This is a genomic window from Mycolicibacter algericus DSM 45454 (genome assembly GCF_002086455.1).
GTDB classification, from domain to species: domain Bacteria; phylum Actinomycetota; class Actinomycetes; order Mycobacteriales; family Mycobacteriaceae; genus Mycobacterium; species Mycobacterium algericum.
Genome location: NZ_MVHC01000005.1, coordinates 1 through 113707, shown reverse-complemented (window position 1 = coordinate 113707; position 113707 = coordinate 1). Strand labels below are relative to the sequence as shown.

The window sequence follows — 113707 nt, the reverse complement described above, 5'->3', positions numbered from 1 at the left end:
GCCGCCGGCCGCGTCGAACGCCCGCAGTGCCGCCCGCCCGTATTCTTCGGCGTCCGCGCCGAGTTCCAGGATCATCGCGGCCCCGCCAACAGCGCGCGGGAGAGCAGAATGCGCTGCATCTCGATGCTGCCCGACGAGACGGTGGCGGCCTGCGAATAGCGCCAGTGGTCGTCGACCTCGGCGCGGAACCACTGCCCCCGCGGTCCCGCCGGGGCTTCGGCGGCGATCTCCATCAGCACCTCCGCGCTCTCCTGGTCCAGCCGGGTGACCGCGATCCGGTAGGCGGCCGCGTCCCCCGGCGTGATCCGCCCGCTGGCCTGCAGCGCAACCACCCGGTAGGCCATCAGCCGGGCGCGCCGGCAGTGCGTGAGCATCCGCATCCACCGCGCCGTCAATTCGGCGGGCAACCTCTCCCAGCGGTCGCCGAGTGCGTCGGGCGCTGCGGCCAGCAGTCGTTCGCAGCGCGCGTAGCGGGCGATGCCCACGCGTTCGTAGGACATCACGTCGGCCACGATCGACCAGCCCGCGTCGACGTCGCCCAGCACGTCGGCGTCGGTCACCCGCAGGTCGTCGAAGAACACCTCGTTGAGATGGTGCGGGCCCATCATGGTGCGGATCGGCCGGACCTGGATCGCCGGGTTGTCCATCGGCACCAGGAACACCGTCAGGCCCTGCTGTTTCTTGGTGACCGATCCTTCACCGATGCGGGTGGTGCGGGCCAGCAGGAAACACCATTGCGCCATGGTCGCGTAGGAGGTCCAGATCTTCTGGCCGTTGATCACCCAGCCAGCAGAGCCATCCCGGCGGGCGTGGGTACGCAGCGACGCCAGGTCCGAGCCGGCTTCGGGCTCGGAGAACCCCTGGCACCAGATCACCTCGCCGGCGGCGATCGGCGGCAGATGCCGGCGCTGCTGTTCGGGGGTGCCGTGCCGCATGATTATCGGCCCGACCCAGTTGACCCCCATGTACTGCGCCCCGCGGGGTTCGTGGTGGGCCCACATCTCCTCGCGGACCACGGTCTGCTCCCACACCGAGGCGTCCGCTCCGCCGAACTGCTGCGGCCAGGACAGGCACAGCAGGTCGCGCTCGGCGAGCACCCGGCAGAACCGTTGCGCCGCAGCCAGATCGGCTGGATCATCGGTGAACGCGCCCGGGAAGTGCTCCGGCAGCTCTTGTTCGATCAGCTCGCGCAGCTGCCCTCGCAGCGCGCCGGCGCGTGCCCCCATGTCGAAGTCGAGACTCATGCGCCACACCTCAGCATCGCTCCGCAAGCTCCGCGCTGCATCGTCGCCGGCGGGCTCACGCCGGCCCCCCGCCGAGGCCGAGTTCGGCGAGCACCGCCGCGGTGTGGGCACCCAGTTCCGGCGCCGGACCGGCGACCCGGCCGGGGGTACGCGACAGCCAGGTGGGCACGCCGGGAAAGCGCACCGGACCGGCCGGGGTGTCGACGGTCTCGAACAGGCCGACCGCGTTGAGATGCGGGTCGTCGAAGAGGTCGCCCGGGGTGTTCAGCGGGGCGGCCGGTATCTCCAACTCGTGCAACAGCTTCAGCCATTCGGCGGTGCTGCGTTCCGTCATGGTCTCGGCCAGCAGTCCGTAGACGGTGTCGATCTGCTGGGCGCGCTGCGCCAAGGTGGCGTACTGCTCGGACGCCCAGGCCGGCTGCACCGCATTGATGAAGGCGTTCCAGTGCTTGTCGTTGTAGATCAGCGCGGCGATCTGTCCGTCGCTGGTCTGATACGGGCGCCGGTTGGGCGCCACCGTGCGCGGGTAGACCGCCGGCCCCAGCGGCGGGTCGAACATCGCGCCGTTGGCGTGTTCGACGAGCATGAACGAGGCCATGGTCTCGAACATCGCGACCTCGACCTCCTGGCCCTGCCCGGTGCGCTCCCGGTGGAACAGCGCCATCATCGTGGCGTACAGCGCGGTCAGCCCGGCGATCTTGTCGGCCATGATGGTGCCCACGTAGTCGGCCCGGCCGGTGAGTTGCTGTTGCACCGCGGGCAGTCCGCATTCGGCCTGGATGGTGTCGTCGTAGGCCGGGCGGTCGCCGTCAGGGCCGCGGCGCCCATAGCCGTAGCAGTTGGTGTAGACGATCGCGGGGTTGATCGCGGCCACCGCGCCGTAGTCCAGGCCCAGCTTGGTGATCGCCTTGGCGCGCATCGAATGGATGAACACGTCGGCGCCGGCGATCAGCGCGGTCATCGCCGCCTTGCCTTCGTCGGTGCGCAGGTCCAGCACGATGCCGCGTTTGCCGCGGTTGACGTTGACGAACACCCCGCTCATGTCCGGCGCGGGGCCCGCCGAGATGTAGCGGGTGGCATCACCCTCGGGCGGCTCGACCTTGATGACGTCGGCGCCCATGTCGGCCATGATCTGCGTGCAGTAGGGGCCCATCACCATCGTCGTCAGGTCGACCACGCGGACACCGTGCAGCGGTCCGCTCGCCGGCGCGCCCCCAGCAACGTCCACCGTGATTTGTTCGGACAAAATACTCCGTTCTGCGTATTGCAGAACACTATTCCGCAGTGCTTATTCGCGCGTCAAGGCCCGGAGGCGCATCATAGACGGCTATTGTCTGGACTAACTGCGCTTGGTAGCGTCCGGAGGTATGACGGCACCCTCCCCGCTTCTTCCGCGCGATGGGCAGACCGACCCGACGGTCGCACCCGGCTGGCGGTTGGAGCGGGTCACCGCACCGAGCCGGCTGTTCGGCGCCAACGGCCTGCGGACCGGCCCCGACGGCCGGGTCTACGTCGCCCAGGTCACCGGAAGCCAGATCAGCGCGCTGGACGTGTCCACCGGCGAACTGGCCGTCATCAGCGCGCGCGGCGGCGACGTCGTGGCCCCCGACGACGTGGCCTTCGACTCCGCCGGCACGCTGTATGCCACCGAGGTGATGGACGCCCGGGTCAGCGCGCTCGACAACGGACGCGCCCGGGTACTGCGCGACGACCTGCCGTGCGCCAACGGGATCACGGTGCATCAAGACCGGTTGTTCGTCGGGGAGTGCCGCGACGGCGGCCGCCTGATGGAGCTGGACCGTGCCACCGGAGCACAGCGCATCCTGGCCGAGAACCTGCCGTCGCCCAACGCCATGGAGGTGGGTCCCGACGGGCTGCTGTACTTCCCGGTGATGACCGCCAACGAGATCTGGCGCATCGACCCGTTGGCGACCGAAGCCCTGCCGCAGCGGGTTGCCGGCGATCTCGGTGTTCCCGACTCGGTGAAGTTCGACGCGGACGGATTCATCGTCTCAACCCAGGCGGCCAGCGGCCAGGTGTTGCGCATCGACCCGCGCACCGGTGATCACACCGTGCTGGCACAGCTGAGTCCCGGACTGGACAACTGCACATTCGTCGGCGAGCGGCTGTTGGTCTCCAACTTCAGCGGCGAGATCGCCGAGATCACCGGCGGTGCGGTGACCACGGTGCTGCCCGGCGGACTGAACTGGCCGCTGGATCTGACCATCGACGCCACCGGCACGCTCCACGTCGCCGACGGCACCTACTTCTATGCGGTCGGCGACGATCGCCGGCTGCAGACGCTGGGCATGCTGTTCAGTCCCGGCTATCCCGGCTTCATCCGCGGGGTCACCGCGGTCGGCGCCGGCGAGTTCGTCGTCACCACCTCCGGCGGACAGGTCAGCCGCTACCTGCCGGCACAATCGGCCGGCGAGGTGCTCGCCGACGGTTTCGACCAGCTCTACGGGGTCACCGCCGGACCCGCCGGGGTGGTGGTCACCGAGTTCGGCACCGGCCGGGTGCTGCGCGTCGGCGCCGGTGAGACCGAGGTGCTCGCCGCGGGACTGGCCGGCCCGGTGGGCATCGCCGCCGTGGGCGACGGTTCCCACCTGGTCGCCGAATCCGGCGCCGGGCGGGTGGTGCGGGTCGGCGCGTCCGGGACCGAGACGGTGGTCGACGGCCTGGCCCGGCCGCAGGGCATTCTGCCGGCCGACGGCCGGCTCTACATCGTGGACGCGGGCAACCGCGAGGTGCTCGCCGTCGACCTGGCCACCGGATCGCGGCACACCATCGCCGCCGGACTGCCGATCGGACCGCCGCCGGGCGTGGTGCCCAAACCGCTGCGGGGCATGCCGCCGTTCTCCGGCCCGCAGGGCCCGTTCGCCGGCATCGCACGCGGCCCGGACGGCACGCTGTTCGTCGCGGCCGACGGGGAGGGCAGCGTGCTGGCACTACACCCGGTCGGCCCGTGACCGACCACCGCTACCTCAAGGTTGCGCGGGCACTGCGCAAGGAGATCGCCGACGGGGTCTACCCGGTGGGTTCGCAGCTGCCCACCGAACACGAACTGTGCGAACGGTTCTCGGTCAGCCGTTACACCGTCCGCGAAGCGCTGCGGCGGCTGCGGGAGGACAACCTGGTGGTGTCCCGGCCACGCGCGGGCACCGTGGTGATTCCCCGCGCGGCGACGAACTGCTACGCCCAGGACGTGGTGTCGATCGACGATCTGGTCGCCTTCGCGGCCGGCGCCTCCTTCGAGATCGACTCCAATGCCATGGTCACCGTCGACGGCGAAATCGCCGCGCGCACCGGGCTGCCGGCCGGCACCGACTGGCTGGCGGTGCGCGGCTACCGGCGAGCCGACGGCCGGCGCGCGCCGATCTGCCGGACCGAGTACTACATCAACCGCGCATTCGCGCGTGTCGGCCGATTGCTGCAGCGGCACACCGGTCCCATCTTCCCGCTGATCGAAGACGTGTTCGGCGTCAGCGTCGTCGAGGTGCGCCAGCACATCCGCGCGGTGATCATCACCGCCGAACTCGCCGGCGAACTGGCCGTCGAACCCGGAACCGCCGCACTGCAGATGCAGCGCAGCTACACCACCTCCGAGGGCGAGATCGCCCAGGTGACGGTGAACACCCACGCCGGCGACGACTACCGGTACTCGATGACGCTGCACCGGGTGATGGGACAACCCGGCCCATGAGGCTGCACACGCTGGCCGACGCCTTGGCACAGGAAACCGATCGGGCTCCCGACCGAGTTCTGCTCATCGACGGCGACACCCGACTGACCTGCCGGGAGTTGCATTCGGCGGCCCACGCGCTGGCCGGCGCGATGTCGGAGAAGATGCCGGCGGGCAGCGTGGTGTCGTTCATGTTGCCGAACTGGCACGAGGCCGCCGTGGTCTACCTGGCCGCGGCACTGGCTCAGATGGTGGTCAACCCCATCCTGCCGTCGCTGCGGGATGCCGAGCTGACGTTCATCCTGTCGGATTCGGGCAGCCGAATGTTGTTCGCCCCGCAGGGCTTCCGCGGTCACGACTACGCCGCCATGCTGGCCCGGGTGACCGCTACACTCGCCGAGCCGCCGGAGGTGGTGTTGGTGCGTGCATCCGGCCCGTCCGCCGGCACCGACTACCGCGCGCTGACCGACCACCCGCGCGCGGTGTCGCCGACGCCGGTGGACCCGGACGCGGTGCTGTTGCTGCTGTACACCTCCGGAACCACCGGCCGAGCGAAAGGCGTGCTGCACAGCCATAACTCGATCAACGCGCTGATCGCTCAGCTCGGCCGGCACTGGCTGATTCAGACCGGTACCACGTTCCTGGTGCCGTCGCCGATCGCCCATATCGGCGGGTCGATCTATGCGTTCGAGGCCCCGCTGCTGCTGGGCACGACCGCCGTGCTGATGGACACCTGGGATGCCGACGCGGCGGTGGCGCTGATGCTGGCCGAACACTGCACCCACGTGGCCGGGGCGACGCCGTTTCTGGCCCAATTGCTGGCCGCCGCCCGCCGCGCCGGCACCCGGCTGCCCGACCTGAAGCTCTTCGTCTGCGGCGGGGCAGCCGTGCCGGCGTCGTTGATCCGCGAGGCGGCCGACTACTTCGGCACCGCCGCCGTCACCCGGGTGTATGGGTCCAGCGAGGTTCCGGTGACCACGGTCGGCGCGGTCGGCGCCCACGAGCGCGCCTACGCCGCGGACACCGACGGCCGGGCCGGGATCGCCGACATCAAGTTGGTCGCCCACCGCGGCGCCCCGGACGGCGAGGGCGAGATCTACGTCCGGGGGCCGCAGATGCTGGTGGGTTACCGGCGCAGCGAGGACGCGCAGGGCTGCTTCGACGCCGAAGGCTACTTCGCGACCGGCGACCTGGGCCGCTGGGTCGACGACGAGTACCTGCTGGTCACCGGCCGACTCAAGGACGTCATCATCCGCAACGGGGAGAACATCTCCGCGCGAGAGGTGGAGGACATCCTGATCAGCCATCCCGGTATCGCCGAGATCGCCGTCGTGGGTGTACCCGACGAGCGCACCGGGGAACGCGCCTGCGCCGTGATCGTCCCGGCCGGCGGCACCGGCCCCGACGTGGCCGAGTTGCGCGAGCTGCTGACCGCGCAGGGTGTGGCGGTGTTCAAGGCGCCCGAACAGGTGGAGATCTGGGACGAACTGCCGAAGAACGATGCCGGCAAGGTGGTCAAACAGCGCATCCGGGCGGTGCTGGCCCGGCCTGAGGTAGGTGACTGAGCATGCAGGTGGCGATCGTGACGGGCGCCAGCAGCGGAATCGGATTCGGCTGCGCCACAAAGCTTGCCGCGGACGGGCTGGCCGTGCTGGGGACCGGCCGCGACACCGATCGGCTGGCCGGGCTCACCGCCGAGATCGACGATCCGGACCGGGTCGCCACGCTGGCCGTCGACCTCACCGCGGCCGACGCGCCGCAGCAGATCGTCGATGCCGCGCTGGCCCGGTGGGGCCGGGTGGACTATCTGATCAACAATGCCGGCGTCGGCAGCCCGAAGCCGCTGCACGACACCGACGACGACACCCTCGACCACTTCCTGAACCTGATGCTGCGGGCGCCGTTCCGGCTGACGCGTGAGGTGCTGGGCCACCTGCGGCCCGGGTCGGCGATCATCAACGTCACCTCGACCTTCGCCGTGGTCGGCGGGTTGCGCGGCGGGGCGTACTCAGCAGCCAAGGGCGGGCTAACCGCGCTGACCACCCACATCGCCTGCCAGTACGGGGCACAGGGCATCCGGTGCAACGCGGTGGCCCCCGGCGTCACGGTGACGCCGATGGTCGAACAACGCCTCGACGACCCGCGCTTCCGCAAGATCAACACCGAGATGACGCCGTATCCGCGGCTGGGCCGGGTGGACGACATCGCCAACACCGTCGCCTTCCTGTGTTCGGAGGCGGGCGCGTTCATCAACGGCCAGACCATCGTGGTGGACGGCGGTTGGAGTTCGACCAAGTACCTCTCGGACTTCGGGCTCGACTCGCACTGGGTGCAGCCGTGAACCTCTTCACGCTGCTGGATCAGGCCGCGGCCCGATTCGGCGAGCGGGGGGCGGTGTATCACGGTGAGCGCCTGCTGCACACCTGGCGTGAATTGGCCGACCGCGCAGGGCGATTGGCGACTTCGCTGCGGGCGCATGGGCCGGGCGCACGGATCGTGATCGCCAGCGAGAACCGGCCCGAGATCATCGAGCTGATGTTCGCCACCTGGGCGGCCGACTGCGTCGTCGTCCCGCTCAACTACAAACTGCACCCGCGCGAGATGGCCCAGATCATCTCCGACGCGGGCGCCGACCTGGCCTTCGCGTCCCCGACGCTCGCCGCCGGACTGACCGGCGCGGTACCCATTCGGATCGAGATCATCGGCAGCGCAGCATATCTGGAGCGGTTCCAGACCGAACCGGCCGCGCCGCCGGATCCGGATCCGAGCCGGCTGGCGTGGCTGTTCTACACCAGCGGCACCACCGGGCGCTCGAAGGGGGCGATGCTCACCCACCGCAACCTGGTGGCGATGACCGTGGCGCACCTGGCCGATCTCGACGACCCCGACGCCGACTGCAGCCTGATCCACGGCGCCCCGATGTCGCACGGCTCCGGGCTGTACATCGCGCCCTACCTGCTGCGCGGCGCCCGCCAGGTGGTACCGGCATCGGGGTCGTTCGACGCGGACGAATTCCTCGACCTGTGCGGGCATCATCCCGGCGCCACCGCGTTTCTGGCGCCCACCATGGTGGCGCGGCTGCTGGCCACCGGCCGCGACCGGCCGCCCAACCTGCGCACCATCATCTACGGTGGCGGCCCGATGTACCTCGGGGACCTCAAGCGCGCACTGGCCGCGTTCGGGCCGGTATTCGCCCAGCTCTACGGCCAGGGCGAGGCCCCGATGACGATCACCGGCCTGAGCCGTGCCGACCACGACAGCGGCGACGACGCGATGCTGGCCTCGGTGGGCTATCCGCGCTCCGGAGTGGAAGTCTCGGTGCTGCGCGACGACGGCACCTCCGCGCCGGTCGGCGAGGTCGGTGAGATCGTCTGCCGCGGCGACGTGGTGATGGGCGGCTACTGGAACGACCCGGAAGCCACCGCCGCGACCATCAGGGACGGCTGGTTGTTCACCGGCGACAAGGGCTGCTTCGACGAACGCGGGTTTCTCACGTTGCGGGACCGTTCCAAGGACGTGGTGATCAGCGGCGGCAGCAACATCTATCCGCGCGAAGTCGAAGAGGCGCTGCTGGACCACCCGGGTGTCGTCGAGGCCGGCGTGGTGGGCGCACCGGATGCCGAATGGGGCGAGATCGTGGTCGCCTTCATCGTCGGCGAGGCCTCGGCGGCCGAACTGGACGCCCATCTGCTGGAACGCATCGCCCGGTTCAAGCGCCCCAAGCGCTACGAGTTCGTCGCCGCGTTGCCCAAGAACAGCTACGGCAAGGTGCTCAAACGCGAGCTGCGGTCGCTGGCCGGCGACATGGCAACCCTGCCGGGAAATTAGCGGCGGCGGCTTCGAGGATTCAGCATCGCCGCCGCGGCCGCGACATCGCCCTCGACTCGGGTGGTCAGCGCGTACCGGGCATAACCGATCGAAGCGGCGTGCCACAGCCGGCGGGTCTGGGCCGTCAGACCCGGGCGCACCTGGCCGCCAGCCTGCGCGTAGGCCGCCAGTGTCGCCTGCAGCATCTCTTCGCCGGCGGCACCGTACTGGGCGGCCAGGTCGCGGGCGGGGTCGTCGACGCGCGCGGTGGTCCAGTCCAGCAGCCCGACCAGGGTGCCGTCCTCGGCGAGGAGGACGTGTGCGGGGTAGATCTCGCCGTGGGTCATCACGGTCTGGTCGGGCCAACAGGTGTCATCGGCCAGCCAGCTCTGCCAGGCCTCGGCGAGCTCGGGCGCGACGGTGAACTCCGAGCGCACCTCCGCGATGTCGTCGCGCCACGACTGCCGGACCTGCTCGGGCGTGCGCACCTCGACCCCGGCGGCCGCGGCCTGCTCGCCGGTGATGGAGTGCAGCCGGGCCAGCAGTCGGCCGAGGCGGACCGCGTAGTCGGGACTGGCGGGATCCATATGCCAGTCCGGGCCGCCGTCGTCGTTCAGGGTCAGGCCCGGCGCACCGGTCAGGGCCGGGTAGGCGACCAGCTCCGGAGAACTAATCCGCCAGTCCGGGACGGCGATCCCGTCGGCGGCGAGTACCGGGCCCACCAGGCCGAGGACGCGGGCCTCGGCGGCCATCCCGGCCACGACGTCCGCACGCCGCGGCAGCCGCAGCACCCAGCGGCGCCCGCCCTCGTCGGAAGCCATCACGACCCGATAATCCAGGCCGGCGTCGTTCACCCGGGCGCCCCGGGAGACGAGGTTCAACCCGTGGGAGGCCGCCAGGGCGAGGGCATCGTCGATCGTGCTCATGGCCCCAGGTTTTCACCGGAAGTCGCACAGATCCAGCTGGGTTACCGTCTGCCGGCTGCTCGTCCCGACTACTTGACCTGCGACTTCATCTCGTCGAGGTTGACCAGCACCGGCCAGCCGCATACCGACAGCGCATTGCCGTGGCCGGTCTCGTGGATGTCAAAGGCGGACTGGACCGCCGAGTAGAAGCCCTGCACATCCAGGGTCTGGTTCACCGCCCGCTTGGCCTGCCGCAGCGCGAAGGACGGCATGGTGGCGATGTGCTCGGCGAGCCGGCGGGTCTCGGCGTCGAGCTCGTCGCGCGGCACCACCTTGTTGACCATCCCGGTCTGCTCGACTTCCTGTGCGGTCATCGCGCGACCGGTGAACAGGATCTCCTTGGCTTTGCGCGGGCCCAGTTCCCAGGTGTGCCCGTGGTACTCGACGCCGCCGATGCCCATCAGCACCACCGGGTCGGAGAACTGGGCGTCATCGGCGGCGATGATCAGGTCGCACGGCCAGCACAACATCAGCCCACCGGAGATGCACCGGCCCTGCACCGCGGCGATCGACGGCTTGGGCACGTTGCGCCACCGCAGCGTGTACTCCAGGTAGCGCTTGCACTCGTGTTTGTAGATGAACTCCAGGGTGATCTTGTCCGGCACCGGGCCGCCGCCTTTGAGGTCGTGGCCGGCCGAGAAGTGTTTGCCGTTGGCCCGCAGCACGATGACGGCGACATCGTCGTCGTCGGCGGCGCGCGTCCAGGCCGCGTCGAGCTCGTCGAGCAGCTCGGGGTTCTGGGCGTTGGCGGCCTCGGGCCGGTTCAGCGTGATCGTCGCGATCCGGTCGGCGACCTCGTAATCGATGTACATAAGTGTCCTTGGGGTTGCGGGATCGGCAATCGACGAGAAGCCGCTTCTCATTCTCGGAAAGTTACCATCTTCGCCGCCGGGACGGCACCGCCGCGATCGGCGCCCACGATATGGCGGCATTCTCCGGTAAGGTGCATTCGTGTTCTCCCAAAAAGGCAACGGTCGGAGCCGCTGGTGAGCAACCCCGAAGAGGAGCCCGTCTGGAAGCAGCGGGCGGTCGAGCGATCGATCAAGACCGCACGGCTGCGCGCCGCCCAGCGCGTCCAGCGATTTCTGGACGCCGCCCAGGCCATCATCATCGAGAAGGGCAGCACGGACTTCACCGTCCAGGAGGTCGTGGAGCGCTCACGGCAGTCGCTGCGCAGCTTCTACCTGCAATTCAACGGCAAGCATGAGTTGCTGCTGGCGCTGTTCGAGGACGCCCTGAGCCGGACCGCCGACCAGATCCGCGCCGCCACCGAGGACCAGACCAAGCCACTGCAGCGGTTGAAGGTCGCCGTCGAGTTGCTCTTCGAGCTGTCCCGGCCGGACCCGTCGGCCAAGCGCCCGCTGTTCACCGATTTCGCACCGCGGCTGCTGGTTTCGCATCCCACCGAGGTCCGGGTCGCCTTCAACCCGCTGCTGAGTCTGCTCACCGAGTTGATGGAGGCCGCCGAGCAGGCCGGCGAGTTGCGGAAGGGCGTCAACGCGCGACGCATGGCGGCGATGACCATGCAGACCGTGATGTTCGTGGCGCAGTCCAGCGGCGAATCCGACGACCCGGCCGTCCATCCCATCACCGCCGACGAGGTGTGGGACTTCTGCGCCCACGGCCTCGCCAACTGACTCGCCCCTATCGCCGCGGCCGTGCACGTCCGCTATCGCCGCGGCCGTGCGCGTCCGCTATCGCAGCGACAGTGCGCGTCCCCGGTCGACACGCCGCCGAAATTCCCGGGTTTGCGCACGCTCGCACCCGGCACGACCGCCAGCGCGACGCCCGAAGCCGGCATCGACTTCCCTCCCAGATGGTCATATGCTCTAATTGAGAATGTGATTTCCACATTGTGCCGTCACCGGGCGGGTGCCGCCCATGCGTAAAGTCCTGGCTCCCGAGGTCACCAACTGGCCCGACGAGAACCTCGCCCTGGTCGGCAGCCAATGCGACGACTGCGAGGCGACGGTGTGGCCGCGGCAGGATCACTGCCCGCGCTGCAGCGGCCCGCGCATGCAGGATCTGCTGCTGCCCCGGCAGGGCACGCTGGAAGCCTGGACCACCCAGGGCTTCGTGCCGAAGCTGCCCTACGCCGGCGGCGAGACCGCCGAGAGCTTCACGCCCTTCGGCGTCGGATTGATCCGGCTCGGCGACGTGATCCAGGTCGAGGCCCGCCTGACCGAATCCGATCCCGCCAAGCTGAAATTCGGGATGGACGTCGAACTGACCATGGTGCCGTTCTACGTCGACGACGACGGAACCGAGATTCTCACCTGGGCCTTCCAGCCCGTCTAAGGAGACCTGCGACATGACGGTAACCAACAACGATGTGGCGATCATCGGCGTCGGCCTGCACCCGTTCGGCCGGTTCGACAAATCGGCGATGCAGATGGGCGCCGAGGCGATCCACACCGCGCTGGCCGACGCCGGTGTCGAGTGGCGCGACATCCAGTTCGGGGTCGGCGGCAGCTACGAGATCTCCAACCCCGACGCGGTGACCCGACTGGTCGGGCTCACCGGCATCCCGTTCACCAACGTGTTCAACGCCTGCGCGACGGCGGCCACCGCCACCCAGGTCTGCGCCGACAACATCCGATCCGGCAAGTACGACATCGGCATCGCGATCGGCATGGACAAGCACCCCCGCGGGGCGTTCACCGATGACCCGGCCAAGCTGGCGCTGCCCGCCTGGTACGCCGAGAACGGTCAGTTCGTCACCACCAAGTTCTTCGGCATGAAGGCCAACCGCTACCTGCACAAGCACAACATCTCGCAGCAGACGCTGGCCAAGGTCGCCGCCAAGAACTTCCGCAACGGCGCGCTGAACCCGAATGCCTTCCGGCGCAAACCGATACCTGAGGACACCATCCTCAACTCGACGGTACTGAACTACCCGCTGACGCAGTACATGTTCTGTGCGCCGGACGAGGGCGCCGCCGCCATCGTGATGTGCCGTGCCGACATCGCCCACCGCTACACCGACAAGCCGGTGTATCTGAAGGCCACCGAGATCCGCACCCGCACCTTCGGCGCCTACGAGGTACACGGGACGTCGGCTCCGATCGAAGAAGACGTCGCACCGACGGTGTATGCGGCCCGCGCCGCGTTCGAAAAGGCCGGTGTGGCACCCGAAGACGTCGACGTGATCCAGCTGCAGGACACCGACGCCGGCGCCGAGGTCATCCACATGGCCGAGTGCGGTTTCTGCGCCGACGGCGACCAGGAGAAGCTGCTCGCCGACGGCGCCACCGAGATCTCCGGATCGCTTCCGGTCAACACCGACGGCGGCCTGATCGCCAACGGCGAGCCGATCGGCGCGTCCGGACTTCGCCAGCTGCACGAGCTGGTGGTGCAGCTGCGCGGCCGGGCCGGTGACCGCCAAGTGCCCGGCGAACCGAAGGTCGGGTTCGCGCAGGTCTACGGGGCGCCGGGCACCGCGTCGGCGACGATCGTCTCGGTCTGAGCACCCACAGCTGGACCTCCCGGGCGGCATGCGCATGCCATGCGCATGTGATAGGTTGGGCTATGGCCGTGGCAATACAGATCAAAGACGTCCCTGAAGAAGTCCGCGACGCACTAGTGGCCCGCGCCGAAGCGCGCGGCCAGTCCACCCAGGCTTATCTGCGATCGTTGTTGGAGCGGGAATACCAGGCGCAACGCAACCGCCAGCTCTTGGAGGCGTTGGCTCGCCATCGCAGCCTCACCATGACGGCCGAGGAAGTGGCAACGGTCATCCACGCCGATCGCGACGGATGAGGTCCCGCCAGTGATCGTGGTGGACGCAGGCGTGCTGGTGTTGGCACTCACAAGCGCCACTCCCCAAGGCGACGCGGCACGCACAGCTCTGAGCGGCGACGACGGGTTGCTCGCACCGGCTCATATGCCCGGCGAGGTACTGCGAACCCTGCACAAAGCCGTACTGCGCAACCAATTGGAGCTTGCGGACGCCGAAGCCGCTGCCGAGGCCGCAACCGCACTCGCCGTCGAATACGTGCCTCCCGACGCGCTGCTGCTGCGCACCGCCTGGGCGTGGCGGCACAACATCTCGATTTACGACGGCCTGTATGTCGCTGTCGCGGTGGAACGTTCCGCGGCCGTGATCACCATCGACAGCCGCTTGGTCGATGCTGCCGACCAGCTCGGCATCCCGGTGGAGATCGATCTGCTCCGATAGCGCAGCAGTGCCCCCGTCGAGCTTCGTCCCGGGGTCTGACCACCATCCGGCTAATCCAGCGCCGGCGGCGGCCGGTATGCCGGTTCGTAGCCGGCGACGCGAATCGGGCTGCCCACCAACCGGAAGTCCCCAGCCGTGACGATCGCGTGGTGGTATTCCTTGAGCGCTTCGGGCATCGTGCGAACGGCGGCCGCCGGGATCCCCAGCGGTCGCAGTCGCCGCTCCCAGCCCGCCGCGGTGTCGCCGGCCAGCGCGGCGGTGACCACGGCCAGCACTTCGGAGCGGCGGGACGCCCGCTCCTCCATGGTCGCGAAGCCGTCGATACCCGCTTCGGTGGCAAAGCTCTTCCAGAATCCGTCATGGGTGACGAACAGCGCCAGATAGCCCGCTGCCGTCGGAAATAGCTGGGCTGGAACGTAATAGGAGTGTGCGCCGTGCGGATGCCGCTGCGGCTCGACGCCGTCGTTGAGGCAGGCCGACGCCCGGTAGTTCAGCTGGGACAACATCACGTCCAGCAGCGACACTTCGACCTGGCCGCCGCGGCCACTGACGATCTGGGCCAGCAGACCCAGGGCGGCCGCCAGGCCGGTGGAGTTGTCCGCCGATGAATAGCCCGGCAGCGTCGGCGGGCCGTTCGGGTCGCCGGTCATCGCGGCGATCCCGGTGGCCGCCTGGATCACGTAGTCGAACGCCGGCTCGTCGCCGCCGTCCAGCCCGAATCCGGTCAGCGCCACGCAGACGATCTTCGGATTGAAGCGCGACAGTGCCGAATAAGTGAGCCCCAACCGCTTGATCACCGACGGTTTCATATTCACCAGCAGCGCATGGGATTCCGCGGCCAGCTCACCCAGCCGCGCCTGCCCGGCGTCGGTGGTCAGGTCCAGCCGGACGCTGCGCTTGTTGCGGTTGAGGCTGGCGAAGTAGCTCGGGCCGACCTGGCGGGAGATCTCCCCGCTCGGCGGTTCGATCTTGATGACCTCGGCCCCGAGATCGGCCAGCAGCATCGTCGCGTACGGACCGGCCAGCATCACTCCCACTTCGAGGATGCGGATCCCCGACAGCGGTCCGCTCACGAAATCTCCTTGGCCAGCTCGGCGATCACCTCGCGGGTGCGGTACTTCGAGGCGATCAGCTCGTCGCGGTTGTCGCCGATCGGCAGCAGCCGCACCGACAGGTCGGTCACCCCGGCGTCAGCGAACTGGCGGAACCGCTTCAGGATCGACTCCTCGTCGCCGGCCGCGCACAGGTCGCCGACATCGCGGGCCGAGCCGCGGTCGAGCAGTCGCTGGTAGTTCGGCGACGTCTCGGCCTCGGCCAGGATCCGGTTGGCGCGCTCTTTGGCGGTCTCGATCTCGGAATTGGCGCACAGCGTGACCGGGATACCGGCGACGATGCGCGGTGCGGGCTTGCCCGCATCGGCCGCGGCCTTGTTGATCTTCGGCGCGATGTGCTCGGCGATCGCCTTCTCATCGGCCATCCACAGCGACGTGCCGTCCGCGTGCTCGCCGGCGATCTGCAACATCACCGGACCGAGCGCGGCCACCAGCACCGGCATCTTGGTCTCGGCACCCAGTGCGGTCGGGTTGTGCACGGTGAAGTGGTCGTTCTCGACGTCCACCGGTCCCGGGCCGGCGAGGGCGGCGTTGAGCACCTGCAGGTAGTCGCGGGTGTAGGCGGCCGGCTTGTCATACGGCAGGCCGAGCATGTCCCGGATGATCCAGTGGTGCGACGGCCCGACGCCCAGGGCCAGCCGGCCGCCGGAGACGGCGTGCACCGAAAGCGCTTGGCGCGCCAACGCAATCGGGTGCTGAGCCTGCAACGGCACCACGGCGGTGCCGAGTTCGATCCGGCTGCTGTGGCAGGCCATCAGCGTCACCATGGTCAGCAGATCGAAATCGTCGGGCACCTGCGGCATCCACGCGGTGGACAGCCCCGCCTCATCGGCCCACTCGATATCGGAGATCAGTTTTTTGACCTTGCGCGCCATGTCGCCGCGCTCGGCGCCGATCATCACCCCAAGTCGCATGTCAGGAGGCCTCCATATGGCCGATGACCTGGCGAACCCCGGTCACCAGCTCGTCCAATGACGTTCCGGTGGGAAAGACCGCCGCCGCCCCCAGCGACAACAGCTTGTCCACGTCGGACTGCGGGATGGTTCCGCCCACCACCACCGCGATATCACCGCCGTCGGCGGCCCGCAGGGCCTCCACGATGCGGGCGGTCAGCGCAACGTGCGCGCCGGACAGAATGCTCAAGCCCACCACCGCGACGTCCTCCTGCAGCGCGGTCGCGACGATGTCCTCGACACGCTGCCGGATGCCGGTGTAGATGACCTCGAAGCCGGCGTCGCGCAGCGTCCGCGCGACGATCTTGGCACCGCGGTCGTGGCCGTCGAGGCCGGGCTTGGCGACCAGAACCCGCTGGGGCACAGCCGAAGGGAGCGGAGCAGTCATCAGTACACCACCGGTTGCTGGAACTCGCCCCAGACCGCCTTGAGCGCCGAGACCATCTCACCCACCGTGCAGTAGGCGTTGGCGCAATCGATCAGGGAATGCATCAGGTTGTCGTCGCCTTCCGCGGCGCGCGACAGCGCTGCCAGCTTGGCGGCGACGTCGCCGGCGTCCCGCTCGGCTTTGATCCGGGCCAGTCGCTTGAGTTGGACGTCGCGGCCCTCGGCGTCGAGCTCGTAGGTGGCGATCTCCGGTGGCGGCTCGTCGGAGGTGAACTTGTTGACGCCGACGACCGGCCGCTCCCCCGACTCGATCTCGTGATGGATCTTGAACGCCTCGTCGGCGATCAGGCCCTGCAGATAGCCGTCCTCGATGGCGCGCACCATGCCGCCGTGGCGCTCCAGGTCGTCCATGATCTCGATGATGCGCTCCTCGGTGGCGTCGGTGAGCGCTTCGACGAAGTAGGAGCCGCCGAGCGGGTCGGCCACCCGGGTCACGCCCGTCTCGTAGGCCAGGATCTGCTGGGTGCGCAGGGCCAGGGTGGCGGACTCCTCGCTGGGCAGCGCGAACGGCTCGTCCCAGGCCGCGGTGAACATCGACTGCACCCCGCCCAGTACCGCGGCCATCGATTCGTAGGCCACCCGCACCAGGTTGTTCTGGGCCTGCGGGGCGAACAGCGAGGCACCGCCGGCGACGCAGCCGAACCGGAACATCGACGCCTTGTCGCTGCTCGCGCCGTAGCGCTCGCGGACGATGGTGGCCCAGCGGCGCCGTCCCGCCCGGTATTTGGCGACCTCCTCGAAGAAGTCGCCGTGGGTGTAGAAGAAGAATGACACCTGCGGGGCGAACTGGTCGATGGTCATCCGCCCGCGCTCCACCACGGTGTCGCAGTAGGTGACGCCGTCGGCCAGTGTGAACGCCATCTCCTGGACGGCGTTGGCGCCGGCGTCGCGGAAGTGCGCACCGGCCACCGAGATCGCGTTGAAGCGCGGCACCTCGGCGGCGCAGAACTCGATGGTGTCGGCGATCAGTCGCAGCGACGGCTCCGGTGGCCAGATCCAGGTGCCGCGGGAGGCGTACTCCTTGAGGATGTCGTTCTGGATGGTGCCGGTGAGCTTGGCCCGCGGGACGCCCTTGCGTTCGGCGGCGGCCACGTAGAACGCGAGCAGGATCGCGGCGGTCCCGTTGATGGTGAAGCTGGTACTGATCTTGTCCAGCGGGATCGAGTCGAACAGGATCTCGGCGTCGGCGAGGGTGTCGACGGCCACGCCGACGCGGCCGACCTCCTCGCCGACCTCGGGGTCATCGGAGTCATACCCGCATTGGGTGGGTAGGTCCAACGCGACCGACAGGCCGGTGCCGCCCTGCTCCAGCAGGTAGCGGTAGCGCCGGTTGGACTCCTCGGCGGTACCGAAACCGGAGTACTGCCGAAACGTCCAGAGCCGGCCGCGGTAGCCGGACTCGAAGTTGCCCCGGGTGAACGGGTAGGTCCCCGGTGCTGCCGGTTCGACGCGACGGTCGTCCGGCCCGTACACCGGTTTCAACGGGATTCCCGAGGAGGTCTGCACTGGGTCGTTCATCGATGGATACGGTACTTGCAAAAAATGAGAATGCCAATACCATCACGGCCGCGTGACCGGCTGACGGCCGCCGCCACGGCTATCCGGCCAGGTTGAAGTTGCCGCTGGCGCCGTAGACCGACAGCGACACCAGCAGCGTCACCGAGACGACGACCACCAGCGACGTCCGCACCGCGTTGCCCACCGCGACGCCGACCCCGGCCGGGCCCCCCGCGGCGAAGTAGCCGAAATAGGTGTGGATCAACAAGATGGTGACCGCCATCAGGAAGGCCTGCAGGAACGACCACAGCAGGTCGATGGGGTTCAGGAAGGTCCGGAAGTAGTGGTCGTACAGGCCGGCCGACTGCCCGAACAGAAAGACCGTGGTGAAGCGGCTGGCGATAAACGACAGGATCACCGCGATGGAGTACAGCGGTGTGATGGCGACCAGTCCGGCGACGATGCGGGTGCTGACCAGGTAGGCGATCGGGCGGATCGCCATCGATTCCAGCGCGTCGATCTCCTCGTTGATGCGCATCGCGCCCAACTGCGCCGTCACCCCGGCGCCGAAGGTGGCCGCCAGCCCGATGCCGGCGACCACCGGGGCCGAGATCCGGACGTTGATGAACGCCGCCAGGAACCCGGTCAGCGCCTCGATGCCGATGTTGCCCAGCGAGCTGTAACCCTGCACCGCCAGGGTGCCGCCGGCCGCCAGGGTCAGGAAGCCGACGATCACCACGGTGCCGCCGATCATCGCCAGCGTCCCGGTGCCCATGCTGATCTCGGCGATCAGCCGGACGACCTCCCGGCGGTAATGGGTGAACGCGAACGGCGCCGTGGCGATCGCCCTGCCGTAGAACAGCGTGTGGTCACCGAGCCGGCCCAGCGCTGCGATGGGTCGCCGAACCTGCCGGGTTACCCCCGGATAGACCGCCTGCAGAGCCCGAAGCGCCACGGCTCAGCGCGCCGTCATCTTGATGCCGATCGCGGTGACCACCACGTTGACGACGAACAACGACATGAACGCGTACACCACCGTCTCGTTGACGGCGTTGCCGACGGCCTTGGCGCCGCCGCCGGAGATCGTCAGGCCGCGGTAGCAGGCGACCATGCCGGCGATCAGGCCGAACAGCGCCGCCTTGATGCAGGAGATGATCAGCTCGGGCACCCCGGTCAGCAAGGTGATGCCGGCCGCGAACGCGCCCGGGTTGACGTCTTGGACGAAGACCGAGAACACGTAGCCGCCGAGGATGCCGATGATGACCACCAGGCTGTTGAGCAACAGCGCCACCAGCCCGGCGGCCAGCATGCGCGGCGTCACCAGCCGCTGCACCGGGTTGATGCCCAGCACCTCCATGGCGTCGATCTCTTCGCGGATGGTGCGCGAGCCCAGGTCGGCGCACATGGCGGTGGCGCCGGCCCCGGCCACGATCAACACCGTCACCATCGGCCCGACCTGGGTGACCGCCCCGAACGCAGCGCCGGCACCGGAGAGGTCCGCCGCGCCGAGCTCACGCAGCAGGATGTTCAGGATGAAGCTGACCAGCACCGTGAAGGGAATCGCCACCAGCAAGGTGGGCGCCAGGGACACCCGGGCGACGAACCAGGACTGCTCGAGGAACTCCCGCCCCTGAAACGGGCGCTTGAACAAGAAGCGCACCGCATCCACGGTCATGGCGAAAAGCCCCCCGACCGCCTGCATCGGCTCCGACAGCCGCCCGATCGCCAGCTGCGGGGACCACGAGGTCAGGTCCTTGATCCCCATAACGGCAGGCTCCTTTAAGAACACTCGTGGGATGGCGCGAGTGGATACTATCCGATTCAAGGTTTGTGCGATAGCTGCTTCTAGTTTTTTTGCACACGCATTCTCATTTAGAGCAAACGGCTCATCTATAGTCGTCCGTCGACCCGCAAGTCGGGATGCACCCAGTCCGGAGACCGGCGCTCTTTGAACGATCGGAAGCCCTCGACGGCCTCCGGTGCGCGCAGGCTGGTGCTCATCCCGATCCGGTCGAACAACCCGATGTAGGAGTCCAGACTGGCCTTGACCACCGCGCGCGCGGCCGGCGCCGTCCGGCAGCACTGCGCCAGCACGTCACGCGCCGCGCCGAGCAGGTCGTCATGCGGGACCACCCGGGCCACCATGCCCCAGTCCAGTGCCTCCTGGGCGCCGAACGTGCGACCGGTGAACATCAGGTCGCGGGTCCGGACCGGCCCGATGACCCGCGCCAGCATCTGGCTGTAGTAGGTGTCGGCGATACCGCGGAACAGCTCGGGCACCCGGAACGTCGCCCGATCGCTGACCACCGCGACGTCGCTGCACAACGCGATCTGCAGCCCGCCGCCCTGACACAGGCCGTTGACCGCGGCGACGACCGGTTTGACCGAGGTGCGTACCGCATCGAACGGGGTGACGTCCATGCCGAGCGCAGAGCCGAAGGTGATCCAGTCATCCCCCCCGCCGCCGCCCATGTCACCACCCGGCGCGAACACGTCGCCGGTGCCGGTGATCAGCAACCCGGCCAGCTCGGGGTCCTCGTTGACCCGGCCGACCGCGTAACGAATCCCGAAGTACATCGCGGGCGTCATCGCGTTGCGGGCCTCGGGGCGGTCCAGCGTGCACACCGCGATCGGCCCCTCGCGCCGAAACGACAGGAACGGCGTTCCGAGCCAGTCACCCTCGGGGGGCCCTGACGGCCCCTGCCCTGCAGCGCCCATACCCGCCGACCTCTCCTTCTCTGCATGCACCGGGATGATCACCCGGTCAGTTCTCGCACCAACTCCAGGGAGCCCAGGTCGCGGATCGCCTGACAGGCCCGTCGCAGCATGGTGACGAACATGTCGTCGCCGCGGTCGGTGCCGGTCGCGAAGACCAGCCCGAACGCGCAGATCAGCGGGGCCTGCAACATTCCGAACCGATAGTCCTGCCAACAGGTTTCCCGGTCATAATCGGTCACCCCGTGGCCTAGCAGCGCGTCGTGGTAGGCCGCGACCAGATCAGCCTCGATCGCCGACCGCAGCTCGGGCCGCAGGCTCGTCGCGGTGAAGTACGCCAGATCCCGGGCCGCCAGCCCGACACCCAGCGTCTGCCAATCGACCACCCAGATCTGCTTTTCGTCCGGGCTGAACAGCATGTTGTCCAGCCGGTAATCCCCGTGGATCAGCGCGAACCGGCCGAGCGGTGCCGACACCCACGGCGTGATCAGACCCAGTGCGGCCGTCAACGTCTCACAGTCGGCGTCGCCGAGTTGGCCGCCGAGCCGGTCCACGGTGGTGTCGGCGCACATCCGGGCGATGTCGCCCATGCCCTTGGCGCCGGCCTCGTCCAACTGGGTCATCGCCAGACCGGGGAACGTCAGCCACTCCTCGCCGCACCAGGTGGGCGCGTGCAGTCCGGCCAGCGCGGTCACCGCCAGCCGCGCCTGTTGCTCATCGCATCCCGCGATCTGATCGCCCTGTGCCGCGGGTGCGCGATCGGCGAGCAGCAATGCGTATTCGGTTGCATCAGCATTGATTTCGCAGTGGAAGCACTCCGGAATCGGTATCCGGACGCGGTCGGCGACGTCTTGGTAGAAGGCGCACTCACTGCGGTAGCCCAGCACGACACGATCGCGGACGGCGTCGTCGCCGGCCGGGAGTTTGATCACGAAGGTGCCGGGTAGCTCGCCGGGGTTGTCGGGTTCATGCGGCGGTCCCGGCTTCCCCTCGCCTTCGCCGGCCCGGGGGCCGACTCCGGCCAGCATCGCCGAACCGCCGGCATAGCGGGCCGTCACCCGGTAGGTGGCCCCGGTCTGGCCGGTGCCGACCGGGACGACGTCGACCGAAGCCACCTCGACCGGCTCGCCCCGGGCACTCAACACCTCCGAAAGCCACTCGCTGGTCACGTCGTGCGGGTACCGCGGAACCGAAGTACCCGAAGTCACCGGCCGCACTCCGGCGCAACAGAACTCATACCCGAAGTCCGTCCCGGCAACCACTTCCAGCCATGCTGGGAGACGTTACAGTAAGAATTTCAGTATGGTCAACGAATGGAGACTTCGCAGATGACGAACGCCCAGGGCTGGCAGGAGACGCTGGAGGATCTGGACCGTCGACGTCAGCACACGCACGCCATGGGCGGCTCCGAACGGGTGGCCAAGCACCGCGGCAAGGGCAAGCTCGACGCGCGCGCCCGGATCGGGCGCCTGCTCGATCCGGGAACGTTCCGCGAACTGGGCACCATGGTGGGCGGCGAGATCGCCGCCGACGGCATCGTGGTCGGGTCCGGGGAGATCAACGGCTCCCCGGTGATGGTGGGCGCGGAGGATTTCACCACGCTGGCGGGCAGCATCGGACCCGGTGGCAACGCCAAGCGCTACCGCATCGCCGAGTTGGCGCTGCGCGACAAGATCCCATTGGTGATGCTGCTGGAGGGCGCCGGATTCCGCCCCACCGGCGAGCATTACGGGCGTACCCCGACCGACCTGCTGGCCCAGGCGCAGTGCTCGGGCAAGGTGCCGACCGTCGCCGCGGTGCTGGGCCCGTCGGCCGGGCACGGCGCCCTGGTCGGCCCGGTCTGTGACTTCCGGATCATGAGCCCACACGGCGCGATCTTCACCGCCGGCCCCCCGGTGGTCAAAGAGTCGACGGGCGAAGAAATCTCGAAGGAGGAACTGGGTGGCCCCGACGTCGCCCTGACCAGTGGTGTCATCCACAATTTCGCCGACGACGACGCGGCGGTGCTCGACGACATCCGCCGATACCTGTCCTACTTCCCGTCGAGCGCCTGGTCATACCCGGCACCGCTGCCCGACGAGGCGGCCGGGCATGCCCGGCCCACCCCGGAGCTGCTCGACATCGTCTCGCGCGACAACCGCCGCGTCTACGACATGCGCGCGGTGCTTGACGTCATCTTCGACACACCCGACTGGTTCGAGGTACAGCCGCGGTTCGGGCAGGCGATCATCTGCGCACTGGCCCACCTGGGTGGCCATCCGGTTGCGGTGGTCGCCAACCAGCCGAAGGTGCTGGCGGGGTCGATCGACGCCGACGCCGCGGACAAGGCCGCGCACTTCATCACCGTGGCCGATTCGTTCCACCTGCCGATCGTGTTCCTGGCGGACAACCCCGGCATGCTGCCCGGCAGCCGTTCAGAACGCAGCGGTGTGCTGCGCGCCGGCGCGCGGATGTTCGCCGCCCAGACCGCGGCCACCACGCTGAAGCTGCATCTGACGCTGCGCAAGGCCTACGGCTTCGGTTCCATGGTGATGTCGCTGCTCGGATTCGACTCGCAGGTCGCGACATTCGCCTATCCCGGGGCGACCATGGGGGCGATGAGTGCGGCCGCACTCAGCTCGGCCACGCACGCCGGCGAGGATCTGGCAGCCAAGCTACGCGACACCGAGCTGCAGGCGTCCTATCACTCCGCCAAACAACTCGGCTTCGACGAGCTCATCGATCCGCGGGAAACCCGCGATGCGCTGTTGAGTGCGCTGCGGCGCGGTCTTTGCAGCCGGCAGGCCGCCGCCGAGCCGGTGACCCGAACCGTCATCATGCCGTGATGGGCACCTTGCGCGATGCGATCCTGGGCGGCTGGGAGTTGTCGTCGATGGAATCCCGCGATGTGGACACCGGGGCGGTGTCGTACCCGATGGGCTCGGCGCCGCGTGGCCTGATCCTCTACACCGGCGACGGTTATATGTCCGCGCAGCTCGCTTCGGGCGCCGATGCGGCGCTGCACCAGTACATCGCCTACGGCGGCCGGTTCCGGGTCGACGAGGACACCGCGACCGTGCACCATCTGGTGAGCATGTCGACGCTGCCGGAGTTGCTCGCACAGCCGCAGTTGCGTCAGGCCGGCGTGGACGGCGACCGGCTGACCCTGTCGGCGACCACCACCAACGACGGTGTGGCCAGCCACAACACGCTGGTGTGGGTCAGACGTCGATGATGACCTTGCCGATCGCCTTGCGGTCGGCCACGTAGCGCAGCGCCGCCGCGGTCTCGGCCAACGGAAAACGGGCCCCGATGTAGGGGCTCACCCGGCCGCCGGCGAACAGCTCGGCGAGCTCGGCCAGGTCGCGCTCGTTGTCGTCCGGGTGGTCGTCGGCGAAGGTCCGGATCTCCATGCCCTGCACGGTGATGCCCTTGAGCATCACCAGGTTCAGCGGGATCGCCGGGATGGACCCGGCGGCGTAACCGAGCGTGACGAAGCGGCCGCCGCGGGCCAGGCTGCGCAACGCCGGTTCGGCATAGCGCCCGCCGACCGGGTCGAGCACCGCCTGCGCGCCGTCGCCGGTGATCTCACGGATGCGGGCCTTGAGGTCCTCCCGGTCGTAGTCGATCACGGCTTCGGCACCGCGTTCGGTGCACACCGCGAGCTTCTCCGGGCTGGACGCGGCGGCCAGCACCCGCGCGCCCAGCGCCACTCCCAGCTCGACCGCGGCCAGCCCGACACCGCCGGCCGCGCCGAGCACCACCACCCAATCCCCTTGCGACACTTGGGCGATCGAACGCAGCGCGTGATACGCGGTGCGGTACGTGACGCCGAATCCGGCCGCGGCGGCGTAGTCGATGCCGTCGGGGATCGCGGTCACCGACGCCGCCGGAAGCAACGCCTGCTCGGCGAAAGCACCCACGAACGAGGTGCCGACCACCCGGTCGCCGGGACCGAACGGCACGCCGTCGCCGGCCGCGATCACGTCGCCGGCCAGTTCGCTGCCGGGTGTGAACGGCGTCGGGATCTTCAGCTGATACTTGCCGTCGATCAGCAGCACGTCGGGGAAGTTGACCGCCGCGGCCCGCACCCGCACCACCATCGTGCCGGGTCCGGGTATGGGGTCCGGAAGCTCTTGGAGCACCAGGTCTTCCGGCGGGCCGTACTGCTGGCAAACGATCGCGCGCATCAAACTCCCAGTCCACGTAGACAGAACGCCACCAGATGGTCGACATCGGCCCGCTTGGCCTGGGCGGCGCCGCCCAGGTAGCGGCGCATGGCGGCCAGTGTGCAGGTGAAAACGATATCCGCGTCCCGGCTCGGATCGCGACCCCCAAGTGCCGCCACCGGTTCGGTGAGCAGATCGCGCAGCGGCGCCAGGATCTCATCATCGGAGACCCCGGTGGCCGACAATTGGGTGCTGGCGGCACGGCTCAGGCTCAGCAGATGCGGGTCCGACACCTGCGCCACCGTACCGCGGATCCAGGCGGCCACCTTGCCGGCCGGCGTGGCCTCCTTGGCCAATTGGTGCTCCAGATAGGAGACGACGATCGCGACGCCGCGCTCCATCACCGCCTGAAAGAGTTCGTCCTTGCCGGTGAAGTAGCGGTAGAACGCCTTGTTCGACGATCCGGCCTCGGCGACGATGTCCGACACCCGCGGCTCTTCGGGCGCCACCCGCGCCAGCACCGTCACCGCGGCCGCCAGGATGCGTTCCACCTCGGCGGTCGCCTGCTGCTCGCGCAGGTCGAGCGCGCGGTGCACCGCGGCATCGACACGTGTGGTCATGGCAGCGCGGGGACCCGGTCGACCAGGTGGCCGTACTTGGCGCGGGCGGCCTCGATGCGGTTGTCCAGGAATTCGCTGGGCCACTCCGGGTCCTCGGCCTCATAGCCTTTGAGCAGTAGCCGCGCCAGGTTGACCTTGTGCGCCTCGGTGGGCCCGTCGGCCAGCCCGAGTGCCACCCCGCCCAGCAGCACGTTCACCAGTGGGAGCTGCTCGGTCAGCCCCATCGCGCCGTGAACCTGGATGGCGCGCAACCCGATCGACTTCAGTACCTGCGACGCCAGGATCTTGCACACCCCGATCTCGGCGCGGGCGGCATGCTCGCCGGCGGTGTCGATCAGCCAGGCGGCGTGCAGCACCGTCAACCGGAAGGGCACCAGCTCGGCGTAGGAGTCGGCGATGAATTCCTGCACCAGCTGCTTGTCGGCCAGTGAACTGCCCTGGGTGAAGCGGCTCTTGGCGCGGCGGGCCATCATGTCGATGGCGCGTTGCGCCACCCCGATCGAGCGCATGGCGTGATGCAGCCGCCCGCCGGCCAGCCGGTTCTGCAGAATCAGGAACCCTTGGCCCGGCTCGCCGAGGATCGCCTCGGCCGGCACCCGCACGTCGTCGTAACGCACCAGCGAATGCCCGGCCTCATGCGGATGTGAACCCACCAGGTGGTGGGTGGCCTCGACGACCAGCCCCGGCGTGCCGGCCGGGATCAGGAACGTCGACGCGCCGCGGTGCACCGGCACGTCCGGGTCGGTGATGGCGACCACGATGAAGAACGATGCCACCGAGGCGTTGGAGGAGAAGTACTTTCGGCCGGTGATCACCCACTCGTCGCCGTCGCGCACCGCCTTGGTGGTGAACACCCGCGGGTCGGCGCCGCCCTGCGGTTCGGTCATCGAGAAGCAGGAGAAGATCTCGCCGGACAGCAACCCGGCCAGATACTCGTCCTTTTGGTCGGCGGTGCCGAACCGGGCCAGGATCTCGGCGTTGCCGGTGTCGGGGGCCTGGGTGCCGAACACGATCGGCGCCCAGCTCGACCGGCCCAGGATCTCGTTGATCAGGGTCAGTTTGACCGCGCCGAAGCCCTGCCCGCCGAGTTCGGGACCCAGGTGCGGGGCCCACAGTCCCTGCTCGCGCACCCGGTCTTTGAGTGGGTCGACGATGCGGCGCCGTTCGTCGTTCAGCGGCAGATATTCGCAGCCCGGGAACAGCACCTCAAGTGGTTCGACCTCGTCGCGCACGAACTCCCGGATCCAGTCGAGTTTCGCCTCGAACTCCGGTTCGGTGGAGAAATCCCACGCCATGTCCGCTCCTTTCGTCGCTCGATCAGGGCGGGCCGCCGTCGGCCCGCAGTATCGAGGCAGTGGTGTAGCTGGATGCATCCGACATCAAAAACAGTGCTGCGCCGACGATCTCGTTAGGCTGGCCGGCACGTTGCAGGGCGAAGTGACCGAACGGGTTAGCCTCGCCGAAGTTCCACGCCTTGGAGATGTCGGTCAGGAACGGCCCCGGCATCAAGGTGTTGACCCGCACGGCCGGCCCGTACGCCTGGGCCAGCGCTTCGGTCATGGCGTTGAGTCCGGCTTTGGATGCGGCGTAGGGGATGAACGACGGATGCGGGCGCAGCGAGCCGTGGGTGCTGACGTTGATGATCGAGCCCCGGCCGGCGGCCACCATGCGTTCACCGACCAGGGCCGAGAGCCGGAACGGCCCCTTGAGGTTGAGGTTGACCACCGCGTCGAACATCTTCTCGGTGACGTCGGTCTGCTTGTCGTACACCGGCGACATGCCGGCATTGTTGACCAGCACGTCGACCCGGCCGAACCGCTCATAGGCCGCGTCGACCAAGCCGTCGAGCTGATCCCAGCGCCCGACGTGCACCGCGTACGGCATGGCGGCGCGCCCCGTCGCAGCCTCGATCTCGGCGGCGGTGGCCTGGCACGCGTCGAGTTTGCGGCTGGCGATCACCACGTCCGCGCCGCAGTGGGCGGCGGCCAGCGCCATCTCGCGGCCCAGACCGCGGCTGCCACCGGTGACCAGCACCACCCGGTCGGTCAGGTCGAACACTCCGTCGGCATATCCCATGTCAGGCTCCCGTGGACGAGCGGGCCAGTTCGGCCGCGGTGGCGATCAACTGCGGGATCATCGGGCCCATCGCGGCGGCGACCTGCGGGTCGACCCGGTCGCCGGTGACCGAGGCGGCGTAGGTCTTCTCCAGCACGATCCCGAGTTTCCAGTTGGCCAGCACCAGGTAGTAGTCGATGTGCTCCGTGGACAGTCCGCTGATCTTCTCGTAATGCTCGAGCAGTTCACTGCGGGTCGGCATGCCGGCCAGGTCGGCGTAATAGCCTTGGGTGCGCGGATTCTCGCCGTCATAGCCGAGCAGCGCCCAGGCCAGGTCCAGCAGCGGGTCGCCGATGGTGGTCATCTCCCAGTCGATGATCGCGACCAGTTTCGCCGGGGCGCCGTGCGCGTACATCACGTTGGCGAACTGGTAGTCGCCGTGCATGATGCCCGGGGTGTAGTGGTCGGGGCGGTTGCGCCGCAACCAGTCCGAGGCGTCGTCCAAGCCCGGCAGCTCGCGCACCCGGTAGCTGTCCAGGAACGCCAGCCAGCGGTCGACCTGGCGTTCGTGGAATCCGTCGGGGCGTCCGAAGCCTTCCAGGCCGCGGGCCCGCCAGTCGACCCGGCCGAGCTTGGCGGCGCCCTCGACCAGCTCGAAGGCCAGGCCGCGGCGGGCGCTCAGGTCCTCATCGAACGGTGCCGGCCAGGCGTTGCCGGTCGAGTTCCAGCCGTCGACCTCTGCCATCACGTAGAACGGCAGGCCGAGCAACTCACCGACCTCGTCGGCGGCGATCAGCTGCGCGTGCGGCACATCGGTGCCCGCCAGCGCGCGCACCAGCCGGATCTCGCGCCGCAGACCGTCGATGCGGGCGGTGTCGGCCCGCGCCCCCGGCATCCGCAGCACCATCGTGGCATCGGCCCGTCGCAGCCGGTAGAGGGTGTTCTGCGAGCCGCCGGTCAGCGGTTCCAGCGTCGGGGTCTCGCCATCTCCGGGGGCACCGTTGGCGTCGAGCCAGCGGCCCAGCGCCACCGCGTCGAGCAGGGTTCCTTGTCCAGCATCCATCGGCCGCACCTTTCAATCTCCAAATGGAGAATACCGTTCTCCGCGGAAAACGGAAGGGCTGCCCGCGATTGCGCGGGGACTGCTGCTGCGGTCAGGAGTTGAGCAGCTCGGCGATCGGGGCACCGGCGGCGATCTTGGCCCGCGCTCCCATCACCTTGCCCGGTCGGCCGGCCCCGACGACACCCGAGACCGCGCCGTCGCGCTCGTAGTAGGCCAGGAACTTGTGGCCGTCGTCCTCGACCAGGTGCACGGTGTCGGTGGCCGCCGGTTCGCCCAGACACTGGATCTTGACGTCGTACTGGTCGCTCCAGAAGTACGGCGGCACCGTCACGTCGTGCAGCGACTCGCGGCCCAGCATCGTCGGCACCATCACCCGCACCTGGGTGACGACGTTGCTCCAGTGCTCCACCCGCACCTCATGCCCGTCGCGGCCCCGCCAGAACGCGACGTCGCCCACGGCCCACACGTTGGGCGCGCTGGTGCGCCCGGTCCGGTCGCACAGCACCCCGTTTTCGACGTCGACACCACAGCCGTCCAGCCACCCGGTCGCCGGAAGCGAGCCGACACCGAGCACCACCAGGTCGGCCGGCAGTTCGGTGCCGTCGGCGAGCACGACGGTCTCGACCCGCCCGTCGCCGCGAACCTCGGCAACGCCGATACCGCTGCGGACGTCGACGCCGTTGGCCCGGTGCAGCCGCGCCACCAGTTCGCCGATCTGCTCACCGAGCACCGTGGCCAGCGGGGAGGGTTGCGGCTCGACGAGCACCACGTCGACTCCCAGCTTGCGCAGGCTCGCCGCCGCCTCGCAGCCGATGAATCCCGCGCCGATCACCACCGCGCGCCGGGCAGCGGCCGCGTCGCCGCGCAGCGCCAGGCTGTCTTCGAAGGAGCGGACCACCCGGATGCCGTCCAGGTCGCGGAAGCTCGCGATGCGGCGCGGCACCAGTCCGGTGGCGATGACGAGCTGGTCGTAGCTCAGCACGGTGCCATCGGCCAGCGTCACCGTCTGGTTCGCGGTGTCGACGCTGCGTGCGCCGCAGCCCAGCCGCAGGTCGATGTCGTGGCCGGCGTAGAACTCCGCCGGCTCCAAGGTGGTGTCCTCGCGTTCGCCGCGCAGCACCTCCTTGGTCAGCGGCGGCCGGTCATACGGCAATCGGGTCTCATCGGAGACGATCGTGATCGGCCCGGTGTACTCCTCGCGTCGGAGCTCCTCGGCGGTACGCACGGCGGCCAGGCCGCCGCCGACGATGACGATCCCGTGTTCGGGCACGTCGATCCCCCTAGTTGTGGTCCCAGCAGAGCGCTCAGTATTTCAAAGCGCCCTTGTCGACCGGGATCTGCACACCCGTCAGGACTCCCGAACCCTCACCGGCCAGCCAGACGACCACCTCGGCGACCTCTTCGGAGCTCATGAAACCGTTGGGACGCAACGGCATCGGGGGGAAGGCGTGCAGGAAGTCGGGGTGCTCGCCGAAGATCTTGGCCATCACCTGCGGCTCGATCATCGGGGTGTCCACCGAGTAGGGGTGAATGGAGTTGACCCGGATCCCGTGCTCGCCGACCTCCAGCGCCAGGGTGTTGGTCAAAGCCACCAGGCCGTACTTGGACGCCGCGTAGTGGCCGTTGCCGGGCGTGGCCTTCAATCCGGCCGAGGAGCTGACGATCACGATCGACCCGCCGTTGCCGGCCTCGATCATCGCCGGCACCGCGGCGCGGATGGTGCGCCAGGTGCCGGTCAGGTTGACGTCGATGACGGTGTTCCACTGCTCGTCGGTGAGCTCCCAGAGCCGGCCCCAGCTCAACACCCCGGCGTTGGCCACCACGACGTCGAGCCGGCCGAACTGCTCCACCCCGTCGGCGACCAGGGCACGCAGCGCGCCGTCGTCGCGGACGTCGAGCGAGCGGGCCAGCACCTTGCGGCCCTGCGCTTCGACCCCGCGGACCATCTCGGCGAGGTCGTCGGGCGTGGCGGCCGGATAGGTGATGCACTCCGATGCCGGCGCGCAGATGTCCGCGGCGATGATGTCGGCACCCTCGGCCGCCAACCGGATCGCGTGCGCCCGGCCCTGACCGCGCGCCGCGCCGGTGACCAATGCCACCTTGCCCTGCAAAGTCCCGTTAGCGTTCACGGGCTTCAGGCTAGCAGCAATTAGAACGTGTTCTACCGTCTGCGGACCTCACAGTTCGGCGATGATCTGTCGGCGCTTCTGTGCGTATTCGTCGTCGGTCACCGCGCCCGTGCGCCGCAGCGCGTCCAGTTCCAGTAGCCGTTCGGACGCTGACCGCTGCTCCGGGGCGGCCGGCCCCGACCGCTGCGCAGCGGCCCGCCTGACCACGGCCGACACCTGTTGACGCAGCACCGGGTTCGACCGGATGTCGGTCATACCCCGGGCCTCGACGCCGTTGGCACGCAGGAGCTGCAGGATCTCCATCAGCGGCCCGGCCTGACCGGTGAGGTCGTAGGTCGTGTCGTCCTCGGCCACGGTGAATCGGGCCGGGACCGCACCGGAGAGCAACGCGCTGCGCTGCCAGTCGATTCGGTAGTCGCGGGTGGCCGGGTCGACAAGCACCGCCAGTGTGCGGCTGGAGATCATGGGCAGCCGCGTCACCGACGCCAGCACCCGGTCCTGGGCGTCGAACGGGCTCAGCCCGGGCCCCTCGATGTGCAGGTCGAGTTTGACCAGCGGTTGCTCGTTGATCCGCGTCCCGGTCTCGTGCACGCCGGTCACCTGCGCCAGGGCGAGCACACCGTGCTGCTCCAGGAAATGGCTCGTGGCGCCCGACTTCGCGCCGTAGGAGGTCAGCGCCAGTGCGACGAGCACGTCGGCGAAGCTGACCAGCAACCCGGTGTAGAACATCCACTTCAGATCGGCCTGTCGTCCGGTCGCGAAAAAGACCGCGAGGAAGATCGGGCCCACCAGTCCCCCGCACAACAGCACCGCGGCCTGCGCCTTCACATAGCGCCACAACATGAGCGTCACAGTAGCGCCGGCCGGCCACCACGGCGAGCAGTCCCCCGCAAGCGGGAGGTGCCCCCAGCAAAAACCCCCTTTCCACGCGGGAAAAGGGGGCCTTTACGTCTGCTCGCGCAGGATGAACTACTTGATGATCTTGGTGACCCGGCCGGCGCCGACGGTGCGGCCACCCTCACGGATGGCGAACCGCAGACCCTCGTCCATCGCGACGGGCTGGATCAGCTTCACGCTCATCTCGGTGTTGTCACCGGGCATCACCATCTCGGTGCCCTCCGGCAGGCTCACCACACCGGTCACGTCGGTGGTGCGGAAGTAGAACTGCGGACGGTAGTTGGTGAAGAACGGCGTGTGCCGACCGCCCTCGTCCTTGGACAGGATGTAGGCCTGGCCCTCGAACTCGGTGTGCGGGGTGGTGGTGCCGGGCTTGACCACAACCTGGCCACGCTCGACGTCCTCACGCTTGATACCCCGGATCAGCAGACCGACGTTGTCGCCGGCCTGACCCTGGTCCAGCAGCTTGCGGAACATCTCCACACCGGTGACGGTGGTCTTGGTGGTGTCCGGACGGATACCGACGATCTCGACTTCCTCGTTGACGTTGATCACGCCGCGCTCGACACGACCGGTGACCACCGTGCCACGACCGGTGATGGTGAAGACGTCCTCAACGGGCATCAGGAACGGCTTGTCGGTGTCGCGGACCGGGTCCGGGATGGACTCGTCGACGGCCTCCATCAGGTCCTGGACGGACTTGACCCACTTCTCGTCGCCCTCGAGCGCCTTGAGCGCCGAGACGCGGACCACCGGGGCCTCCTCGTCGAACTCCTGGGCGGCCAGCAGTTCGCGGACCTCCATCTCGACGAGCTCGAGCAGCTCCTCGTCGTCGACCATGTCGGACTTGTTCAGCGCCACCAGGATGTAGGGCACACCGACCTGACGGGCCAGCAGCACGTGCTCGCGGGTCTGCGGCATCGGGCCGTCGGTGGCCGCGACCACCAGGATCGCGCCGTCCATCTGGGCGGCACCGGTGATCATGTTCTTGATGTAGTCGGCGTGGCCCGGGGCGTCGACGTGGGCGTAGTGCCGCTTCTCGGTCTGGTACTCCACGTGGGAGATGTTGATCGTGATGCCGCGCTGCCGCTCCTCGGGAGCGTTGTCGATCTGGTCGAACGCACGCGACTCGTTCAGTTCCGGGTACTTGTCGTGCAGAACCTTGGTGATAGCCGCGGTCAGCGTGGTCTTGCCGTGGTCAACGTGACCGATGGTCCCGATGTTGACGTGCGGCTTCGTCCGCTCGAACTTCGCCTTCGCCACTTCATGTCCTCCTGGACTTGTTGGTGCTGGGTTACAGCAGGTTTGATCTTTTCTAGTTTGTGCCACCGTAGCGGCACGGGCGGATGGTGTTTATTCGCCCGTCGCCTTGGCGATAATCTCCTTCGCCACCTGCGCCGGCACTTCGGCGTAGGAGTCGAACACCATGGAGTAGTTCGCCCGGCCCTGGGTCTTCGACCGGAGGTCTCCGACGTAGCCGAACATCTCCGACAACGGCACCTGCGCCTTGACGACACGCGCACCGCTGCGCTCCTCCATGGCCTGGATCTGACCACGGCGGGAGTTCAGGTCGCCGATCACATCGCCCATGTAGTCCTCGGGCGTGGTGACCTCGACGGCCATGATCGGTTCCAGGATCACCGGCTGCGCCGCTGCGGCAGCCTTTTTCAGCGCCTGCGAGCCGGCCACCTTGAAGGCCATCTCGGATGAGTCGACGTCGTGGTACTGACCGTCGAGCAGCGTGACCTTCAGGTTGACCAGCGGGTAGCCGGCCAGCACGCCGTACTGCATGGCGTCCTGGGCGCCGGCGTCGACCGCGGGGATGTACTCGCGCGGGACGCGGCCACCGGTGACCTTGTTCTCGAACTCGTAGGTCGCACCGTCTTCGCCGGTGAACGGCTCGAGGTCGATGATGACCTTCGCGAACTGGCCCGACCCACCCGTCTGCTTCTTGTGGGTGTACTCGACCTTCTCCACCTTGCGGCGGATGGTCTCCTTGTAGGCCACCTGCGGCTTGCCGACGTTGGCCTCGACCTTGAACTCGCGGCGCATCCGGTCCACCAGGATGTCCAGGTGCAGCTCGCCCATGCCGCCGATCACGGTCTGACCGGTCTCCTGGTCGAGGTGCACCTTGAAGGTCGGGTCCTCTTCGGCCAGCTTCTGGATCGCCAGGCCCAACTTCTCCTGGTCGCTCTTGGTCTTGGGCTCGATGGCGACCTCGATGACCGGGGCCGGGAACGTCATCGACTCCAGCACGATCTGGTTGTTCGAGTCGCACAGCGTGTCGCCGGTGGTGGTGTCCTTCAGCCCGATCACCGCGTAGATGTGGCCGGCCGAAACCGAGTCGACCGGGTTCTCCTTGTTGGAGTGCATCTGGAACAGCTTGCCCAGCCGCTCCTTCTTGCCCTTGGTCGAGTTGATCACCTGGGCGCCGGACTCCACCTTGCCGGAGTACACCCGCACGTAGGTCAGCTTGCCGAAGAACGGGTGCACCGCGATCTTGAACGCCAGCGCCGAGAACGGCTCGTCGATGCTGGGCTTGCGGCTGATGACCTCGTCTTCCTTGCCGGGCACGTGACCCTGCACCGACTCGACGTCCAGCGGCGACGGCAGGTAGTCGATCACCGCGTCCAGCATCGGCTGGACGCCCTTGTTCTTGAACGCGCTGCCGCACAGCACCGGGTAGAGCTCCGAGGAAACCGTCAGCTTGCGGATGCCGCCCTTGATCTCCTCGACCGAGAGCTCCTCACCGCCGAGGTACTTCTCCAGCAGCGCCTCGTCGGTCTCGGCGACGGCCTCCAGCAGCGCGGTCCGGTACTCGTCGGCCTTGTCGGCCAGGTCGGCCGGGATCTCGACGGTCTCGTAGGTCTCGCCGAGCTTCGTCTCACCGCGCCACACCTTGGCGTTCATCTCGACCAGGTCGACGATGCCCTCGAAGTCGTTCTCCGCGCCGATCGGCAGCTGGATCACCAAGGGAGTCGCGCCGAGGCGCTCCTTGATGGTGCGCACGGTGAAGTAGAAGTCCGCGCCCAGCTTGTCCATCTTGTTGACGAAGCAGATCCGCGGCACGTCGTACTTGTCGGCCTGCCGCCACACCTGCTCGGACTGCGGCTCCACACCTTCCTTGCCGTCGAAGACCGCAACGGCGCCGTCAAGGACGCGCAGCGACCGCTCCACCTCGACGGTGAAGTCGACGTGGCCCGGGGTGTCGATGATGTTGATCTGGTTCTGGTTCCAGAAGCAGGTCACCGCGGCCGAGGTGATGGTGATGCCGCGCTCCTGCTCCTGCTCCATCCAGTCGGTGGTGGAGGCGCCGTCGTGCGTCTCACCGATCTTGTAGTTGACACCGGTGTAGTACAGGATCCGCTCGGTCGTCGTCGTCTTGCCGGCATCGATGTGCGCCATGATGCCGATGTTGCGGACCTTGTTCAGGTCGGTGAGCACGTCCTGTGCCACAGCAGTCTTCCCACTCTTTCGATAACTTCTATTGCTTGTTGTCGCCGGGCCTGCCCCGTGAATCGGGGTGCCGGCCGCCGTCTACCAGCGGTAGTGCGCGAAGGCCCGGTTTGCCTCGGCCATCTTGTGGGTGTCCTCCCGGCGCTTGACCGAAGCGCCGAGCCCGTTGCTGGCGTCGAGGATCTCGTTGGCCAGCCGCTCGACCATCGTCTTCTCCCGGCGCTGCCGCGAGAAACTCACCAGCCAGCGCAGCGCCAGCGTGGTGGAGCGCTCGGCCCGGACCTCGACCGGCACCTGGTAGGTGGCGCCACCGACGCGGCGGCTGCGCACCTCGAGGGCCGGCTTGACGTTGTCCAGTGCGCGCTTGAGCGTGACCACCGGGTCGGTGCCGGTCTTGTCACGCGCCTGCTCCAGCGCGCCGTAGACGATGCGCTCGGCCAGTGACTTCTTGCCGGCCATCAGCACCTTGTTGACCAACTGGGTGACCAGCTGGGACCCGTAGACCGGGTCGGAAACCAGCGGACGCTTGGGAGCGGGACCCTTGCGCGGCATCAGCTCTTCTCCTTCTTGGCGCCGTAGCGGCTGCGGGCCTGCTTGCGGTTCTTGACCCCCTGGGTGTCCAGCGAGCCGCGGATGATCTTGTAGCGCACACCCGGCAGGTCCTTCACCCGGCCACCACGCACCAGCACCATCGAGTGCTCTTGCAGGTTGTGGCCCTCGCCCGGGATGTAGGCGGTCACCTCGACCTGGCTGGTCAGCCTGACGCGGGCCACCTTGCGAAGCGCCGAGTTCGGCTTCTTCGGGGTGGTGGTGTACACGCGAGTGCACACGCCACGCCGCTGCGGGCTGCCCTTGAGGGCCGCGGTCTTGACCTTGCCGATCTTGTCGCGGCGGCCTTTGCGGACCAGCTGCTGAATGGTTGGCATCTACCGGCTTCCTGTATCGCTGTTCAAAACTCTGTAAATCCTGCTGTCCTGCGCCCCACCGCTACCCCGCGGTCGGGCGTGTCGCATGGGCCGGCCTCGGATTTCTCCGATGCATAATGGACATGCGAATTGGGCCAGGCGCGCGCGTTATGTCACCAAACGCGCCTCGGTGGCCAGGCACGAGCTACCACAATACCCGCCAGCACTCCGGCAGGTCAAAGCGCGTCCCCAGCATTCCCTGCAGCCCCCCAGCCCCCGCCGCGGCTACCCGGTGCGGCTGTCCATCCCCGCGGCCAACCGGCGCACCATGTCGGCGAAGACCGCGTCGGTGTCGACATTGTCCATCACCCCGGTCATCTCCAGCAGCACGAAACCGTGCATGGCCGCCCAGAACTCCAGGGCGGCGTGAAACGCCCGGTCGCCGTCGAGCCCGTAGGACGCCAACACCTCGATCACCGGGGCCGCGGCGCGGGTGGCCGCCGCGGTGTACTCCGGGTCATCACCGCCCAGCGGCATCCGGGTGAAAGCCGAGTAGCGGCCCGGGTGGTGGTGGGCGTAGCTGCGGTAGGCGCCGGCCATCACCAGCACCGCGTCGTCACGGGCGCGGCCCTGACCGACCTGGGTCAGCATCTCGAGGATGTCGTCGATGACACGCATCCGCATCGCGCGGCGCAGGTCACCCAGGCTGTGTACGTGGTTGTACAGCGACGGGCCCTTGGTGCCCAGCTGGGTGGCCAGCGCGTTGATGGTCAGGGCGTCCCAGCCCTCGCGGTCCAGGAAGTTCAATGCGGCGTTGACGATCACATCCCGGCTCAGCTTGACCGGGCGCGCCCCCGATCTGCCGTTGCCGCGCGAGCGACCACCCGCCGACGGCGGGTCTGGCCGAGCTGACATGGTGTTCGCCCTTCGTAGCGCGGGTGCCGGACGGGAGACGGCCGCGAGAACAGCACAAAACTCTAATCGACGGCTAGTTGGGGGAACTCGCCTACGGCCGAGCCGGCGCGACGTAAGCTTTGCCGGGATCGCGTCCGTCGAGAGGGGCACGCAGATGAAATGGACCACGCTGGGTGCTGCGCTGCTGTGCGTCGCGGGCGGCTTGGCGGGCGGCTTGGCGGGCGGCACCCCTAGCGCGCACGCCGTGCCCGGCGACATCCACGTCTACGGGGTGCACGAGACGCGCACGCTGGACTGCAACGGCGGCACGCTGTTCATCAACGGGGTCAACAACACCGTCCACGCGATGGGCAACTGCTGGGCGGTGACCTTGCAGGGCTCGCAGAACACCGTCATCGCAGAGACCATCATCAACGACGTCACCGTTTACGGCTACGACCAGACCGTGTACTACCACAACGGCGACCCGCTGCTGTTCGACCGCGGACGTGAGCTGGGAATGACCAACCGGCTCCAACGCGTAGCGGCGTGACCCGCGGGTCGCCGCCGCTTCGCTGCGCCGCGATCACCACATTGATGCTCGGTCTGGTTCTCGGTCTGGCCGGCTGCGACGATGCCACCGATGCGGCCCCGGCCAAGCGGCTGTCGATGAGCTCGAGTATCGACACCATCGATTACGGCTCGTTCGGGACCACCTCGGCGGTGGACTGTGCCGACGGCAAGTCGCTCAATGTGGCCGGGTCCAACAACCGGTTGACGGTCCGGGGCCGCTGCGAGGCGGTGAACGTCGCAGGGGCGGACAACCGGATCACCGTCGAGCGGGTCGACAAGTCACTGACGATCACCGGGCTCAACAACTCGGTCACCTACCGCGCCGGCGAGCCGAGCGTGGACGACCGCGGATCGGGCAACACCATCGCCGGCAGCCGCTGACCGCACCCGGTCCGGGGTTGCGGCGCTCAGGCCTTGGCGCCGTGCCGGCCGGCGCCACCGGCGAACCGGCCCGCCCCCCGCCGCGCCTCGTCGGCCACCCGCGCAAGGCTGCCGAACTCCACATCCATCGCATGCGGTTCGGTCATGCCCCACTGGTGCAGGACCGACAGCCGATCCGAGCGCAGGCAGCGCTGCGGCAACTCGGCCAGTTCGCCGGCCAATTGCTCGGCGGCGGCGCGGGCCTGCCCGGTGGGCACCACCCGGTTGGCCAGCCCGATCGCGTGCGCCTCGGCGGCGTCCACGGCCCGCCCGGTGAGGATCATGTCCATGGCCCGGCTGTGGCCGATCAGCCGGGGCAACCGAACGGTGCCACCGTCGATGAGCGGTACCCCCCAACGCCGGCAGAACACTCCGAACACCGCGTCGGCCTCGGCGACCCGCAGGTCGCACCAGAGTGCCAGTTCCAGGCCACCGGCCACGGCGTAGCCGCTCACCGCGGCGATCACCGGCTTGGTCAGCGTCATCCGGGTCGGCCCCATCGGCCCCGGCCCGCTGCGGTGGGTCTGATTGGTCTTCTCGGTGCCGAACGCCTTGAGATCGGCTCCGGCGCAGAAGGTTCCGTGGTCGCCCCACAGCACCGCCACGGCTGCCGAGTCGTCGCGGTCGAATTCGGCGAAGGCCTGATACAACGCGGCGGCGGTCGGTCCGTCGACGGCGTTGCGCGCCTCCGGCCGGTCCAGGATCACTGTGGTCACCGCGCCGCTGCGCTCCACTCGCACGTTCATGGCACCTCCACTGTTCGGCCGGCGTCGCGCTGCGCGGCCACCTCGTCGACGAACTCCGCGTAACGGCTGCGGATCCGGTCCCCCGGCCAGTCCGGCGGGAGCAGTTCGGTGGGCAGTACCGGATCGCGGCGCAGATGGCGGACCATGGCAGCGGCGACGATGAAGCGGCCGGGCACGTCGGGGGCAGCCGCGATCCCGGCGAGCAGTTCGTTGCCGGTTGCCGCCCAGCCGGTCAGATCCCACAGCCTGCCGGCGAGTTCGGCCGGTTGATCATCACGCGCGATGAGCAGTCGGGTGTGCGGGGTCAGCTCAGCGCCCAGGTCGACGGCGATATTGTCGGGGCGCATCCAAATCCCTTCGCGCAGTTCGGCGAATCGCCGCTCGGTCAGACGGGACCGCAAGGCGGCCCGGGTTCGGGCGTCGCAGCCGATGCTGGTGATCACCACGGCGAGCCAGTCGCCGCCCCAGCGCCGGGTCTGCGGATTCAGCGCCTCGTCCTGCCGGCGCTGGCGCTCGAGCAGGCGTTCGGAAAGCCCATAGCCCCCGGCGGAGCGGACCAGGTCCCCGGCGGCGACCAACCGGGTGAGCGCCACCCGCATGGCGGTCTCTTTGATGCCGAAACCCGCTGTGAGATTGAGCAGTTCGGCAGATGTGGCCGAGGCGGGGTGCGCCCCCAGCAGCACCGACAGCACCACCGAGCGGGCCGTCATGCGGACGGGTGCGTCAGCCATGGCCGCTACACACCCGAGGCTCGCCGGCCGTGATCGCCGAACGGCTCGTCGCGGTGACGCACCGCCTCGCGAAACCCGTGTGCCACCGCGTCGGCGACAAACGCGTGCCCCTCGGGAGTGTGCCGCGCCACCCCGTCGAAGACGGTGCTGACCATCCGGCTGGTCGCCACGCCTTGTTGCTGCAGCGCGGTGTTGAGCGCGAGCTTGGCCATGATCAGCTGATTGACCGGCATCGCGGCGATACGCGCGACCAGGCGTTCGGTGCGCTCGTCGAGATCCGCCGGATCCGGGGCCTCGATGGCCAGGCCCCATTCGGCGGCTTGGGCGCCGGTGATGCAATCCCCGGTCAGCAGTAGGCGTTTGGCACGCTGGTCGCCGAGCCGGTGTGCCCACAGCCCGGCCGCCGGCACCCCCCACACCCGGGTCGGCGGGTAGCCGATCTTGGCGTCGGACGCCGCGATCACCTGGTCGGCGTGCAGGGCGATATCGGTGCCGCCGGCCACGCAGTAGCCGTGGATCTTGACCACGGTCGGTTTGTCGGCGTACATCAGCGAGGCGAAGCCGCGAACGAACCGGCTCATCATCTGGTAGTCGACCATCGGATCCCACGGCTGATCGGCACGGTGGTTGGTCGCCTGCACCTTGCCGTCGAGCACGCTGCCCCGGTAGCCCTCGCCGCCCGCCGACGACGACCCTTCGGCGTAGGCACTCAGGTCGAAACCGGCGCAGAAGCCCTCGCCGCGACCGGACACCAGGATCACGTGCACGTTCGGATCCAGGTCGGCCCGCTCCACCAGGGCCGACAGTTCCAGCGGGGTGTCGGCGGTGATCGCGTTGCCCTTCTCCGGGCGGTCGAAGGTGATCCGGGCGACGCGGTCGGTGACCTCGTAGGTCATCGTCCGCAGGTTGTCGTACTCCACTGGGGCGATGTGATGCCGCATGAATTCGCCTGACCCTCAGTCTTTCACCAAGGACCGCTCGAGGATCGGCCCCAGCTCCAGGCCGGCCGGCAGAGTGCCGAACGCCCCGCCCCACTGCCCGTCGAGGCGGGTCGTCAGGAACGCCTCGGCGACGGCCGGGTGGCCGTGACGCACCAGCAGCGCACCCTGCAACGCCAGGCAGATGTCCTCGGCGATCTTGCGGGCCCGATACTGGGCGGCCTGAAGATCACCGCCCAGGTCGCCCAGTTGAGTCTTGAGGGCATCGATGTGCGCGTCGAGCCGGCGATCCTGACCGGCCGAGGCGGCCAACTCGTCGAAGAGCACGGCCACCGAGTCGGGCTGAGTGGCCAACGCGCGCAGCGTGTCCAGCGCGCTGACGTTGCCCGACCCCTCCCAGATGCCCATCAGCGGCGCCTCCCGGTACAGCCGCGGCATCAGCGAGTCCTCGATGTAGCCGTTGCCACCCAGGCACTCCATCGCCTCGGCGGCGTGGCCGGTGGCGCGCTTGCACACCCAGTACTTGGTGGCCGCCAGGCCGATCCTGCGCAGCAGCGCCTCGCGGTCGTCGCCCTGGATCGCCTTGTCGGTGGCGCCGGCCATCCGCATGGTCACCATGGTGGCCGCCTCGGCCTCCACCGCCAGGTCGGCCAGCACGTTGCGCATCAGCGGCTGGTCGATCAGGTAGTCGCCGAACGCCTTTCGGTGCTGCGCGTGATAGATGGCGCGAGCCAGCCCCATCCGCATGCTGGTGGCGCTGCCCAGCGCGCAGTCCAACCGGGTCAGGTTGACCATCTCGATGATGACCGAGACGCCGCGCCCCTCCTCACCGACCAGCCACGCGGTGGCGCCGTCGTACTCGATCTCGCTGGAGGCGTTGGCGTGATTTCCGAGCTTGTCCTTGAGCCGTTGCAGCCGCATCCGGTTGCGCGTTCCGTCGGGCAGTACCCGCGGCAGGAAAAAACAACTCAGGCCGCCGGGCGCCTGGGCGAGCACCAGGAACACGTCGCACATCGGCGCGGAGGTGAACCACTTGTGGCCGGTCAGGGTGTAGCTGCCGTCCGCGTTCGGCGCCGCCTGGGTGGTGCCGGCGCGCACATCGGAGCCGCCCTGTTTCTCGGTCATCGACATTCCCGCGGTGATGCCGGCCTTGGTCGCGGGCACCTCGAGCACCGGGTCATAGACCCGACTGGTCAACAGCGGCTCGTAGGTCTTCGACAGTTCCTGGTTGTAGCGCAGCGCCGGGATGATCGCGTAGGTCATCGAGATGGGACAGAGGTGGCCGGGCTCGGCCGTCCATACCCCGGTCTGGGCCGCGCGCACCACGTGGGCGCCCGGCCGCGGGTCGGCCCACGGGGCGGCGTGCAGGCCGTGGGCGATCGCGGTGCGCATCAACTCGTGGTAGGCGGGGTCGTATTCGACTTCGTCGATGCGGTTGCCGACCACGTCGTGGGTATGCAGAACCGGGCGGTTGCGATCGGCGAGCTCACCCCAGCGCTGCACTTGCCGGGAGCCGGAGAGGGCGCCGAGGTCGGTGACTTCGTCGACGCCCCACCGGCCGCCCTCACGGATCAGCGCCTCGATGAGGACCGGTGAGGAGGCCGGATTGTAGCCCTGTAAGGGTGGAACCTGGTTGGTTACTATGTGCGTATCGGCCATGATCGAGTATTACAGTTTTTCGACGTTTGCACAACGGATGTAATCCGACTTATGGCCCGCAAACAAACGGCGATCACGGCCCGAGGTCGGGAGGTTCCGGGCCGTGATCGCCGCGTCTATGGGGCGCCGCGCTAAGTGCTGCTCACCCCTGCCGCACCGCAGCCGCGCCGCCCAGCCATGGGATCCTCCCAGCGAAAGAGACCGTGTAAGCCACCCTTACTGACGGGGCCTAGCAAATTAATAGCACATTACCAACCGCTTGTCATAGTCCTTTAGGACAATCAGTCAATACGAATGTTTCTCGGCCTGGATAGGGCGCGCGGTATTCCCGCCGCCGCGGTCAGCCGAGACGTTCCCGCAGGAAGGCGATGTCGGCCTTGCGGCCCTCTTCGGCGGTCTCGCAGATGACCGGGGCGCCGGCGGCCTGGACGACGGCGAGCAACAGGTCCGGATCGATCTGTCCGGTGCCGAAGTTGGCATGGCGGTCCCGGCCGGAGCCGGCGGCATCCTTGGAGTCGTTGCAATGCACCAGGTCGATGCGCCCGGTGATGGCCTTGATCCGCTCCACCGCGTCGGGCAGGGACTCCCCGGCCGCCCAGGTGTGGCAGGTGTCCAGGCAGAACCCGACCCCGGTGTCGCCGATGTGATCCCACAGCCTGGCGATGGTGTCGAAGCGGCGGGCCATCGCGTGGTCCCCGCCGGCGGTGTTCTCCAGGTAGACCGGGACGGTCGTCTCGAGCTGGTCGAGCGCCTTGCGCCAGCGGACGAAGCCGGCCAGTGGATCATCGTCGTCGGCGGTGACGTGCCCGCCGTGGACGATCACCGCGACCGCGCCGATGTCGGCGGCGGCGTCGCAGGTCTGCTGCAAGACCTTGCGCGAGGGGATGCGCACCCGGTTGTTCGGGGAGGCGACGTTGATCAGATACGGCGCGTGCACGTAGATCGGCAACGCGGCCTCCCGCAGCTGTGCTGCGTCCTCGCGCGGTTTGGGGGCCTTCCAGCTCTGCGGGTTGCCGAGGAAGATCTGCACCGTGTCGGCGCCGTCGGCTGCCGCAGCCGCCAACGGATTCTGCGGGCGCACATGGGATCCGATCAACACGGCGGTCAGCTTAGTTGCCAGGTGTGCACCGGCTGGTTGGTGTGCATCTGCGCGCAGTAACGCCGCAGCATCTCGGTGAGCGCGTCGGGCGGGCTCATCCCCTGTGCCTGCAGCGCCCGGACCGTCGACACCTGCCAGGTGGCGCCGTTGCGCCCGGCGGCGACCCGGCCCTCGATGATGCCGAGGAAGCGGTCGGACACTTCGGCGGCCACCCCCCATTCGTCGAGGCCCCGACGGGCCATCGGCAGCAGTTCGCGCCGGGTCAGCTCCGCCACGCTCACCTCCCCCAGCTCGGGCCAGTACAGCCGGGCGTCGATGCCGTGGCGGGCGGCCGCCCGGAAGTTGGCGTGGGCGGCGGCGAAGCTCATCTGGGACCACAGCGGTCGCCGCTGGTGCGCCAGGCTGCGCAGCAGACCGTAGTAGAAGACCGCGTTGGCCAGCATGTCGGCGACCGTCGGACCGGACGGCAACACCCGGTTCTCCACGCGCAGGTGGGGCCGTCCGTCGACGACGTCGTAGACCGGCCGATTCCACCGGTAGACCGTCCCGTTGTGCAGGCGCAGCTCGGCGAGCTGTGGGGTGCGGCCCTGCGCCAGCTCGGCGGCCGGATCCTCGTCGGACACCTCCGGCAGCAGCGATGGGAAGTAGCGCACGTTCTCCTCGAACAGGTCGAAGATCGAGGTGATCCACCGCTCGCCGAACCATACTCGCGGCCGTACGCCCTGGTTCTTCAGTTCGTCGGGGCGGGTGTCGGTGGATTGGGCGAACAACTCGACCCGGGTCTCCGACCACAGCCGGTGGCCGAAGACGTACGGGGAGTTGGCGCCCAACGCCAATTGCGGGCCGGCCAGCACCTGCGCGGCGTTCCAGTGGTCGGCGAACTGCGCCGGCGACACCTGCAGGTGCAACTGCATGCTGGTGCACGCCGACTCCGGCGCGATCGTCGCCGCGTAGAGGCTCAGCGGTTCCGGCCCGTCGATCTCGATCGCGAGCTCCTCACCGCGTGCGGCGAAGATCGAGTCGTTGAGCGCCGCATACCTGGCCGAGTCGCTCATCCAGTCCTTGGCCAGGTGCTCGGGCATCAGCGTGGGCAAGATGCCGATCATCACGATGCGTGCACCGTCGGCGCGGGCCTTGGCCTCGGCGGCGTTGAGGCTCGAGCGCACCTCGGCTTCCCACTCCAGCCCCGACCGTCCGCAGAGCGGCCGCGGCGGGACGTTGAATTCGATGTTGTAGGCGCCCAGTTCGCGTTGATATGCCGGATCGTCGATGGTGGCGAGCACATCGGAGTTCGACATCGCCGGCCGGTAGTCACCGTCGATCAGGTTCCCCTCGATCTCCATGCCGGTCAGCGGCTGCGCGCAGTCGAAGTCGGACTGCGCCAGCATCGCCTCGAAGACGTCGAGGCACTGCTGGATCTTGCGCCGGTAGAGCTGACGTTGGGTGCGGCCGTAGCCGGTGCGGTTGACCTCGTCCCCCATACCCACGATGCAACCTGGCCTACGCGGGGGCCGCAACCTGGATGTGCGCCGAGTGGGAATCTGGCGACGCGACGCGCCACGAAGCTGTCGCTAGATTCCCACTCGGCAGCAGGAACGAGAAAAGCCCCGGGCGCACCCGGGGCTCTCCTCGTCGTAGACCTACCGGTAGTCGCTGTACCCGTAGTCGTCCAGCGGAACCGCGGCACCGGTGGCGGCGCCGAAGTCCGGGCTGTAGTACTGATCCTCGTAGGACGGGATCGTGTACGCGGCGGCCCGGGCCTCCTCGGTCGGCTGCACCGCGATGTTGCGGTAGCGGTTGATCCCGGTGCCGGCCGGGATCAGCTTGCCGATGATCACGTTCTCCTTCAGACCCTGCAGCTTGTCGCTGCGGCAGTTGATCGCCGCATCGGTCAGCACGCGGGTGGTCTCCTGGAACGACGCCGCCGAGAGCCACGAATCGGTGGCCAGCGACGCCTTGGTGATCCCCATCAGCACCGGACGCCCGGCCGCGGGCTCGCCGCCCTCGGCCACCACCCGACGGTTCTCGGTCTCGAACTCGGCGCGCTCGGTCAGCGAACCGGGCAGGAACTCCGTGGCGCCCGAGTCGATGATGGTCACCCGGCGCAGCATCTGCCGGACGATCACCTCGATGTGCTTGTCGTGGATCGACACACCCTGGGCCCGGTAGACCTGCTGGACCTCCTTGACGAGGTGGATCTGCACCTCGCGCGGGCCCTGCACGCGCAGCACCTCGTGCGGGTCGGCCGAGCCCTCCATGAGCTGCTGTCCGACCTCGACGTGGTCACCGTCGGCCAGCAACCGCTCGGAACCGTCTTCGTGCTTGAACACCCGCAGCCGCTGGCGCTTGGGCAACTTGTCGTAGACCACTTCCTCGCCACCGTCGTCCGGCACGATCGTGATCTTGTAGAACTTGTCGCCCTCCTCGAGTTGCACCCGTCCGGCGACGTCGGCGATCGGCGCCTTGCCGCGCGGGATCCGCGCCTCGAACAGCTCCTGCACCCGGGGCAGACCACCGGTGATGTCCTCACCGACGCCACCCTGGTGGAAGGTGCGCATGGTCAGCTGGGTACCGGGCTCACCGATGGACTGCGCCGCGACGATGCCGACGGCCTCGCCGATGTCGACCAGCTTGCCGGTCGCCATCGACCGGCCGTAGCAGGTCGCGCAGACGCCGGTTCCGGTGGCACAGGTCAGCACCGAACGCACCTTCACCTGCGAGATACCCGCACCCAGCAGTGCCTCGATCGACGGGTCGCCGAGGTCGTGGCCGCGCTCGATGACAACGTTGCCCTTCTCGTCGACGGCGTCGACCGCCAACGTGCGGGCGTACGCCGAGGTCTCGATGAACGGGTCGCGGATCAGCGAACCGTCGGCAGCCACCTCGGCCAGTTCCACCAGGATGCCGCGTTCGGTGCCGCAGTCGTGCTCGCGCACGATCACGTCCTGCGAGACGTCCACCAGACGACGGGTCAGGTAGCCCGAGTCGGCGGTACGCAACGCGGTGTCCGCCAAACCCTTTCGGGCGCCGTGGGTGTTGATGAAGTACTCCAGCACCGTCAGGCCCTCGCGGAAGCTGGACTTGATCGGCCGCGGGATGAACTCACCCTTGGGGTTGGTGACCAGACCCTTCATGCCGGCCAGCGTCCGGGTCTGGGTGAAGTTACCCGTCGCGCCGGAGTCGACGATGGTGATGATCGGGTTGTCGGCCGGGTAGTGGTCACGCAGCGCCTGACCCACCTCCTCGGTGGCTTCCTTCCAGATCTCCACCAGCGCCTCGTTGCGCTCGTCGTGGTTGAGAGCGCCACGCTGGAACTGCTTTTCGACCTTGTCGGCGCGCTCCTCGTAGGAGTCCAGGATCTCCTTCTTGCGCGGCGGCACCAGCACGTCGGCCATCGAGACCGTGACCCCCGAACGGGTGGCCCAGTAGAAGCCGGCGTCCTTGAGCTTGTCCACGGTCTGGGCGACCACGATCATCGGGTAGCGCTCGGCCAGGTCGTTGATGATGACGGCCTGAACCTTCTTGTGCATCTGCTTGTTCACGAACGGGTAGCCCACGGGCAGCAGCTCGTTGAACATCACCCGGCCCAGCGTGGTCTCGGTCATCCAGGCGTCACCGGGACGCCAGCCGTTCTCGCCGAACAGCTCGGTCTCCACCTCGGCCGGCGGCCGCAGCTGGTCCAGGCGCACCTTGATCTTGGCGCGCACCGAGAGTGCACCGCGGTCGACGGCCATGATCGCCTCGGCGGGCGAGGAGTAGACGCCGCTCTCCGGACGGTCCTTGGCTGCCGGGGTGTATTCGCCTGTGTCACCTTCGATCTCGGTGGTCAGGAAGTACAGTCCGGTCACCATGTCCAGTCGCGGCATGGCCAGCGGACGACCCGAAGCCGGCGACAGGATGTTGTTGGACGACAGCATCAGGATGCGGGCTTCGGCCTGCGCCTCGGCGCTCAACGGCAGGTGCACCGCCATCTGGTCACCGTCGAAGTCGGCGTTGAAGGCCTCACACACCAGCGGGTGCAGCTGAATGGCCTTGCCCTCCACCAGTTGCGGCTCGAAGGCCTGGATACCCAGGCGGTGCAGCGTGGGGGCACGGTTGAGCAGCACCGGGTGCTCGGCGATGACCTCTTCGAGGACGTCCCACACCTGGGGGCGCTGCCGCTCCACCATCCGCTTGGCGCTCTTGATGTTCTGCGCGTGGTTGAGGTCCACCAGCCGCTTCATCACGAACGGCTTGAACAGCTCGAGGGCCATCAGCTTGGGCAGACCGCACTGGTGCAGCTTGAGCTGCGGGCCGACCACGATGACCGAACGGCCCGAGTAGTCGACACGCTTGCCGAGCAGGTTCTGCCGGAACCGGCCCTGCTTGCCCTTGAGCAGATCCGACAGCGACTTCAGCGGGCGGTTGCCGGGCCCGGTGACGGGCCGGCCGCGACGGCCGTTGTCAAACAACGCGTCGACGGACTCCTGCAGCATCCGCTTCTCGTTGTTGACGATGATCTCGGGAGCGCCGAGGTCGATCAGCCGCTTCAACCGGTTGTTGCGGTTGATGACCCGGCGGTACAGGTCGTTGAGGTCGGACGTGGCGAACCGGCCACCGTCGAGCTGCACCATCGGGCGCAGCTCCGGCGGGATCACCGGCACCGCGTCGAGCACCATGCCCATCGGGGAGTTGCCCGACTGCTGGAAGGCGGCGACCACCTTGAGCCGCTTGAGGGCGCGAAGCTTCTTCTGCCCCTTGCCGTTCTTGATGGTGTCGCGCAGCGACTCGGCCTCGGCGTCGATGTCGAAGGTCTCGATGAGCTTCTGGATCGACTCGGCACCCATCGCACCGGTGAAGTACTCGCCGTAGCGGTCGACCAGCTCCCGGTAGACGGTCTCATCGACGATCAGCTGCTTGGGAGCCAGCTTGACGAAGGTGTCCCAGATGTTGTCGAGCCGGTCCAGCTCACGCTGGGCGCGGTCGCGCAGCTGACGCATCTCGCGCTCGCCGCCGTCGCGAACCTTGCGCCGCACATCGGCTTTCGCACCCTCGGCCTCCAGCTCGGCCAGGTCGGCCTCCAGCTTCTGGGCACGGGCCTCCAGGTCGGCGTCGCGCTGGTCCTCGACGGCCTTCTTCTCGACGACCATCTCGGCTTCCAGCGTGGACAGCTCGTTGTGACGCATCTCGGTGTCGACGCTGGTGATGACGTAGGCGGCGAAGTAGATGATCTTCTCGAGGTCCTTGGGCGCCAGGTCGAGCAGGTAGCCCAACCGGGATGGCACGCCCTTGAAGTACCAGATGTGAGTGACCGGCGCGGCCAGTTCGATGTGGCCCATCCGCTCACGGCGCACCTTGGCACGGGTCACCTCGACGCCACAGCGCTCACAGATGATGCCCTTGAAGCGCACGCGCTTGTATTTGCCGCAGTAGCACTCCCAGTCGCGAGTCGGTCCGAAGATCTTCTCGCAGAACAGGCCGTCCTTCTCGGGCTTGAGCGTGCGGTAGTTGATGGTCTCCGGCTTCTTGACCTCGCCGTAGGACCATTGCCGGATGTCCTCCGCGGTCGCCAAGCCGATGCGGAGCTCATCGAAGAAGTTGACGTCGAGCACGTAACTCCCTTTCCCCTTGCGGGTTTAGTGAAAACGGACAGATCTACGCAAGATCCTCGACGGACGCGGATTCGTTGCGGGACAGGTTGATTCCCAGGTTGGCGGCTGCCCGCTCCAGGTCCTCGTCCTCGCCTTCGCGCAGCTCGATCGCCGCGCCGTCCTTCGCAAGCACCTCGACGTTGAGGCACAGTGACTGCAGCTCTTTGAGCAGCACCTTGAAGGACTCCGGAATACCGGGTTCGGGGATGTTCTCGCCCTTGACGATCGCCTCGTAGACCTTGACGCGACCGACGGTGTCGTCGGACTTGATCGTCAACAGTTCCTGCAGCGTGTACGCCGCGCCGTAGGCCTGCATGGCCCAGCACTCCATCTCGCCGAAGCGCTGACCACCGAACTGCGCCTTACCGCCCAGCGGCTGCTGGGTGATCATCGAGTACGGACCGGTGGAGCGGGCGTGGATCTTGTCATCCACCAGGTGGTGCAGCTTCATGATGTACATGTAGCCGACGGTCACCGGGTACGGGAACGGCTCACCGGAGCGGCCGTCGAACAGCTTCGCCTTGCCGTCGCCGTTGACCATGATCTCGCCGTCGCGGTTGGCCAGCGTCGAGGAGAGCAGGCCCTGCAGCTCGTTCTCCTGGGCGCCGTCGAACACCGGGGTCGCGGTGCGGGTGTCCGGGTCGGCGGAGTACAGCTCCTCGGGGAGCTTCTCCGCCCAGTCGGGCACGCCGGCAGCAACATCGATGTTCCAGCCGGTCTTGGCGATCCAGCCCAGGTGGGTTTCCAGGATCTGACCGATGTTCATACGACGGGGCACACCGTGGGTGTTCAAGATGATGTCGACCGGGGTGCCGTCCGGCAGGAACGGCATGTCCTCAGCCGGCAGGATCTTGCCGATGACGCCCTTGTTGCCGTGGCGTCCGGCCAGCTTGTCACCGTCGGAGATCTTGCGCTTCTGCGCGACGTAGACGCGCACCAGCTCGTTGACCCCGGCGGGCAGCTCGTCGTCGTCCTCGCGGGAGAACACCCGGATGCCGATGACCTTGCCGGACTCGCCGTGCGGCACCTTCAGCGAGGTGTCGCGGACTTCGCGGGCCTTCTCACCGAAGATGGCACGCAGCAGCCGCTCCTCGGGGGTCAGCTCGGTCTCGCCCTTGGGAGTGACCTTGCCGACCAGGATGTCGCCGTCGCGGACCTCGGCGCCGATGCGGACGATGCCGCGCTCGTCGAGGTCTGCCAGCACCTCATCGGAGACGTTCGGGATGTCCCGGGTGATCTCCTCGGCGCCCAGCTTGGTGTCGCGGGCGTCGATCTCGTGCTCCTCGATGTGGATCGAGGTCAGCGTGTCCTCCTCGACCAGCCTGTTGGACAGGATGATCGCGTCCTCGTAGTTGTGGCCCTCCCACGGCATGATCGCCACGAGCAGGTTCTTGCCCAGGGCCATCTCGCCGTTGTCGGTGCAGGGGCCGTCCGCGACCACTTGGCCGGCCTCGACACGCTGACCGGCGTCGACGATCGGCCGCTGGTTGGCGCAGGTGCCGTGGTTGGACCGGTTGAACTTGCGCATCCGGTAGGTCGCCCGGGTGCCGTCGTCGGCCATCACCGTGATGTAGTCGGCGGAGACCTCCTCGATGACACCGGCCTTGTCGGCGACGATCACGTCACCGGCGTCGATCGCGGCCCGCAACTCCATGCCGGTGCCCACCAGCGGCGCCTCGCTGCGCACCAACGGCACCGCCTGGCGCTGCATGTTGGCACCCATCAGGGCACGGTTGGCGTCGTCGTGCTCGAGGAACGGGATCATGGCGGTGGCCACCGACACCATCTGGCGCGGCGAGACGTCCATGTAGTCGACCTCGGCCGACGACACGTACTCGACCTCGCCGCCCTTACGGCGGACCAGCACGCGCTCCTCGGTGAAGCGGCCGTCGTCCTCCAGCGGCGAGTTGGCCTGCGCCACGACGTGGCGGTCCTCCTCGTCGGCGGTCAGGTATTCGATGTCGTCGCTGACCACACCGTCGTTGACCTTGCGGTACGGCGTCTCGATGAAGCCGAACGGGTTGACCCGCGCGTACACCGACAGCGAACCGATCAGGCCGATGTTGGGGCCTTCCGGGGTCTCGATCGGGCACATCCGGCCGTAGTGGGACGGGTGCACGTCACGAACTTCCAGGCCGGCCCGCTCACGCGACAGACCGCCCGGCCCCAGCGCCGACAGCCGGCGCTTGTGGGTCAGCCCCGACAGCGGGTTGTTCTGGTCCATGAACTGCGAGAGCTGGCTGGTGCCGAAGAACTCCTTGATCGCGGCGACCACCGGGCGGATGTTGATCAGCGTCTGCGGCGTGATGGCCTCGACGTCCTGGGTGGTCATCCGCTCGCGGACCACGCGCTCCATGCGCGAGAGCCCGACCCGGATCTGGTTCTGGATCAGCTCGCCGACGGTGCGCAGCCGCCGGTTGCCGAAGTGGTCGATGTCGTCGACCTCGACGGGCACCTCGACGCCGCCGGGCACCGTCATGGTGCCGGACACCCCGTCCTGAGCGGCCTGGTGCAGCCGCACCAGGTACTCGATGGTGGCCACGATGTCCTCTTCGGTCAGCGTGGTCGGCGCCGCTCCGACGGCCGCCGGCGCGGCCGGCAGGCCCAGCTTCTTGTTGATCTTGTAGCGGCCCACCCGGGCCAGGTCGTAGCGCTTCTCCTTGAAGAACAGGTTCTCCAGCAGGGTCTGCGCGGACTCCTTGGTGGGGGGTTCGCCCGGACGCAGCTTGCGGTAGATGTCCAGCAGCGCCTCGTCGGTGTTGGCGGCGTTGTCCTTCTCCAGCGTCGACATCATGATCTCGGAGAAGCCGAACCGCTCCCGGATCGCCTCGCTGGTCCAGCCCAGCGCCTTGAGCAGCACGGTGACCGGCTGACGGCGCTTGCGGTCGATCCGGACGCCGACCAGGTCGCGCTTGTCGACGTCGAACTCCAGCCAGGCGCCGCGGCCCGGGATCACCTTGACCGAGTGCAGCGTCTTCTCGGTGGACTTGTCGATGTTGGCGTCGAAGTACACACCCGGGGAGCGCACCAGCTGGGAGACGACGACACGCTCGGTGCCGTTGATGATGAAGGTGCCCTTCTCGGTCATCATCGGGAAGTCGCCCATGAACACCGTCTGGCTCTTGATCTCACCGGTGTTGTTGTTGATGAACTCCGCGGTGACGAACAGCGGCGCCGCGTAGGTCATGTCCTTGTCGCGGCACTCCTCGACCGGGGCCTTGACGTCGTCGAACCGCGGGTCGGAGAACGACAGCGACATCGAGCCGGAGAAGTCCTCGATCGGGGAGAGCTCCTCGAGCACTTCCTCGAGGCCGCCCCTGGGCGCGGTGCCGGTCAGGTTCTCCATCTTCTCGCGCCACTCCGGCGCCCCGATCAGCCACTGGAACGAGTCGGTCTGCACGTCGAGCAGACCCGGAACCTCGAGCGGTTCGCGCAGCTTGGCGAAGGAGATCCGGTTGGGAGCTCCGGGCACGGAACTATTCGGAGAATTTTGGGTGGTAGTACCTGAGGCGTTCTTCTTGCTCTGGCGGGAGACTGCCAAGATGCATCCTTCCAGCACCTAATGCGGCCAGCGGGTCCCGGCTCTCACCAGACCCCGTTCGCTGCGAATATCAACCGTTGGGTCGGCTGGCGGACGCTCTGTCCGGTCTCACGCACAGCCAAACCATGAGGTCACGAGCCTTAAACGAGCCGACCGACGCGACTCAAGGCTGGTACTGCGGGTTCGGGTGCGGGTAAGGGTGGGCAGGAGGAAGCCAGCGCAACGTCCAACAATAGCGCAGGCTCACGCAATCCTCAACTGCCGCGTCCCGGGGCCCTATCGGTGCTGGCTGGCCTCCGCCGGAGCCTCCACACAAACGCTGGGAACAGATTGGACCGTTTACGTCCGTCCGTCAAGAGCTGACACGGTGCGGGCGGCGGCGAGGGCCGCAGCCCTACTGTGCCCGGATCGACGCGGTGGGGGCGTCGTCGTCGGCCGGGTAGTCGCGTACCGCGTACTTGTGGGTGCCGTCGAGGTCATCCCGGATGGCCGCCTGAGCGTTGGGAGGCAGGGTGTGCAGGATCTCGCGCACCCGGGCCTGCCGGCGGGCCACGGCCTGACGCTCGGGCATGCCGGGGCTGGCCACGATCTGCGGCGGCACCCCTTCCACGTCGTCGACACCGCCGTCGGCGTGCCCGGCGTCGATGGCGGCCTGCTCGGCGGCGGCGGTGGCCTGGTCCTTCTCCTCGGACATGCCGATCGGGCCGATCCGGCGACCGTTGAGGAACTGCTTGACGGCCGGCTCCTCGCTGGTCAGCAGCACCTCACGCGGCCCGAACATCACCAGCTTCTTGCGGTAGAGCATCCCGATGTTATCCGGCACGGTGCGCACCACGTTGATGTTGTGCGTGACGATCAGGATGGTGGCGTCGATCTGTGCGTTGATGTCGATGAGCAACTGGCTCAGATACGCGGTGCGGACCGGGTCCAGACCCGAGTCCGGCTCGTCGACCAGGATGATCTTGGGGTCGAGCACCAGCGCGCGGGCCAGACCGGCACGCTTGCGCATACCGCCGGAGATCTCACCGGGGAACTTGTAGCCGTCGTTGGGCATACCGACCAGGTCGAGCTTCTCCATGACGATGTCACGGATCTCGCTCTCGGATTTCTTGGTGTGCTCACGCAGCGGGAAGGCGGTGTTGTCGTAGATGTTCATCGACCCGAACAGCGCGCCGTCCTGGAACAGTACCCCGAACAGCGTGCGGATCTCGTAGAGCTCCTTGGCCGAACACTGCAGGATGTCGGTGCCGTCGATGACGATCGAACCGCGCTCCGGCCGCAGCAGGCCGATCAGCGACTTCAGGAACACCGACTTGCCGGTACCCGACGGGCCCAGCATGACGCTGACCTCTCCGGCGGGAATGGTCAGCGAGACGTCTTCCCAGATTCGTGCCGATCCGAAGGACTTCGTCAGATCCTGCACCTCGATGGCGACACCCATTGGTGGTCCTTCCGCAACGTCTGGTCATAGCCACGTCTCCTCTGTGGCTTGGGCCACTGTAGCGCACCGGTGCGGCCCGCAACGCCGGTCCGCCTCACTCCGCGGGTGTCCAATTACCGTGGAAACCCATCGGCACCCGCTGCGGCAAGTGCACGGTGGCCACCTGCTCACAGGTTGCAGCGTCCAGGATCAGGAGTTGGCCCTCGTCAGCGCCGCGATGGTGGCCCATCCCGATCAGGATGCCGTCGTCCTCGTCGCGACCGCCGGGGCGCGGCACGAACGACATCTCGCCGAGCACCAGCTGCGGGTCGAGCGGCGCGGTGATGCTCGAGCCGGTGGCGTAGTCCTGTTTGTACAGCGTGGTCGACATCTCCGACCGGCTGCCGCCGACGAACCCGCCGTCGATCCCGACGGTGTAGCCGAAGCGGTGTTTGGCGCCCAGCAGCGCCTCGTTGATCCGGGGGAACTCCTGCGGGCGGTCGTCGCGGGCCTCGGTGCTCACCGCACCGGTGTCCAGGTTGAGCGTCCACCGGTGCAGGACCGGCGGGGCGTCACCGGGCCCGCGCCGGTCGGCGTCGAAGACCTTCGCGTAACGCACCACGTCGAGCACCAGCAGTTCCTGGCCGGTCGGCGAGATCTCGGTGTAGGCGTTCAGCGGGTGGAAGACGTAGCACGGTTCGATGTCGAACCAGCGCACCGTCGGCTCGCCCTCGCGCCGCATCACCCCGATGCGCGCCGGGTAGCCGGGGTTCCAGGCGTAGGGCAGCCCGGCCGGGGGCCGGCTGTCGCGGTTGACCATCGCGGTGAGGGGACTCGGCATCCGGACCTTGCCCACCAGGCTGTTCAGCACCAAGCGGGCCGGCGCGCTGAGCCAGCGGGGCAGGTTCATCGGCAGCACCTGGATCGGGTCGAAGGTGACCGGCAGGTCGTAGACCACCACATACTTCTCGGTCAGCGAGAAGTCGTGCATCATCGGCGCACCGGTCACCTCGATGTCGACGGTGCGCCGCGCCCGCCCGGCGTTGTCGATCACCGAGTACTGGACGCGGTTGCCCCGGGCGAACGAGTACGACACGGCGTGCAGTTCGCCGGTGGCCGGATCGCGGTGCGGGTGCGCGGTGTAGCCGCCGGCCAGCGTGCCGTCGAAGTCGCAGGTGCCCACTGTGTCGAGGTCGTCGGTGAGTTCGTAGTTGGCGACGCCGCCTTCCACCAGCGCCAGGGTCTTGCCGGCATGGCCGAGCACGTTGGTGTTGGGCCCGACGGACTGCATCCCGGCCCGGACGTCGATCCGCGCCGGCAACGGTTCGCCCAGCGCTGCGCAGACCGCCGGGGTGCGTACCCAGCGGTTGCGGTACCAGTGGGCCCGGCCGCCGCCCAACGCCACGCCGTGCACCATCGGGTCGCCGGTGAACCAGTGGTAGGTCGCCGGATCGACGTCGGCGACGGGATTGGGCCCGTTGCGCAGATAGCGGCCGTCGAGGTAGTCGGGGATCTGCCCGGTGACCCGCAGGTCGGTCGTGGTCGTCTCGGTGTGCACCGGCGCCAGAAAGCCTTCCAGGTACGGGTTCGTCGACGGCACCGCCTCGCCGGTGGATTTGATGACCATGAAGACTCCTATAACATTGTTATTTCAGCGTTATAGGTACCGTACGCCAGCTGTGCGACGATGACAACCGTGACTTCGCAGCCCGATCACACCGTGCGCGACGACCTGCTGAACGCCGCGCTGGGACTGCTCGACGAGCATGGGCCCGACGCGCTGCAGACCCGCAAGATCGCGGCCGCGGCAGGCACGTCGACGATGGCGGTCTACACCCACTTCGGCGGTATGGCCCAACTGATCGCGGCGATCGCCGAGGAGGGGCTGCGCCGGTTCGACGCGGCGCTGAGCATCCCGGAGACCGACGATCCGGTGGCGGACCTGCTGGCCACCGGCGTCGCTTACCGGGACTTCGCGATCGGCCGGCCGCACCTGTACCGACTGATGTTCGGCAGCACCAGCGCACACGGCATCAACGCGCCGACGCAGAACATGCTCACGTTGGGCCTGGCCGAGATCGACGTGCGCTTCCCCAGCTTCGCCCACCTGGTGCGCGGCGTACACCGGTCGATGCAGGCCGGCCGGATCGCGGCGGGCTCGAACGACACGGACTCCGACGGCTCGGATGCTCAGGTGGTGGCGACCGCGGCGCAGTTCTGGACGGTGATGCACGGCTTCGTGATGTTGGAGCTGGCCGGGTTCTTCGGCGGGACGGGCGCGTCGGTGGCCGCGGCGGGACCGGTACTCAAACCCATGGCCACCGGCCTGCTGATCGCCCTCGGCGACACCCCCGAGCGGGTGGCGCAGTCACTGGCTGCGGTGACCGACCGGCCCTGAACAGCCGAAACCCCCGGACCTCGCGGGTTCCGGGGGTTTGGGCTGTAGTGCGAACTACTTGACGGTGACGGTGGCGCCGGCAGCCTCGAGCTTGGCCTTTGCCTCCTCGGCAGCCTCCTTGGCGACCTTCTCCAGCAGCGGCTTGGGAGCGCCGTCGACCAGGTCCTTGGCCTCCTTGAGACCCAGGCCGGAGACGACCTCGCGCACCACCTTGATGACGCCGATCTTCTTGTCGCCGGCCGACTCCAGGATGACGTCGAACTCCGACTGCTCCTCGGCGGCCTCGGCGGCAGCCGGGGCAGCGCCACCGGCAGCGGCGACGGCGACCGGAGCGGCAGCGGTGACCTCGAAGGTCTCCTCGAACTGCTTCACGAACTCCGACAGCTCCAGCAGGGTCATCTCTTTGAAGACGTCGAGCAGCTCTTCGGTGGACATTTTGGCCATGATTTCGGTCCTTTCTGATTCCGGTTAAGGAAGTCGGGGTTGGGGTTATGCCTGGTTATTCGGCAGCCTCGGCCGGAGCCTCGGCGGTGTCGGCCGGAGCCTCGGCGGTGTCGGCCGGAGCCTCGGCGGTGTCGGCGGGAGCCTCGGCGGGTTTCTTTTCCTGCAGCGCAGCGGCCAGGCGGGCCATCTGCGAGGCCGGAGCGGCGAACAGGCCGGCCGCCTTGGACAGGTTGCCCTTCATGGCACCCGCCAGCTTGGCCAGCAGCACCTCGCGCGACTCCAGATCGGCGATGCGCTCCACCTCGGCCACGGTCAGCGCGTGGCCGTCCATGTAGCCGCCCTTGATGACCAGCGCCTTGTGGTCCTTGGCGAACTTCTTGATGGCCTTGGCGGCGTCGACCGGCTCGCCCCGGACGAACGCGATCGCCGTGGGCCCGGCGAACAGCTCGTCGAGACCCTCGATCCCGGCCTCGGACGCGGCCCGCTTGACCAGCGTGTTCTTCGCCACCGTGTAGGTGGCCGAGCCGCCGAGTGAACGCCGCAGTTCCGCCAGGTTCGCAACGGTCAGACCGCGGTACTCGGTGATCACGGTGGCGGTCGAGTCGTTGAACTGCTCGACGATGTCCGCGACGGCGGCGGTCTTGTCAGCCCGCGCCATGCATACCTCCTCGGGGTCGCTGTGGGTGTCCGTGCGATCCGCCTCGGAGACAACGAACGCCCCGACGCAGGAAGCGGTCGGGGCGTCACAAGTACGTGCCGGCGGGGCCGGTGCCTCGTCCTCCTGCGTGGGCCGCCGGGATGTTCCCGGACCTTCAACCGATTGCTCGGTGACCGACGGTCTTCGGTGGATCGGCACACACCATAGCGCGACCGGTGGCGATCAGCCAAAACGGCCAACCGCCGGCTACGCGCTCGCGACGACCAACAGCACGAGCACTGCCCCCAGCAGCGCCACCCGCACCCAATGCAACCGGTCCCAGCGCGCCGCAAGCGGCCGGGGCACCTCGCCGGCGGCTATGCGGTTGTTGACCGGCACCAGCATCGTCACCGACAGCAGTGCGACGACCGTCATGAGGGCCGCCCCGGCCCCGATGAACCAGCGCTGCGGACCGGCACCGACGACGGCGGCCACCACCAGCAGCGCCAGTGAGCCCAGGTACCAGAACGGCATCACCCGCCCGAGCAACCGGGCTCCCTCGCTGCGGGCGAGCCGAAACGCCTCATCGGGCAGCCGCCCGACGATCGGGTTGAAGAACGCCGCCACCGCGAACTCCGAGCCCACCAGGGCACCGACTACCGCTATCGCCACTACTCCGAGCATCATCGCATCGACTATGGTGGGTACGCTGACAAAAAACAAGGTACTGACGAATTAGTCAGTATAGGAGACGCTGGTGGCGGTATCGAAGAAAGAAGTCGGCGAGTGCCCGATCGACGCCGCACTGTCGGTCGTCGACGGCCGCTGGAAGGGCACCATCCTGTGGCGGCTGGCCGACGGGCCGATGCGCACCGCCGAGTTGCGGCGCAGCATTCCGGGCATCACCGAGCGGATGCTCATCCGCCACCTGCACGAGCTGGTGGACGACGGCATCATTGACCGTCACGACGCCGGCACGGTGCCGCCGTGCGTGCACTATTCGATCTCCGACTACGGCGCGACGCTGGCACCGGTGCTGCAAGCGCTCTGCGACTGGGGGCGTACACATATCACCCGCGGATCTACCAGCTGATACTGCGATTCGTCGTACAATCTGTCGCTCGGAGGTCGCCCGGTCGGCGATCTTGGACGCTGAACGGGCATTGCGCCGGGCCCGGCTGCGGGCCGAGGCCGAGCAGCTGCGGGACGACCCCGCCGACGTCGCCGCCTCGCGCGAACTGGCCGCGGAGATGGACGCGGTCCGTGCGTGGTGACCTGTATCGGTTCAAGGCGCCGACGGACGCTCGCGGTCACGAACAACCGGGCGGGCACTACGCCGTCGTGGTGCAATCTGATGACCTACCGCTGTCCACCTGGATCATCGCGCCCACCTCGACCGGTCGTCGTGCCGCGTCATTCCGACCGGAGATCGACATCGCCGGCACCAAGACGCGGGTACTGGTGGAGCAGCTCACGGTCATCGATCCGCAGCGCCGGCTCGGCGAGTTCGTCGGCCGACTGACCGGATCCGAGCTGGCCGCGATCGACACCGCGCTAGTGGCGGTGCTGGGACTCGACTAGCGCCGCGGCGCCCACCAGCCCGGCGTCGCCACCCAGTTCGGCGGGCACCACTCGCAGCCCGCTGAGAAACTCCAGCCCGGCGTGCTCGGCCAGCGCGGCCCGCAGCGGATCGAACAGCAGCGCACCAGATTTCGCGACGCCGCCGCCGATTACCACCAGATCCAGATCGCAGACCGCGGCCACCGAGGCGATCATCGCCGCCAGCGCATCGGTGCCGCGCCGGAATGCGCGCAGCGCCACCGGGTCACCGGCCTCGGCGGCCGCACCGAGCGCCTTGGCGTCCGCGGCTGACCCGTCCACACCGTCCGGGCCCCATCCGTTGGCCAGCGCCCAGCGCACCATCGACGGCCCGGAGGAGACGGTCTCCACGCAGCCGCGCCCGCCGCACCGGCACGGCTGGCCGCCGGGGTCGACGACGACGTGGCCGACGTGCCCGGCGTTGCCGGTGCGGCCGTGAAACGGCGCGCCGTCGAGCACCAGACCGCCGCCCACCCCGGTGGAGACCACCATGCCGAGCATCGACCGCGTGCCGCGCCCGGCGCCGTGCCGGTGTTCGCCCAGCGCCATGCAGACGCCGTCACCGCCCAAGGTGACCGGCACCCCGGGCACCGCGGCGGCCACCCGGTCACGCAACCCGAACCCATGCCAGCCGGGGATGTTGATAGGGCTGACCGTGCCGGCGTTCACGTCGACGGGTCCGGCCGAGCCGACCCCGACCGCGCGGACCCGCCCGCCGGCTCTCGCCAGGACGTCGTCGAGCAACTCGGCCACCACCGCCCACACCACCTCGGCGCCCTGATCGCCGCGGGTGGGCCGAACCGCCGTGTAGGTCAGGGCTCCGTCGGTCTCGACCAGGCCGGCGGCGATCTTGGTGCCGCCGACGTCGAGCGCGAGCACGGGCATCAGTCGAGCCCGCTCGTGCCGGACGGCAGCACCGCCAGCCGCACCGCGGGTGAGTACACCAGCGCGCCCGCCCCGCCGACCCGCACCAGCGCCCACCAGGTACCGGGCGACGCCCATACCGGCGGGCGCAGCGTGAACTCGAGTTCGACGCTGCTCCGCGCCGGGACCACCGCACCCAGCGCGGCCGGCCCCGACCATTCCCAGGTGCCCCAGGGACTGATCAGATGCGCCTCGACTGCCAGGTCGGCGTGCGCGTCGGTGCCGACGGTGACACGCAGTCGCGCGGATTGCCCGGCGGTGACCTCGACCGCACCGGGGCCGTCGACGTAGAGCAGCCGGTCGGCGCCCGGATCGCCGACGCGCACCACCGCGATGTCTTCGACCGGCTGTCGCCAGGACGGCGGGACGTCACCGGTGACGTCGAGGCGGGCGCGGATCGGGTAGAGCCCCGGCGCGGCGTCGGCCGGCACCGTCACCGCCACCGGCGTGCGGACGTGCTCGCCGGCGGCCAACCGCACCGGATGCTCGGCCGGCGCTGCGTTCCAGCCGGCCGGACACGCCAGCGTCACCGCGCCGGCCAGGTCCGCGTCGATGCTGTCGCTGGCCACGGTGAGATCCAGGCTCAACAGCGCACCCGGGTCGGCGTCGAGCCGGTGTGGATGCAGGGCCGGGGTCACCGGCATGCCGCCCAGCGGCGCCGGCCCGCGGTTGTGCAGCCAGTAGCGGGCATACAGCGGCTGGGCGGTCTCGGCCTCGGGCGCCAACGGACCGGCGGCACCCAGGCGTTCGACGTCGAGTCGGGCGGTGACGGTGGCGATCTCGTAGCCGTGCAGCCGCCGCGGGTCCGGGTGCTCGCGGGCCTGCTCCAGCAGGTCGGCGCGGCCCAGCACGCTCACCGTCCCGACGTCGCTGCGCAGCGTCACGACGGCGTCGGCGCCGCGCGTCTCCACCAGCCGCAGCGTGACGGTCCTGGCATCGACGGGTTGTGCGCTGGCCCGCGCGGTCGGGTTGCCGGCGGCCTTGAGCGCGCCCAGGCCGACCGCGCCGGCGGCGTCGATGCGCAACAGCGAGCCGGTCACCGGTAGCGCCCCGGAACCGTCGGTCACCGGGACCGCCTGCAGCGGGTCGGCGAACTCCGCGCTGCGCGCCGGGATACCCGCTTGGCGCCAGTCACCGTCACCGGCCACCAGGGCGTAATCGAAGGTGTGCGTCCAGTGCATCAGCTGGAAGGCGCTGCCGTCGGGTGCGGTACGGCGCGGCTCGTCTTCCCAGGCCGCCGACGGCCAGCTGGTGCAGGATCGCAGCAGCGCGGTGTGCAGCGTGCCGGCGGTGTCGACGGCGAAGCTGGGCACGCCGCGGTTGATCAGCGCGACGGTGCGCGCCTCGAACGGCTCCAGGTCAGCGCGGGCGGTCTGTTCGACGCTGATCTCGTTGCCGGCCAGCTCCTCGGTGACCCGGGCGATCTCCGCGGCCAGCGCGGCATCGTCATCGGCGGCGATCACCAGTACCGGCAGGGCACGCGGACCGCTCAGGTCGGCTCCGGGCACCCAAACCTCCGCGAGCGGTTTCGCCGCGGGCACCCAGACCCGGGCCCGGCCGTGCTGCTCGAGCTGGCGGTCCAGTTCGGCGGTGTAGGCGGGATCGGCGGCATCCAGCACCGTGCGGGTGAAGGCGTTGCGGTCCGGCCCCCCGAGGGTGATCCGGACGTCGGGCAGGTTGGAGTCGACGTCGAGGTTGCCGTAGCGGGGCCCGTCGGCGTCCGAACAGCTGGCGGTGACCCCGGCACGCACCAGCGCGACCATCAACTCCCGTGCGGACGGGGCAATCGCTGTGACTATCTCGGCCACCGAGACCGGCCGGCTGCCGTCGCCCACGTTGATCCGCGCGGTTGCCGACAGCCCGAACCAGCGGTGGGCGGGGGTGTCGAGGGTCCACGGGAACTGCGCGGTGTCCACCGAGCGTCCGGTGGGCTCGTGCAACAGCGCGAAGCCGCGGCCGATCACCGCGTCGGCCACCTCGGCGACCGGCAGTGCCCCGGGAACCGGGCACGGCCAGCGCAACCGCAGCAGGTGATCGGCGCCGGTGAACTCGTCGACGGTGGTGGAGCAGTCCACCCGGTCGATGCCGTGCCACAGCGTCAGGGTCTGGGTGTAGGCCAGCACGCCCCGGATCCGCCCCGAGACCACCAGCCGCTCCCCCAGCGGGCCGCGGTAGGCCTGCACCGTGACGGCGGTGGCCACCGCCGAGGTGAACAGGTTGCCGCTGGGCACCAGATGCCACGGCCCCTCCCCGGACTGGGGGTGTTTGGGGTATTCGTCGTAGACCGCCAGCTGGTTGCCCAGCCCGCCTTCGCTGATCATTTCGCGCCCGTCGCAGCGCCACGAGGTGATGCCGCCGCCGCGGTCGGGGTCGGCGGTCAGCCGGTGGTGCCCGTTGGAGATCCGGCTGCCGGGTATCGGGGCCCAGCCCTGGGGGTCCGCGTCTGGGGTCAGCCGATAGGCCCGCCAGCCCAGCGACGGCACGTCGCGGGCCAGCCAGCTCACGGATCGGCCGCCGTGCTCGACGTGGGCGGGCAACTCGGTGCCGTCGGAATCGAACACCCGCACCCCGGCCGCGGCCGGCGGGTCCAGCCGCACGGTGACCACATCGGTGCGGTCGGCGGCCACCGGATTCCACACCACCGTGGTCTGGCCGGGCCCGGAACCGGCCTCGACCAGACCCGACAGCACCGCCAGCGCGGCGTCGCGGGCATCGACGCCCAACTGCCAGGCGTCGCGCCAGCCGGTCAGCAGATCCAGGTACACCTGGTCGGCCTCCGACCCGGTGATCGCGTCGTGGTGGGCGCCGTAGCACAGCTGCGCCCACGCCTTGGCCAGCGCCGCCTCCGGGTAGCCGGTCCCGGTCAGCGCCGAGGCGAACACGCCGAAGCCCTCCGCGGCCAGCAGCGCCCGCTCGGCCGCCCGGTTGGCCTGCTTGGTGTCGATGTAGGAGACGTGGCAGCCGGTGTAGATCGGGTTCATGTCGCGGGTCTGCGGGGATGGGCTCTCGCCGCGCTCGGCCAGTTCGGCGCGTACCGCGGCGAAGAACTCGCGCGGCAGCCCGCAGACGAACTTCGGCCAGGTGTAGCGGGCGTTCCAGTCCCGGTGGATCTGCACCACCCAGCGGTTGGGCGGGGTGAAGTCGGTCCCCACCGGCAGCAGCACGTTGCGGGTGGCGGCGACCTTCTTCATCTCGACGAACAGCTGGTACACCTCGTCCTCGGCGTCGGCCAGCGTCTCCCGAGCGTCCATCCACCAGCCGGCGGCGTAGTGGGCGGGCATGTAGTGGGTCAGCAGGCCGCGTCCCGACGGTGAGATCCATTCGAACTCGGAGGCGAACTGCATCCGGTGCGGATCACCGGCCACCCCGTTTTGGGGGGCCATCGGCCCCCACTGGTGAAACGGCCCGCGCGCCCACGCACTGGAGGTCAGCCCGGCGTCGGCGGCCATCCCGGGGAATTGCGGGTCGTGGCCGAACACGTCGAGCTGCCAGGCCGTAGCGGGCCCAGCCGGATCAGCACCCATGATGTCGCGCTGAAAACCCATGCCCGCCACCAGGTTCCGGATCGTCGTCTCGGCATCGGTGAGGTTGGTCGACGGCTCGTTGTAGGTGCCGCCCATCACCTCGACACGGCCCTGGGCCAGCAGCCGGCGCAGTTCGGCGCGGTCCTGCGGATGGGTGTCCCAGTACGGCTTGAGGTAGTCGACCTCGGCCATGACGAACTTGTACTCGGGGTGCTCGCTCGCCCAGTCCAGGTGGCCGCGCACCAGGTTGATGCCGTTGGTCTGCCGGCACGCGCCGAGCGGGTACTCGCTCCACGCACTGGTGTAGTTGGCCTGGGTGTTCCACCACACCGGGTCGTAGTGGAAGTGCCCGACCATGAACATCGTCCAGCCCGGCTCGGCCACGGTGAAGCTGAAACCCGTGCCGTTGGCCCGCGCGGCGCGCTGCCGGCCCGGAACCGGGTCTGCGACGGTCACCGGCACCTCGACGACGCCGCTGCCCGGCTCGGCCACGGCTTCCCCGGCCAGGCCGTCACCGTCCACCCGCACCGGTGTCGGCGCGGTGGCCCCGGCGTACTCGACCCGGACCAGCTGCAGCGGCGCGTCGGCCGGCCCGACGAACTTCTCGGTCGATTCGGCGGAGATCACCTGCATGGCACAAACCTACGGATGTGCGCCGGCCGCATGGCTTCTTTCGGCGACCGGGCACGCGTGGCAGGCTCGGGGCATGCCCGTCTCCAGCGAGGTACTGGCCGACCAACTCGACTGGCACTGGCAGCACCTGCTGCGCCCGCGGTTGGACGGTCTCACCGACGCCGAGTACCTGTGGGAGCCGGCGCCGGGCTGCTGGACGGTGCGCCGCGACAGCATCGACTTCGAGCTCCCGCCACCGGTGCCCGCGCCGTTCACCACCATCGCCTGGCGGATGGCGCACGTCACCGTCGGAGTCTTCGCGATGCGTAACCATCACCATTTCGGTGGGCCACCGGCCGACTACCAGAGCTGGCCGTATGCGCTGCACGCCGCCACCGCGCTGGAGCAGCTCGACGACGCCTACGCCCGGTGGATCGGCGGGGTGCGCGGTCTGGACGAGGCCGCGTTGAACCGGCCGGTCGGCCCCGCGGAGGGCCCGTGGGCCGACCGCACCATGGCGGAACTGGTCTTGCACATCAACCGCGAGACCATCCACCACGGGGCCGAGATCGCTTGCCTGCGCGATCTGTACGCCCACCGAGACGCCCACCGAGCCGATGGAACGGCCTAGTGGGCCGATGCATGGCCGTGCGGTGGCCGCCGCCATCCCGATTCGTGCTGGTCAAGGGCATGGGGCATGATGTGCCGCCACGCCTGTGGGGACCGGTCAGCCAGGCATTGACAGAGCACTTCCGGCGTTGATTTGGCAGACTGCAGCAATGAGTTCGACCCCACCACGCCAGGTGGCCCGGCTGGACCGGGTGCCGCTGCCGGTCGAGGCCGCTCGCATCGGCGCCACGGGCTGGCAGCTCACCCGCGCCGCCAGCCGCGTCTTCACGCGGCTGCTCGGGCCGGGCCCGGTCCAGCAGAAGGTGATCCGGGAGCTGCCGCAGACATTCGCCGACCTGGGCCCCACCTACGTCAAGTTCGGCCAGATCATCGCCTCGAGCCCCGGCGCGTTCGGCGAGCCGCTGTCGCGGGAGTTCCGCGGCCTGCTGGACTCGGTTCCGCCGGCCGACCCGGAAGCGGTGCACAAACTGTTCGTCGAGGAGCTGGGCGCCGAACCGCAGCAGCTGTTCGCGAAGTTCGACGAGACCCCGATCGCGTCGGCGTCCATCGCCCAGGTCCACTTCGCCACGCTGCACAGCGGCGAAGACGTCGTCGTCAAGATCCAGCGCCCGGGCATCCGCCGCCGGGTGGCCGCCGACCTGCAGATCCTCAAACGGTTCGCGCAACTGGTCGAGGTGGCCAAGCTGGGCCGCCGACTGTCGGCGCAGGACGTCGTCGCCGACTTCTCCGACAACCTCGCCGAGGAGCTGGACTTCCGCATCGAGGCGCAGTCGATGCAGACCTGGGTGTCGCACCTGCACGCCTCACCGCTGGGCCGCAACATCAAGGTGCCCGACGTGCACTGGGACTTCACCAGCGAGCGGGTGCTCACCATGGAGCGGGTCGCGGGGCTGCGCATCGACGACGCCCCGGCCATCCGCAAGGCCGGCTTCGACGGCGTGGAGTTGGTCAAGGCGCTGCTGTTCTCCACCTTCGAGGGCGGGCTGCGGCACGGCCTGTTCCACGGCGACCTGCATGCCGGCAACCTGCTGGTCGACGACCAGGGGCGGGTGGTGTTCCTGGACTTCGGGATCATGGGCCGCATCGACCCGCGCACCCGGTGGCTGCTGCGGGAGCTGGTGTATGCGCTGCTGGTCAAGAAGGACCACGCCGCCGCCGGCAAGATCGTGGTGCTGATGGGCGCGGTCGGCACGATGAAACCCGAGGCGCAGGCCGCCAAGGATCTGGAGGCGTTCTCCACCCCGTTGACGATGAAGACCCTCGGCGATCTGTCTTACGCCGAGATCGGCCGGCAGCTCGGCGCGCTGGCCGACGCCTACGACGTCAAGCTGCCCCGCGAGCTGGTGCTGATCGGCAAACAGTTCCTCTATGTGGAGCGCTACATGAAGCTGCTGGCGCCGCGCTGGCAGATGATGTCCGACCCGCAACTGACCGGTTACTTCGCCAACTTCATGGTCGACGTCAGCCGTGAACACAACCAAGCACCGGAGGTGTAGCCGTGGAGGTGCGCAGCGGTACCGCTCGCTCCGGCGAGCTGGAGATCTTCTACGAGGACCTGGGCAGCCCGGACGACCCGCCGGTCCTGCTGGTGATGGGGCTGGGGGCCCAGCTGCTGCTGTGGCGCACCGGCTTCTGCGAGAAGCTGGTCGCCCAGGGGCTGCGGGTGATCCGCTACGACAACCGGGATGTGGGTTTGTCCACCAAGTTGGGCCGCAAACATGCCCGCGGCGCACTGGTACCCCGGATGGCGCGGTTCTGGCTGGGCAAGCCCAGCTCAGCGGTCTACACCCTGGAGGACATGGCCGACGACGCCGCCGCGCTGCTGGATCACCTGGACATCGACAGGGCCCACGTGGTCGGCGCCTCGATGGGCGGCATGATCGCGCAGGTGTTCGCGGCCCGGTTCGCCGAGCGGACCCGGTCGCTGGGGGTGATCTTCTCCAGCAACAACCGCCGGTTCCTGCCCCCGCCGGCGCCGCGCGCGCTGCTGGCGCTGCTGTCCGGGCCGCCGCCGGACTCGCCGCGTGAGGTGATCATCAACAACGCGGTGCGGGCCAGCCGGATCATCGGCAGCCCCGGCTACCCGACACCGGAGGAGCAGCTGCGGGCCAACGTCATCGAAGCCTACGAACGCAGCTACTACCCGTGGGGCATCGCCCGCCAATTCGGCGCCATCCTGGCCAGCGGGAGCCTGGCCGCCTACGACCAACTGATCACCGCACCGACGGTGGTCATCCACGGCCTGGCCGACAAGTTGATGCGGCCGTCGGGCGGGCGGGCGATCGCCGATGCCATCGACCGGGCCCGGCTGGTGCTGTTCGAGGGCATGGGCCATGACCTTCCCGAGGAGCTGTGGGATCCGGTGATCACCGAGTTGACCACGACGTTTGCTGCCGGCCACTAGCTAATTGTTATCCGGCTAACAGCAGACGGTACGATGTCGGGGCCTCTTCCTGTCCCCCCGAAGATCGTGAGTAAACCGAGCCATGCCGAAATTGGAACCCAAGTACGAAGAACTGCAGTCGATCTACGACATCTCCAATGAGTTCTACGAGCTGTTCCTCGGCCCCACGATGGGCTACACCTGCGGGTTCTACCCCGACAAGGACACCACCTGCGATGAGGCCCAGATCGCCAAGTTCGACCTGGCGCTGGGCAAGCTGGGCCTGCAGCCCGGGATGACACTGCTCGACATCGGCTGCGGCTGGGGGGCCTGCATGCAACGAGCGATCGAGACCTACGACGTCAACGTCATCGGTCTCACCCTGAGCGGCGAGCAGCGCGAGTACGCGATCGAGAAACTGTCCAAGGTCAAGACCAACCGTCAGGTCGAGGTGCGACTGCAGGGCTGGGAGGAGTTCACCGACAAGGTGGACCGGATCGTCTCGATCGGCGCGTTCGAGCACTTCGGCCGGGATCGCTGGGAGGACTTCTTCCGGATCACCTACCAGGCGTTGCCCGACGACGGGCGGATGCTGCTGCACACCATCACCGCGATCGCGGGGTCGGAGGACGCGCAGGCCAGGGGCCTGCCGCTCACGATGGACCTGGCGAAGTTCACCTTGTTCATCATGAAGGAGATCTTCCCCGGCGGTCAGCTGCCCTCAGCCTGGTTGCCCCGCAAGTATGCCGCCGAGGCCGGCTTCACCGTGACCCGGGACGACGAGATCGGGCCGCACTACGCGCGCACCCTGGAAGACTGGGCGGCGATGCTGGCGGCCAACAAGGAGCGGGCGATCGAAGTACAAGGTCAGGAGGCGTACGACCGCTTCGACAAGTACCTCAACGGCTGCGTAAAGCTGTTCCGCGACGGGTACAACACGGTCCATCAGTACACGCTGCAAAAGTAGCCGGGGACCGGCCTGCCGTGGGGCTACGGCTTGGCTATATTTCACGTCAACCGATTCACCCTCGACCCGCTAAGCTGCAACAGTTGACCGGCACGGACCAGACGGCAACCGCCAGGTTCGGTCACGACGGGTTACATCAGGAAGGCAACCAGTCACAAATGGTGGACAAACAGATGGTGGAAAAGGCCACACGCGCCGAGGGGATGCGTCCGAAGTTCGAGAACATCCAGGCCCACTACGACCTGTCCGACGACTTCTTCGCGCTGTTCCAGGACCCGAGCCGGACCTACAGCTGCGCGTACTTCGAGCCGCCGGACATCTCGCTGGAAGAGGCGCAGATCGCCAAGGTCGACCTGAACCTGGACAAGCTGAACCTGCGGCCCGGGATGACGCTGCTCGACATCGGCTGCGGCTGGGGCGGGACCATGAAGCGCGCCGTCGAGAAGTACGACGTCAACGTGATCGGGCTGACGCTGAGCAAGAACCAGCACGCCTACTCCCAGAGCCTGCTCGACGAGATCGACACCGAGCGAACACGGCGGGTGCTGCTGCAGGGCTGGGAGGAGTTCAACGAGCCGGTGGACCGGATCGTCTCGATCGAGGCGTTCGAGCACTTCGGCTTCGAGAACTACGATGACTTCTTCAAGAACTGTTTCGAGATCATGCCGGCCGACGGCCGGATGGCCATCCAGAGCAGTGTCAGCTTCCATCCGTATGACCTGAACGCGCGCGGCAAGAAGCTGACGTTCGAGACGGCCCGGTTCATCAAGTTCATCCTCACCGAGATCTTCCCGGGCGGGCGGCTGCCCACCACCGACATGATGGTGGAGCACGGCGAGAAGGCCGGTTTCACTGTGCCGGAGGCGCTTTCACTGCGGTCGCACTACATCAAGACCCTCCGGATCTGGGGTGACGCGCTGGAGGCGCACCACGACGAGGCCGTCGCGATCCAGTCCGAAGAGGTCTACCAGCGCTACATGAAGTACCTGCGCGGTTGCGAGTACTACTTCACCGACGAGGCCCTGGACGTCAGCCTGGTCACCTACGTCAAGAGCTAACCGCCGACCAGTCGCAAAAGCCCCCTCTCCGGTACGGAAAAGGGGGCTTTCGCGACTGGTCGTGGGGGCTATTCGGCCACGAAGTTACGGGTGACGGTCGGGTCCACCGGAATGCCGGGGCCGGTCGTCGTCGAGATGACGATCTTCTTGAGGTAACGGCCCTTCGACGACGACGGCTTGAGCCGCAACACCTCGTCGAGGGCGGCGCCGTAGTTCTCCGCCAGCTTGGACTCGTCGAACGAGGCCTTGCCGATGACGAAGTGCAGGTTGGCCTGCTTGTCCACCCGGAAGTTGATCTTGCCGCCCTTGATGTCGGAGACGGCCTTGGCGACGTCGGGGGTAACGGTGCCGGTCTTGGGGTTGGGCATCAGGCCGCGCGGGCCCAGCACGCGGGCGATGCGACCGACCTTGGCCATCTGGTCGGGGGTGGCGATCGCGGCGTCGAAGTCTAGAAACCCGCCCTGGATCTTCTCGATCAGGTCGTCGCTGCCGACCACGTCGGCGCCGGCGGCGGTGGCCTGCTCGGCCTTCTCCCCGACCGCGAACACCGCGACCCGGGCGGTCTTACCGGTGCCGTGCGGCAGGTTCACGGTGCCGCGGACCATCTGGTCGGCCTTACGGGGGTCCACGCCGAGCCGGATGGCCACCTCGACGGTGGCGTCCTGCTTGGTCGACGACGTCTCCTTGGCCAGCTTGGCGGCCTGCAACGGGGAGTAAAGGTTGTCGCGGTCCACCTTCTCGGCGGCGGCGCGGTAGGCCTTGCTGTTCTTGCTCATCGGTTATCCAATCTCGTGGTTGGTTGTGGTTTGCGGGCCGAAGCTGGCCCTCCCACGCTTTCCTTGCGTTGACTCTGCGTTCACGGTGGTGCTTACTCGCACTTTTGCACCGTCAGCGCAGAGTCAACGAGGGCTTATTCGACGGTGATGCCCATGGAGCGGGCGGTGCCGGCGATGATCTTGGCTCCGGCCTCGACGTCGTTGGCGTTGAGGTCGGCCTTCTTGGTCTCGGCGATCTCGCGGATCTGGTCCCAGCTCACCTTGGCGACCTTCGCCTTGTGCGGCTCGGCCGAACCCTTGGCGATGCCGGCTGCCTTGAGCAGCAACCGGGCGGCCGGCGGGGTCTTGAGCGCGAAGGTGAAGCTGCGGTCCTCATAGACCGTGATCTCCACCGGGACGACATTGCCGCGCTGGTTCTCCGTGGCGGCGTTGTACGCCTTGCAGAACTCCATGATGTTGACGCCGTGCTGACCCAGCGCGGGTCCCACCGGCGGCGCGGGATTGGCCTGGCCGGCTTCGATCTGCAGCTTGATCAGACCGGCGACCTTCTTCTTCGGGGCCATGAGTGTTGGTGTTCCTTTCGCTACTACTTAGATCTTGGAGACCTGGTTGAAGGTCAGTTCCACAGGTGTCTCGCGACCGAAGATGGACACCAGCACCTTGAGCTTCTGCTGCTCGGCGTTGACCTCGGAAATCGAGGCGGGCAACGTCGCGAACGGGCCGTCCATGACGGTGACCGACTCGCCGACCTCGTAGTCGACCTCGATGACCGGCCGCTCCAGGCCACCATCGTGCGTGGTCGCCGCGGTCGCCGCCGCGCCGCGCCCCTGCTTCTTGGCCGCGCCCTGCGGCAGCAGGAACTTGACCACGTCGTCCAGCGGCAGCGAGGTCGGCCGCGAGGTGGCGCCGACGAATCCGGTGACACCCGGGGTGTTGCGCACCGCCGACCAGGAGTCGTCGGTCAGGTCCATCCGCACCAGGATGTAGCCCGGCAGCACCTTGCGGTTGACCTGCTTGCGCTGGCCGTTCTTGATCTCGGTGACCTCTTCGGTGGGCACCTCCACCTGGAAGATGTAGTCGCCGACGTCGAGGTTCTGCACGCGGGTCTCGAGGTTGGCCTTCACCTTGTTCTCGTAGCCGGCGTAGGAGTGGATGACGTACCAGTCGCCCGGCTTGGTGCGCAGCTCCGCCTTCAGCGTCGCCGCGGGGTCGAGCTCCTCGGCCGGCTCGGCTTCGGCCGCCTCGGTGCCCTCCGCGGTCTCAGCGCCCTCCGCGGCCTCAGCAGCCGCAAGGGTCTCGTCAGCCGGGGCCTCGGCAGGCGCCTCGGTGGTCTCCGCCACGTCGACCGGCTCGCCCGCGGGCGTATCGCCGTCGAAGGTAGTCACGGTTGTCAGTCCTTCCCTAATTACTTCACTCGCCGAACACCAGCAGGATCAGCTTGGCGAAGCCGTAGTCCGCTCCGGCGACCAGAGCCACCATGAAGACCAGGAACGCCAGCACCACCGCGGTGTAGGTGACCATCTGCTTGCGGTTCGGCCAGATCACCTTGCGAAGCTCGCCGACGACCTGCTTGAGATAGTTCAAAACGAAAACGAACGGATTGCGCGACGGCCCGTCCGACTTCTTCTTGGCCTTCTTGGCCTTCTTGACGCCGGCGTCGTCCCCGCCCAGCTCCGTCGCCGTGGACTCCAACTCGGCAACGTCGTCATCGGCGGCCCCACGCCGCCGGGAGCGCTTGCCGGTGGGCCGCAGCGGCGCGCCGACCTGCATGCTCGCCACCGCCGTGCGGCCGTGGCCGGTGGAGTCGGCCTCGCTGTCGCCGCCGGCTGCGGCGTCGGGACGGTCGAGCTCGTCGGTCACCGCATGCTCCTTCGTTCTTCTCGCTTACGTATTGCCGTACCGTGCCCGGCAGTGTCCAGTGTCCACTGTCCACCATGGCACGTCAGCAGGGGCGACAGGACTTGAACCTGCAACCTGCGGTTTTGGAGACCGCTGCTCTGCCAGTTGAGCTACGCCCCTTCGCGGTTGGCAGACCAACCTGCGCGTTCCGGGGTTTCACCAGTGCACCGTCTCCGGCCCACACAATTCGCGCGCTCCCCGGATCCACGGAAAGCGCGCTAGTGCTGGGAAAACCCCGAGGTTCGAGTGTACCTCGCCGCCCGGGCCAGTTACTAATCAGGCTGTTCGGCGACGCTCACCGGAGTCGGCCCGCAGGGACGGCGGAGGCGAGCGGAAACCGGGACAGCCCTACGAATCAGGCTGTTCGGCGACGCTCACCGGAGTCGGCCCGCAGGGACGGCGGAGGCGAGCGCAAACCGGGACAGCCCTACGACTCAGGCTGTTCGGATGACTTGACCGGATTCGGCGTCCCACTTGAGGCTGACCGAATCGTCGCCCTCATGGCCCATCATCGTGGTGAACGCCTCCAACACGACGTCGCCGTCGGGGTCGGTCAAGATGTTGCGGGTGGTGACGATGTCGGCGCCGAAGCGCTCGTTGACCGACGCGATCTCCATCCGGGCGTAGAGGATGTCGCCGGCCTTGATCGGCCGGTGGAAGGTGAACCCCTGGTCGACCTGCACCATCTGCATGGTGGTGTAGCCGGTGTCGACGTTGCGGAAGAAGTCCGACTGCACCAGCTTGGCCAGGATCGCCACATAGGTCAGCGGCGCCAGCAGCCCGTCGTAGCCCAGTTCGGCCGCCGCCTTCTCGTCGTAGCAGGCGGGGTCCTCGGCCTTGACGGCGTTGGCGAACTCGCGGATCTTCTCGCGGCCCACCACGAACGGCTCGGGGTAGCGCCAGATCAGCCCCCGGATGTCGGTTTTGATCGCCATCGTTTCCCCTAGGCGAGCTTCGCCGAGGCGACCGCCCGTCCGAAGATCTTCTTGTCCGCGTTGGTGCTGGCGGTGGCGGTGAGCGCAACCGTCACCGACTTCGTTTCGGGGTCGACGGACTTCACCCGGCCGCTGAAGGTGATCTCAGCGCCCTTGCCGTCGTTGGGCACCGGCACCACGGAGGTGAAGCGGACGTTGTACTCGGTGACCGCGCCCGGGTCGCCCACCCAGGCGGTGACGTAGCCGCCGCCGAGCCCCATGGTCAGCATGCCGTGGGCGATCGCGGTGTCCAGACCGACCTGCTGCGCGATCTCGTCGTCCCAGTGGATCGGGTTCAGGTCGCCGGACACGCCGGCGTAGTTCACCAGGTCCTGCCGGGTGAGCGGGATGACCCGTTCCGGCAGCTGATCGCCGACCTTGACCGAACTGAACTCACGCAACGCCATCGGTAAAACCCTTATCTCCCTCGCCGGCGCGGCCCGCCAGCGTCGTGTATGTCTCCTGCACGATCTCACCGGCAGCGTTGGTGACGACCTGCCTGGTCATGATGATGTCGGTGCCGTGTGCGCGGCGAACCGACTCGACCGAGACGTCGCAGTACAGCCGGTCGCCTTCCTTGATCGGCTGGTGAAACTCCAGCTTCTGGTCGACCTGGACAATCTGGGCGTCATCGACGGCGACACCGACGTGCTCGAAGAACGCCGAAATCGCCTTGTGGCCGAACACCGAGATGTAGGTCAGCGGAGCCAGCAGACCGTCATACCCGAGCCCGGCCGCGGCCCGCAGGTGGAAACTGGCCGGGTCCACGGCCTTGACGGCGCGGGCGTATTCGCGGATCTTCTCCCGCTCCACCTCATAGTGGTCGGGGTATCGGTAATGCGCCCCGGCGAGGCGCTCGGCCAACGACACGGTTCGCGCTACCTAGCGGGATTCGCGGTGAGACTGGTGCTTGCCGCAGTTGGGGCAGAACTTCTTCAGCTCCAGCCGGTCGGGGTCATTCCGGCGGTTCTTCTTGGTGATGTAGTTGCGGTGCTTGCACACCTCACAGGCCAAGGTGATCTTCGGCCGCACATCGGTGCTGGAGGCCACGTCAGCTGCCCTCTTTCGTCTGTTGTTGCGCTGGTTGTCGTTGTAGCGATGGCCGGACTTGAACCGGCGACCTAACGATTATGAGTCGTTCGCTCTAACCAACTGAGCTACATCGCCGCGGGTAATACACCTGCCAGCAGGCCCGGCGTCCACCGAGCCCCCTAACGGAATCGAACCGTTGACCTTTTCCTTACCATGGAAACGCTCTGCCGACTGAGCTAAGGGGGCCTCGCCCACGGCGGCCGTTGCGGCGCCGTAAGCCTGTAGAAGGTTACAACCTCGGCCATGAGGTCACCAAACCGCAGTGGCCGGTAGCCCCTGCGCACGGCTCCGCCGCACTTGCAATCGACTGCTTTAGGGTGGAGGGCGTGCCCGAATCCGACAGGCTGTATTTCCGCCAGTTGCTCTCCGGACGCGATTTCGCGGTCGGGGACCCGACGGCCGCCCAGATGCGCAATTTCGCGTACCTGATCGGTGACCGGCAGACCGGCGACGCGGTGGTGGTCGACCCGGCCTATGCGGCCGGTGATCTGCTCGACGCGCTCGAAGCCGACGGCATGCACCTGTCCGGCGTACTGGTCACCCATCACCACCCCGACCACGTAGGCGGGAAGATGATGGGCTTCGAACTCAAGGGCCTGGCCGAGCTGCTGGAGCGGGTCAGCGTCCCGGTTCATGTGAACACCCATGAGGCACAGTGGGTTTCGCGGATCACCGGGATTGCGATGACGGACCTGACCGCCCATGAGCACGGCGACAAGGTCAGCATCGGCGACATCGAGATCGAGCTGCTGCACACCCCCGGGCACACCCCGGGCAGTCAGTGCTTCCTGCTGGACGGCCGGCTGGTCGCCGGGGACACGTTGTTCCTGGACGGCTGCGGGCGCACCGATTTCCCGGGCGGGGACTCCGATGAGATGTATCGCAGCCTGCAGCAGCTGGCCGCCCTGCCCGGCGACCCGACGGTGTTTCCCGGCCATTGGTATTCCGCCGACCCGAGTGCCGCGCTCTCCGAAGTCAAGCGATCCAACTACGTGTTTCGCGCCGACAGCCTGGACCGGTGGCGCATGCTGATGGGCGGATGAGGGGATAGCCGATGGGATCAGTAGAGGATCGCTGGTACGACATCACGCACGCCGGGCCGGAGGCGTGGCTGGCATGCGCCGCGTGGCTGGCGATCGGGATCACCGTGCTGGCGCTGATCTACCTGAACCGGCAGCTGCAGCGCAACCGGCGGGCGGCCGCCGAGCAGACCCGCCCGCACGTGGCGATGTTCATGGAGCCGCACGCCGCGGACTGGCACGTCATCGAGCTGGTGGTGCGCAACTTCGGCAAGACCGCCGCCTACGACATCGGGTTCTCGTTCGCCCAGCCGCCCACGGTGGCGCGCTACGAGACGGCCTCGGACGGCTACGCTGACGTGGTGGCCTTGCAGTTGCCCGAGGAGCTGACGGTGCTGGCGCCCAACCAGGAGTGGCGCACGGTGTGGGACTCGGCGATCGACCGGGCCGAACTCGGTGAGGGCATCGAGTCGCGGTTCACCGGGACGGTCAGCTATTACGACACCCCCGAGGAGCCCAAGGGCTGGTTCGGGCGGGGCAAGCGCACCCGTTACGAGAACAAGGTGACGCTCGACTGGGGCGATCTGCCTCCGGTGCGACGGGTCGAGTTGATGACGACGCATGACCTGGCCAAGCGGGAGAAGCAGAAGCTGGAGTTGCTGCGCAGCCTGCTCAGCTACTTCCACTACGCGTCCAAGGAGACCCGGCCGGACGTGTTCCGAGCCGAGATCGAGCGGATCAACGGGGCGGCCCGCGAGATCCAGGACCGGCTGCGGGGCCGCGAGCAGCTGGACAGCGCCGGCAACACCGACATCACGGTGCGGCTCGGTGACGCCAGCGCCGAGCTGGGCAAGCACCGCCACTGAGGCTGCCTCACTCCGGGCGGGCCGGACCGCCGCCGGGGTAATGCGTGACCCGGAACTGCTCCAGATAGGCCGGCCAGTCCCAGGTCGCCAGGAATTCCCGCGTCGCGGTGTAGCCGTTGTTGAAGAGCTCTTCGAGCCGGTCGCGGGAGATCCCGAAGTCCAGCACGCCGACGTCGGTCGGGTTGACCTTGATGGCGCGCACGCTGACCCACGGTTGGTTCAGGTAGGTCTGGTCGTGGCCGATCAGCAGTGTGCTGATCAGGTTCTCCAGCAGCCGCGACTGCCCGAACATGCGCAGCGGGCGCAGGCCGGGAACCATGTCGCCGATGTCGCCGCCGGACAGCTCGGGCACCACCGTCACCCCGAAGGTGGGCCACAGCGGTACCCGGCCGTCGAGCCGGTCGAAGGTGTAGATCGGAAAGTTCGACAGCACTCCGCCGTCGACCAGGGTGGAGCGTCGCCCGCCGGCGCTGGTCAGCGTCATCGGGCGGTAGAAGAACGGCACCGACATCGAGGCGCGGACCGCGTCGGCGACGGACTGCTCGTCGGGATCGAGTCCGTAGACCCGCCGGTAGTCCCACGGCAGCCGGACCAGCTGGCCGGTGGTCACGTCGGTCACCGTGACCACCGCCCGGTAGCGCCGCTCGGCCAGCAGGTTGTCATGGTCGTAGGCCAGGTCACCCCAGGTGCGCACGCCCAGGTTCGCCAGCTCACCGCGGATCCAGTCGTGGGCGACGTCGCCGCGGTACAGGCCGCTGTCGCGCAGGAACCCGTAGGCGGCCCCCAACAGCGGCACCGGTAGGTCCGTGTCACGCCAGGTGTCCAGCGGCACCGACAGCGCCAGCTCCTTGACCTGCGCCGCGGTCAGCTGATCGCCTTGCGCGGCCGCGGCCAGGATGGTGCCGACCACCGAGCCGCCGGACACCCCGGAGATGCGCTGCACCGAGTAGCCGGCGTCCATCAGCGCGACCACCGCCCCAACCAGCCCGATGAACCGCACTCCCCCGCCGGACAGCACCAGGTCGGCGGTCAGCGGCTGGGTCGTGCCGGATCGGCGGGCGGCCATCGGACTCAGTCCGCTGAATTCCACTCGTAGGGCAGGAATTTGCCATCGAGAGTGATGACCACCCGGTCACCGCCGGGGTGCTGCTTCTTGTCGATGTCCACGCTGAAATTGATCGCGCTCATGATGCCGTCGCCGAACTGCTCGTGGATCAGTTCCTTGATCGCCGGGCCGTAGACGCTCACCGCCTCGTGCAGCCGGTAGATGGTCGGGTCGGTAGGGACCGCGCCGGGCGACGCGCCGCGCATCGGCACCGCGGCCAGCACCGGCACCACGGAGCGATCCAATCCCAGCAGGCCGACCAGGATCTCGCCCAGCTCGGCGGGGATGGGCTGTTGGCCCAGCAGCGCCGACGTCGTCCACACGACCGGCCGTTTGATCGCGTCGGCCAGCTCCTGCCAGCTCAGGCCCTTGGCCAGCCGGGCGGCCACGATCTGCTCGGTGATCTCGCTTCGGTTCATGGCTTCCAGCATGCCCGGGTCGCTCAGTCTTCGAAATGGCGGCGCAGGTTCTCCCACATCGCGGCATGCGAGGCGCCGCCGTCGCGCAGCACGGTGTTCATCAACAGCCGGGGCGCGGTGATGTCGACGTGTTCGCGCAACCGGCTGCCGGCGCCGTGCGGGCGCACCGTCACCGTGGACCACATCTCGATGCCGGGCCGCTGCCGGGTGTGGCTCACGATGTCGCCGGGGCCGTCGGTGCGCAGCTCCACCCGGCAGGTGAAGCGGATCGGCATGCCGCAGCGGCGCATGCGGTGCGGGGCCAGGTAGCGGGTGGCCCCGTCGGTGCCACCGGGAACCCGGCGGACGTTCACCAGCATCGGATGCAGGGCTTCGTAGTTGACGAGGTCGGCCAGGAACGCGGCGACGGCCTCGGGTGGCGCGGCGATGTCGGCGGTGTGTTCCAGGCGTCCGCGGGCCATGCAAGCGACCTTAGTCCGGCAGGACCCGATGGCATACTCGGCGACATGCCCGCTCAGAAGACTCCTGAACTTCGCCTGCTCACGGTCTTGCTGTTGGCGGTGCTGCTGGTTGCCGGCTGCGGTTCGCGGACGCCGGCCGAGGGCACCCAGCTGGACTTCACCGCGCAGACGCTCGACGGTCGGCCGTTCTCCGGAGCGAGCCTGGCCGGCAGACCGGCGGTGCTGTGGTTCTGGGCGCCGTGGTGTCCCACGTGCCAGAAGGATGCACCGCTGGTCGCGCGGGTGGCCGCGGCGAACCCGGCGGTGACGTTCGTCGGGGTGGGCGCCCGTGATCAGCCCGATGCGCTGCGGGAGTTCACCGCCAAGTACGGCGTCGACGGCTTCACTGAGCTGGCGGACACCGACGCGGCGGTGTGGGCCCGCTTCGGGGTGACCCGCCAGCCGGCGTTCGCCTTCATCAGCCCGGGCGGCGAAGTCGAGGTGGTGAAGGGCTCGTTGCCCGAGGCCGAGCTGAGTGCGCGGGTGCAGGCGCTGAAGAATTCGTGATCGACAGCGCCACACTGAGTTTCGCGCTGGGCGCGGGACTGGTTGCGGCGCTTAACCCGTGCGGGTTCGCGTTTCTGCCGGGGTATCTGGGGCTGGTGATCGCCGGCAGCCGGGACACGTCGCGCCCGGCCGCGCTGGCCCGGGCCGGCGCGGCGACGGTGGCGATGTCGGCCGGGTTCCTGACGGTGTTCGGGATCTTCGGCCTGGCGGTGTCGCCGTTGATCGCCTCGGCGCAGCGGTATCTGCCGTTCGCCACCGTGGTCATCGGCGTGCTGCTGCTGGCGATGGGCGCCTGGCTGCTGTCCGGCCGGGACATCGCGGTGCTGCTGCCTGCGGCGGGCGGAACGCCGACCGCACGGCTGGCGTCGATGTACGGCTACGGCGTGGGCTATGCGGTCGCGTCGCTGTCGTGCACGATCGCACCGTTTCTCGCGGTGATCAGCACCACCTTCCAGCAGGGTTCGGCGCTGGCGGGCGTGCTGGCGTTCGTGGCCTATGCCGCGGGCATGAGTATCACCGTCGGGGTGGCGGCGCTGGCGGTGGCGCTGGCCGGGTCCTCGGCCACCTCGGCGCTGCGGCGGGTGCTGCCGTATGTGGGCCGGATCGCCGGGGTGATCGTGTTGGTGACCGGGCTGTATGTCACCTACTACGGCTACTACGAGATCCGGCTGTACTTCGCCGGTGGCTCCAGTGCCGAAGCCGACGATCCGGTGATCCACGCGGCCGGCGCTGTGCAGTCCTGGCTGGCGGATCGGGTCGACGCGCTGGGCGTCTGGCCGCTGCTGGGTGCGGCCCTTGCACTTGTGTTGGTTTCGATTGTTTCAATTAGACGCATCCGCAGGTAGCATGGGCCCATGCCCACCACCCTCGCACCGATCGCCCGCCAGGTCGCCGAGCGCGCCCGCACCGATGCCGGGTTCGCCCAGGTGCTCGATGTCCTGCTGGAGGCGCCGACGGCTCCGCAGGGCACCTTGGAGCGCATCGCCGCCCACGCGCTGAACGACCAGCGCCGCGCCGCGCTCATCGACGACTTCGTCGCCGGCGCACTGCCCACCCCCAAGGTCCAGGAGTTGCTGCGGCTCGGCACGCCGCAGGCGGTGCACCGGCTACGGAGCCGGGGCAAGCTGACCGGAGCGGCCGTGGGCAACCAGACCTGGTTCCCGGCTTGGCAATTCGACGACGCGCGGGTGCGCGCCGATCTGCCCGAGATCCTGGAGCTGCTGGGGCGGTTCACCTCCGATCCGCTGGCCGCCGACCGCATCATGCGGCTCACCCACGACGAGTTGGACGGCGTCTCGATCGCCGAGGCGCTGCGCCACCCGGAGACCGCGCCGGCCGCCCGGCGGATGCTGACCTCGCTCGGTGCCTGAGCTTCCCGTCGGCTACCGGGCCGCGCTGCCGCAGGCCCGGCCGATCGGGCTGCGCCGCCGCCGGATCACCGCCGGGACGCAGCTGTGGCGCCTGGACGCCGAGCAACCGGATTCCTGGACGTGGGCGGGCTTTCGCGAGCCGCGCTATCGTTTCGACCCGCCGTCGGGGGCGTTTCGCACCCGTTACGGCGCAACCGATCTGCTCGGGGCGTTTCGGGAACGCTACCGGCTGACTGGGCTGATGATCCCGGCCGACCACGCCGGCCACCACCTGGTGCGGCTGACCGCCGCGAGGCATCTGCGGGTGCTGGATCTGCGCACCGAACGCAATCTGGACGCCTTGGGGGTCGATGACCAGATCAGCACCGGTCAGCACGACGCGGTGTGGGCCACCTGCCAGTGCCTGGCCGACGCGGTGCGGCGCTGGTGGCCCGAGCCCGAGGAGTGCCCGGACGCCATCGTCTACCGGTCGCGCACCACCCCGGAGACCTCGGTCAACTACGCGTTCTTCGCCGTCGAGGCGTTCGAGGTGCAGGCGTGGCCGCTGTCGGAGCGTCCCGAGGTGACCGCGGATCTGGTGCTGCGACACGGGTTCACTCTCGGGTATTGACGCCTTCTCACCCGGCTCATTCTCCAACGGCACCATCGGCCCCACCCGTTGCGGCGGCAGGGGAATGTGGCTGTTGCCCGGCTCCGAGCGACAACGGCCCGCGCACCCGGCCCGCGCGCCTGACATAACGTTGGTTGTCGCTCGGAGGCGGGCGCATACCCTAGGCCGACGTCCCCGTGACGCCGGCAACGAGAGTCGGGCCCACGCGGGAAGAATGCGCGCAGCTCCGGTGCGCAGCTCAGCCAGGCTTCGTCGCGGTCACCAGCCGGGTTGCGGCCCACGGCCCGCCGTACCACATCCGCCACCCCAGGTTGCGCCAGCGCACGTCGCCCCAACCGATTTCACGCAGTTGGGCGGCGTGCGCACGCACCTCCCACAGGTCGGCGATCGCCAGCCGGCCGCCGGGCCGCAGCACGCGGGCCGCCTCGGCCAATGCGCGCCGACGGCCATCGCGGCTCGGGATGTTGTGGATCGCCAGGTTGGACACCACCACGTCGACACTGGCGTCGGCCAGCGGCAGCGCGGTCATGTCACCGGTGCGCACCTCGACCCGCTCGGCGACCCCCTCCAGTGCGGCGTTGGCCAGGGTGGCGTCCGCGGAGTTGCCGGTCTGGTCGGCGTGCCACAGGTCGACGCCGATCGCCCGGCCCGTCGGCAGCCGCGTGGCCGCGGCGCAGAGCACCGCACCGCGCCCGCAGCCCATATCCAGCACCGTTTCGTCGCCGCGCAGCCGCAGGCCTTCGAGGATGCGTTCCCACACCGTGAACTTTCCGGTCCGGGTGGCGTGCCAGTACAGCCCGACCTGGGCGAGGATGCCGGCGTCGAGCAACAACGCCACCACGCCGGCCCAGACCGGTCCCCGGGCCAAGGCGATGCCGGCGTAGATCGCCAGCGCGCTGCACCCGAGTGCCAGCGCGGCGACCTGCCCGCCGAGCGGCACCCGCTTGAACGACCCGTCGACGCCGTAGTCGCCGCGACGCGGTTCCCGCTCAGCCATCGGCGAGGCTTTCATCGCCGAACCGGATGCCCATGTCCCGGGCGGTCTGGATCGCATCGCAGTCCGGCGGAACGGTTTTCTGCCGGCTGGTGGCCTCGGCCAGCGGCACGTAGTCCACCGTCGGCGGGTTGAGCGCCACCATCACCCCGCGGCGGCCCTCGTCGAGGGCCCGCACCGCCGCCGCCCCGAACCGCAATCCCAGCAGCCGGTCCAGCGCCGTCGGCGAGCCGCCGCGCAGCAGGTGGCCGAGCACCACGGCCCGCGACTCGCGGCCGGTCATCGCCTCGAGCTCGGTGGCCACCTTGTGGCCGATGCCGCCCAGCCGTTCGGCCTGGCCCACCGCCTTGGCGGCCACCGTGTGCTCGCCGCCCACCGGCTTGGCGCCTTCGGCCACGCAGACGATCGAGTAGGTCGAACCCCGTTGGGCGCGTTCACGAATCAGCTCGGCGACGGGCTCCAACCGGTAGGGGATCTCCGGGATCAGGATGGCGTGCACTCCCGAGGCCATGCCGGCGTGCAGTGCGATCCAGCCGGCATAGCGGCCCATCACCTCCACCACGATGATCCGGCTGTGCGAGGTCGCGGTGGAGAACAGCCGGTCGATGCACTCGGAGGCGAACCCGACGGCACTGTCGAAACCGAACGTCGAGGCGGTGCGGTCCAAGTCGTTGTCGATGGTCTTGGGCACCCCGACCAGCGGCAGCCCGGCGTTGTGCAGCTGGTTGCCGATCGTCAGGGAGCCGTCCCCGCCGACGGTGATCAGCGCATCGATCCCCCGCTCGGCGAACCGCCCGAGCAGCTCGTCGGTGCGGTCGACCTCGATCCAGCTGCCGTCGGGCTGCTGCACCGGGTAGGCGATCGGGTTGCCACGGTTGGTGCTGCCCAGGATGGTGCCGCCCTGGTGGATGATGCCGCGCACCCGGTTGCGGGTCAGCTCGATCAAACCGCCGTCGGGGTAGTCGTCACCGAACAGCATCCCGTTGAAGCCGTCGCGGATCCCGACGACCTCCCAACCGCGGTTGCCGGCGGCCAGCGTGGCGGCGTAGATGACGGCGTTGAGGCCGGGGGCGTCGCCGCCGCCGGTGTTGATCGCGACGCGTTTGATCCCTGAGGTCATGACACCTCCTGCAACGGGCTCTGCGGATCGATCAGGATCTTGGCATGCCGCGCCGGGTCGCCCAGGGCGTCGAAGGCGTTCGCCACCCCGCCGAGCCCGACGGTACCGGTGATCAGCGGTGTGACATCGACCTTGCCCTCGGCGATCATGTGCAGCGTGTCCCGGAATTCCATTGGGGTGTAACCGAACACGAACCGCAGGTCGGTCTCCTTGTTGATCGCCATCGCCGGGCGGATGGTGTCATTGCCCATGCATACCCCGACCACCACGACCCGGGAGAACAGCGGGGCGCCGGCGATGATCCCGTCGATCACTCCCGGGACGCCGACGCACTCGAAGATCACCGGGCGTTTGGGGGTGGCGGCGCCGACGGCCTCGGCGGCCCGCCAGACATGCCACCAGGGCAGCCGCGCCTTGTAGAGCTTCTCCACGGTGCCCACCGCGACCCCGAACGCATCCGCGGATCCCGTGAGATGACCGTGCCCGGCGGCCGCGTCGTACGGCGAGCCCTGCGCCGGGTCGACGACGACATCGGCGCCGCAACGGGTGGCCAGCGCGCGCCGGCCGGGCGAGAAGTCGCTGGCGATCACCGTGCGCACCCCGCTCGCCTTGAGCATGCACACCACCGCCAGGCCGATCGGCCCGCAGCCGATCACGATCGCCACGTCACGTTTGCGCACCTCACCGCGCCGGACGGCGTGCCAGGCGACCGCCATCGGCTCGGTCAGCGCCGCCGCCTCCGCCGACAGCCCGTTGGGGACCGGCAACGTCAGCGACTGCTCGACCACCAGTTGTTCGGCGTAGGACCCCGGCGCCGCCGCCGACAGCCCGACGGGGTGGATGCCGTCGGCGCGCCGTACCAGCGGCACCGAGACCACCCGGGTGCCGGCGCGGGGCGCCTTGCGGGTGCGGGGGCCGTAGTCGAGCACCTCGCCGCAGAATTCGTGGCCGAGCACCACCTGCTGGTGCGAGCGCATGAAACCGTCGTAGCCAGTCTCGGCCGCCGCCTCGGCCACCTCGTCGCAGTGGTGGCGGGCGTGCAGGTCCGACCCGCAGATCCCGGAGCGCAGCACCCCGAGCAGCAGTTGGCCTTTGGCGGGCGCCGGTGTCGGCAGGTCGATGACGTCAAGTTGGGCATTACTGCAGCTGACCGCTTTCACGCGACCCAGCCTACGAGGCACCCCTGTCGGTGGCGCGGTTTATGGTGGCCGCGATGGGACTGCAGCTGCACCGCGCCGAACGCACCGACGCCCTCGTCGACGGGCTGGGCGCGTTGCTGGCGACACCGCCGGCTGACCCGTTCGCGCTGGACCTGGTGCTGGTCCCGGCCCGTGGCGTGGAGCGCTGGCTGTCCCAGCGGCTGTCGCATGTGCTCGGCGCCGGTTCGGGGGGCGACGGGGTGTGCGCGGGGGTGGAGTTTCGCAATCCGGCGTCGCTGATCGCCGAGATCACCGGGATCGCCGATGAGGACCCGTGGTCGCCGGACGCGATGAGCTGGCCGCTGCTGTCGGTGATCGACACCAGCCTCGACGAGGACTGGTGCCGCACGTTGGCAACGCATTTGGGCCATTTTCACGACGGTGACGACGCGCAGGTGCGACGTGGCCGGCGCTACGCGGTGGCGCGGCGGCTGGCCGGGCTGTTCGCCTCCTACGCCCGGCAGCGGCCTGAGATGCTGGCGGACTGGCTCGACGGCGGGCGCGGCGACGGCGCGGGTGGGCAGTTGGATCACGACCTGGCCTGGCAGCCGCCGCTGTGGCGGGCGCTGGCCGCGGCCATTCCGGCTGATCCCCCACACGTTCGGCACCGCCGCGCCGTCGACCGGCTGCGCGGCGCACCCGCCGACACGCTGCCGGCCCGGCTGAGCCTGTTCGGGCATACCCGGCTGTCGTGCACCGACATCGAGTTGCTCGACGCCCTGGCCACCCACCACGAGCTGCACCTGTGGCTGCCGCACCCCTCCGATGCGCTGTGGCAGGCGCTGCGCGGCGTGCACGGGGCGGTGCCGCGCACCGACGACGACAGCCGCGACCGCGCTACGCATCCGCTGCTGCAGACCCTGGGCCGAGATCTGCGGGAACTGCAGCGCGCCCTGCCCGCGACGCCGGCCGGCGATGACTACCTCGGCGCCGCGGCCCAACCGGGCACCCTGCTGGGCTGGCTGCAGGCCGACATCGCCGCCAATGCGGTGCGGCCCGACGGGCGTTGCGCCACACCGGCGGACCGTTCGGTGCAGGTGCACGCCTGCCACGGCCCGGCCCGCCAGGTCGACGTGCTGCGCGAGGTGTTGCTCGGCCTGCTCGAAGACGACCCGACGCTGCAGCCGCGCGACATCGTGGTGATGTGCCCGGACATCGAGACCTATGCGCCGCTGATCGTCGCCGGCTTCGGGCTCGGTGAGCTGGCCGGCGAGAGCCATCCCGCGCACTCACTGCGGGTGCAGCTGGCCGACCGGGCGCTGACCCAGACCAACCCGCTGCTGGGGGTGGCCGAGCAACTGTTGGGTATCGCCGACAGCCGCGCCACCGCCAGTGCGGTGCTCAACCTGGCGCAGGCGGCACCGGTGCGGGCCCGGTTCACGTTCACCGACGACGACCTGGAGGACATCACCTCCTGGGTGCAGCAGGCCAACGTCCGGTGGAGCTTCGACGCCGCGCATCGGGAGCCGTACGGGCTCAAGACCATTCAGCACAACACCTGGCGGTTCGGGCTGGACCGGATCCTGACCGGGGTGGCGATGTCGGAGGATTCCCGGGCCTGGCTGGGCACCGCGCTGCCGCTCGACGACGTCGGCAGCAACCGGGTGGAGCTGGCCGGGCGGCTGGCCGAGTTCGTGGCACGGCTGCAGACCGCCGCCGATGCGCTCACCGGGTCACGGCCGCTCAGCGAGTGGATCGCCGCGTTGATCGACGGCGTGACCGCGCTGACCCGGGTCTCGATCGACGACGGTTGGCAGACCGGCCAGTTGCAGCGCGAACTGGCCGATGTGGTGGTGCAGGCCGGTTCGCACGCCCAGACCGCGCTGCAACTCTCCGACGTGCGTGCCCTGCTGGCCGGGCACCTGGCCGGGCGGCCCACCCGTGCCAACTTCCGCACCGGCGGCCTGACGGTGTGCACCATGGTGCCGATGCGATCGGTGCCGCACCGGGTGGTGTGTCTGGTCGGCCTCGACGACGGGGTGTTCCCGCGGGCGGATCACATCGACGGCGACGACGTGTTGTGCCGGCGCCCGTTGACCGGGGAACGCGACGTGCGGTCCGAGGACCGGCAGCTGCTGCTGGATGCGGTGTGCGCGGCCACCGAGACGCTGGTGATCACCTACGCCGGCGCCGATGAGAGCACCGGCAAGCTGCGCCCGCCGGCGGTGCCGCTCGCCGAGCTGCTCGACGCGCTCGACATCGCCACCGAGGCGCCGGTCCGCGGCCACGTCGTGGTGCGGCACCCGTTGCAGCCCTTCGACATCCGCAATGTCGAGCCGGGCGCACTGGGGGTGCCGGGCCGGCCGTTCACCTTCGACCCGACGGCGCTGACCGCCGCCGAGGCCGCCGCCGGGAAACGCACCGAACCGACCGACACTTTCGCCGCGTTGTTGCCGCCGCCACCGGTCACCGACGTGGAACTCGAAGAGCTGACCCGATTCTTCAAGGATCCGGTCAAGGGGTATTTCCGGGCACTGGATTACACGCTGCCCTGGGACGTCGAGGGCGTCCAGGACGCCATGCCCGTCGAGATCGAGGGCCTGGCGCAGTGGGCGGTCGGTGATCGGATGCTCTCCGACATGCTCGCCGGCATGCACCCCGACGACGCCGCGAACGCCGAGTGGCGCCGCGGCACCCTGCCGCCGGGGCGGCTCGGCATGCGCACCGCCTGCGAGATCCGCGACCTGTCCCGGGCATTGGCCGAGGCCGCGTTCGCCCACCGGGTCGGGGACCCGGACGCCTACGACATCGACGTCGATCTGCGAGGGCGCCGGCTCACCGGCACGGTGTCCGGGGTGTACGGCAGCCGCACCGTGTCGGTGGTCTACTCGCGGCTGGCGCCCAAGCATGTGCTGGCATCCTGGATTCCATTGCTGGCGTTGGCGGCCCAATACCCGGACACCCAGTGGAGCGCGCTGTGCATCGGGCGGGGCGTGGGCCGCAGCCATATCCGGCAGCGACATTTCGTGCCGCCACCGGACCCGGTGGCGGTGCTCGGTGACCTGGTGGCGATCTACGACGCGGGCCGGCGTGAGCCGCTGCCGCTGCCGCTGGCGACGTCGTGTGCCTGGGCTGCGGCCCGCCGCGAGAAGGAGGACCCGGTCGGCGCCGCCCGGGGCGCCTGGGGCGGCAAGTTCGGCGAGTCCACCGACGCCGCCCACATCAAGGTGTGGGGACAGCACGCCCCGCTGGACACTCTGCTGGACGTCCCGCGTCCCGGCGAGGAGGTCACCGGCGAGGGCACCCGGCTGGGGGCGCTGGCGGTGCGGCTGTGGGCACCGCTGCTGAGCGCGGAGGTGCTCTCGTGACACATCGCTTCGATCTGCTCGGTCCGCTGCCCGCCGAGCGGTCCACCGTGGTGCTGGAGGCCAGCGCCGGCACCGGTAAGACCTTCACGCTGGCCGGTCTGGTGACCCGCTATCTGGCTGACGGGGTCGCCCGTGTCGACCAGCTGCTGCTGATCACCTTCGGCCGGGTGGCCAGCCGGGAGCTGCGGGAACGGGTGCGCGGCCAGATCGGTGACGCGCTGGCGGTGCTGGAGGGCCGCCGGGAGCCCGCCAACGATCTGGAGCACCATCTGCTCACCACCGGCGAGGCCGGGGAGGCGTGCGCCCGGCTGCGCAATGCGCTGACCGACTTCGACGCCGCGACGATCGTCACCATTCACCAATTCTGCGCCATGGTGCTGAAATCACTTGGCGTGGCCGGTGATACGGCTTCGACCGCGACCCTGCTGGAAAGCCTGACCGATCTGGTCACCGAGATCGTCGACGACCACTACCTGGCGCATTTCGGCAACGACGAGAACAAGCCGCCGATGACGCGCAAAGAAGCGCTCGAGTTGGCCGGCAGGGTCGTGGAAGACCCGGCCGCGCAGCTGCGCCCGCAGCATCCCGACCCCGAATCCGAGGCGGGAGTGCGACGGGCGTTCGCCGAGGCGGTGCTCGACGAGCTCGAGCACCGCAAACGCCGGCTCGGGGTGCTCGGTTACAACGACCTGCTGACCCGGCTGGCCGAAGCCCTGCGGCGCAGCGGATCCGACGCCGCGGAACGGATGCGCCGGCGATGGCCGATCGTGATGGTCGACGAATTCCAGGACACCGACCCGGTGCAGTGGGAGGTGATCGACCGCGCCTTCGGCGGGCAGTCCACGCTGGTGCTCATCGGTGACCCCAAGCAGGCGATCTACGGTTTCCGCGGCGGCGACATCTACACCTACCTGGCCGCGGTCCGCGCCGCCGGCGACCGGCGCACCCTGGCCACCAACTACCGCAGCGACAAGGCGCTGGTCGACAGCCTGCAGACCGTGCTCGGCGGCGCCCAGCTGGGCCACCCGGAGATCGTTGTGCCACCCATCGAGGCCCACCACACCGGCTATCGGCTCAGCGGGGCGCCGCACAACGCCCCGTTCCGGCTGCGGGTCGTCAAACGGCCCACGCTGGGCAAAGACGGTCTCGACAGCCTGCTGATCGGCCCACTGCGCGAACACATTCCGGCTGACCTGGCGGCCGACGTCGGCGCCCTGCTCAACTCCGGCGCCCGCTACGGCGACCGGGCGCTGTGCGCCGGTGACATCGCGATCCTGGTCGAGCAGCACCAGGATGCGGCGTTGTGCCGGGACGCGCTGACCAAACTGGGCATCCCGGTGGTCTACACCGGCGACACCGACGTGTTCGCCTCCCGGGCCGCCGAGGACTGGCTGTGCCTGTTGGAGGCCCTCGACCAGCCGGGCCGCACCGGGCTGGTGCGCGCGGCGGCCTGCACGATGTTCTTCGGCGAGTCCGCGGAATCGCTGGCCCGCGAAGGCGACTCGCTCACCGACCGGGTCACCGAGACGCTGCGCGAGTGGGCCGACCATGTCCGGTTGCGCGGCGTCGCGGCGGTGTTGGAGGCCGCGCAGCTCGCCGGGATGGGGCGGCGGGTGCTGAGCCAACGCGGCGGCGAGCGGCACCTGACCGACCTGGCCCACATCGGTGAGCTGCTGCATGAGGCCGCGCACGCCGACCGGCTCGGCCTGCCGGCGCTGCGGGACTGGTTGCGCCGCCAACGTGAGGACCGCACCGGTGCAGTGGAGCGCAACCGCCGGCTGGACAGTGACGCCGGTGCCGTGCAGATCATGACGGTGTTCGCTGCCAAGGGCCTGCAGTTCCCGATCGTGTACCTGCCCTTCATGTTTCGCCGTTATATCGCCGCCGAGGGCAACCTGCTCTACCACGAGACGGGCACCGACGGTGCCGAGGTCCGCTGCCTGCACATCGGCGGGTCCCGCAGCCCCGGGATGGCGGCGGTCAAGGAGTTGCACCGGCGGGAGGAAGCGCTCGACCACATCCGCATCACCTATGTCGCACTGACCCGGGCGCAGTCGCAGGTGATCGCCTGGTGGGCGCCGGCCGGCGACGAGGTCAACGGCGGGCTGTCGCGGCTGCTGCGTGGCCGGCCGCCCGGGCAGGCCGAGGTGCCCGACCGGTGTGAGTCGCGGATCTCCGACGACGACGCCTGGGCGGTGTTCACCGCGTGGCAGGACCGGGGCGGCCCGGTGGTCGAGGAGTCGGTAATCGGTCCGCCGACGGCGCCGGTTCGGCGCGAGGCGCCCGGCGAGCTGGCGGTGCGTCACTTCCACCGCCACATCGATGCCGGCTGGCGGCGCACCTCCTATTCGGCGCTGCTCCGCGGCGCACAGGAGCAGGCGGAGAGCGGGGTGCACTCCGAACCCGATGCCCACACCCGTGACGACGAGTCCGAGGACGTCACCGTCACCCGGGCGGCCGCCGCCGACGGCGTCGAGGTGCGGTCGCCGATGGCGGACCTGCCGGGCGGCAAGACGTTCGGGTCGCTGGTGCACGGGGTGTTGGAGACCGCCGACCCGTTCGCCGCGAACCTGGCCGCCGAACTGACCGAGCAGGTGCGGGTGCACGAACCCTGGTGGCCGATCGGCGTCGACGCCGAGACGCTGGCCGCGGCGCTGGTGCCGATGCACGACACCCCGCTGGGCCCGCTGGCCGACGGGTTGACGTTGCGGCGGATCGGCTTACCGGACCGGTTGCGGGAGTTGGACTTCGAGATTCCACTGGCCGGCGGCGACACCGCCGGCGCCGCGACGCAGCTGCGGGTCGCCGACGTGGGCGCACTGCTGCGTGAGCACCTGGCGCCCGAGGATCCGTTCGCGGTCTACGCCGACCGGTTGCTGTCCGAGACGCTCGGCGGCCAGTCGCTGCGCGGCTATCTGTCCGGCTCGTTGGACGTGGTGTTGCGGTTGCCCGATCAGCGGTATCTGGTCGTCGACTACAAGACCAACAACCTCGGCGAGACCGCCGCCGACTACAGCCCACCGCGGATGACCGAGGCCATGCTGCACTCGGATTACCCGCTGCAGGCGCTGCTGTACACCGCGGTGTTGCACCGGTTCCTGCGCTGGCGCCAACCGGACTATGACCCGGACCGGCACCTGGGCGGGGTGCTGTATCTGTTCGTGCGCGGCATGTGCGGGCCGGACACCCCGATTCTCGGTGGGTATCCGGCCGGGGTGTTCAGCTGGCGGCCGCCGGCGGCGCTGGTGGTGGCGCTGTCGGATCTGCTGCAGCAGGGGGTGGCGGCATGAACACCGAGCTTGATCCGCTGTCGTGGCGGGTGGCGCGCGGCGCCACCGGCGTGCTGCGCGAGTTCAACGAGGCCGGCGTGCTGGAAGCCGCGGATGTGCATACCGCCCAACGGCTCTGCGCGCTGGGCGCCGAATCTGACGAGACGGTGGCGTTGGCGGTGGCGCTGGCGGTGCGGGCGTTGCGCACCGGGTCGGTCTGCGTGGAGCTGGCCACCGTGGCCGACGGCACCGAGTCTCCCGAGCTGAGTTGGCCGGAGCCGGCGGCCTGGCTGGCTGCGGTGCGCGCCAGCTCGCTGGTCGCAAAGCAGGTGTTGCGCATCTACGACAACGATTCGGGCGGGCTGCTGTATCTGGACCGCTATTGGCGTGAGGAGGAGCAGGTCTGCGCGGACCTGCTGGCGCTGTCGATGCCGCAGGACGGGCCGGTCGAGCTGCCCGGGCTCGAGCGGCTGTTCCCGCCGGACCACGACGACCAGCGCGCCGCCGCCGAGATCGCGTTGACGCAGGCGGTCACGGTGCTCACCGGCGGCCCGGGGACCGGCAAGACCACCACGGTGGCCCGGTTGCTGGCACTGCTGGCCGAACAGGCCGCGGCGTCCGGGCGGCGACCGTTGCGGATTGCGCTGGCCGCGCCGACCGGCAAGGCCGCGGCCCGGCTGACCGAGGCGGTCGCCGGGGTGGTGGCCGGGCTCGAGCCGAAGGATCAGGCCCGACTGGCCGGGCTGCAGGCCAGCACGTTGCACTCGCTGCTGGGTTCGCGACCGGGAAATTCGGCGCGGTTCAAGCACAATCGCGGCAACCGGCTGCCGCACGACGTGATCGTGGTCGACGAGACGTCGATGGTGTCGCTGACGCTGATGGCCCGGCTGTTGGAGGCGGTGCGGCCCACCGCCCGGCTGATCCTGGTGGGCGACCCCGACCAGTTGGCGTCGGTGGAGGCCGGTGCGGTGCTGGCCGACCTGGTGGACGGCTTGGCCGCCCGCCCGGGCACCCGGGTGGCGACGCTGGTGACCGCGCACCGCTACAAGAAGGCGATCGGTGAGCTGGCCGCGGCGATCCGCGCCGGCGACGGCGACACCGTGATCGAGCTGCTGCGCTCCGGCGACGAGCACCGGGAATGGCTCGACGCGTCGACCCCGGCCGCGCTGGGCGACCAGCTGGCGGCGATCGCGGTGCCGCACGCGTTGCGGGTGCGCCAGGCGGCGCTGCTCGGCGATGCCGGCGAGGCGTTGCGCAACCTCGACGAGCACCGGCTGTTGTGCGCGCACCGCGACGGCCCGCACGGGGCCAACCACTGGAACCATCAGATTCGGCGGTGGGTGTCCGAGCAGACCGGGGATCCGGTGTGGGCGGACTGGTATGCCGGGCGGCCGCTGCTGGTCACCGCCAACGATTACGGGCTGGGCGTGCGCAACGGCGACACCGGGGTGGTCGTGGCCCGCGCCGACGGGCTGCGGGCGGTGATCGCGACGGCGTCCGGTGCGGTGGATTTCGCCACCGGCCGGCTCTCCGACGTCGACAGCATGTACGCGATGACCATTCACAAGAGCCAGGGCAGCGAAGCCGATGTGGTGACCGTGCTGATGCCCCCGGTGGAGTCGCGGCTGCTGACCCGCGAGCTGTTCTACACCGCGGTGACCCGCGCCAAACACCAGGTGCGGGTGATCGGCTCCGAGGACGAGATCCGTGCCGCGCTGGATCGGCGGGCGGTGCGGGCGTCCGGGCTGGCGCTGCGGTTGCGTGAGGCCTGACGGGCTGTCGGTCCCCCGCTCTACCGTGAGGACCATGAGCACGAGCAGCGGATCGCAGAGCGGCCGATCGGTGTTCGCCGTCATCCTGGTTCTCGCGCTGCTGTGGTGGTTGCGCTGGGTCATCCTGGCCGGAGTCGTGATCACCCTGGCGGTCATCGTCGCACGCTGGCTGCTGCGCAGCTACGCCGAGCACCGCGCCGCCGAACTGGCCCGGCTGCAGGCGATCCGGCACCGCGCCGAGATCCAGAACGCCCAGGTGCTGCGCGGTGACCCGCAGGGGTTCTACGGCCGGTACCCGCTGCCGGACCCGGAATTGATTCCGCGGTGGTACCGGGTTGACGGTGCCGGCGGCCCGGGACCATGCGGATAGTTGCCCGCCTCTCAGCGACACGTCCCATCGGGCCCACCCCGCGTCAGAAGTTGTCGCTGAGAGCCGGGCAACTCCCTCATCCCCGCCAAGCCGCTACGGATGGGGCCGGTGGTGCCACACTGTCACCATGACGGAATCCGGCGATACCAGGGTCGCGGTCTACCTCGACTTCGACAACATCGTGATCTCCCGCTATGACCAGGTCAATGGACGCAGCTCGTTCCAGAAGGACAAGGCCAAGGGCCTGGCCAAACACCCGGATCGGCTGGCGCGGGCCACCGTCGACGTCGGGGCGATCATCGACTTCGCGTCGTCGTTCGGCACGCTGGTGCTCACCCGCGCCTACGCCGACTGGTCGGCCGAGGTCAACACCGGCTACCGCCAACAATTGGTGGCCCGCGCGGTCGATCTGGTGCAGTTGTTCCCGGCGGCGGCCTACGGCAAGAACGGTGCGGACATCCGGTTGGCCGTCGATGCGGTCGAGGACATGTTCCGGCTGCCGGATCTGACCCATGTGGTGATCGTGGCCGGCGACTCCGACTACATCCCGCTGGCGCAGCGCTGTAAACGGTTGGGCCGCTATGTGGTCGGTATCGGGGTGGCCGGGTCGACCAGCCGGGCGCTGGCCGCCGCCTGCGACGACTTCGTCAGCTACGACGCGCTGCCCGGGGTACCGGTGTTCGAGCCCGCACCGGCCGACGCCGACGCCGAACCGAAGCGGCGCACCCGCGCGCCCAAGCAGCAGCCCGAAGAACCGCCGGCGCCGGATCCGGTGGACACCGCCACCGCGCTGCTCACCCGCGCCCTGCAGATCGGCCTGGAGAAGGACGACGTCGAGTGGTTGCACAACTCGGCGGTCAAGGCGCAGATGAAGCGGATGGATCCGTCGTTCAGCGAGAAGGAGTTGGGCTACAAGTCTTTCAGCGACTTCCTGCGGTCCTACTCCGACCTGGTCGAGCTCGATGAGAGTTCGACGACGCGGATGGTGCGGCTGCGCAACTGATCCAGCCCGACGCGCTACCCTTCGGCCGCCACCAAGGACCGCAGCTGTATATCGGGGTTGTCGCGTTGGAATCCTTGCAGTCGCCAGCTATTGGAGAACAACGCCAGGTGCACCCCGTCGGTGCGGGTCATGACCTCCGTCAGCGACTGCCTGTCGACGAAGTCGACGTCGCCGGGGTCTACGATCCGCGCGACCTGGTAGGCCAGCGACTCCAGCGTGATCGGCGCACCGATCTCGGTGGCCATCCGGTGTGCCGCCACCTCGAACTGCATCGGGCCGACCGCGGCGAGCACCGGCGCCTGGTCGCCCCGGCGATCGGAGCGCAGCACCTGAACGACGCCCTCCTGGTCCAGCTGCTCGATGCCGCGACGGAACTGCTTGTGCTTGCTGGGGTCGGCGTTGCGGGCCACCGCGAAATGCTCGGGTGAGAAGCTCGGTATCGGCGGGTACTGTACGGGCACATCGCAATACAGCGTGTCGCCCGGGCGCAGGGCCGCGGCGTTGGCCAGCCCGATCACGTCGCCGGGCCAGGCGGTGTCCAGGGTGGCACGCTGCTGGCCGAACACCGACTGGGCGTACTTGGTCACAAACGGTTTGCCGGTCACGGCGTGGGTGAGGACGTCGCCGCGTTCGAAGGTTCCCGAGTACACCCGCGCGAAGGCGATGCGATCGCGGTGTGCGGAGTCCATGCCGGCCTGCACCTTGAAGACGAAGGCGCTGAACGGCGCGTCGGTGGCCCGCCGGTTGCCGTCCACATCGAGCGCTCCGCCGGGCGGCGGCGCCAGCTCGGTGAGCACGTCGAGCAGCTGATTCACCCCGAAGTTCAGCGCCGCCGAGGTGAACAGCACCGGTGATGCCGTGCAGTCCAGGAACGCCTCGCGGTCGAAGTCGGAACCATCGGCGCTCAGCAGCTCGCATTCCTCGACCGCGGTGTCCCAGTCGACACCGGCCGCGCCATGCGCGTCCTCGGCGGCGATGTGTTCCTCGGGTGCCGCGGTGGCGCCGCCGGCGGTCCGGGTGAACCGAATGAAGTTCCCGGACCGGCGGTCGAGCACCCCCTGGAAGTCTCCGGCGATGCCGACCGGCCAGGTCAACGGGGTGGGGCGCAGCCCGATCCGGGTCGCGATCTCGTCCATCAGTTCCAGGGCGTGCCGGCCGGGGCGGTCCCACTTGTTGATCACGGTGATGATCGGGATCCGGCGGTGACGGCACACCTGGAACAGTTTGAGAGTTTGTGGCTCAAGGCCTTTCGCGGCGTCGATGAGCATGACCGCGGAGTCGACGGCGGTCAGCACCCGGTAGGTGTCTTCGGAGAAGTCGGCGTGGCCGGGGGTGTCGAGCAGGTTGATGACGCAATCCTGTCCCCGTGCGGTGCGGTACCCGAACTGCAGGGCGGTCGACGTGATGGAGATGCCGCGGGCCTTCTCCATCTCCATCCAGTCCGACACGGTGGCGCGGCGGCCGGATTTGCCGTGTACCGCGCCGGCTTCGGTGATGGCCTTGGCGTGCAGCACCAGCGCCTCGGTCAGGGTGGATTTGCCGGCGTCGGGGTGGCTGATGACGGCGAAGGTTCTGCGGCGGCTGGCTTCGGAGTGCACGGCGTTGTCGGTCATGGCGGCAGAAAGTGTATGGGCGGTGGCAGGCAGATCAATAATCGGGCACGGTTGACGCCGGTCAGTACAGCGGCCCGCCGCCGAACAGTTCCCGGTGCGAGTCGGGCTGGTTGCCGTCGACGTCGGTGATGCCGTAGTCCAGTGCGGTCTCGGCGCTGATCAGGGTGTGGCCGCTGCGGACGGCGATGTCGGGATCACTCGCCAAGGCGGCGACCACTCGGCCGATGAACTCCGGCGTTTCGGCGTTGGCCAGGCCGAAGCCCTGGAAGTTGTCCAGGCCGCGGTCGATGAGGCCTTGCATGACTTCGTTTTTCACCAGGCCCGGCCACAGCGACACCGCGCTCACCCCGGTTTCGTTGAGCTCCACCGCCATATCGGCGGCCATCTTGTCCAGTCCGGCTTTGGACATGCCGTAGAGCACCGAGTGCAGGTGCCCGCGGGTGCCGAACGAGGAGATGTTGACGATCAGGCCCGATCCGCGCGCCACCATGAGCTGTGCGGCGTGCACCGAGGCGACGTAGTGGGCGCGCAGCCCGACCCCGATCAGGGTGTCCCAGTCCGAAAGCGGGCGCTGCCAGAACTTCTCGGTGAACCCGGCGAATCCCTTGGGTGCCGCCCATACGTTGTTGACCAAAAGGTCCAGTCGGCCGTGCTGCTCGTCGGCGATGCGGTCGAACAGCGCGGCGATCTGGGCGTCGTCGCGGTGGTCGCACTGCACCGCGATGCCGTGCCCGCCGCGCTCGGTGACACCGGCGGCGGTCTCCGCCAGCGGGCCCTCCCTGCGGGCGGTGACATAGACCGTCCAGCCCCGCGAGCCCAGGGCCAGCGCGACGCCCTTGCCGACGCTGCGGCTTGCGCCGGTGACCAGGGCGATGCCTGCGTCGCTCATCTGGCGGCCTCCACCACGGCGTCACCGAGGGGGCGCACCAGCGACCACAGCTGGCGGAAGTGGCTGCGTGACATCTTCCAGTTCCCGTTCTCGATGACGTAGGCGTCGTCGTACTCGCCGGTGAGCAGCCGCTCGGTGCGCTCGATCAGGTTGAGCTGGCGGAACTTCAGCGTCCAGCGTCCGGTTGCCCGGCCGGGCCCGGTGATGGTGATATCCGGGTGCATCCCGTGGTGCATGTCGAAGATGACGTGTTTGCCGTCGACGGTGTGCAGCGCGATGCGGCGGAATACCTCGGCCATCTGATCGGCGTCGGTGAAACCGCCCAGCGGGCCGTAGTCGAGGTCGGCACCCTCGGCGATGAAGCAGGCGCGGAAGGTGTCGGGATCCTTGGCGTCGCAGGCGCGGAAGTAGCGGTGTTTGAGGGCCTTGATCGCCTCGATCTGTTCGAGGGCTTCCAGTCGCTGTTCGACGGTCATCGTCTCGACGATAGTTGTCGGCGGTCGCATTCGTGCTGGACGCATGTTCCGAGGACGGGGTGAGCCTGGGCAGCTACACTCGTAGCATGGCTGCTACGATCCCTGCTCGCGACCTCCGCAATCACACCGCGGAGATCCTGCGGCGGGTGGCTGCCGGTGAAGAGATCGAGGTTCTCAAGGACAACCGTCCGGTGGCGCTCATCAGCCCGGTTTCACGGCGACGCCAGTGGCGGCCGGCCGCCGAAGTGATTGGCGAACTGGTGCGACTGGGCCCGGATAGCACCGGTTTGCGTCAAGAGCTGCGCGAAACCCTGACGCAGACCACCGACGACCTGGCCGACTGAGCAGTCATGAGTCTTCAACGGGCATTGGCGGACACGTCGGTGTTTATCGGGATCGAAACGCAACGCATCGACGCAGACAAGTTCGCACCGTTCGAATGGGGCGTCTCGACCATCACGCTCGGGGAACTCCGGCTCGGAGTGTTGCGAGCTTCCACTCCCGAAGCCGCATCGCGGCGGCTATCCACCTACCAAATCGCACAACGCTTCGAGCCGTTAAGCGTCGACGAGCGAGTCTCGGAAGCGTGGGCGTTATTGGTGTCCCAGCTACGCGCCACCGGCCGACGGGTACCGATCAACGACAGTTGGATTGCGGCAACCGCTCTGACACACGACATTCCGGTGGTGACCCAGGACAATGATTACTCGGGGATGCCTGGAGTCACCGTCATTCAGCTCTGAATGATTCCGCTCAGATCGCGACGAAGCCGAGCAGTTCGGCGACCCGGCGCTCGTTCGCGCGCACGCACTACGTGCAATGGATGCGTGGCATCTGGCGGTCGCCAGTCGGCGTTTTCGACGACGACGAAGTTCGCTCGGTTTCCCATACCCCTGCCTCCATTCGGTTGGCGACAAACCTGGCGCGCGCGTTCGGGCACGGGTAGTCATCTTTGAGTTCGCCTGTGGACAACTCACATCCGCTCCCGTCCAGCCATAATTCAAAGGTGCGCCACACCGACGGTGATCCCCTGTTGCTCGGGCAGCGGGTGGTGGCCATCCTGGAGACCGGCCTGCGCACGGCGACCTACAAGCTCGCCACGTTGATGGCCTTGATCGACCACTGCATCGAAAACGTTCCGGCGAGTCCCGATGACGTTCTCGAGGTCTCGATTCCGGCGTTGGCCCACCGGGTGCTGGAAATCTATTGGTTGCAAGTGCGTCCGTTCGAGGGCCAAGTTCTGTCGCAGATGACAGGCGGGCCGAAGGGGGTGATCCCCAACGCCGCGCGACGGTTGCGCGCTGCGGCACACGTCGCCAACAGCAGGGTGCCGCTCGATGTCGCGGTCAGCCGGGTCCCTCATGCCTACGAAACAGCGCTAGACGAGGTCAGCGTGTGTCTGGCCGGCGAACCACTTCGTCGCCTCCAGCGCTTTGGCGGTGCAGCTGAAAGCGATCCCTTTCTTTACGACGATGCATTCCTGCAGAAGCCGAGCAGCTCCGCCAAACGGGTCCGCGGCTACTCGATCGAACTGAAACCTGGCGTAGCCCATGGCCTCGCCCGATTAGCCGGACTGCTGAAGCCTGCCCTGGAGATCATGTGGGTCGACGATGTTCGCCGGATGAACAAGTTTCTGCATGCCGACGTTCCAGACGTCGCCGGCCACTTGTTCGGCCGGGAGCGAACCGCGCTGGAGAAGGTCCGCGAGCCGTTAAAGGACGCATTCGGGCCGCATTGCTTCTACTGTTCGACGCATCTGCCGGCCGGCAATCCGATCGATCATGTGCTGCCGTGGTCGCTGGTCGGCATCGACGGCCTGGCCAACCTGGTGCTGGCCTGCACTCGCTGCAATGGCGACAAGAGCAACGCTTTGCCGGCGGTGCCGATCATCGACCAGGTGCTTGACCGGGATCAAGGCGTACTAGAGCAGATCGCCGCCGAAATCGGGTGGCCGACGCAACGCGACCGCGTGGTGGCCGCCGCCGTCGGGGTTTATCGGATGCAACCGGCCGGGGTGCCGACCTGGTCGGGCTACAAGCAGACGACGCGGCTCGACATCGCCTTCCCGCCCTCGTGGGAGTGACCGCTACTCGATCCCCAGCTTGCGCGCCAAGTCCGACCCGCCCACCTGGGCGATGAAATCCGGGTCCCCGCAGACCACGAGTTGGTCCCGGGCCCGCGACATTCCGACGTAAAGCCGTTCTCTGGCCCGCTCGACCGGCCCGGCGGCGTCGACCACCAGCACGACGGCGCGCCGCTCTAATCCCTTGAACCCCAGCACATGTCCATAGAAGACCTGATCGGCATCCCAAAAGCTGTCCCAGTAGGCCTGATTGCCCCGTTCCTGGCGGGCCACCTGCTCGGGGTGGCGGCTGCCGGTGGTCAGCAAGGCCACGTCTTCGGGACGCCAGCCGTCATCGAGCAGCTTCTCGACCTGATCGTCGCCGTTGTCCGCCGCGTCAGCCCGGCTGCACGGCACGAAGTGGACCTCGGGCCCGTCGGCGCCCAGGTAGCGGATCGGGTGATCCACCAGCGGCTGGAACGTGGTGGCGATCTGGCGGGTGTTGCGCAGGTTGCGGTCCAGCACGAGTGGGACCAGCGGCACCGGCGGGGTGCCCTGCCGGTCGAAGACTCGCTGGCCCTCATCGCTGAACACGAACAGCCCGCCCTCTTCGTCGTCACGCAGTGACGCCAGCACCGGATCCCACCAGGCGTCGGCGAAGTCCTGGGCCTCGTCGACCACCACCGCGTCGAACCGTTGCCCGTCGTCGATGTTTTGCGCCAACTCGAGCATCTGCTGCGGCAGCTGCTCCTCCCAGAAGCGCACCGACTCCTCCGGGTGCGTCGGGCCGCCGGGGGCGCCCCATTCCACACCCAGGGAATGGAATTCGCCGACGTAGGCCGGCTGCTGGCGGCGCTGCCAGGTCCCGGTGAGCCGCTTGAGGTAGGACGCCAAGCCGTGCGAATAGCACAGCAGTGCAACACGTTTCCCATCAGCCGACAGCCGGCGCGCCTGTTCCACGGCCAGGTAGGTCTTCCCGCTGCCGGCACTGCCGCGCACCTGTACCCGGTTGAGCAGCCGGATAGCCTCCAGGATCACGGCCTGCTGTTCGGTGAGAGCGTCAGCGGCACTGTCGTTGGCCAACGCTCGGGCGACGACATCACGCTGCGGCAACCCACGCCCGCCGAGCGCGGTGCGGAACTGCTCGATGCCTTCGGCGGTCAGCAGCGGCCGGTCCAGCTCCTGGCGGATCAGCACGTGGCGCAGCCGAGACACCAGTTGCGGCAGGTCGTTGCGGTCGATCACCTTCCAGCGCGGGCAGTCCGGGAGTTCGAAGTCGGCCGGCAGCTCGGTGTGCGGCAACGCCACGACGTGATCCCAACGCAGCCGGTCCTGCGTCCAGCGCCTGTCGTTTTCGATGTAGTCCCGCAGCGCATAACAGGCCTCGCGGGCCTGGCGCACGGGTTCGATCCGACACTTCTTGCCGCCGCGCATCTGACGCCACCCGGACCCGTCGTGCCAGACTTCGCCGCCTTTGACCTCGATGCAGATGACGCCGGCGCCCTCGATCGCGACGACGAAGTCGATTTCGTGGTCTTTGAGGTGGTCGGTGACGCGCTGGCCCGCGACCACGACGTCACCGTCCTGGAGTTGCTCGATCAGCGCCTGGTAGACGTGGCGCTCGGAGGAGTTGGCGAACCTCGGGTTTTCCGGCAGTGAAACGGGCACGCCGATGAGCGTGCCACGTTCGGGGACTACGGCTGCTGTGGTTGGGGCGAATCAGCAGACCCGGCCGGCGAAGAATGCCGCCGATACCAGACCGACGCACAACGCCACCGTCGTTTGCCCCATGAGGCTGGCTCCAACGGTGGCAGTGGCAGCGGTGACGCCCAGACCGCTCAAGAAAGTCGTCATGGCCATCATCTCCTGTGGTTTAGATCACAACCATTTTTTATCGTGGTCTACACCACATCATACCTCTAAGGAAAATGCCAGTCCCGTCGCATTCACCGAAAAGGCGCCGAAACTTTATGCGGCTCGCCGACCTGCACGGTCAGGCCCGGACGGGGCTGTAGGGCCGCGTATCCCCCGGCGCGTATGCGCTGGTCAGGAGGGTGCAGCCGGGTTCTGGCCAGCAGTCGCGCCAGCATCACCGTCAGCTCGGCGGTGGCGAAACTCGACCCGATGCAGCGATGCGTTCCACCGCCGAACGGCAGGAACTCATACGGGGCGGCCCGGCGATACCCCGGGGAGGCGGGGTCCCAGCGGCGCGGCTCGAAGCGCAGCGGATCGGCCCACAGCTCCGGCAGCCGGTGGGTGACGTACGGGCTGAACACCAGGGTGCGCCCAGCGCGGATGCGCCGGCCGTGAAACGACAGCTCGCGGGCGACCTTGCGCGCGGAGATCACCGCCGGCGGGTAGAGCCGCAGCGTCTCGTGCACGACGCCGTTGAGGTAGGTCAGGTTCTTCAGGTCGCCGGCGTCGGGGGCGCGGCCGCCGGTGACGTCACGGACTTCGGCGGCGGCGGTCTGCCACACCTCGGGGGTGCTGAGCAGCGCGTAGACCGCCCATCCCATTGCCGCACTGGTGGTTTCGTACCCGGCGGCGATCAGCGAGACGATCTGGTCGCGGATCTCGTCGTCGCGCAGCGCCTCGCCGGCCTCGGTGCGGCCGGTGATCAAGGTGGCCAGCACGTTGTCATCGACGCTGGGATGGGTTCGGGCGCGGGCGATCTCGGCGTAGATCAGCTCGTCGACGCGGGTCCGGGCGGCCATCGCACGCCGCCAGGCCGGAGTCTTCAGCCGGGCTTCGACCTTGAGCACCTGGGGCAGCCGGTGGGTAAGGTCCATCAGCGGCTGCAACTGTTCGCCCAGGAAGTCGGCGTGGCCGGCCATCGCCTGGCCGAACAGTGCTTCGATGGCGCTGCGCCGGATCGCCGAGCGCAGCTGCGCGAAGATGTCGATCGTGTCACCGGGTCGCCAGCTGTCGATGACGGCGTCGGCGTTGGCCGCCATGATCTGCAGGTAGCCGCCGACGTGCCGCTGGTGAAATGCCGGTTGGACCAGGCTGCGGCGGCGACGGTGATCGGCCCCGTCGCTGACGATCAGGGCGGTGGGCCCGTCGACGGGCACCAGCACCTGGAAGGCGTCCCACCAGCTGAAGGCGTCGGAGTTGGCGAAGACGAACTTGTTGGCCTCGGCGCCGAACACATACACGTAGCCGTGGCGGCCGATCCCGGCGTCGACGATCGGGCCGCGACGCCGATGCAGCGCGGCCAGCGCGTCGCCGGGTCGATAGCGTACGGGCTGGGTCATGTGTGCCTCAGGGTAGCGGGCTATTCGTCGACAGCGGAGTGAATTCCGGTGTGGCCGAAGTCGTCGCCCTTCCACAGCAGTGGTTCACGAAGGTCAGTCGCCAGGGCGTAGGAGAGGCAGTCCCCGAAGTTCAAACTCGCTGGATGCCCGCTGCCCTTCCCGAAGTCGATGTAGGCCTGTCGGGCCAGCCGAGCCTGCCGCTCGGTTACCGGCTCGACCACAAAGCCGGCCTCGTCGAGGAATTCATCCAACGCTCTGCTGATGATCGGATCGCGCTGGGAGTCCAAGACGATCCCACATTCGAGATAGGACGCCGCGGACAGTCGACGGGTCTGCGCCCGGGCGATCGCCCGGGCATAGCGATCCGCGTCCGCTTCATCTCGGAGGATCGCGATGATTGCCGAGGTGTCGGCGATCATGCGGGCAGGCCGCGCTCGTCGTAAAGCAGCGCGCCATGGTCGACTCGCTTCGCCTCCGGGCTCATGCGAGCCGCGGTCCGGCGACCGATAGCAAGCAGCCGGTCAGTGACGTCATCCGCCTGCAGGCGAGCCAGCCGGTCCCGCACTGCGGCCGCGACGGCCTGCGCCTGGGATTCACCGGTGATCCTGGCGATCTCTTTGACCGCTTCATGAACCGACGGATCTTTGATGTTCAACGCCATGACTGGTACCTTCCTACCGTCTTGATGGTACCAGCGTGTTGCGCCGGCCGCCCTCGACGAACGGTGTGGGCAGTTTCCAATCGGATAGCGCCGGCGCTATCGCCCGTCACCCGACCTGCACGTAGTTCTCGGGCCGGATCCGGCGCTCCCCTGACCAGCGGTAGGCGGTCAGCGTCCCGTCGTCTTTGACGGCGCTGAAGTCCACGCACGCGGTGCGCTCGGTGAAGTCCTCACCGAGCGCGGGCGAGCCCTGCCGCCAGTAGTGGCCGTAGAACACCGGGACGTCGCCGGTATAAACGAACGACTCGGTGCCGTCCAGCAGTGGCAGCTCCGGCAGCGGCGGGTAAGGCTCTCCCTCCGTGGTGGTGTAGCTACTGCTCATTACCGCGACGTCGCGCAGGGTGCGCGCGCCGCTGTCCCACCAGCGCATGCGGGCTTTCTCGCGGTCGTTGCCGTCCTTGTCCTTGTACTTGAGCTGGCCGCGCTCGACCAGGCTGATCTCGGGGCCCTTGAGCAGGATCTCGATCGCGTCGTAGAGCGCGTGCTCCTTGTCGTGTGCCGCCACCAGATGACCCGCATCGGCAAAGGGGGCGTTGGTTTTGCAGTGCTCTTGAACCGCTGCCATCGATTCCTGGTGCCAGCAGGCGTGCACGACGCGCAGCACGCCCAGGTCCAGCCACAACGGCAGGGTGGCGAACCACTCCAGGTAGTGGCGCCGGTCTTCGCCGGTCACCTGGTCCAGAAAGTCCCAGTGCTGCTTGGTGTTCTTGCCCGACCACGGGCCGTCCGAGCCACCATGTGGGCGCAGGTATTTCCCGCTGCCCGCCGGATGTTCGTGGTGGTAGCCCAGCGCGTTGAATTCGTGGTTGCCCATGACGATCTGGGCGCTGCCCGCGTCGACCATGGCCTTGGCTACTGCCAGCACCCGCAGTTGCCCTGGGCCGCGGTCGATCAAATCGCCGACGAACACCACTTGCCGATCCGGGTGACGGTATTCCGCTGCACCACCGGTGGTTTCGTAGCCGAGCTTGGCCAGTAACGCCTCCAATTGGTCGGCGCAGCCGTGGACGTCGCCGATGATGTCGTACCCGTGCACCGTGGACGCTGCCATCGGGGCCCTCCAATCTCCTGGTAGTTCCATTGTCTCAGTGGACTCCGACATCCGGATGGCTGCGCCGCTGGCCCACCGACCTTAAGGTGTCAACCGTGACCGAACCCTCCGACGCGGTACCGACACTTGCGGCGATCCTGACCGAGCACGGGCCGGCGTCCAAGGACGACATCGCCGACCGGCTGCACGAGGCCGGGATCGCCGACCCAGACGCCGTCATCGACGAGTTGCTCAATGAGTTCAGCTGCCCGGCCCGCCCGCTGCCCGACGGCCGGTGGGTGTGGTTGCCGGCACTGCTGGCCGGGCGGGTCTTCACCCACCGGCTCACCGCCGAGGAGCTCACCCATGACTTGCTGGCGACCGGCCCGGACCTGGACCCGATCACCGAACTGTGCGACGACGACTATGCCGAGCTCGCCGACGGCTCCCCGGTGTCGGTCGTAGTGCCCGGCTACGACGACGAACTGCTGGAGGAGCGCGGCATCCCGCTCGAGCTGGTCGACGAGCCCGGCGCCCTGCTGCTGAGCCCGGGCACGCTGGCCGGCCTGGGGGTGGCCGCCGGCGATCTGCTCGGAATGCGGTTGACCAACAAGGGAATCGGTTTGGAGCCGGTCGCCGCGACCACCGACCCGACGCTCGGCGGTCGGCTGGCGGCTCAGCTCGACGCCGATGAATCCCCGTCGCATTTCGCCTCGGTGGTGTGGGCGGCCTGCGCGACCGACCCCGCACTGTTCACCGCCCCGGCCGCCCCGCTCAGCGAGATCGCCGACCAGCACGGGCTGGCCCGCAGCGGCGGCTGGCTGGCACCGGCCGGCTTCGACTTCCAGCGGTGGCGCTTCGAGCGCAAGTGCGCGCGGCTGGCCGACCAGTACGGCCTCGATGACGACGATGCCTTCGTGCTGACCACGCTGGTCGAGATGCACGCTCAGATGGCGCAGGTGCTCGACCTCGCAATCGACGCAGAAGACGAGGAGGAGGCCACCGTCGACGCCCCCGCCGACACCGAGCCCGCCGACGGACACTACGCGGAGGTTCTCGGCGAACTGGGTGCGGCACTGGCCAATCCGGTGCTGGCGCTGTCCTTGATGGAGGAAGCGACCAGCGCCGGCCGGCGGGGTGCCGCCGCGCTGGGCATCCTCGCCGAGTCGCTGCAGTCCAAGGTGCCGCGCTCGGCGCGGGTGGCGACGCACTGGCTGCAGGCGATGGCGTGCGAGGGGCTGGGCGATGTCGCCGGGTGCGAACGCGAGCTGTTGGCCGCCGAATCATTGGACCCGGACTGGCCACTGACGTTGCTGACGCTGGCCCGGATCGCCTCCGACCGCGGCGACGCCGAGGCGGGTTTGGGGCTGCTGCGGCGCGCCGGCGTCGGAGCCGATCACCCGCTGGTGCGTCTGCTGGAACAGCATCGGGCACAGCCGCGTACCGACGTCGGCCGAAACGAGCCGTGCTGGTGCGGGTCGGGCCGCAAGTACAAGAAGTGCCACCTGGGCAATGAGCAGCTGTCGCTGGCCGAGCGGGTGCGCTGGCTCTACGCCAAGGCCCACCAACAGGTGCTCGGCGGCGAGTGGGGCGAGTTGTTGCTGCTGGCCGGTTACGAACGCATCCGCTACGTCGAGGATGAGATCGATGATCTGGTGGCGGCGGCCAAGACCGACCCGCTGGCGATCGACACGGTGCTGTTCGAGGGCGGGGCGTTCGCCGAATTCCTGCAGTTACGTGGTGAATTGCTGCCCGAGGACGAACGGCAGCTGGCCGAGCAATGGCTGGGGGTGCCGCGCTCGGTGTTCGAAGTCGAGCAGGCCCGCCCCGGCCACAGCGTCACCGTGCGCGACGTGCGCACCGGCGAGAGTCTCGAGGTCACCGAGCGGGGCCGCGCGCTGGATCCCGGGCAGCTGATCTGCTCGCGGGTGCTGCCGACCGTCGAGGGTTTCGCGTTCTTCGGCGGAATTGACCCGGTTGAGCCCGATGAGCGCGATGAGCTGCTCACACTGCTTGACGACGAGCCCGATCCGGTGGAGCTGGTCGGCTTTCTGAGCCGATGGCTCGCACCGTCGGAGCTGGACGACGAGTACGGGGATCCGTTGGGGACAGCCCGGGCCGACTGACCTGCGGCCCGGGCCATCAGGGTCGATGTGGCCGCTGTTCGGGAATTCGCCACGCCGACGACGGTGGTGCCCGACGTCCCCGCGGGTGACTTGCCGGCTTGGGCCACTGGCGTACGCTGCGAGCATGCAGGACGAGGGTCTGGAGCCGCGGGTCGCCGCGCTCGAGGAGCAGGTGCGCGAGCTGCGCGACCGGGTGCGGGCCAGCGAGCAGGACGCGGCGGCAGCGCGCGTGCTGGCCGGCGGGGCTGATCGCGACGTCGGGGAGCTTGGCGACGAACTCCGGGACTTCCGCCAGGCCACAAATACCAGTTTCAACGCACTGCGCGAAGACATGCTCGATATGAGGCAGGAGCTGACCGGCGGCTTCAGCGACGTGGCCACCGGCTTCGCCGAGATTCGGGCCAAGTTCGACCTGACCGCCGCAGGGCAACAGCACATCGCCGAGCTGATCCAGCAGGTCATCGACAGGCAAGGCGGCGCAGCCACGGCCTGAGACGCTACGTGCGGGCGGTCACCGAGCACCGGGTACCAGCTTGCTGATTGCCGCGAACGCCTTGTCGAGAAGTTCGTCGTTGTCATCTATTTCCAGCAGGACCGGGTCCATCTCGATGGTGCCGCGCGCATAGGGCAGCACGTCGCGCAGTTCGGCGACGCGGCCCACGAACTCGTCGATGAACCTGCGGTAGCCCTCCAGCGGAACGTCGAAGACGCGGGCGCAGTCGCGCACGACGTCGGCGTACTCCACCGGGGTATTTGTGCTGCGGCAGCTTTCGGCCAACTCCAGCAGCCGCTCGTGTAGGTCCATCAGCCGGTGCGCCGCGTGCATGATGGCGTCGGCATCGGCGCTGCGCTCGTCGGTGGGGTCTCCGAACATCCGCCGGAAGGCCGGGCTGAGCATCAGGTCCTCGATCTGTCTCAGCAGCGCCGACATCTGCTCGAGGAGACCAAACAGATACTGCCCCAGCGCAAATCCGCTGTACCTGCGGGCGCCTTTGGGTGGGGCGTAGCCGAGCTGCTGGTCGCGTAGCCGCGGTTGTAACACCGCGTACCGCTGCACCAGCACCGAGACGAAGACCGCGTAGCGCCAGCAGGCCGGCCGTTCGGCCAGCAGCGTGGTCAGACCGTCGGCCGTGTAGGCCACGGCGGCAACGTCGGCCGGGTCGCCGATCTCGCCCGGGTCCGGTTCGTCGGCGATGCGGCGCATCAACTCCGCGCCTTCGGCGCCGTAGAAGCCTCTGTTGTCGCCGCGCAGCGCCCAGCGGTGCTGCCGGTCGGCGCGTTCCCGGATCGCCTCGCGGCGCCGCGCGGCGGTGCCCCGTTGCTCCTCGAGCCACGGCGCCGCGACGTAGCCGGCGAAGGCCAGCGCGGCCAGGACGGCGACGGTGATGGCCCACCCGGTCGATCCGGCCAGCCCGACGACGAACACCGAGGCGGCGACGGGTCCGGCGCCGGACCGCAGTGCCGTGCGGGCGCGGGTTACCAACGCGTTCATGACAGGCACGCTACGAGTGGGGTGTGACACCGGGCGTCGGACATATGTCGTTGTTGCCCGGCTTCGCGCGACAACGCACGTTATGTCGTGTTAGGAGGCGGAGTCGCGGGAATACCTGGCCCCGGCCCGCCACATCTGCCTCGCCACGCTCAGCGGCATGTAGGGATTTCAGTGCCGGTGTCGGTGCTACCACGCGGCTGCAGCGTCAGCGGCGGCACCTGCTCGAGGTCGATACCGCGGTAGGCGACCTCGTATTCGATGTCGAACTGGGCCAACGTCGCGGTGCAGCGGCCCTCGCCTCCGCGTTGCTCGGCTATGAAAGCGCCGAAGCCGCCGATGACCGGCGTTCTCGTCGGCCGCGGCCAGTGACAGTTCGTCGTCGACGACGGCGCTGGCCAGCTGCTCATCGAGGAGCTGGCCGGGACCGTTACCGCAGTACCGCACGGCCAAGCGACTGCCACACTGGTCGGCCGACGTGGCGCGGTCGAAGGCGGATACCGAATCAGTTGCGAGGTGCGAATATTTGAAGATGACCTCCCGTGACTGGTTTGCGAGCCTGACCGGTTTCGCCGAAGGCGATTACGAGTCCACCCAGGCCCGACTGTCCGTCGACGGTGACGAGCTCGTCTCCTCCGTCAACGGCAAACGGTATGGCATCGGCGAGCTGTCGCTACCGACGTTGGCCGACCTACGAGAGCGGGTAAGAATGGGTGACGCCGGTCGCAACACCGTCCGCTGCCTGGTCGGTGATTCCCGCGCGCTGCACGCGGATCCGGAATTTGCCGACGCACTGTTTCAGGTTGCCTCGCAGTTCAATCTGCTAGAGATGGTTTCCCAGCATGTCACCCCCGAGCAGGGCGTGACGCGGTACCTCGACGATCCCACCCAGGGCCCGGCGTGTGCGGTCGCCGCCGGCGCCGGCACCATCTACCGCAACTATCTGGTGCCAATCGGCGACGAGATCGGCCAGGCGCGGGACCGGCAGCTCGACACGCTGGCTGATGTCGGCGTCGCACTGTCCGAGTTGCTGTCGCGGCCGGTGACCGAGCTGTGGGAGATGCGCAACGGCTACGCGCTGTGCACCGTCGAGGGCCTGCGCGCCATCGCTGCTCTGCTGGATCAGGCCGGCGCTGATCAGCGCGATGCTTTGCGCGGCGAGTTGGCGATCGGACTGCACCGCAACGTTGAAGTCACCGATGCGACAGGCGATCCCCGTCGCTCGGTCTCACAGGCCTACTGCTCGGCGCTGCCGGTGGCCTACAGCCGCATCCCGAGCGCGCAGTGGGGGCCGTTCGCCCAGCTGGTGCTGGAGGCCGCCTACGAGGCAACGCTGCTGTCCGCGGCCGAGCAGGCCACCGCGGGCGGCTCGAGCACGGTGCTACTCACACGAGTCGGGGGCGGTGCATTCGCTAACGCCGCTGAATGGATCGACGCCGCCATCGAGCGGGCCCTGCGGATTGTGGAGCGGGCCGGTCTGGATGTCCGGCTCGTCAGCTACGGCGGCGTGGACCCGTCGATGCAAGCGATCGCGCAGCGATGGGCCTGAATCTGCTCCGCTGGAGTCCACGATGAAGATCACCGGCGCCCCGCTGGGAATCTCCGCCAGATCACCATGGCGAAAGTGAAAGATGAGCAGACCGTGGAGGACTCATCACGATGGTCGAAGCAGTAGACACCGCCGATGCCGGCCTGCGCGCTGCCGTCGCCGGCTGCCCGGGCAGCCGGCGACACGTGGGACGCGATCGGCGCTGCGCTCGGCACCAGCCGCCAGGCTGCCTACCAGCGGTTTGGGAAGGGCTGACCCCTTCCCACTACGCCACCGCCACACTCGAGGCCTGGAATACCTCCGCCGGCATCGGCTGGTGCAGTCGCCAGGTGATCGCCATCGGCTTCTCGCCCTCATGCGAGACGTAGTCGGCCGGGCCCAGAAACACATACGGCGCGGCACCGAGTGCATTGGTTTTGGCGGCGCGCACGAACAGCAGGATGTGCGAGCCGTTTTCGCGGTGGTGGATGTAGCGCTGCCCGGTTGGCGAGTTCTCCGAAGTGGTAGATTGCGACTCCCAGTGGAACAGCCGGTCGCTGAGCGCGAAGTCGCGGTACATGGTGGTCGGTGAGTAGTCGGTCTCGGATTTCTTCAGCGTGATCAGGAATGCGTCGGTGTTGAGGTCGGGGCGCCACACGACTCCTTCGCGCATGGTGCTCGGAGTGCGGTTCTGGGCGGCGTAGTCCAGCGCAGCGAGGATCTCTTCACGCGAGTAGGTGGCGTGCACCTGCAGTGGGACCGCCGCCAAGGACGGGACGAAGCGGCCCAAATCGTAGGTGCTGCGGCGGGCGGCGTCGAAGGCGATATCGATCACCTGGCGCATCTCGTCGGTCACGGGCTCGCCCCCCAAGGCGTCGAGTCCAGCTGCAACATCGGGGAATCCGCCGCCGTTGGGGAACAGCGAATAGAACAGCATCGCGGCCAGCCGATGTTCGGCCGGGCTGGCCAGGTCGACGCGCCCGTCGAGGATGGCCCGGTACGTCTGCCAGCGCAGCCGGTCGTCGACGTGGGCCAGGGCGCGGACGCGTTTGACCAGATCGGTTTCGCGGGGGCCGGGAGCAGCGGCCTGTTTGCCGGTCTCGCGACACAGTGTGGTCCAGGACCGGTTGTTCTTCAGGATGTCGGCAAGCTCGCGGCCGTAAGCGCCAAGGTAACCGGCCAGCCGGTCACCGGGGTGGGCTCGCACTTCGGAGACCAGTGCCGCCCAGCGGGGCGCCACTTGCTGTTTGATGTTGTCGAGCACCAGTTTCTGCGCGACGCGGTCGAGCACGATCTGACTGCCCGACGGCAGGAACGGAAAGCCCTGCTCCACTTGGCGCTGCAGTGCTTTGCCGCCGGTTCCGGTCAGCGCCCGGAAGCGTTGGTCGAAGCGGAACTCGCGGCGCTGATGGCCGACGAAGTCCAGTGCCGTCAGCACGGTCTTGCCATGGGTGAGTCGCAGCCCGCGTCCAAGCTGCTGCAGAAAGACGGTGGCACTTTCAGTGGGCCGCAAGAACAGCACGGTGTCGACCTCGGGAATATCCAGGCCCTCATTGAACAGGTCGACGGCAAAAATGATGTTGATGCCGCGGTTGCGCAGCGCCGCAAGGGCGGAGCGACGCTCGTCGGCGGGCGTCTCGGCTGAGACCGCCAGCGCAGGAATGCCCGCGTCGTTGAAGCTGTCGGCCATGTAGCGGGCGTGGTCGACGCTGACGCAGAATCCCAACGCGCGCATGGCCGCAACGTCACCGACTTTGTCGCGCAGTTGTTTGAGCACGATGCGGGTGCGGGCGTCGTTTCCGGTGTAGATCCCGCTGAGGGCAGCCAGGTCGTACCCGCCACGCTTCCACTGCACCGCTTCGAGGTCGGTGTCGTCGTGGATGCCGAAATAGTGGAACGGACACAGCAGGTTTTGTTCCAGGGCTTCCCAGAGCCGTAGTTCGGCGGCGATGCGGCCCTCGAAGAACGCCCGCACGTCGATACCGTCGGCGCGTTCGGGGGTGGCGGTGAGCCCAAGCAACTCAATCGGTTGTACATGGCCGAGCAGTCGACGATAGGAGGCGGCTTCGGCGTGGTGGAACTCGTCGACTACGACGACGTCGAAGTGGTCGGGGGCGATGTCGGCCCGCCGGTTCGCCGACAGCGATTGGATGCTGGCGAACACGTGTCGCCACTTGGTCGGCTGTTGGCCGTCGACGAGCAGTTCACCGAAGGTGGCGTCGGTGAGGGCCTCCCGGTACATGCGTTGGGCTTGGCCGAGGATCTCCTTGCGGTGCGCGACAAACAACAAGGTGAGGTCGCGGCCGTGGACCTCGCGGGCCAGCCGGCGGTAGTCCAGGGCGGCCATCACGGTCTTGCCGGTGCCGGTGGCGGCGACGATCAGGTTGCGGTGCCGATCGTGCAAGGTGCGTTCGGCGTCGAGTTGTTCCAGCATCTCGGCTTGAAACGGTTTGGGGCGTACTTCCAGACCGGACAAAGTGACGGCCAGTGAGTCACGTTTGCGCTGCCCGGATGCGTTCTGCAGGGCTTGGCGGAGCCGTTCACCGTCCTGGTCGGGACGGTACGGCTCGAAATCACGGTTTTCCCAGTAGGAATCGAACGTCGCCCGGAATTTCTCCAGCAGGTGTGGCGTGCCGATCGCCGACAGCCGCACGTTCCATTCCAAGCCGTCGACCAGGGCGGCGTGCGACAGGTTGCTGGAGCCGACGTAGGCGGTGTGATAGCCGGTGTTGCGGCGCAGCAGCCACGCCTTGGCGTGCAGGCGGGTGATGGTGGTGTCGTAGTTGACCCGCACCTCGGCGCCGAACTCGTTCACCAGGGCATCCAGCGCACGAGCGTCGGTGGCGCCGAGGTAGGTGGTGGTGATGACCCGCAACGGAATGTCGCGTTCACGCAGCTCGGTGAGTTCCTTTTCGAACAGCCGCAGGCCCTGCCATTTGACGAACGCGCACAGCAGATCCACCCGATCCGCGCTGGCCAGCTCGGCGCGCAATTCGGCCGCCAAGGTCGGCTCACCACGGCCATTGGTCATCAGCGCGGCATCCGAGAACGGGGTGGCCGGGCGAGGGAGTCTGTTGTCGGCCAGGGCCTTAGCGCGACGCACCTCGTCGAGGCGGGTGATCTTGCCAGGGTCGTCCGTGCGCAGGGCGGCGCCGTCGGTGACGGTATCCGGTAGCAGCTCCAGGATGCGATGGGTCAAGTCGACGCGGTCTTCGACGGTGCGGGCCGAGCGCAACGACCGCTCGATGATCGGCGCCAAGTAGCGGGTGATCGTCAGCGCCTGCTCGGCGTCATCGACCGTAGCGAAGTCGGGGCGCAGGTCGGCGTGACGGGCCAGCTGGGCGTGCAGGTGCTCGGTGAGTAGGGATTCGTAGACGCCGGGGTCCATGGCCGGCAGGGTAGCCGATGGGGCAGACATCCATCGGTGGGACGCTACGGCTCAATGCCGATCTCCTCATCCAGTTTCCGCAGCTCATCGAACGCGCGCCGCTGTTCGTCGTGACGGTCCCTCCGGAAGGCCAGCACATCGGTGGCCGACAGCCGGGTATGCGAGCCGACCTTGTGAGCCGGCAGCTTCTGCTCGGCGACCAATTTCATCAGAGTCGGCCTGGAGATGCCGAGCATCTTGGCAGCTGTGGTGGTGGTCAACTCCCGTGGCAACGGTTGGATGGTGATCGTGGAGCCGCGACTCAGCCCGCCAAGGATGTCGCGCATGAGTCCGGCAAGCGCTGTCGGCATCGGCATCAACTGCCCGCCGGCGGGTCCGACCGCAAACTCGATCTCGGTGGCGGCCGATCCCGCTTTGGCAACCGAACTGCACACGGTGCGCGCTTCGGCGATCTCCGCCTCGTCGATGGTCAGGCTCGTCCGGCAGGCCTGCTCCTGTGCAACGCCCATCTTCTCCCCGCCTCCGACTGCATGCTCCCGCCAGAATAGACAGTTTCACTTATAAGTGCAATGCATCGAAGTGTCGCTGGCCGCGGCCGCCGCCGATGATCTGAACATGGTGCGCCGGATTCGGGCGGCATTCGAGCCGGGGCCCTCGAGACCCAGCTGATCGAGTTGACCGCCGGGCTGCTGGCCGCCCGCGGTGCAGTTTCGGTCGGCCAACTCGCCACCGAGGTGCATCCACTGCTCGGTCACCGCTGGCGGATAGGTGGGAACCCGCTGACCATCGACGACGTGCGCAGGCAGATCTATTCGCAGTGCGCAATTATGTCCGGGCTGGATCTGATCGATACCAGTGATTGGAGGGTCTGGGCCGTCGGCCCGTCCGCCCGGTCGCTGCTGCCGGGCATCGATGTGTTGGCGGAGTTTTTCGCCAACCAGTGAGGCCGCCGGTGCGTTGGCTGTGAACGGCAGGGCCTTTCATCGCGCACCGTCACCGATGGATCCGTGGTATCGAGCTGGTCGATCCAATGGTTTTGTCGATCCTGGACGCCATAGTCATCACCTCGCAGGTAGTCGTAGTTCTTCGGTTGCAGCGCGTTAACACCCGTCCAGCGCGCCGCCCAGCCCGGCACCGAGGCTGGAGGGATCAGCTCTCGCTCCAGCCCTCAGCGAGTTTCTCCCGAATCAGCCGATCGAACTCCGCCAGTGCGCCGCTGCCGACGCGGCGTTTACCCAGCGCCTTGCGGTATTGCTCAGCGAAGCCCTCCCAAGCGTCCGGGACCGTCAGCATGCCGGCCAGCACAACCGCGAGCGTGGTCTCCTTCGCGGCGATCGGTCCGTCACCGTAGCGAGTCCAGCCGTGTGTGGACTCCCAGCGAATCAGTTGCGGCGCAGCGGTTTCAGCGAACCGCTGGAATCCGTGCCGCCGCCACGTCGCGGTCCACAACGCGGCGGCGGCATCGGAGACGACGAAGCCGGCCGCCGACACCGGATCCTCGCTGCGGAAGTAGTAGGTATCGCGGGCGTCGACAATCAGATCGATCAGCCGCGTCAAGGCCGTGATCGCCGGTGTGGGCTCGCCGGCGTGCAGGGCCTCCACGGCGGCAGTGGCCAGCTGCTTGAAGGTGAACCGCCAGCGGGTGCGCTCCTTCGGCGACACCCGGCGATCCCGCCCCAGATACGCCCCCGAGCGAGCGAGTTCCACGAACTGGACCACCTCGTCGTGCACCGTCTGCGGGTCGAGCGGCTCCGACTTGGCAGCCGGGCGGATGTCGCCGGCCAGTTCAGTTTCGATGCGCCGCCGCACGTCCGCGGTGCCGCGCCAGTACAGGTTCCACAGCGCCTTGCGCAGCGCCGCGTCGTCATGCCCAGACATGGCTGAAAAGAACTGTTCACGGTTCATCCGGTTGACGGCCACATCAACACTATTTCAGGAGGTCGCGCCCCGTGGGGTGGTGTAAGTAGGGCCAGCGTTTCCGCGTGAGGCTCTGTGGTTTTCACTATGCCGTGAGAGCCGCTGTGGGGGCAACGCTTTCGGTGGGTTTGTTGCCGGGGCCGTTGGTTTTGAGCAGGGCCAGGGTGGCTTCGGATAGGTACCGCTTGTCGGCGACTTGCCATTCGTCGTGGGCTTCGACGAGCACCGAGCCGGCCAGCCGCAGCAGTGCGGCCGGATTCGGGAAGACCCCGACGACGTCGGTTCGGCGCTTGATCTCGCGGTTGAGACGCTCCAACGGGTTGGTCGACCAGATCTTTTT

At 68.6% G+C, this 113707-nt stretch carries 110 protein-coding genes, 3 tRNA genes and 2 pseudogenes (1 of these 115 cut by a window edge); 42 read left to right on the top strand and 73 right to left on the bottom strand.

The annotated features are described in order from the left end of the window. The 3 genes in view from BST10_RS07105 to BST10_RS07095 are tightly spaced (at most 55 nt apart) and all read right to left on the bottom strand, a layout consistent with a single transcriptional unit that may run on beyond the window. A protein-coding gene (locus BST10_RS07105) for an acyl-CoA dehydrogenase family protein (RefSeq protein WP_083037229.1) crosses the window boundary here: on the bottom strand, positions 1-75 show its start. It extends 852 nt beyond the left edge of the window; the window shows 75 of its 927 coding nt (coding positions 1-75); the start codon lies at positions 73-75; its stop codon lies off the left edge, out of view. Then, positions 72-1244 (bottom strand): acyl-CoA dehydrogenase family protein, encoded by a 1173-nt coding sequence (locus BST10_RS07100; RefSeq protein ID WP_083037336.1) that lies wholly within the window; start codon positions 1242-1244, stop codon positions 72-74. Before BST10_RS07100 ends, BST10_RS07105 begins: the two co-directional genes overlap by 4 nt. Before the next feature lie 55 nt (positions 1245-1299). Then, positions 1300-2436, bottom strand: coding sequence for a CaiB/BaiF CoA transferase family protein (locus BST10_RS07095; RefSeq protein ID WP_083037335.1), 1137 nt, complete (start codon positions 2434-2436; stop codon positions 1300-1302). Positions 2437-2611: 175 nt separating this feature from the next. Between BST10_RS07095 and BST10_RS07090 the strand changes: the two genes are divergently transcribed. Genes BST10_RS07090 through BST10_RS07070 form a run of 5 tightly spaced genes read left to right on the top strand, consistent with a single transcriptional unit; the run spans position 2612 to position 8757 of the window. Further along, complete coding sequence (locus tag BST10_RS07090; RefSeq protein ID WP_083037228.1) at positions 2612-4216, top strand: SMP-30/gluconolactonase/LRE family protein; 1605 nt, start codon at positions 2612-2614, stop codon at positions 4214-4216. Then, on the top strand, positions 4213-4950 hold the full coding sequence (locus BST10_RS07085) for a GntR family transcriptional regulator (RefSeq protein ID WP_013827668.1): 738 nt from the start codon (positions 4213-4215) through the stop codon (positions 4948-4950). The genes BST10_RS07090 and BST10_RS07085 overlap by 4 nt, the downstream gene beginning before the upstream one ends. After that, positions 4947-6494 carry an AMP-binding protein gene (locus BST10_RS07080; RefSeq protein ID WP_083037227.1) on the top strand — a complete coding sequence of 516 codons (1548 nt, stop codon included), beginning with the start codon at positions 4947-4949 and terminating at the stop codon, positions 6492-6494. The genes BST10_RS07085 and BST10_RS07080 overlap by 4 nt, the downstream gene beginning before the upstream one ends. Before the next feature lie 2 nt (positions 6495-6496). Next, positions 6497-7270, top strand: coding sequence for an SDR family NAD(P)-dependent oxidoreductase (locus BST10_RS07075; protein WP_083037226.1), 774 nt, complete (start codon positions 6497-6499; stop codon positions 7268-7270). Then, positions 7267-8757, top strand: coding sequence for an AMP-binding protein (locus BST10_RS07070; RefSeq protein ID WP_083037225.1), 1491 nt, complete (start codon positions 7267-7269; stop codon positions 8755-8757). Before BST10_RS07075 ends, BST10_RS07070 begins: the two co-directional genes overlap by 4 nt. On the opposite strand, the gene BST10_RS07065 is transcribed toward BST10_RS07070, so the two are convergent. Beyond that, positions 8754-9662 carry a macrolide 2'-phosphotransferase gene (locus tag BST10_RS07065; protein WP_083037224.1) on the bottom strand — a complete coding sequence of 303 codons (909 nt, stop codon included), beginning with the start codon at positions 9660-9662 and terminating at the stop codon, positions 8754-8756. The two genes, BST10_RS07070 and BST10_RS07065, sit on opposite strands and share 4 nt — an antisense overlap. Before the next feature lie 68 nt (positions 9663-9730). Then, positions 9731-10513 (bottom strand): enoyl-CoA hydratase, encoded by a 783-nt coding sequence (locus BST10_RS07060; protein ID WP_013827663.1) that lies wholly within the window; start codon positions 10511-10513, stop codon positions 9731-9733. A 174-nt stretch (positions 10514-10687) separates the two neighbouring features. Here BST10_RS07060 and BST10_RS07055 point away from each other — a divergent pair, with 174 nt between their 5' ends. From BST10_RS07055 to BST10_RS07035, 5 genes are all read left to right on the top strand, one after another. Then, the gene (locus tag BST10_RS07055; RefSeq protein WP_013827662.1) at positions 10688-11338 is read left to right on the top strand and encodes a TetR/AcrR family transcriptional regulator; all 651 of its coding nucleotides are present in this window, start codon (positions 10688-10690) and stop codon (positions 11336-11338) included. A gap of 244 nt (positions 11339-11582) precedes the next feature. Next, positions 11583-11999 (top strand): Zn-ribbon domain-containing OB-fold protein, encoded by a 417-nt coding sequence (locus BST10_RS07050; RefSeq protein ID WP_013827661.1) that lies wholly within the window; start codon positions 11583-11585, stop codon positions 11997-11999. A gap of 13 nt (positions 12000-12012) precedes the next feature. Further along, positions 12013-13167 carry a thiolase family protein gene (locus BST10_RS07045; protein WP_013827660.1) on the top strand — a complete coding sequence of 385 codons (1155 nt, stop codon included), beginning with the start codon at positions 12013-12015 and terminating at the stop codon, positions 13165-13167. A 62-nt stretch (positions 13168-13229) separates the two neighbouring features. Next, the gene (locus tag BST10_RS07040) at positions 13230-13460 is read left to right on the top strand and encodes a FitA-like ribbon-helix-helix domain-containing protein (RefSeq protein WP_083037223.1); all 231 of its coding nucleotides are present in this window, start codon (positions 13230-13232) and stop codon (positions 13458-13460) included. A 10-nt stretch (positions 13461-13470) separates the two neighbouring features. Continuing rightward, complete coding sequence (locus BST10_RS07035) at positions 13471-13878, top strand: type II toxin-antitoxin system VapC family toxin (protein ID WP_041317083.1); 408 nt, start codon at positions 13471-13473, stop codon at positions 13876-13878. A gap of 50 nt (positions 13879-13928) precedes the next feature. Here BST10_RS07035 and BST10_RS07030 read toward each other — a convergent pair whose 3' ends face one another. From BST10_RS07030 to BST10_RS06995, 8 genes are all read right to left on the bottom strand, one after another. Further along, positions 13929-14951 (bottom strand): CaiB/BaiF CoA transferase family protein, encoded by a 1023-nt coding sequence (locus BST10_RS07030; RefSeq protein WP_083037222.1) that lies wholly within the window; start codon positions 14949-14951, stop codon positions 13929-13931. Then, positions 14948-15904 carry an LLM class F420-dependent oxidoreductase gene (locus tag BST10_RS07025; RefSeq protein WP_041317080.1) on the bottom strand — a complete coding sequence of 319 codons (957 nt, stop codon included), beginning with the start codon at positions 15902-15904 and terminating at the stop codon, positions 14948-14950. Before BST10_RS07025 ends, BST10_RS07030 begins: the two co-directional genes overlap by 4 nt. Position 15905: 1 nt before the next feature. Continuing rightward, on the bottom strand, positions 15906-16307 hold the full coding sequence (locus BST10_RS07020) for a cobalamin B12-binding domain-containing protein (protein WP_013827655.1): 402 nt from the start codon (positions 16305-16307) through the stop codon (positions 15906-15908). Positions 16308-16330: 23 nt separating this feature from the next. Further along, positions 16331-17908 carry a methylmalonyl-CoA mutase family protein gene (locus tag BST10_RS07015; protein WP_041317075.1) on the bottom strand — a complete coding sequence of 526 codons (1578 nt, stop codon included), beginning with the start codon at positions 17906-17908 and terminating at the stop codon, positions 16331-16333. Between the two features lie 79 nt (positions 17909-17987). Further along, entirely contained in the window at positions 17988-18842 is an 855-nt protein-coding gene (locus BST10_RS07010; protein ID WP_083037221.1) for an MlaE family ABC transporter permease, read from the bottom strand. Between the two features lie 3 nt (positions 18843-18845). Then, positions 18846-19652, bottom strand: a complete 807-nt coding sequence (locus tag BST10_RS07005) for an MlaE family ABC transporter permease (RefSeq protein WP_013827652.1) — start codon at positions 19650-19652, stop codon at positions 18846-18848. A gap of 125 nt (positions 19653-19777) precedes the next feature. Continuing rightward, a complete protein-coding gene (locus BST10_RS07000) occupies positions 19778-20605 on the bottom strand; it encodes an enoyl-CoA hydratase/isomerase family protein (protein WP_083037220.1) in 828 nt (275 codons plus the stop codon). Between the two features lie 38 nt (positions 20606-20643). Next, on the bottom strand, positions 20644-21810 hold the full coding sequence (locus tag BST10_RS06995; protein WP_083037334.1) for a phosphotransferase family protein: 1167 nt from the start codon (positions 21808-21810) through the stop codon (positions 20644-20646). Between the two features lie 120 nt (positions 21811-21930). Between BST10_RS06995 and BST10_RS06990 the strand changes: the two genes are divergently transcribed. Both BST10_RS06990 and BST10_RS06985 read left to right on the top strand, forming a co-directional pair. Continuing rightward, positions 21931-23427, top strand: coding sequence for an acyl-CoA carboxylase subunit beta (locus tag BST10_RS06990; RefSeq protein WP_083037333.1), 1497 nt, complete (start codon positions 21931-21933; stop codon positions 23425-23427). Further along, positions 23427-23816 carry a lipocalin-like domain-containing protein gene (locus tag BST10_RS06985; RefSeq protein WP_083037219.1) on the top strand — a complete coding sequence of 130 codons (390 nt, stop codon included), beginning with the start codon at positions 23427-23429 and terminating at the stop codon, positions 23814-23816. The genes BST10_RS06990 and BST10_RS06985 overlap by 1 nt, the downstream gene beginning before the upstream one ends. Here the strand turns inward: BST10_RS06985 and BST10_RS06980 are convergent. The 13 genes from BST10_RS06980 to BST10_RS06920 form a co-directional block, all read right to left on the bottom strand. Continuing rightward, the gene (locus BST10_RS06980) at positions 23803-24771 is read right to left on the bottom strand and encodes an NADPH:quinone oxidoreductase family protein (RefSeq protein ID WP_083037218.1); all 969 of its coding nucleotides are present in this window, start codon (positions 24769-24771) and stop codon (positions 23803-23805) included. The genes BST10_RS06985 and BST10_RS06980 overlap by 14 nt on opposite strands. Continuing rightward, a complete protein-coding gene (locus tag BST10_RS06975) occupies positions 24771-25370 on the bottom strand; it encodes a TetR/AcrR family transcriptional regulator (protein WP_083037217.1) in 600 nt (199 codons plus the stop codon). The genes BST10_RS06980 and BST10_RS06975 overlap by 1 nt, the downstream gene beginning before the upstream one ends. Continuing rightward, positions 25367-26665: an acyl-CoA dehydrogenase family protein gene (locus BST10_RS06970; RefSeq protein ID WP_083037216.1), complete on the bottom strand. Its 1299-nt coding sequence runs from the start codon at positions 26663-26665 to the stop codon at positions 25367-25369. Before BST10_RS06970 ends, BST10_RS06975 begins: the two co-directional genes overlap by 4 nt. Positions 26666-26687: 22 nt before the next feature. Next, the gene (locus BST10_RS06965; protein ID WP_083037215.1) at positions 26688-27446 is read right to left on the bottom strand and encodes an SDR family NAD(P)-dependent oxidoreductase; all 759 of its coding nucleotides are present in this window, start codon (positions 27444-27446) and stop codon (positions 26688-26690) included. Position 27447: 1 nt separating this feature from the next. Then, on the bottom strand, positions 27448-28488 hold the full coding sequence (locus BST10_RS06960; protein ID WP_083037214.1) for a phosphotransferase family protein: 1041 nt from the start codon (positions 28486-28488) through the stop codon (positions 27448-27450). 91 nt (positions 28489-28579) lie between these two features. Next, a complete protein-coding gene (locus BST10_RS06955) occupies positions 28580-29758 on the bottom strand; it encodes an NAD(P)/FAD-dependent oxidoreductase (protein WP_371869074.1) in 1179 nt (392 codons plus the stop codon). A gap of 34 nt (positions 29759-29792) precedes the next feature. Next, entirely contained in the window at positions 29793-30617 is an 825-nt protein-coding gene (locus tag BST10_RS06950) for a mycofactocin-coupled SDR family oxidoreductase (protein ID WP_083037212.1), read from the bottom strand. 48 nt (positions 30618-30665) lie between these two features. Further along, positions 30666-31460, bottom strand: a complete 795-nt coding sequence (locus BST10_RS06945; RefSeq protein ID WP_083037211.1) for a hypothetical protein — start codon at positions 31458-31460, stop codon at positions 30666-30668. Between the two features lie 126 nt (positions 31461-31586). Further along, the gene (gene tuf, locus BST10_RS06940; RefSeq protein ID WP_013827639.1) at positions 31587-32777 is read right to left on the bottom strand and encodes an elongation factor Tu; all 1191 of its coding nucleotides are present in this window, start codon (positions 32775-32777) and stop codon (positions 31587-31589) included. Between the two features lie 90 nt (positions 32778-32867). After that, positions 32868-34970: an elongation factor G gene (fusA, locus tag BST10_RS06935; RefSeq protein WP_013827638.1), complete on the bottom strand. Its 2103-nt coding sequence runs from the start codon at positions 34968-34970 to the stop codon at positions 32868-32870. Positions 34971-35051: 81 nt separating this feature from the next. Then, entirely contained in the window at positions 35052-35522 is a 471-nt protein-coding gene (gene rpsG, locus BST10_RS06930) for a 30S ribosomal protein S7 (RefSeq protein WP_013827637.1), read from the bottom strand. Then, complete coding sequence (rpsL, locus tag BST10_RS06925; protein WP_013827636.1) at positions 35522-35896, bottom strand: 30S ribosomal protein S12; 375 nt, start codon at positions 35894-35896, stop codon at positions 35522-35524. Before rpsL ends, rpsG begins: the two co-directional genes overlap by 1 nt. A gap of 264 nt (positions 35897-36160) precedes the next feature. Next, on the bottom strand, positions 36161-36790 hold the full coding sequence (locus BST10_RS06920) for a TetR/AcrR family transcriptional regulator (RefSeq protein WP_041317059.1): 630 nt from the start codon (positions 36788-36790) through the stop codon (positions 36161-36163). Positions 36791-36944: 154 nt separating this feature from the next. On the opposite strand from BST10_RS06920, the gene BST10_RS06915 reads away from it, so the two are divergent. Together BST10_RS06915 and BST10_RS06910 are read left to right on the top strand one after the other, a co-directional pair. Further along, positions 36945-37322, top strand: coding sequence for a DUF3060 domain-containing protein (locus BST10_RS06915; RefSeq protein ID WP_083037210.1), 378 nt, complete (start codon positions 36945-36947; stop codon positions 37320-37322). Then, complete coding sequence (locus BST10_RS06910; protein WP_083037209.1) at positions 37319-37723, top strand: DUF3060 domain-containing protein; 405 nt, start codon at positions 37319-37321, stop codon at positions 37721-37723. The genes BST10_RS06915 and BST10_RS06910 overlap by 4 nt, the downstream gene beginning before the upstream one ends. A gap of 26 nt (positions 37724-37749) precedes the next feature. Here BST10_RS06910 and BST10_RS06905 read toward each other — a convergent pair whose 3' ends face one another. From BST10_RS06905 to BST10_RS06860, 10 genes are all read right to left on the bottom strand, one after another. Beyond that, a complete protein-coding gene (locus BST10_RS06905; protein ID WP_083037208.1) occupies positions 37750-38508 on the bottom strand; it encodes a crotonase/enoyl-CoA hydratase family protein in 759 nt (252 codons plus the stop codon). Beyond that, positions 38505-39239 carry a PaaX family transcriptional regulator C-terminal domain-containing protein gene (locus BST10_RS06900; RefSeq protein WP_083037207.1) on the bottom strand — a complete coding sequence of 245 codons (735 nt, stop codon included), beginning with the start codon at positions 39237-39239 and terminating at the stop codon, positions 38505-38507. Before BST10_RS06900 ends, BST10_RS06905 begins: the two co-directional genes overlap by 4 nt. 5 nt (positions 39240-39244) lie before the next feature. Next, on the bottom strand, positions 39245-40180 hold the full coding sequence (locus tag BST10_RS06895; RefSeq protein WP_013827630.1) for a crotonase/enoyl-CoA hydratase family protein: 936 nt from the start codon (positions 40178-40180) through the stop codon (positions 39245-39247). A 15-nt stretch (positions 40181-40195) separates the two neighbouring features. Beyond that, positions 40196-41836 carry an acyl-CoA dehydrogenase family protein gene (locus BST10_RS06890; RefSeq protein WP_083037206.1) on the bottom strand — a complete coding sequence of 547 codons (1641 nt, stop codon included), beginning with the start codon at positions 41834-41836 and terminating at the stop codon, positions 40196-40198. A 340-nt stretch (positions 41837-42176) separates the two neighbouring features. Next, positions 42177-42935, bottom strand: a complete 759-nt coding sequence (locus BST10_RS06885; protein ID WP_083037205.1) for a deoxyribonuclease IV — start codon at positions 42933-42935, stop codon at positions 42177-42179. Between the two features lie 5 nt (positions 42936-42940). Beyond that, on the bottom strand, positions 42941-44416 hold the full coding sequence (locus BST10_RS06880) for a glutamate-cysteine ligase family protein (RefSeq protein ID WP_083037204.1): 1476 nt from the start codon (positions 44414-44416) through the stop codon (positions 42941-42943). A gap of 159 nt (positions 44417-44575) precedes the next feature. Continuing rightward, positions 44576-48526, bottom strand: a complete 3951-nt coding sequence (locus tag BST10_RS06875; protein WP_013827625.1) for a DNA-directed RNA polymerase subunit beta' — start codon at positions 48524-48526, stop codon at positions 44576-44578. Positions 48527-48569: 43 nt separating this feature from the next. Further along, entirely contained in the window at positions 48570-52124 is a 3555-nt protein-coding gene (gene rpoB / locus BST10_RS06870; RefSeq protein WP_041317049.1) for a DNA-directed RNA polymerase subunit beta, read from the bottom strand. A gap of 376 nt (positions 52125-52500) precedes the next feature. Next, positions 52501-53547 carry an ABC transporter ATP-binding protein gene (locus BST10_RS06865; protein ID WP_083037203.1) on the bottom strand — a complete coding sequence of 349 codons (1047 nt, stop codon included), beginning with the start codon at positions 53545-53547 and terminating at the stop codon, positions 52501-52503. 94 nt (positions 53548-53641) lie between these two features. Then, entirely contained in the window at positions 53642-55153 is a 1512-nt protein-coding gene (locus BST10_RS06860; protein WP_083037202.1) for a carotenoid oxygenase family protein, read from the bottom strand. A 69-nt stretch (positions 55154-55222) separates the two neighbouring features. On the opposite strand from BST10_RS06860, the gene BST10_RS06855 reads away from it, so the two are divergent. Then, a complete protein-coding gene (locus tag BST10_RS06855) occupies positions 55223-55924 on the top strand; it encodes a TetR/AcrR family transcriptional regulator (protein WP_013827621.1) in 702 nt (233 codons plus the stop codon). 54 nt (positions 55925-55978) lie between these two features. Here BST10_RS06855 and rplL read toward each other — a convergent pair whose 3' ends face one another. The 3 genes from rplL to BST10_RS06840 all read right to left on the bottom strand — a co-directional run bounded on the left by rplL (position 55979) and on the right by BST10_RS06840 (position 57692). Beyond that, positions 55979-56368 carry a 50S ribosomal protein L7/L12 gene (gene rplL / locus BST10_RS06850; RefSeq protein ID WP_083037201.1) on the bottom strand — a complete coding sequence of 130 codons (390 nt, stop codon included), beginning with the start codon at positions 56366-56368 and terminating at the stop codon, positions 55979-55981. A gap of 55 nt (positions 56369-56423) precedes the next feature. Then, the gene (rplJ, locus tag BST10_RS06845; RefSeq protein WP_083037200.1) at positions 56424-57026 is read right to left on the bottom strand and encodes a 50S ribosomal protein L10; all 603 of its coding nucleotides are present in this window, start codon (positions 57024-57026) and stop codon (positions 56424-56426) included. 246 nt (positions 57027-57272) lie between these two features. Then, complete coding sequence (locus BST10_RS06840; RefSeq protein ID WP_041317042.1) at positions 57273-57692, bottom strand: anthrone oxygenase family protein; 420 nt, start codon at positions 57690-57692, stop codon at positions 57273-57275. Between the two features lie 70 nt (positions 57693-57762). On the opposite strand from BST10_RS06840, the gene BST10_RS06835 reads away from it, so the two are divergent. From BST10_RS06835 to BST10_RS06825, 3 genes are read left to right on the top strand one after another with little or no spacing between them, the layout of a single operon-like run. Further along, on the top strand, positions 57763-58098 hold the full coding sequence (locus BST10_RS06835) for a winged helix-turn-helix transcriptional regulator (protein WP_013827617.1): 336 nt from the start codon (positions 57763-57765) through the stop codon (positions 58096-58098). Positions 58099-58150: 52 nt separating this feature from the next. Then, a complete protein-coding gene (locus BST10_RS24140) occupies positions 58151-58279 on the top strand; it encodes a hypothetical protein (protein ID WP_264079638.1) in 129 nt (42 codons plus the stop codon). Continuing rightward, a complete protein-coding gene (locus tag BST10_RS06825) occupies positions 58269-58586 on the top strand; it encodes a type II toxin-antitoxin system PemK/MazF family toxin (RefSeq protein WP_083037199.1) in 318 nt (105 codons plus the stop codon). Before BST10_RS24140 ends, BST10_RS06825 begins: the two co-directional genes overlap by 11 nt. Here BST10_RS06825 and BST10_RS06820 read toward each other — a convergent pair. Continuing rightward, a complete protein-coding gene (locus BST10_RS06820; RefSeq protein ID WP_083037331.1) occupies positions 58560-59489 on the bottom strand; it encodes an ROK family protein in 930 nt (309 codons plus the stop codon). The two genes, BST10_RS06825 and BST10_RS06820, sit on opposite strands and share 27 nt — an antisense overlap. Beyond that, positions 59489-63685, bottom strand: a complete 4197-nt coding sequence (locus BST10_RS06815) for a glycoside hydrolase family 38 N-terminal domain-containing protein (protein WP_083037198.1) — start codon at positions 63683-63685, stop codon at positions 59489-59491. The genes BST10_RS06820 and BST10_RS06815 overlap by 1 nt, the downstream gene beginning before the upstream one ends. A gap of 73 nt (positions 63686-63758) precedes the next feature. On the opposite strand from BST10_RS06815, the gene BST10_RS06810 reads away from it, so the two are divergent. The 5 genes from BST10_RS06810 (at position 63759) to BST10_RS06790 (ending at position 68702) form a co-directional block, all read left to right on the top strand. Then, positions 63759-64295, top strand: a complete 537-nt coding sequence (locus BST10_RS06810) for a DinB family protein (RefSeq protein WP_083037197.1) — start codon at positions 63759-63761, stop codon at positions 64293-64295. A gap of 148 nt (positions 64296-64443) precedes the next feature. Further along, the gene (locus BST10_RS06805; RefSeq protein WP_013827610.1) at positions 64444-65790 is read left to right on the top strand and encodes an ABC1 kinase family protein; all 1347 of its coding nucleotides are present in this window, start codon (positions 64444-64446) and stop codon (positions 65788-65790) included. A gap of 2 nt (positions 65791-65792) precedes the next feature. Beyond that, entirely contained in the window at positions 65793-66698 is a 906-nt protein-coding gene (locus tag BST10_RS06800) for an alpha/beta fold hydrolase (RefSeq protein WP_013827609.1), read from the top strand. 82 nt (positions 66699-66780) lie between these two features. Further along, a complete protein-coding gene (locus BST10_RS06795) occupies positions 66781-67644 on the top strand; it encodes a cyclopropane mycolic acid synthase family methyltransferase (protein ID WP_083037196.1) in 864 nt (287 codons plus the stop codon). A gap of 158 nt (positions 67645-67802) precedes the next feature. Next, a complete protein-coding gene (locus BST10_RS06790) occupies positions 67803-68702 on the top strand; it encodes a cyclopropane mycolic acid synthase family methyltransferase (protein WP_013827607.1) in 900 nt (299 codons plus the stop codon). 68 nt (positions 68703-68770) lie between these two features. On the opposite strand, the gene rplA is transcribed toward BST10_RS06790, so the two are convergent. From rplA to BST10_RS06735, 11 genes are all read right to left on the bottom strand, one after another. Next, positions 68771-69478 carry a 50S ribosomal protein L1 gene (gene rplA, locus BST10_RS06785; protein WP_013827606.1) on the bottom strand — a complete coding sequence of 236 codons (708 nt, stop codon included), beginning with the start codon at positions 69476-69478 and terminating at the stop codon, positions 68771-68773. Positions 69479-69612: 134 nt separating this feature from the next. Continuing rightward, positions 69613-70041, bottom strand: a complete 429-nt coding sequence (gene rplK, locus BST10_RS06780) for a 50S ribosomal protein L11 (RefSeq protein WP_013827605.1) — start codon at positions 70039-70041, stop codon at positions 69613-69615. Between the two features lie 27 nt (positions 70042-70068). Next, the gene (gene nusG / locus BST10_RS06775; protein ID WP_013827604.1) at positions 70069-70863 is read right to left on the bottom strand and encodes a transcription termination/antitermination protein NusG; all 795 of its coding nucleotides are present in this window, start codon (positions 70861-70863) and stop codon (positions 70069-70071) included. 25 nt (positions 70864-70888) lie between these two features. After that, complete coding sequence (gene secE, locus BST10_RS06770) at positions 70889-71338, bottom strand: preprotein translocase subunit SecE (protein WP_013827603.1); 450 nt, start codon at positions 71336-71338, stop codon at positions 70889-70891. An 86-nt stretch (positions 71339-71424) separates the two neighbouring features. Next, positions 71425-71497 (bottom strand) — tRNA-Trp (locus BST10_RS06765). A 314-nt stretch (positions 71498-71811) separates the two neighbouring features. Continuing rightward, positions 71812-72312 (bottom strand): (3R)-hydroxyacyl-ACP dehydratase subunit HadC, encoded by a 501-nt coding sequence (gene hadC, locus BST10_RS06760; RefSeq protein WP_013827602.1) that lies wholly within the window; start codon positions 72310-72312, stop codon positions 71812-71814. Between the two features lie 8 nt (positions 72313-72320). Further along, the gene (hadB, locus tag BST10_RS06755; RefSeq protein ID WP_013827601.1) at positions 72321-72758 is read right to left on the bottom strand and encodes a (3R)-hydroxyacyl-ACP dehydratase subunit HadB; all 438 of its coding nucleotides are present in this window, start codon (positions 72756-72758) and stop codon (positions 72321-72323) included. Continuing rightward, positions 72745-73221 carry a (3R)-hydroxyacyl-ACP dehydratase subunit HadA gene (gene hadA, locus BST10_RS06750; protein ID WP_013827600.1) on the bottom strand — a complete coding sequence of 159 codons (477 nt, stop codon included), beginning with the start codon at positions 73219-73221 and terminating at the stop codon, positions 72745-72747. The genes hadB and hadA overlap by 14 nt, the downstream gene beginning before the upstream one ends. 12 nt (positions 73222-73233) lie before the next feature. Next, positions 73234-73401 (bottom strand): 50S ribosomal protein L33, encoded by a 168-nt coding sequence (gene rpmG, locus BST10_RS06745; protein WP_013827599.1) that lies wholly within the window; start codon positions 73399-73401, stop codon positions 73234-73236. Between the two features lie 43 nt (positions 73402-73444). Continuing rightward, positions 73445-73518: transfer RNA gene (locus tag BST10_RS06740), tRNA-Met, on the bottom strand. A gap of 38 nt (positions 73519-73556) precedes the next feature. After that, positions 73557-73629: transfer RNA gene (locus BST10_RS06735), tRNA-Thr, on the bottom strand. Between the two features lie 140 nt (positions 73630-73769). On the opposite strand from BST10_RS06735, the gene BST10_RS06730 reads away from it, so the two are divergent. Together BST10_RS06730 and BST10_RS06725 are read left to right on the top strand one after the other, a co-directional pair. Further along, positions 73770-74486 (top strand): MBL fold metallo-hydrolase, encoded by a 717-nt coding sequence (locus BST10_RS06730; RefSeq protein ID WP_083037330.1) that lies wholly within the window; start codon positions 73770-73772, stop codon positions 74484-74486. 11 nt (positions 74487-74497) lie between these two features. Beyond that, positions 74498-75328, top strand: coding sequence for a hypothetical protein (locus BST10_RS06725; RefSeq protein ID WP_013827597.1), 831 nt, complete (start codon positions 74498-74500; stop codon positions 75326-75328). A 7-nt stretch (positions 75329-75335) separates the two neighbouring features. Here BST10_RS06725 and BST10_RS06720 read toward each other — a convergent pair whose 3' ends face one another. From BST10_RS06720 to BST10_RS06710, 3 genes are read right to left on the bottom strand one after another with little or no spacing between them, the layout of a single operon-like run. Next, complete coding sequence (locus BST10_RS06720) at positions 75336-76394, bottom strand: patatin-like phospholipase family protein (protein ID WP_013827596.1); 1059 nt, start codon at positions 76392-76394, stop codon at positions 75336-75338. A gap of 5 nt (positions 76395-76399) precedes the next feature. After that, a complete protein-coding gene (cynS, locus tag BST10_RS06715; RefSeq protein WP_443093854.1) occupies positions 76400-76852 on the bottom strand; it encodes a cyanase in 453 nt (150 codons plus the stop codon). 23 nt (positions 76853-76875) lie between these two features. Further along, on the bottom strand, positions 76876-77313 hold the full coding sequence (locus BST10_RS06710; RefSeq protein WP_013827594.1) for an SRPBCC family protein: 438 nt from the start codon (positions 77311-77313) through the stop codon (positions 76876-76878). A gap of 45 nt (positions 77314-77358) precedes the next feature. Here BST10_RS06710 and BST10_RS06705 point away from each other — a divergent pair, with 45 nt between their 5' ends. Genes BST10_RS06705 through BST10_RS06690 form a run of 4 tightly spaced genes read left to right on the top strand, consistent with a single transcriptional unit; the run spans position 77359 to position 79839 of the window. Beyond that, positions 77359-77859, top strand: a complete 501-nt coding sequence (locus BST10_RS06705) for a redoxin domain-containing protein (RefSeq protein WP_083037195.1) — start codon at positions 77359-77361, stop codon at positions 77857-77859. Next, complete coding sequence (locus BST10_RS06700; RefSeq protein ID WP_083037194.1) at positions 77856-78704, top strand: cytochrome c biogenesis CcdA family protein; 849 nt, start codon at positions 77856-77858, stop codon at positions 78702-78704. The genes BST10_RS06705 and BST10_RS06700 overlap by 4 nt, the downstream gene beginning before the upstream one ends. Before the next feature lie 9 nt (positions 78705-78713). Then, positions 78714-79229, top strand: a complete 516-nt coding sequence (locus BST10_RS06695) for a hypothetical protein (protein WP_083037193.1) — start codon at positions 78714-78716, stop codon at positions 79227-79229. Then, positions 79222-79839 carry an RES family NAD+ phosphorylase gene (locus BST10_RS06690; protein ID WP_013827590.1) on the top strand — a complete coding sequence of 206 codons (618 nt, stop codon included), beginning with the start codon at positions 79222-79224 and terminating at the stop codon, positions 79837-79839. The genes BST10_RS06695 and BST10_RS06690 overlap by 8 nt, the downstream gene beginning before the upstream one ends. Positions 79840-80077: 238 nt before the next feature. On the opposite strand, the gene BST10_RS06685 is transcribed toward BST10_RS06690, so the two are convergent. The 3 genes from BST10_RS06685 to BST10_RS06675 are packed head-to-tail and all read right to left on the bottom strand — an operon-like array spanning position 80078 to position 83113. Continuing rightward, complete coding sequence (locus BST10_RS06685) at positions 80078-80836, bottom strand: class I SAM-dependent methyltransferase (RefSeq protein ID WP_083037192.1); 759 nt, start codon at positions 80834-80836, stop codon at positions 80078-80080. Further along, positions 80829-81953, bottom strand: a complete 1125-nt coding sequence (locus tag BST10_RS06680) for a 6-phosphofructokinase (protein ID WP_083037191.1) — start codon at positions 81951-81953, stop codon at positions 80829-80831. The genes BST10_RS06685 and BST10_RS06680 overlap by 8 nt, the downstream gene beginning before the upstream one ends. Beyond that, positions 81950-83113: a zinc-binding dehydrogenase gene (locus BST10_RS06675; protein WP_083037190.1), complete on the bottom strand. Its 1164-nt coding sequence runs from the start codon at positions 83111-83113 to the stop codon at positions 81950-81952. Before BST10_RS06675 ends, BST10_RS06680 begins: the two co-directional genes overlap by 4 nt. A 53-nt stretch (positions 83114-83166) precedes the next feature. Here BST10_RS06675 and recC point away from each other — a divergent pair, with 53 nt between their 5' ends. The 5 genes from recC to BST10_RS06650 all read left to right on the top strand — a co-directional run bounded on the left by recC (position 83167) and on the right by BST10_RS06650 (position 92874). Then, positions 83167-86460: an exodeoxyribonuclease V subunit gamma gene (recC, locus tag BST10_RS06670; protein ID WP_083037329.1), complete on the top strand. Its 3294-nt coding sequence runs from the start codon at positions 83167-83169 to the stop codon at positions 86458-86460. Further along, the gene (recB, locus tag BST10_RS06665; RefSeq protein WP_083037189.1) at positions 86457-89750 is read left to right on the top strand and encodes an exodeoxyribonuclease V subunit beta; all 3294 of its coding nucleotides are present in this window, start codon (positions 86457-86459) and stop codon (positions 89748-89750) included. The genes recC and recB overlap by 4 nt, the downstream gene beginning before the upstream one ends. Then, positions 89747-91501 carry an exodeoxyribonuclease V subunit alpha gene (gene recD, locus BST10_RS06660; RefSeq protein WP_205277361.1) on the top strand — a complete coding sequence of 585 codons (1755 nt, stop codon included), beginning with the start codon at positions 89747-89749 and terminating at the stop codon, positions 91499-91501. Before recB ends, recD begins: the two co-directional genes overlap by 4 nt. 34 nt (positions 91502-91535) lie before the next feature. Beyond that, complete coding sequence (locus BST10_RS06655) at positions 91536-91871, top strand: hypothetical protein (protein ID WP_049792833.1); 336 nt, start codon at positions 91536-91538, stop codon at positions 91869-91871. A 127-nt stretch (positions 91872-91998) separates the two neighbouring features. Beyond that, on the top strand, positions 91999-92874 hold the full coding sequence (locus BST10_RS06650; protein ID WP_083037188.1) for an NYN domain-containing protein: 876 nt from the start codon (positions 91999-92001) through the stop codon (positions 92872-92874). Positions 92875-92888: 14 nt separating this feature from the next. On the opposite strand, the gene BST10_RS06645 is transcribed toward BST10_RS06650, so the two are convergent. The 3 genes from BST10_RS06645 to BST10_RS06635 form a co-directional block, all read right to left on the bottom strand. Further along, positions 92889-94487 (bottom strand): peptide chain release factor 3, encoded by a 1599-nt coding sequence (locus BST10_RS06645; RefSeq protein WP_083037187.1) that lies wholly within the window; start codon positions 94485-94487, stop codon positions 92889-92891. Between the two features lie 61 nt (positions 94488-94548). Further along, positions 94549-95376, bottom strand: coding sequence for an SDR family NAD(P)-dependent oxidoreductase (locus BST10_RS06640; RefSeq protein ID WP_083037186.1), 828 nt, complete (start codon positions 95374-95376; stop codon positions 94549-94551). Further along, on the bottom strand, positions 95373-95852 hold the full coding sequence (locus BST10_RS06635; RefSeq protein WP_013827579.1) for a nuclear transport factor 2 family protein: 480 nt from the start codon (positions 95850-95852) through the stop codon (positions 95373-95375). The genes BST10_RS06640 and BST10_RS06635 overlap by 4 nt, the downstream gene beginning before the upstream one ends. 86 nt (positions 95853-95938) lie before the next feature. Here BST10_RS06635 and BST10_RS06630 point away from each other — a divergent pair, with 86 nt between their 5' ends. The 3 genes from BST10_RS06630 to BST10_RS06620 all read left to right on the top strand — a co-directional run bounded on the left by BST10_RS06630 (position 95939) and on the right by BST10_RS06620 (position 97935). Continuing rightward, positions 95939-96196 (top strand): type II toxin-antitoxin system Phd/YefM family antitoxin, encoded by a 258-nt coding sequence (locus BST10_RS06630; RefSeq protein ID WP_083037327.1) that lies wholly within the window; start codon positions 95939-95941, stop codon positions 96194-96196. Between the two features lie 6 nt (positions 96197-96202). Next, positions 96203-96595, top strand: a complete 393-nt coding sequence (locus tag BST10_RS06625; RefSeq protein WP_083037185.1) for a type II toxin-antitoxin system VapC family toxin — start codon at positions 96203-96205, stop codon at positions 96593-96595. 263 nt (positions 96596-96858) lie between these two features. Then, entirely contained in the window at positions 96859-97935 is a 1077-nt protein-coding gene (locus BST10_RS06620; RefSeq protein WP_235673534.1) for an HNH endonuclease, read from the top strand. Between the two features lie 3 nt (positions 97936-97938). Here BST10_RS06620 and BST10_RS06615 read toward each other — a convergent pair whose 3' ends face one another. The 6 genes from BST10_RS06615 to BST10_RS06595 all read right to left on the bottom strand — a co-directional run bounded on the left by BST10_RS06615 (position 97939) and on the right by BST10_RS06595 (position 102940). Beyond that, on the bottom strand, positions 97939-99582 hold the full coding sequence (locus tag BST10_RS06615) for a nuclease-related domain-containing DEAD/DEAH box helicase (protein ID WP_083037183.1): 1644 nt from the start codon (positions 99580-99582) through the stop codon (positions 97939-97941). 51 nt (positions 99583-99633) lie between these two features. Continuing rightward, the gene (locus BST10_RS24135) at positions 99634-99768 is read right to left on the bottom strand and encodes a hypothetical protein (RefSeq protein ID WP_264079639.1); all 135 of its coding nucleotides are present in this window, start codon (positions 99766-99768) and stop codon (positions 99634-99636) included. A 92-nt stretch (positions 99769-99860) separates the two neighbouring features. Continuing rightward, positions 99861-101168: a cytochrome P450 gene (locus BST10_RS06610; RefSeq protein WP_083037182.1), complete on the bottom strand. Its 1308-nt coding sequence runs from the start codon at positions 101166-101168 to the stop codon at positions 99861-99863. 20 nt (positions 101169-101188) lie between these two features. Then, a complete protein-coding gene (locus BST10_RS06605) occupies positions 101189-101587 on the bottom strand; it encodes a type II toxin-antitoxin system VapC family toxin (RefSeq protein ID WP_083037181.1) in 399 nt (132 codons plus the stop codon). After that, positions 101584-101829, bottom strand: a complete 246-nt coding sequence (locus tag BST10_RS06600; protein WP_083037180.1) for a type II toxin-antitoxin system VapB family antitoxin — start codon at positions 101827-101829, stop codon at positions 101584-101586. Before BST10_RS06600 ends, BST10_RS06605 begins: the two co-directional genes overlap by 4 nt. 106 nt (positions 101830-101935) lie before the next feature. Further along, positions 101936-102940 (bottom strand): metallophosphoesterase, encoded by a 1005-nt coding sequence (locus BST10_RS06595; RefSeq protein ID WP_083037179.1) that lies wholly within the window; start codon positions 102938-102940, stop codon positions 101936-101938. Positions 102941-103035: 95 nt separating this feature from the next. On the opposite strand from BST10_RS06595, the gene BST10_RS06590 reads away from it, so the two are divergent. Both BST10_RS06590 and BST10_RS06585 read left to right on the top strand, forming a co-directional pair. After that, the gene (locus BST10_RS06590; protein WP_083037178.1) at positions 103036-105045 is read left to right on the top strand and encodes an SEC-C domain-containing protein; all 2010 of its coding nucleotides are present in this window, start codon (positions 103036-103038) and stop codon (positions 105043-105045) included. Between the two features lie 124 nt (positions 105046-105169). Beyond that, the gene (locus BST10_RS06585) at positions 105170-105538 is read left to right on the top strand and encodes a hypothetical protein (protein ID WP_083037177.1); all 369 of its coding nucleotides are present in this window, start codon (positions 105170-105172) and stop codon (positions 105536-105538) included. An 18-nt stretch (positions 105539-105556) separates the two neighbouring features. Here BST10_RS06585 and BST10_RS06580 read toward each other — a convergent pair whose 3' ends face one another. Next, positions 105557-106537: a hypothetical protein gene (locus BST10_RS06580; RefSeq protein WP_083037176.1), complete on the bottom strand. Its 981-nt coding sequence runs from the start codon at positions 106535-106537 to the stop codon at positions 105557-105559. 149 nt (positions 106538-106686) lie between these two features. After that, positions 106687-106944, bottom strand: a complete 258-nt coding sequence (locus BST10_RS06575) for a hypothetical protein (RefSeq protein WP_083037175.1) — start codon at positions 106942-106944, stop codon at positions 106687-106689. 122 nt (positions 106945-107066) lie between these two features. On the opposite strand from BST10_RS06575, the gene BST10_RS06570 reads away from it, so the two are divergent. Both BST10_RS06570 and BST10_RS23735 read left to right on the top strand, forming a co-directional pair. Next, positions 107067-108083 (top strand): hypothetical protein, encoded by a 1017-nt coding sequence (locus BST10_RS06570; RefSeq protein WP_083037174.1) that lies wholly within the window; start codon positions 107067-107069, stop codon positions 108081-108083. Positions 108084-108184: 101 nt separating this feature from the next. Further along, positions 108185-108338: pseudogene (locus BST10_RS23735) on the top strand (hypothetical protein); the annotation flags it as partial. A gap of 10 nt (positions 108339-108348) precedes the next feature. On the opposite strand, the gene BST10_RS06565 reads toward BST10_RS23735, so the two are convergent. Both BST10_RS06565 and BST10_RS06560 read right to left on the bottom strand, forming a co-directional pair. After that, positions 108349-111450: a DEAD/DEAH box helicase gene (locus tag BST10_RS06565; protein WP_083037173.1), complete on the bottom strand. Its 3102-nt coding sequence runs from the start codon at positions 111448-111450 to the stop codon at positions 108349-108351. 44 nt (positions 111451-111494) lie between these two features. Then, a complete protein-coding gene (locus BST10_RS06560; protein ID WP_083037172.1) occupies positions 111495-111959 on the bottom strand; it encodes a helix-turn-helix domain-containing protein in 465 nt (154 codons plus the stop codon). 165 nt (positions 111960-112124) lie between these two features. Between BST10_RS06560 and BST10_RS06555 the strand changes: the two genes are divergently transcribed. Then, positions 112125-112394, top strand: coding sequence for a hypothetical protein (locus tag BST10_RS06555; protein WP_083037171.1), 270 nt, complete (start codon positions 112125-112127; stop codon positions 112392-112394). 505 nt (positions 112395-112899) lie between these two features. Here BST10_RS06555 and BST10_RS24265 read toward each other — a convergent pair. Both BST10_RS24265 and BST10_RS06545 read right to left on the bottom strand, forming a co-directional pair. Continuing rightward, a pseudogene (locus tag BST10_RS24265) lies at positions 112900-113355 on the bottom strand (hypothetical protein); the annotation flags it as partial. A 97-nt stretch (positions 113356-113452) separates the two neighbouring features. Further along, positions 113453-113707 (bottom strand): transposase (locus BST10_RS06545; protein ID WP_207567900.1); only part of this gene is annotated, 255 nt, incomplete at its 5' end.

What these genes read in the sequence shown, in the direction of transcription:
- BST10_RS07100 (WP_083037336.1), bottom strand. Translation starts at nt 1,244, where the DNA reads ATGAGTCTCGACTTCGACATGGGGGCACGCGCCGGCGCGCTGCGAGGG.
- BST10_RS07090 (WP_083037228.1), top strand. Translation starts at nt 2,612, where the DNA reads ATGACGGCACCCTCCCCGCTTCTTCCGCGCGATGGGCAGACCGACCCG.
- BST10_RS07080 (WP_083037227.1), top strand. Translation starts at nt 4,947, where the DNA reads ATGAGGCTGCACACGCTGGCCGACGCCTTGGCACAGGAAACCGATCGG.
- BST10_RS07075 (WP_083037226.1), top strand. Translation starts at nt 6,497, where the DNA reads ATGCAGGTGGCGATCGTGACGGGCGCCAGCAGCGGAATCGGATTCGGC.
- BST10_RS07065 (WP_083037224.1), bottom strand. Translation starts at nt 9,662, where the DNA reads ATGAGCACGATCGACGATGCCCTCGCCCTGGCGGCCTCCCACGGGTTG.
- BST10_RS07060 (WP_013827663.1), bottom strand. Translation starts at nt 10,513, where the DNA reads ATGTACATCGATTACGAGGTCGCCGACCGGATCGCGACGATCACGCTG.
- BST10_RS07050 (WP_013827661.1), top strand. Translation starts at nt 11,583, where the DNA reads ATGCGTAAAGTCCTGGCTCCCGAGGTCACCAACTGGCCCGACGAGAAC.
- BST10_RS07045 (WP_013827660.1), top strand. Translation starts at nt 12,013, where the DNA reads ATGACGGTAACCAACAACGATGTGGCGATCATCGGCGTCGGCCTGCAC.
- BST10_RS07040 (WP_083037223.1), top strand. Translation starts at nt 13,230, where the DNA reads ATGGCCGTGGCAATACAGATCAAAGACGTCCCTGAAGAAGTCCGCGAC.
- BST10_RS07025 (WP_041317080.1), bottom strand. Translation starts at nt 15,904, where the DNA reads ATGCGACTTGGGGTGATGATCGGCGCCGAGCGCGGCGACATGGCGCGC.
- BST10_RS07015 (WP_041317075.1), bottom strand. Translation starts at nt 17,908, where the DNA reads ATGAACGACCCAGTGCAGACCTCCTCGGGAATCCCGTTGAAACCGGTG.
- BST10_RS07005 (WP_013827652.1), bottom strand. Translation starts at nt 19,652, where the DNA reads ATGGGGATCAAGGACCTGACCTCGTGGTCCCCGCAGCTGGCGATCGGG.
- BST10_RS07000 (WP_083037220.1), bottom strand. Translation starts at nt 20,605, where the DNA reads ATGGGCGCTGCAGGGCAGGGGCCGTCAGGGCCCCCCGAGGGTGACTGG.
- BST10_RS06990 (WP_083037333.1), top strand. Translation starts at nt 21,931, where the DNA reads ATGACGAACGCCCAGGGCTGGCAGGAGACGCTGGAGGATCTGGACCGT.
- BST10_RS06985 (WP_083037219.1), top strand. Translation starts at nt 23,427, where the DNA reads ATGGGCACCTTGCGCGATGCGATCCTGGGCGGCTGGGAGTTGTCGTCG.
- BST10_RS06980 (WP_083037218.1), bottom strand. Translation starts at nt 24,771, where the DNA reads ATGCGCGCGATCGTTTGCCAGCAGTACGGCCCGCCGGAAGACCTGGTG.
- BST10_RS06975 (WP_083037217.1), bottom strand. Translation starts at nt 25,370, where the DNA reads ATGACCACACGTGTCGATGCCGCGGTGCACCGCGCGCTCGACCTGCGC.
- BST10_RS06970 (WP_083037216.1), bottom strand. Translation starts at nt 26,665, where the DNA reads ATGGCGTGGGATTTCTCCACCGAACCGGAGTTCGAGGCGAAACTCGAC.
- BST10_RS06965 (WP_083037215.1), bottom strand. Translation starts at nt 27,446, where the DNA reads ATGGGATATGCCGACGGAGTGTTCGACCTGACCGACCGGGTGGTGCTG.
- BST10_RS06960 (WP_083037214.1), bottom strand. Translation starts at nt 28,488, where the DNA reads ATGGATGCTGGACAAGGAACCCTGCTCGACGCGGTGGCGCTGGGCCGC.
- BST10_RS06945 (WP_083037211.1), bottom strand. Translation starts at nt 31,460, where the DNA reads ATGTTGTGGCGCTATGTGAAGGCGCAGGCCGCGGTGCTGTTGTGCGGG.
- rpsG (WP_013827637.1), bottom strand. Translation starts at nt 35,522, where the DNA reads ATGCCGCGCAAGGGTCCCGCTCCCAAGCGTCCGCTGGTTTCCGACCCG.
- rpsL (WP_013827636.1), bottom strand. Translation starts at nt 35,896, where the DNA reads ATGCCAACCATTCAGCAGCTGGTCCGCAAAGGCCGCCGCGACAAGATC.
- BST10_RS06920 (WP_041317059.1), bottom strand. Translation starts at nt 36,790, where the DNA reads ATGTCAGCTCGGCCAGACCCGCCGTCGGCGGGTGGTCGCTCGCGCGGC.
- BST10_RS06915 (WP_083037210.1), top strand. Translation starts at nt 36,945, where the DNA reads ATGAAATGGACCACGCTGGGTGCTGCGCTGCTGTGCGTCGCGGGCGGC.
- BST10_RS06905 (WP_083037208.1), bottom strand. Translation starts at nt 38,508, where the DNA reads ATGAACGTGCGAGTGGAGCGCAGCGGCGCGGTGACCACAGTGATCCTG.
- BST10_RS06900 (WP_083037207.1), bottom strand. Translation starts at nt 39,239, where the DNA reads ATGGCTGACGCACCCGTCCGCATGACGGCCCGCTCGGTGGTGCTGTCG.
- BST10_RS06895 (WP_013827630.1), bottom strand. Translation starts at nt 40,180, where the DNA reads ATGCGGCATCACATCGCCCCAGTGGAGTACGACAACCTGCGGACGATG.
- BST10_RS06890 (WP_083037206.1), bottom strand. Translation starts at nt 41,836, where the DNA reads ATGGCCGATACGCACATAGTAACCAACCAGGTTCCACCCTTACAGGGC.
- BST10_RS06880 (WP_083037204.1), bottom strand. Translation starts at nt 44,416, where the DNA reads ATGGGGGACGAGGTCAACCGCACCGGCTACGGCCGCACCCAACGTCAG.
- BST10_RS06865 (WP_083037203.1), bottom strand. Translation starts at nt 53,547, where the DNA reads ATGGGTGTCGCCATCGAGGTGCAGGATCTGACGAAGTCCTTCGGATCG.
- BST10_RS06860 (WP_083037202.1), bottom strand. Translation starts at nt 55,153, where the DNA reads ATGGTCATCAAATCCACCGGCGAGGCGGTGCCGTCGACGAACCCGTAC.
- rplL (WP_083037201.1), bottom strand. Translation starts at nt 56,368, where the DNA reads ATGGCCAAAATGTCCACCGAAGAGCTGCTCGACGTCTTCAAAGAGATG.
- rplJ (WP_083037200.1), bottom strand. Translation starts at nt 57,026, where the DNA reads ATGGCGCGGGCTGACAAGACCGCCGCCGTCGCGGACATCGTCGAGCAG.
- BST10_RS06840 (WP_041317042.1), bottom strand. Translation starts at nt 57,692, where the DNA reads ATGATGCTCGGAGTAGTGGCGATAGCGGTAGTCGGTGCCCTGGTGGGC.
- BST10_RS06820 (WP_083037331.1), bottom strand. Translation starts at nt 59,489, where the DNA reads ATGCCCGTGCTCGCGCTCGACGTCGGCGGCACCAAGATCGCCGCCGGC.
- BST10_RS06815 (WP_083037198.1), bottom strand. Translation starts at nt 63,685, where the DNA reads ATGCAGGTGATCTCCGCCGAATCGACCGAGAAGTTCGTCGGGCCGGCC.
- BST10_RS06810 (WP_083037197.1), top strand. Translation starts at nt 63,759, where the DNA reads ATGCCCGTCTCCAGCGAGGTACTGGCCGACCAACTCGACTGGCACTGG.
- BST10_RS06805 (WP_013827610.1), top strand. Translation starts at nt 64,444, where the DNA reads ATGAGTTCGACCCCACCACGCCAGGTGGCCCGGCTGGACCGGGTGCCG.
- BST10_RS06795 (WP_083037196.1), top strand. Translation starts at nt 66,781, where the DNA reads ATGCCGAAATTGGAACCCAAGTACGAAGAACTGCAGTCGATCTACGAC.
- BST10_RS06790 (WP_013827607.1), top strand. Translation starts at nt 67,803, where the DNA reads ATGGTGGACAAACAGATGGTGGAAAAGGCCACACGCGCCGAGGGGATG.
- rplA (WP_013827606.1), bottom strand. Translation starts at nt 69,478, where the DNA reads ATGAGCAAGAACAGCAAGGCCTACCGCGCCGCCGCCGAGAAGGTGGAC.
- rplK (WP_013827605.1), bottom strand. Translation starts at nt 70,041, where the DNA reads ATGGCCCCGAAGAAGAAGGTCGCCGGTCTGATCAAGCTGCAGATCGAA.
- hadC (WP_013827602.1), bottom strand. Translation starts at nt 72,312, where the DNA reads ATGGCGATCAAAACCGACATCCGGGGGCTGATCTGGCGCTACCCCGAG.
- hadB (WP_013827601.1), bottom strand. Translation starts at nt 72,758, where the DNA reads ATGGCGTTGCGTGAGTTCAGTTCGGTCAAGGTCGGCGATCAGCTGCCG.
- BST10_RS06725 (WP_013827597.1), top strand. Translation starts at nt 74,498, where the DNA reads ATGGGATCAGTAGAGGATCGCTGGTACGACATCACGCACGCCGGGCCG.
- BST10_RS06720 (WP_013827596.1), bottom strand. Translation starts at nt 76,394, where the DNA reads ATGGCCGCCCGCCGATCCGGCACGACCCAGCCGCTGACCGCCGACCTG.
- cynS (WP_443093854.1), bottom strand. Translation starts at nt 76,852, where the DNA reads ATGAACCGAAGCGAGATCACCGAGCAGATCGTGGCCGCCCGGCTGGCC.
- BST10_RS06710 (WP_013827594.1), bottom strand. Translation starts at nt 77,313, where the DNA reads ATGGCCCGCGGACGCCTGGAACACACCGCCGACATCGCCGCGCCACCC.
- BST10_RS06705 (WP_083037195.1), top strand. Translation starts at nt 77,359, where the DNA reads ATGCCCGCTCAGAAGACTCCTGAACTTCGCCTGCTCACGGTCTTGCTG.
- BST10_RS06695 (WP_083037193.1), top strand. Translation starts at nt 78,714, where the DNA reads ATGCCCACCACCCTCGCACCGATCGCCCGCCAGGTCGCCGAGCGCGCC.
- BST10_RS06685 (WP_083037192.1), bottom strand. Translation starts at nt 80,836, where the DNA reads ATGGCTGAGCGGGAACCGCGTCGCGGCGACTACGGCGTCGACGGGTCG.
- BST10_RS06680 (WP_083037191.1), bottom strand. Translation starts at nt 81,953, where the DNA reads ATGACCTCAGGGATCAAACGCGTCGCGATCAACACCGGCGGCGGCGAC.
- recC (WP_083037329.1), top strand. Translation starts at nt 83,167, where the DNA reads ATGGGACTGCAGCTGCACCGCGCCGAACGCACCGACGCCCTCGTCGAC.
- recD (WP_205277361.1), top strand. Translation starts at nt 89,747, where the DNA reads ATGAACACCGAGCTTGATCCGCTGTCGTGGCGGGTGGCGCGCGGCGCC.
- BST10_RS06655 (WP_049792833.1), top strand. Translation starts at nt 91,536, where the DNA reads ATGAGCACGAGCAGCGGATCGCAGAGCGGCCGATCGGTGTTCGCCGTC.
- BST10_RS06650 (WP_083037188.1), top strand. Translation starts at nt 91,999, where the DNA reads ATGACGGAATCCGGCGATACCAGGGTCGCGGTCTACCTCGACTTCGAC.
- BST10_RS06645 (WP_083037187.1), bottom strand. Translation starts at nt 94,487, where the DNA reads ATGACCGACAACGCCGTGCACTCCGAAGCCAGCCGCCGCAGAACCTTC.
- BST10_RS06640 (WP_083037186.1), bottom strand. Translation starts at nt 95,376, where the DNA reads ATGAGCGACGCAGGCATCGCCCTGGTCACCGGCGCAAGCCGCAGCGTC.
- BST10_RS06635 (WP_013827579.1), bottom strand. Translation starts at nt 95,852, where the DNA reads ATGACCGTCGAACAGCGACTGGAAGCCCTCGAACAGATCGAGGCGATC.
- BST10_RS06630 (WP_083037327.1), top strand. Translation starts at nt 95,939, where the DNA reads ATGGCTGCTACGATCCCTGCTCGCGACCTCCGCAATCACACCGCGGAG.
- BST10_RS06625 (WP_083037185.1), top strand. Translation starts at nt 96,203, where the DNA reads ATGAGTCTTCAACGGGCATTGGCGGACACGTCGGTGTTTATCGGGATC.
- BST10_RS24135 (WP_264079639.1), bottom strand. Translation starts at nt 99,768, where the DNA reads ATGACGACTTTCTTGAGCGGTCTGGGCGTCACCGCTGCCACTGCCACC.
- BST10_RS06610 (WP_083037182.1), bottom strand. Translation starts at nt 101,168, where the DNA reads ATGACCCAGCCCGTACGCTATCGACCCGGCGACGCGCTGGCCGCGCTG.
- BST10_RS06605 (WP_083037181.1), bottom strand. Translation starts at nt 101,587, where the DNA reads ATGATCGCCGACACCTCGGCAATCATCGCGATCCTCCGAGATGAAGCG.
- BST10_RS06600 (WP_083037180.1), bottom strand. Translation starts at nt 101,829, where the DNA reads ATGGCGTTGAACATCAAAGATCCGTCGGTTCATGAAGCGGTCAAAGAG.
- BST10_RS06595 (WP_083037179.1), bottom strand. Translation starts at nt 102,940, where the DNA reads ATGGCAGCGTCCACGGTGCACGGGTACGACATCATCGGCGACGTCCAC.
- BST10_RS06585 (WP_083037177.1), top strand. Translation starts at nt 105,170, where the DNA reads ATGCAGGACGAGGGTCTGGAGCCGCGGGTCGCCGCGCTCGAGGAGCAG.
- BST10_RS06580 (WP_083037176.1), bottom strand. Translation starts at nt 106,537, where the DNA reads ATGAACGCGTTGGTAACCCGCGCCCGCACGGCACTGCGGTCCGGCGCC.
- BST10_RS06575 (WP_083037175.1), bottom strand. Translation starts at nt 106,944, where the DNA reads ATGAGCAGCTGGCCAGCGCCGTCGTCGACGACGAACTGTCACTGGCCG.
- BST10_RS06570 (WP_083037174.1), top strand. Translation starts at nt 107,067, where the DNA reads ATGACCTCCCGTGACTGGTTTGCGAGCCTGACCGGTTTCGCCGAAGGC.
- BST10_RS06565 (WP_083037173.1), bottom strand. Translation starts at nt 111,450, where the DNA reads ATGGACCCCGGCGTCTACGAATCCCTACTCACCGAGCACCTGCACGCC.
- BST10_RS06560 (WP_083037172.1), bottom strand. Translation starts at nt 111,959, where the DNA reads ATGGGCGTTGCACAGGAGCAGGCCTGCCGGACGAGCCTGACCATCGAC.